Origin of the sequence: Mycobacterium sp. 050272 (genome assembly GCF_039023525.1) — a bacterium.
GTDB lineage: Bacteria > Actinomycetota > Actinomycetes > Mycobacteriales > Mycobacteriaceae > Mycobacterium.
Map to the genome: position 1 here is coordinate 1 of NZ_JBCHKV010000010.1, position 114,595 is coordinate 114,595.

Consider the following 114,595-nt stretch of genomic DNA (forward strand, 5'->3'; position numbering starts at 1 on the left):
TGAGTTCGAAGCAGCGTTCTACGATGCACAACGGACCGACCAACCCCTGGTCGAAATCCAATAGCCCGAGCCTCCGGCAGAACCAGGGCGTTTCACGCCTGACCTCAACCACACATTTTGAATAGGAATCCAAATGAAGTCCAAATTATCTCGTATCGGCGCTGCGCTAATGGGCAGTACGGCAGCGTTAATAGTTTCTGCTGGCGTTGCTACCGCTGATCCACCAGACCCGCACCTGCCCAACATCACCCGGAACTGGTGCGAGGGTGCGCGGATGTGGGGATATATCTGCGATGGCGCAAAGTACCCCGACGGGTCGTACTGGCATCAGTGGGAGGACAGTTACACCTACCACTACGACTGCGTCAGCGGCGACGAACCTTTTCCGGCCCCGCCCCCACCCGGCGGCTGTAATGGGGCAATTCCGGGCGCTCCGCCACCACCGCCAACCTGAACCGAGCGGGAAGTAGCGGCGCCGCTGTGTCCGCGGCTACCAATTGCTGGGCGAGTAGTCCTTGAGGAAGCAGCCGTACAGATCTTCGCCGGACTCACCGCGAACGATCGGGTCGTAGACGCGGGCGGCGCCGTCGACCAGGTCGAGCGGGGCATGGAAACCCTCGTCGGCAAGCCGCAGCTTCGTCGGGTGTGGACGCTCGTCGGTGATCCAGCCCGTATCCACCGCCGTCATGAGAATGCGGTCCTGCTCCAGCATCTCCTTGGCGCTGGTGCGCGTGAGCATGTTGAGTGCGGCCTTCGCCATGTTGGTGTGTGGATGCCCCGGTCCCTTGTAGGCACGGCTGAACTGTCCCTCCATCGCAGACACATTCACCACGTACTTGCGGCGCGCGGGTGACGCGGCCATCGCCGGGCGCAGCCGGCTCACCAGAATGAACGGCGCGGTCTGATTGCAGAGTTGAACCTCGAGCAGTTCCATCGCATCGACCTCGTGCACGCGTTGAGTCCAACTGTTGATCGGCGCCGTATCGGGCAACAAGCCACCGGCGTCGATGGCGGTGCCCGCGACGATGCGGTCCGGAGACGCGCTTCGGGCGGTAAGGGCCAATTCGGTTACGGCATGCGGAGTTTGGTGCTCAGCGAGGCTGCCGGCAAGTGCGGCGGGATGGGCGTCGCTGACGCGGTCGAACGTGATCACGTCGACGAGTTCGGGCGCCGGGCTACGTTCTGCTTCGATGAGCGCGGCGTAGGAGCCGGGAGCGCGGCGCACCGTCTGAGCGGCGTTGTTGATCAGGATGTCCAGCGGGCCTTGTGCGGCCACGGTGTCGGCGAGCGCGACGACCTGGGCTGGGTCGCGCAGGTCGATGCCCACGATGCGCAGCCGGTGCAGCCAGTCGGCGCTGTCGGGCATCCCCGCGAACCGGCGCACGGCGTCGTTGGGAAAGCGGGTGGTGATGGTCGTATGGGCGCCGTCACGGAGCAGTCGCAACGCGATGTACATACCGATCTTTGCGCGGCCGCCGGTGAGCAGGGCCCTCCTACCGGTGAGGTCGGTGCGGGCATCGCGCTTGACGCGGTTGAGCGTGGCGCACTCGGGGCAGAGCTGATGGTAGAAGGCGTCGACCACGGTGTAGCGGTGCTTGCACACGTAGCAGGAGCGCGGTCGCAGCAACGTGCCGGCACTGGCACCCACCGCGGTCGACACCAGCGGCAGGCCCCGGGTCTCATCGTCGATGCGGCCCGGCGCGCCGGTGGCGGTAGCCGCGGTCACGGCATCGTCGGCGGCTGCCACTGCGTCGCGCTTGGCGGCACGGCGCGCCTTCCTGACTGACTTGAATATGCCCGCGGTGGCCCGGCGCACCGCAACGGCATCGGGATGCTCGGGTGGTAATGCCTCGACATCGGCCAGCACCTGCAGGCAAATGTCGAGCTTGTCCGGGTCGATCGCATTCACGAGGGAAGACTACGGCTTACCTGCGCACCGGCGCGACGACGGCTGCCGCGACGCGACGATCCCTCGTACGCCGTGCTGAAAGCGATTAGCCCGCTTCGATTGCGGCAACAGTGGCCGCCGCATCCGGCCCACAAATGCGTTGGAGGTTCACCGGTCCCGCTGCCACCAGATCGTCGATGCGGTGTTTGAGGTCCCCCGACGACAGATGCGCGTACAGGCTTGCACCCGGGCATGAGGTTTGGGCTAGGTCACGGTGGCCGGCCAGAGTGTTGCTGGCGATGTGAAAGGTTTGCGTGGCCCACGCGAAAGCTAGTGCGGCCCCGTGAAGTTGGGCTTCGGAGACGGCTTCTTTGTCGAAATCTCCCTCACAGAGAACCAGGAAGTGCCCCGTTGTGTCGTAATCCGTTGCGGTGTCACCGGCGATTTGTGGCGTCCGCAGTTCGTAGATGTTGCCGTCGCGGTCGATACCAACGTGATAAGCGATGTCGACCCATCCCTTGTCTTGGTGGTAGCGCTGGTCCTGACGGAGACGTCCGGGGGCGTTGCGGTTGTCTCCGAGGACGACAGCCTCGTGGTGAAGCGTCATTCGGGTGATGGTGTGAGCCCTGCCGCCGGCCAGGGCGGGCCGGGCACCCCACGCATCGCGACACAACATCACAGCAGAAGTCGCGCTAAGCGGGACGACGGGCTCAACGACCGATCGAGAGCACCCGCTCACGATCGCCAGTGCTCCAGCTCCACCGGCCAGCTGGAGCAGCCGACGACGGTTGACCGGCGCACCGCCGCCGTCGCAGCGGCCAGGTATGTCGGTGTCCACGATGAACACCATACGAAGCTCAGGGGCTGCCGGGGGTCGCCACCGCGAAGCTAACCCCGGGAAGCCGTCTTTGGACTCAGCGATCGATCGCCTTTAATTGGGTTGCCCCCGCTGCTGGATAGGACCCGGTGTGACCCAACCTCGACCACTCACCATCCCCACGCTCCTCGCGCACAGCGTTCACCTGTTCGGCCGGGAGACGTACGTGGTCACACCGACGGAGCGACTCACATACGAGCAGGCAGACAAGCGCTCGGCGCATATCGCGCGCCGGCTGCTACAAGAAGGCGTCGGCAAGGGCAGCCGGGTGGGACTGTTCTTCCCCAACGGCGTGGAGTGGATCATTTGGTGGCTTGCTGTCTCACGAATCGGCGCTGTGGCCGTCCCGATGAGCACCATGTACACTCCGGCCGAGATCGCAAAAGTATTGCGGCTGGCTGATATTGGGCTATTGGTTGCCCCCAGCCAGGTCCTCGACATCGACGTCGCCGCACAGTTGGAAGCCGCGCTGCCCCAGCTGTCCGATCAGCAGGCCGGAAGTCTAGCACTACCGGCGGCGCCGTACCTGCGTCGCATCGTGATAACCGGCGAGCCCGAACGGGAATGGGCGACCCGCTGGGATGGGGATACCGCCGCGGGTGTCGCGGATGCGGTGCTGGCCGCGGCAGAAGGTGAAGTGTCGCCCGCCGATCTGGCCATCATGGTGCACACCTCGGGATCCACCGCGGATCCCAAGGGTGTTCTGCATACCCACGGCACCGTGGTCCGGCAGACCTCGACGTGGGCGAGCGCCATACGAGCGCTCACCGGGCCGGCGTCCCCGACCAAAATCCTCTGTGCGATGCCGTTCTTTTGGATCGGCGGCTTGCTCGCCGCGACGGGCGCTTTGCACGAACCTGTGACGCTTCTGGTGATGGCGCGGCTCGACGCGGGCACGGCGTTGAATCTTGTGGAACGCGAACGCGCAACGGGTATCGTCGGGTGGCCCGCCTTCACCCAGCGTTTGCGCGAGCACCCGACCTTCGCCAGTCGCGATCTGAGCAGCGCGCCGATGTTGCGGGATGGTCCGCTGGACTTAGCGATGATCGACGTGCCGGACGGATTTCCCGTACACCGCACCATGTCTGAGACCGCCGGTGGTTTCGTATGCACCGAGATGAGCATCGTGGACGAGCAGGGTGCACCCGTTCCGGTAGGGTCCACCGGCGAACTCCTGGTCCGTGGGATCGGCACAATGGTCGGCTATAACAAGCGCGAGCGGTGGGAAACCTTCGACGCAGACGGCTGGTATCACACCGGGGACCGCGTCTACCGCCGGGAGAACGACCCGCGCTTGTTCTACGTCGGACGGACCAGTGAGCTGATCAAATCGGCGGGCGCCAATGTCTCTCCGCTCGAGGTCGAGGCGGTCATCGAGGAATTCGATGACGTCGCACAGTGCGTCGTCGTCGGCGTCGACGACCCCGAGCGCGGCGAAGAGGTGTGCGCCGTCGTCGTAGCGGCGAACGCGAAGATCGATGTCCCATCCTTGGCGGCGCGCGCACGAAATCAGTTGTCCAGCTACAAAGTACCGACACGCTGGGCCGTCGCGACCAGCGACCAAATACCCACGTTGCCCAGCGGCAAGCTCGCCCGAAAAGCGCTGCGGACGATGTTGACCACCGGTCTACTGGGCTGAGTCGATCTGGCGCCAATAGCGTGGCGGCGAACCGCTTCGAGCCCCCTCAAAGGTGCAGGGCGCGCGCCGCGGCCGTCGCAACCTCGCCCCGCAGCTTCGACATCGGCGGACTGCCTCGCACATGGATCGAATTCGACAGCAGAACGATATAGGTATCGGATCCGGGGTCCATCCAAACCGAGGTTCCGGTAAAGCCGGTATGGCCAAAGCTTCCGATAGGGAAGATCGCGCCGCGCGCCGTGGAGTCGGTCGTATCGATATCCCAGCCGAAGCCGCGCAGGTTTTCACCCGCGATCGTCGGATAGTGCGCAGCGAGAAGCGGATTCGTCGTATTCGGTCCAGCCGCCCGGGCGGCGGCATTAGCTGCCTCGAGTTGTTGTGGGCTGCGCCCCGGCTGCTGCGGACTTGTCATCATCTCCAAAGTCGGTTGCAGCAACGGAAATTCACTCGGACGGCCCGCGAGCCGATCGAGTAGCGCCTGGGCGAAGATACTCACATCGCGTGCCGTCGAGAACAAGCCGGCATGCCCTGCGACCCCACCCATGCGCCGGGCAGTCGTGTCCTGCACGGTGCCCCGAAGTAGATGATCGAGATCGGGATTTCTGCCGGAATCGGCTCGCCCTTCTTCGTCACGTGCTGTCGGTGCGATGCGCGGCAGTAGATCGACGTCCCAGGTACCGGCAGGACAAGGGTCCGACGTTTTGGGGGGCGGCGCCGGAGCCCAGGCGATTGCGGAACCTATCGTCGTGTGCGGACCGCATGCTTTCGCGACGGGAAGGTAGCGGGTATCTGTCATGCCGAGCGGCGCGAAGACATGGCGCTGGACGTAGACATCCAGGTCTTCACCTGTGACCTTCTCGATCAGCGCCCCCAGCAGAATGAAGTTGATGTCTGAATAAGCAAAACGCTCGCCGGGGCCAGACTCCAGCGGTGTGGTGAGCGCGCGGTGAATGCCCTCTGCTTTGTCGGCTCCATCCAGTCCCCATGGATCTCCCAGATTGACGTCGCCCGGTAGGCCCGACGTGTGTGTGAGCAACATGCGCACGGTCACTTGAGCGCGCCGAGGATTGCTCGCGGTATTGAAGTCAGGTAAGTAGTGCTCCACCGAATCGTCGAACGCAACCTGGCCTTGTTCGTACAGCTGCATGACGGCAGTCGCCGTTGCCAGGCTCTTCGTCAGCGACGCCAGGTCGAAGATCGTGTCCTCAGTCATCGGCTCCGCGGGTGTGGGCAACCCGTCCAGCCCGGGTTCGTCCGCAAGCTTGCGCGAGCCGTAAGCCTGATGAAAGGCGACCTTGCCGTCGTGCCCGATCACCGCTACCGCACCGGGCAGTCTGTTTGCCGCGATCGAATCGTTGATCAGCTCGGAGATTTTTGAGAAATCAGCTGCGGGGGCCGCGTCTGGTGCCTGCGTTGCCTGCCCTGCGCTACTCAGCGGGTGGTGTGCTGGCTCGCCATGCGAGCACGCCGCAACGAATGCCAGCGCGACAATTCCGAGGCCAACGGCCTTACGGATCGATTTGCCGGCACGTTTCGTCAACTGCGGGCCTGGGGTGAAGGACGCACGATCTCAGTGTCCACGGCGTGGGTGCCTTTAGTCCTGAGGCTTGGATCTTTTCGGCCCTGACGACCAACGCCTCCACAAGTGATCCTGTCGGTGGGGCCGAGAGAGAAGAACCGAAATGCGGCAATCACCACATGGAGCGATTCTCGTAGGCGTCGACGGCTCCGCAGCGGCACTCGGTGCTGTTCGGTGGGCGGCCCACGATGCGGCACTACGGAATGTGCGCCTCACGCTGGTTCACGCCTTCGACACGCCGTTACCGGAGTGGTTGGAGTTCGCCGGGCCGGCAGGCCCCCGGCATTCGCAAAAACAGCGGGCGCACCATCTCATCGAGGCAGCGATCAATGTCGTCGAAGAGAGTGCCGGCGGTTCACTCCAGATCGAGAGCAAGTTATGTCATTCGGCCGCCGTCCCGGCGCTCGTCGACCTTTCCAAAGACGCCGAGATGGTCGTGGTTGGTTGGCGGGGACATGGCCGCACGGTGGCACACGGTTTCCTGGGCTCCGTGAGTTCGGCATTGGTCCACCACGCGCATTGCCCGGTCGCTGTAATCCGCGACGACCACGCCATCGCGGCCAATGTCGCACCGGCGCCGGTGCTGGTGGGCATCGACGGCTCACCGGCCTCGGAAGCGGCGACTGCTATTGCGTTCGAGCAGGCCTCGCGGCGAGGTGTCGGCCTGACGGCGCTACACGCGTGGATGGATCCCCGTTCTGCCCGTTCCAGGGAGTTGATCCAGGACGCCAACTGGGACGCTGAGCTATCCCAGGAAGAGGAGACTCTCGCCGAGCGGCTGGCGGGCTGGCACGAGCGCTACCCCGAGGTGGGCATCCGTCGCAGAATCGAGATTGGCGACCCGGCACGTTGGCTGATCGCCGCATCCGAACGCGCGCAATTGGTTGTGGTCGGTAGCCACGGTTGCGGCTGGTTCAGTGGCAGGTTGCTGGGATCGGTCGGTGCTGCGGTAGTTAACCGGGCCAAATCCTCCGTGATCGTGGCTCGCCATGGACCCACGCACGGACGGCCGAGAACATGAAAGGCGAAAAGATCTGTGCCGCAATGAATATCGTGCGATGAACGACTAAGCTAAGTGCGGCGACACAGAACCACGTCTGGAGCGCCGGCCCCTAATGCCTCAGTGGCACAACAGATTCAGGGTACGCGGATGGTTCGACAACCAGTCAGCGAAGTATTGCTTCTTGCCGAGCCCGTGCCACTTTGGCGCCCTCGCGCTGAGCCTTTTCCTTCGCATGGGTGGAGCAGTGATGCCCCATTTCGCAATGGTATCGGTCACTGCATTCATGCGAACAATAGGCGGAAGCCGTCGGAAGCCATTCCGGATCAGAAACGTCGCGCGGTCGCTCGGCTGGATGGAACGTGTGCCCGCAGTGCACGCAGGCCTTGGTCTTGACCATAACGGTCAGAGTACGCGCGAAACCCCCACTCCGTGGCGTGCAATCCAACCAAATTCAATGGCGTCGCTCGCGAATTCGTTAACCAAGCTATGGAAAAGAGTTGTTGTCAGCGCGGCACAATTACAAATTGACGGGGTGGACTATTCCGAATGCATCGGCGGAGCCGAGTGCCGCGGTTGGTGCAACAGTGCGCGAACCAACGGACGCGGGCCGAGGGACCGAAGCATCTGGCTGGCCGGGCGCACGCGTACCCGCTTCGGCCACCAGAACCAACGTCCCATCACCGTCATGATCGATGGCGTGATGAGCGTGCGGACGACGAACGTGTCGAACATCAGACCGATACCGATCGTGGACCCGAACTGACCGATCGCCCGCAGATCGCTGGAGAGCATCGCGGCCATCGTGACGGCGAAAACCACACCGGCAGCGGACACCACCGGGCCCGTCACGCCGACGCCGCGGATGAGCCCGGTGTTCAGGCCGGCCCCGATTTCCTCCTCGATTCGGGACACCAGCATCAGGTTGTAATCGGACCCCACCGCTAAAAGCACGATCAACGCGAATTCCGTTGCCACCCAGTGCAACTGGAAGTGGCCCAAGTGCTGCCAAATCAATGTCGAGAATCCGAACGCTGCGCCTAGCGACAGCACGATCGTGCCGACGATGACGCCCGCTGCTACCAGTGCGCGGGTGACGATCACCATGATGATGAAGATCAGCACGATCGACGCCGCCGCGGCGATCAGCAGGTCATACCAGGCACCAGTGGCGATGTCGTGGAATGTTGCGGCGGTGCCGCCGAGGTAGATGTCGGCGTTCTCTAGCGAGGTGAGCTTCAGCGCCTCCTTGGCCGCGTTGCGCTCTTGCTCGACGGACTTGATACCTTCCGCGGTCGCCGGGTCCACGGCGTGAGTGATGATGAAGCGCGCGGCCTTTCCGTCGGGCGACACCATCAGGCTCAGCCCGAATTGGAAGTCCGGGTTCTGGAAGATCTCGGGCGGCAGGTAAAACAGGCTTTCCACCCGAGCATCGTTGAACGATTTGCCCATCACGGCATTGGTGTCGGTCAGCCGGTCGAACTGGTCGATCAGACTGTTGAACGAGCTGTAAATGGTCAGCGTGGTATCCCGGATCGACTTCGAGACGGCGATGTTCTCCGGAATGATCGCCAGCAATTCGCGGGTGGCGCTGGCCGTGTTGGTGAGGTCGGTCGTGAGGGCGTGGAACTTTTCGGCCAGCTGATCGAATCCGTCCAGCGCGTCGAACAGCGACCGTAACGACCAGCAGATCGGGATGTCGTAGCAGTGCTTCTCCCAGTAGAAGTAGCTGCGAATCGGCCTCCAGAAGTCGTCGAAATCCGCGATGTGGTCCCGGATCTCGTCCGTGATCTTTGCCGTCTCCGCGGTGGTTTTCGAGCTGTCGTCGGCGGCGTCGGCGAGCTTCTGGGTGATCGCGTACTGGCGTTCCAGCAGAGAGATCTGGGTGTCGAGGAACCCGGTGATCTTCTTGATGTCGCCGACGCGATCCCTCAAATAATTGAGGTTGTCGCGGATCGGCGCGGTTTGCACACTCAGCTGGAATGGAATGGACCCGTCTTCGATTGGTGGGCCGAGCGGTCTGGTGATGCTCTGCACCCGTTCGATGCCCGGCACCCGGAAAATGGCACTGGCAACCTTGTCCAACACCAGCATGTCTCGGGGATTGCGCAGATCGTGGTCCGATTCGATCATCAGCAGGTCCGGGTTCAGGCGGGCCTGGGTGAAGTGCCGATCGGCCGCGTCGTACGCCTGCACCGAGGCCGCGCTCTTCGGCAAGTAGTACAGGTCGTTGTAACGCGGGGTGAAGCCCGCGAGACCAAGGGCGCCGACGATCGCCAGGATGACGGAGGTCGCGAGGATGGGCGCCGGCCAGCGCACGATGGCCGTCGCCAGGCGGCGCCAGCGGGTGTAGTTGAACTTGCGCTTGGGGTCCAAAAGGCCGAAGCCACTGGCGACTGCAATGAGAGCGGGCGTCAGCGTGACCCCAGCCGCCACCACGACCAGCAGTCCCACCGCGCACGGGAACGCCAGCGAACTGAAGTAGGGCAGCCGGGTGAACTTCAAGCAGGCCAGCGCCCCGACGATGGTCAGACCGGAGCCCAGGACCACCTTGCTGACACCGGCGAAGGTGTCGTAATAGGCGGCCTCACGGTCCAGACCGCGTTCACGGCCCTCCTGGTAGCGGCCGACCATGAAAATCGCGTAGTCGGTGCCCGCCGCGATCGCGAGGGAGGTCAGCAGGTTCACGGCGAAGGTCGACAACCCCATGACGCCGGTTTCGCCCAGCAGCGATACCACGCCGCGGCCGGCCGCGAGTCCCACGAAGAGGATCACCATGGTCAGCAACACGGTGCTGATGGACCGGTAAACGAACATCAGCATGAGCGCGATGATGACGACCGTGATGATGGTGATCTTGGCCAGGCTCTTGTCACCGACAACGATCACGTCGGCGGTCAGCGCTCCCTGGCCCGCGACGTAGGCCTTGACGCCGGCGGGCGGCTTGGAGTCCGCGACGATCTTGCGCACCGCGGCAACGGATGCGTCGCCGATCGCCCCACCCTGATCGCCTTTGAGGTTGACCTGGACGTAGGCAGCCTTATGGTCGTAGCTCTCCACACCTGAGGACGTGAATCGCTGCCCCCAGAAGTTCAGCGCATGCTCGACGTGTTCGTGGTCGGCCTGGATCTTTTTGACCAGGTCGTCGTAGAACCGGTGGGCGTCCGGGCCGAGCGGTTTGTCACCGACCAGGGTGACCAGGACGAGGTTGTCGGAGTCGTACTCCTTGAACTTCTCGCCGATGTGTTTCATCCCGGTTACCGATGGTGCGTCTGACGGCGAGAGCGGGACGGAGATCTCCTCGGCAACCTTCTCCAACTGCGGGACGAAGACATTCACCCCGATCGCGATCAGCACCCAGACCACGACGATCGGCAGCGCCAGGACGCGAATGGTGCGGGCCAGGCGCGGCCGGCGCTCAAGCTCGTACGGCTGGGCGACGGGGATTTCGGCGGTGTCGTCAGCGTCGCGTGCGTCGCTCGTCATGCGGACTTGTCCAAGCAGGAAACCTGAGCATCGCGGGTGTTGACCTGCTGTTGATCGACCAATTTGCCGTCGACGGTGATCCGGCAGCCAATGGTGGGGCTGTCCCCTTGGGCGACAACGTAGGCGAAGATACCGGGCATCTCCGCGACGATCGTCGTCGACCACGGCAAGGTGGTGAAGTCCGCCTTTTGCGGTAGCGACTCCGCGTCCATCCAGTTGACGACGCCGGTCGTTCCGGGCGGTCCAAAGATTTCGTAGACGGCGGTCTTAGCCGCATACGGCGGCGTCGCATCCCGGGGATCTGGCTTGGCCAGGCCGGGTCCTGGGAAGACGTCGTGGAGTCGGTCGACTGCGATGCCGCCGATGATCAGTGCCACGACCACGACCACCGCAACCCAGCCTCGCTTGAGAAGTGTCAGCAATTGAGTGCCCCCCGCCCCCGGATGCCCGATGGGCTGATATTAAGACAAATCGTCGACCACGCCACCGCAGCGCAAACGCCATAGCGGCCGAGATGATTCCCGGGGTGGCACATTGCGACAGCAGTTTTCACCTCGCAGCCGAGGGACTGCCAGCGAGGGCAGGTTGCACACCGGGCCGGTCGCGACACAACGCCGCGATATCGCAGGGCACAGGTTGGTACCCGGCGGGCGGATTGGTTATCGACAGCGCGGCACCTAACGCGCCTAGTCCGAATAGTGCCGCGCTCACCTGCAACACGTGAGCGAATCCGGTCGCGCTCGCGACGCCAACGCTGATCAGCCCGATGGACCCGATCGACAGCAGCGTGGCGAGCCGTGAGACGGCGTTGTTGATTGCCGACGCCAGGCCGCTGTATTCGGTCGGCACCGAGGCCAGCGTCACCGACGTCAGCGGTGTGACAGTCGCGACCAGCCCGATAGCCAGCACGGTCATCCCGGGGACCAGGTCGGTAATCGCATGGAAATCAGAGGGTTTCGGACGGATTAGGAGCAACCCGATCCCTGCCAATGCCGGGCCCGCGATCAGGAACTTGCGTGGTCCCACCCGCGCGGCGATGCGACCGACATGCCGGGCGAACACAAACGACACCATCGGAATCGGCAGGGTCGCCAAACCGGCTGCGGTGGCTGAGTATCCGCCGATTTCCTGGGTGTAGAGGGCGATGGCCAGCGATCCCAGCGTCAACGCGCCATAGACGAGGGCGGTGACCAGATTGGCAGCAGCGAAGTTTCGAAAGGTGAACAGCGGCAACGGAAGCATCGGCGACTTAGCGCGGTGCTGCCAGCTCACGAAGCCGGCTAATGCGGCCATCCCGATCGCCAACAAGCCGAGGACCAAAGGATCGGTCAAGCCATCGCGTTGCGCCTCAATCAGCGCATACACGGTCGCAGACAGCCCTGCGGCCGATAGGCCTACCCCGGCGATGTCGACCCGGGCACCTTCGACCCGCCCCGACATCGGGCACAGCCAGAACGTAAGCGCATATCCGACGGCCATGGGGATCGCTGACAACACGAAAATCCAACGCCAGCCCAGGAAATCTACAGACATTCCGCCCAGCAAAGGGCCCAACGCAAAGGCGGTTCCCGTCCAGCCTGTCCAGACGCCGATCGCCGCGGACTGGTGTGCTTTATCGAACACCGTGTTGATCAGGGCCAGGGAGCCCGGCACGAGGAACGCGGCACCCAGACCCTGGACGAGGCGCGCGGCGATCAGCATCGCCGGCGAGGTGGCGACCGCCGCCAGAACCGAGCCCGCCCCAAAAGCCAACAGCCCGATCCGGATCACCGGTACGCGTCCGACCAGGTCCGAGATGGACCCGCCGGGCAGAATCGCGGCCGCCATCGCCAACAGGTAACCGTCGACGATCCATTGCTGCAACGCCAGACCACCGCCCAGGTCGTGCTCGATGGCCGGCAAAGCCAGATTGATCACCGTGGAGTCGAGCAACGCGACCATCGATACCATCACCGCAACCATCATCGCGCGGCTTGTCGGTGCCGCCTCGCGCAACGTCATCGCGGAATCCGTTCCGCACGGCGGTGCTCGCTCATGTCGGCAGGAAGGCGATGACTTCGACTTCGACGCGGATGTTGGGCCACACCAGCCCATCGATGATGCTGAACATGGCGGCGGGTCGGTGACGGATCAACTCTTGGCTCACGGCCAGGTAGGCGGACGCGTTGTCACGGCTGCTCACCCATTGCCGCATGTAGACGATGTCGGTGAGCTTGGCGCCGGCCTTGCCGAGCGCGTCTTCGACATTGGTCCAGCACTGGCGGGCTTCGTCGGTGAAGTCCTCAGGCAGTGTGCCGTCTTGGCGCACCCCAGGCGTTCCGGAGACGAAAATCATTGTGCTGCTGCCAGATACTGCCAGTGCGTCGGCATAGTGTCCGATGTGGTCGGCCACTCCGGTGAGGATCGGGGTGACGGTGGTCATCTCGTGGCTCCTTTCATTGGCTCGCGTCATCGTCCGTTGTGAGCGGGCCGTCGCCGGTATCGACCAAGAAGACCGCAAGCAATTCAGCGGGTTCGGTGCCACTGGCATTTTCACTGAGGGTGTGGTGTGCACCCGGCGCTTCACTCCACGTCTCACCGGCTTGGTAGACGCGCGCAGGCTCGCCTTCGAGTTGGCTGCGGATCGCTCCGGAGATCACGTAGGCCATGATGAACGCCGACTTCGCGTGGTGGTGGGCAACGCTTTTCGCTCCGGGCGGATAGCTGACGGCCACTGCTTCAAGTGATTTGCCGGGAACATTAGTGAGCTGATTGAAAACCGGTCGGATAACTGGCTTTTGATCCGCATTGCCAGGCGCTGGCGCGGTATGGGCCGCAGGCGCGAGCATCACCGCGAGTGTCAATGCGGTTAGCGCTATCTTCATGGCCATCGTTGTCACTCTTGGGCTACGCGCAGGATCGTCTTGCCCGGGAGGCGCGTGTCCGGAGCGAATGCAGCGGCCGCCTCGGCGAGTGGAAGCACAGCACTCACCACCGGCTTGAGGCGTCCATCGCGCACTCGCGCGGCGAGGCCGGCAAGTTGGGCGCGATCGGCTTCGACAACGAAGAAGACTCCCCGCCCGTCGCGCGGCAGCGTCTTCGGCGGCTCGGCGATGGAGACGAGCGTTCCGCCTGCCCGCACCAGATCAGCAGAGCGGACCAAAATATCTCCTCCGATCACGTCAAAGACCACATCGACTTCGCCTGCATCCTCCAGCTTTTCGGTCTCCAGGTCGAGGAAGGTGTGGACGCCGAGCTCGGCCGCGCTGCCCCGATCCGCGGTCCGGCCGGTACCGATGACCCGCGCGCCGACCTCGCGAGCAAGCTGCACCGCGAGCGACCCAACCGCACCCGCGGCGCCGTGGATCAGAACCGTTTGTCCGGCTGCGAGGCGGGCGTGATCGAACAGGCCCTGCCAGGCAGCCAAACCGGAGATGGGCAGCGCGGCGGCTACAGTGTGGTCGATGTCGATCGGTAACGGCGCGAGATTTCGGGCTTCGACAGCGGCGTACTCCGCGAGGGAACCGTTGCGTGCCCAGTCGGCGAGCCCGAACACCCGTTGACCGATGCTCAGACCGGTTGCGCCATAGCCCAGCTCAACCACGACACCGGACAACTCGTGGCCAAGGACACTCGGTGTCCGATCACGACCCGCGTGATCGGTCCAGGTGTGCGGCCATTCAAGCTCCGTACGTGTGAAACCCGCGGCGTGCACCCGCACGACGACGTCGTTATCGGCCGGCTGCGGGTGGGGCAGGTCTGTCAGCGCCAGGCCAGCGACACCGGCGTCACGATCTGAAACGGTAATGGCTTGCATTACGACTCCTTGCTCATCGGGGTTTTGTTGTGATGCCAGCCGCGGGGTGCGGTTGTACGCTGACGAGCTCAAGGCCTAGATCACGAACCCGATCGAGGAGTCCGTAAAGCTGTGACTGGTCCCGGATTTCACCGATGAATACGGTTTCGGTCACACCGGCCTCGAGCCGCATCCCTTCTAATGCCGACCCAATCCGCTCGGTCACGCGGCCTCGAACGCAGATCCGGTACATCGTCGTTTGCATCTGCCCTCCGCTCGCCGACTGCAGATCCAGCGTTCGCCGACGCGGGGTGAATCGTCTTCACCCGGCGAGCTAATTCACCCGGGTGAGTGCACAGTCAGCAGCGCGTAGTATTAGTACCGTTTTAGGATCCTCAGGAGCTGTCCATTCGCCCCACTGGTAACGACGACGAGCATTAGCATGCGCGCAACGACCGGATCACCAAGCTCCGTCGCCGGGTTGGATCTCTACCTGGACCGCCCCGGCGGCAGGGTGCGTGACGGCGTGATGGAAGCCATCCGCGACGCGATCCGTTCGGGGCGACTGGTGCCGGGCAACCAGTTGCCCTCGAGTCGCACGTTGGCCGCCGACCTTGGTGTCGCGAGAAACACCGTGGCCCGTGCGTATGCCGAACTCACCGCCGAAGGGTGGCTGACATCACAACATGGCTCGGGCACATTGGTTGCCCAACGTGCCGCAGCCGTCCGGTCTGTCGCGTCACCTCGGACACGACCGGCACAGCGCCAGCTGGACCACGACTTGCGACCGGGGCACCCGGACCTGTCGTCATTTCCACGGACGGAGTGGAGTCGTGCGGTCAAGCGCGCGTTGAACGCTGCACCGTTCGAGGCATTCGGCTACGCCGACCCAGATGGGCGACCCGAGCTTCGCAGCGCCCTTGCCGAGTACCTCGCCCGTGCTCGGGGAGTTCGTGCCCGACCCGGCAACGTCATCATCTGTAGCGGCGCCGCCGAAGGATTGAACCTGGTGGCCCGCGCGCTCGCAGAAGCCGGAGTCGCCGCCGTTGCCGTCGAGGCCTTTGGGCTGGACACACAGCGGGCATCGCTCGTCCGGGCCGGGTTACGTTGTCCCCCAATGACAGTGGACGACCACGGTGCTGATGTGCTGGCCCTCGACGACATGTCAGAAGTGGGCGCCGTGCTGCTCACACCGTCACATCAGTTCCCACTTGGCGTCTCTTTGCATTCCAGCCGTCGGGCGGCCGTCGTGGACTGGGCACGCCGCACGGGCGGACTGATCATCGAGGATGATTACGACGGCGAATTCCGTTACGACCGCAGCCCTGTCGGTGCGCTGCAAGGCATCGATCCCGAACACGTCGTCTACATGGGGACGGCCAGCAAGTCACTGGCGCCGGGGCTTCGGCTCGGATGGCTGGTACTGCCGGACCGTCTCGTCAATGCGGTGGGCCGGCAACGGGGTTTGCGAGAGGAGACCTCCGGCTTCGTTGACCAGTTGGCGATGGCCGAATTCATTATGTCCGGTTCCTATGACCGACACATTCGCACCATGCGTGCCCAGTACCGGCGCCGCCGAGAGGAAGTCGTCGCCGCTGTTGGTCGGGCATCACCGACGACCACCGTCGCTGGAATGCCCGCGGGTCTGCAAGTGCTGCTTGAGCTTTCGGGGTCAGACGAGAGCGTGTTGTGTGGACAACGCGCGTGGCGACGCCTCGGCGTGGAGGGCCTTGATCTGTTTCGCCACCCCGAAGACGACAGCAAGCGCAACGGTTTAGTGATCGGGTTTGCAGCGCCCGCGCCGAGCGCATGGTCAGCGGCGCTGGACGCGCTGGTACAACTGCTGCCCTGAATATCCGGCTCAACTGGCCCCATTTCGCCGCGCCAAAGTGGCCCACGAACAGCGCGATACCGCGATTAGCGTTCCAAGGATGAAAGGTGCACGCGGCTCGGGAATCGCCGATCTGCTCTGCGTCACGCCGATCCCCTTCGAGTTCGAGCCCAACGCACCGACTGAAACCGACGAGCCGACGGTGCTGCTCGCCTCCAAGTCGGCGCCACCGGCCATCCGCGCTCGACTCATCGAACGAACGGCCCTGATCGAGATCCTTTCGGCGGAGCCCTCCCGCAAGCTCACACTGCTCAGCGCGCCGGCGGGCTGGGGCAAGACATCGCTGTTGGCGCAATGGGCGCGTGGCTCCGATGATCGCCGCCGACGTGGCTGGCTGTCGCTTGACGCGTCCGACAATGATCCGGCGCGGTTTTGGGCCTGCGCGATCAAGGCGATTTGCAGGGCCAGCCCGGGTGTGGCGCCGCGCGCCTTGGAACTCATCAAATTGGGTGCCGACCCTCGACAGGTGGTGCCCACCCTGCTCGACGAGCTGGCCGGCATCGAGCACCAGATCGCGTTAATCCTCGATGACTATCACGTTGTCGAGAATCGTGCCGTCCACGAGCAGGTGGGTTTCGTCGTGGAACGGATGCCACACACTTTCCAGCTGGTCATCGCCACCCGCTCGGATCCAATGCTGCCGTTGGCGCGGTTGCGGGCCCGTGGCGAGCTGCTGGAGCTGCGGGCCGAGGAGCTGCGCTTTCGGGCCGGCGAAGCCATGGAACTGCTGAACGGCGTGCTCGGTTTGACGTTGACCGACGCACAGGTCCAGCTGCTGTTTCACCGCGCGGAGGGATGGGCCGCCGGATTGCATCTCGCCGGGCTGTCGTTGACCGGCCGCACCGACGCCGCGGCATTTATCCAGACCTTCGCCGGCGACAACCGCCACATCGTCGATTTCCTGATGGCCGAGGTGCTCGACGGTCGGCCACCGGACCTCCGCAGCTTTTTACTACGAACCTCGGTCTTGGGGCGACTCAACGGTGCGTTGTGCGACGCGGTGCTGCAAACGTCTGGCTCGGCCACGGTCTTGGAGAAAATCGAGCGCGAAAACCTGTTCCTGGTACCACTGGACATGTCGCGTCACTGGTATCGCTATCACCAGCTGTTCGCTGAGTTGTTGCGCACCGAGCTGCGGCGCAGCGAGCCCGATCTCGTCGCCGATCTGCACCGCCGAGCCGCGACGTGGTTGGACAGCGAGGGCCTCTTCGATGAGGCGGAGCGCCACCGCGTCGCTGCCGGCGACCTAACGCCGCTCGCTTCGGCCGAGCGCAGCACTGGCGCCGCGGTGACGTCGCGCAATGTGGAGAGCCCCGTCGGCGGGGAGCTGACCCCCAAGGAACTTGAGGTTCTTCGCCTGCTGCAGACTCGGTTAACACGGACGGAAATCGGTGCGCGGCTGTATGTTTCGCTCAATACCGTGAAGACCCACCAGCGCGCCGTGTACCGCAAGCTGCGCGTTGAGCACCGCGGCGCGGCAGTTGGCCGGGCGCGAGAACTCGGCCTTTTGTGACCCGCTGGCTTTGGGCGTCGTCAGCCTGCATCGCCCGAGGTCGCCGGGCTGGTGGGAGTCGTTGAGGTCACAGGACTTGAGGTCGTGGGAATCGCAGAGCTCGTCGTTGGGCTCACGGAACTCGTCGGGCTCACGGAAGTCGTGGGCCGCGTCGGGCTCGTGGGGCTTGTAGTTCCTGTCGGGCTCGTCGGGGTTGTCGGAGTCGTAGGCGTGGTGGGCGTGGGAGTCGCCAGGCCGGGGCCCACGCCACACCAGTCGGCCACATCCTTCGGGTACTGCTCGAGCGGTGGAGGACAACGCTGCCCCGGCGGGAAATTAGCGCCGGCGTTGAGCAGATCGCAGGGCACATAGACCTGCTTGCCCGTTTGAGTGTTGGTCAGACACTTCGTCGGCGGTTGGCCATGGGCCTGGACGGGAAGGAGGGCCGCCAGCACCGCCACCACCACCGCGCCGAGCGCGCAAGCTAGACGGCGATAAGTCATGAGAGCTCCTTGTGATGCGGTGTCGGGCGTGCATGACGTGACGTCCCCGCCTTACGACGATTAAAGCCGCTCACCCTAGCTACAATCCAACCCAGCGCCGTGACCTGCACCTTCTCGGTGGAGCTGTCGGAATCAACCTCAAAGTCCTGCTGGCCCACAGGCCCGACAGCATTTATTGAGCGCCTTCCCCGGCCTTCATTCCGTGCCGAAGGCGAAAACCGTTGTCGAGTCGTAGGTCTGGCCCGGGTTGAGCGTGGTGGTCGGGAAAGTCGGGTGATTCGGCGAATCCGGGTAGTGCTGGGTCTCCATCGTGAATCCCGCGCCCTGCCGGTAGATATGCCCGCTGGTGCCCGTGAACGACCCGTCAATGAAATTGGACGTATAGAACTGCACACCTGGCTCGGTTGTGGAGACGGTCAGGGTGCGCCCCGTCTGCGGATCCTCGGCCCTGGCCGCCTCCACCAGCCCAGCGTCGTTGCCGCGGTTGATCACCCAGTTGTGGTCGTAGCCGTGGGCCAACAGCAGTTGCGGGTCGTTCGCGGTGATGTGTGCGCCGATCGCCGTCGGTGAGGTGAAATCAAACGGTGTGCCCTGCACCCGGGCGATCTGGCCGGTAGGGATCTGCGTGGAGTCGGTTGGCGTGTAGTTGTCGGCATGGATGGTCACCCGGTGGCCGTAGATGTCGGGCGTGTCCTCACCTGCCAGGTTGAAGTAGCTGTGATTGGTCAGGTTGATCACCGTCGGCGCATCAGTGGTCGCGTGGTAGTCGGTGCGCAGTTCGTTCTTCTGGTTCAAGGTGTAGGTGACGGTGGTAGCCAGCGTTCCAGGGTAGCCCATTTCGCCTGCGGGACTGACATATTCGAACTTCACGCCTACGCTGTCGCTATCGTACTGCTGACTGGCGTGCCACACCTTCGTATCGAAGCCCGCGGTGCCGCCATGCAGGCTGTTGCCGTTATTGTTGACCAGCACGCGATACTCGTTGCCGTTCAACGAGAATGCCCCCTTGGCGATCCGGTTGCCATAGCGGCCGATGATCGCGCCGAAATAGGTCTTGGCAGATCCGGTGTTGTTGAGGTAGCCGTCAAGCGTCGGAAAGCCCAGCACCACATTGCCGACACGGCCGGTGCGATCGGGAACCTCGATTGACTGAATGATGCCGCCATAGGTCAGGATTCGCACCCGCATGCCGTGCCCGTTGTTGAGCGTGTAGCGGGTCACCGGGGTCCCGTCCGCCTGACCGAACGGCTCGCTGGCGATCGACGGCGGCTCCGCGGGCGAGGTGGTCGCCGTACTACATGCCGCCAAACCGGCGACACCCACGATCGCGATCAGCAGACGCAAGCGATTGCCGCCCACGGACGCTCCTCACACTCGTACCCAACCCACCCGTGTGCGGGTAGCGATGTCGCCCGGTTGAGGGTCGGGAGTCGTGCCTATTGGTCATCCAGCTTGACTTTGACGGTCACCCGGCCCCGCTCTTCGCGGTTTGCGACGGCGTGCCCAGTTCGGTGACTTCTGTTGAGCTGCAGCGCAATCGGGCCGCCGCCGTCTAAGAAATTTCGCCACCAGTTCTTAGCGTCGGGAAACATCACGCGGATCACAATCTCGTCACCGATCCGCCGGTAACTCACCGGCGTCGTGAACGTCTTGCCCGAGCGGCGTCCGACGTAGGAAATCATTACCGTGTTTTGGCGGACAAGACTGCCTACCAGCGGCGCATCGATGAGCTTGGCCACCGCAGCGTTGACGGCGGGCACCACGGTGTTCCCGAAAATTCCAGGGCGCATCACAATCTCCTTGCCGATCAATACAGCCAGCCTAGCGGGGTCGCAGCCCGAGTCGGCAAGCCTACGGAGCCGCGGTGGGGATGCTCTATGGGCGCCGCTGGCAGTCTCAGGCCGGCGGCCTTCTCGCGTTACGGTCGCGGCGACGCGCCGCAAAACTCCTCACGCAGGACGCGCACGGACACGCGAACAGGCCAGACCTTTCGGCCTGGCCCGCCACACTGTTTGTGGAGCTGCCGGGAATCGAACCCGGGTCCTACGGCATTCCCTCAAGGCTTCTCCGTGCGCAGTTCGCTATGCCTCTACTCGGATCTCCTGATCACGCGAACTAGCCAGGATGACGATCCCAGTCGCTGTTGGTGTCCCGATGAGTCCCGCGACCGGACTCATCGGTGGATCCCTCTAGCTGATGCCGGGCTCCGGGGCGAGGGCGTTCCCGGTCCGACAGACTAGCTTCGCTTAGGCAGCGAGAGCGTAGTCGCGCTGATGTGAATCGGCGCTTATATGGTTGCAACGACGCTTACGGTGGTCTCTTGCCTGCACCGGCACGCTTCCCTTGATTCGATGCGCGAAGTCGAAACCGTTCAGCCCCTTGTCTTGTGTTTTCGCGCTCTAGCTTTTCTGCACCTACCGATTTTCGGCAGGACAACCATTCTACGGCAGCCTTAACGAGCGGCAACGGAATTATGTTCCGCACCAGGACGCGGTCAGATCACGAAGTTCAGCCGCTCGACAATCCGCGCGGCGACGTCCTTGTCACCGCCGAGTTCGACGTCCTGTGGGCGCGCCGGGCACATCGGGCGGCCCCCGGCGAGCCGGGTGAACTGCAGGGCGTCCGCCCGGACCGTCGCGGTCGGCTCCAGCCCGCCGAAGTCCTCCACCACCGCAGCGCGCCCGTCGACCTTGACCCGGATGCTGCGGGCCAGCGGACCGGTCAGGTCGAACAGGATGCGGGAACCGTCGGGCGCTTTGGCCAGTTTGCCGACGACGAAGCCCAGGCTGGCCGCGACCTCATCCAGCGACAGCCGCGACGGGGCCCCCTCCAGCTCGGCATCCGACGACGGCCGCTGGATCGCCACGCGGATGTCCTGCTCGTGCATCCAGCAGTCGAAAACCCGGATTCGCATAAATCGCCCGTAACTTTCGGGGCCGGCAGGCGTGAAGGTCTCGGCGTTCCACTGCTCGTCGGACATCGCCTCCAACGCCGCGCGGCGTCGCTCGGTCACCGCACGGAATCGCTCGAGCACCGTGGTGCCGGGCTCGCCGGCGAGATGGCGGACCCAGCACTCGTTCATCGCCCCGATGTCGTTGCGCACATGGTCGAGCGTCTTTACATCGATGTCCGGTTCGGGCGCGGCGATGCCCTCGAGGAATGACTCGGTACCGATGACGTGCGCTACGACGCCTTGCACGTCCCAGCCCGGCAACGGCGTCGCCGCCCGCCAATCGGCCTCGGAGAGCTCGCCGAGCAGCGCTTCGATGGAGTCCCAGACGGCGAACAGGCCGTCGAGCACGTCGGATTTGTCGAGTCTGGTGACAGCACGCGTGGTCATGGTCGGATGTTAGGCCGATTACCGTCCGATCGTTAGTCCCACTCGCGCCAGAATCAGACCGGCGATCATCAGACTGCCTGCCGCCGCGATCGTCCAGGTCATTGCGCCCAAGGCGGTAACACAGGCTCCCAGGCCGATCACCATCAGCGCATGGACCAGACGGGCAACGACAAAGGCGCGCTCCCGTAAGACCGACGCGAGCACCGTGCGGGGTATGGCAGACAGGAAGCGGCCAAGAATGACGATCAGCGCCGCGGTCACCACTCCGGTCGCCACCCGCAGCACCACCGTGGGATGACCGTCGCCGTGGTTGAACCCGACGAACTGGATCAGGACCGCCAGGACGGTGGCGACGATGGTCAGCCGACGCAACATCTTCGCCAGCACCGCGCCGATATTGCGGCGGACGAGATCGCCCAACGTCGGGTCGCTGCCCGCGGCGCCGAGAAACCCACGCAGGGCATGGCCGAACTTGCCGCGCTGCAACCGATTGACGGCCATATTGTTCAGGGCCGCGGCATGGTTTGCGTCCAACGCCAACGCTTGCCGGTACGAGTCTGTCGATTCCCGGATGCGGCCCAGATCGTGCAGGATCGAGCCGCGCAGGACCAGACCGTCGGGGCTCGCGGGGTCCAGACGCAACGCCTCGTCGACGACCACCAGCGCCGAATTCAACTGATGGGACTTCTGCAGCAGTCGCGCGTAAACCCGGTGTTGCAGTGGCTCATTCGGATGAGTCCTGACTCCCTGCCACGCCATCCACAGCGCGTCGCCGTGGCGGCCCAGGCCATCGAGCGACAACGCATATATCCGCATGGCCAACTCGTGCTGTGGCGCGGCGGCCAGTGCGGCGTACGCACTGCGCGAGGCGCCGTCATAGTTTTCGAGCAGGTACTCAGCGCGCGCGTATTGAGCAAGCAGGCCGGGATCGTTCGGGTTCTGGGACAACGAACGGCGCAGAACCTCACGCCCGCGTGCGTAGTTTTCGGTGTCGAAGTACGCCTCAGCAACGTGAATGGCCTGGTCGGCTTGGTCGACACCGGGCTCCAATGCCATCGACGGTTACCGAATTTTCCTGCGCCGTAAGTATTTTGCCAGATCGTCGTAGGTGCCGTCGTTATTAGCGAATTCGACAATGTTGCGTGCGACCTCGAACCACGGCCCGGTGCTGGGGCGGATCTGCGCCGCCGCCTCGTCCACATCCGCCATCGTCACCGGGCGGACCTGACCGCTGCGCATCGACGCCGACATCGCCAATTGCGTTGCGCTGTCACACACATGCGCGAGGTCGGCACCCGAAAACCCGTCCGTGCGCTTCGCGATCGATTTCAAATCGATCCCCGCCACCGGCCGATCCTTCAGGTGCGAACGCAGAATCCCGGTCCTGGCTTCGGCGTCGGGCAATCCCACGAAGATCATCCGGTCGAACCGGCCGGGCCGCCGTAGCGCGGGGTCTACATCCCACGGTGCATTCGTGGCGCCGAGCACGTACACCCCGTCGTTGGTCGACGTCGCCGAATCCATCTCCTCCAACAAGGTATTGACCACCGGCCGCATCCCGGAGCTTCCGCTCAACGCCGAACGCCGATGCCCCAAGGCGTCCAGTTCGTCGAAGAACAACACGCAGGGAGCGTTGCGGCGCGCGCTATCGAAAACCGAACGGATGCTGCGTTCGCTCTCCCCGAACCAATGGTGCAAAACGTCGGCGATCCCCACCTGATAGAAGTTCGCCCCGAGTTCACCCGAAATAGCCTTGGCGATATAGGTTTTGCCACACCCGGGTGGCCCGTAGAGCAACAGGCCGCCGCGGGCTGAGACCTTGTATGCCTTCATCAACTCGGGATTGCGGATCGGGCCCAGCAGCGAAAGTTCAATCTGTCGTTTGACATCGGCCATCCCCGCGACATCGTCGAGCCGTACGCCGCTGCGCTCGAGAACGTCGAAGTCGCCCTCGTTGACGACGTCGGCGGGCGCGTCGACGAAAGCCGGCTCGATGATGTCGGCGACTTGGCGTTCGGCGCTGGACCAATCGAACTGCACATCGCCGGCCGATCGCCCGGCCCCAGGTGTCCCCTCGGCTGATGCCTGAGGGGATGCGGCAAGCTCGGTGCTGCAGCGCTGCACCAGACTCAGCGCGTTGGCGTTACCGGCGTCTTGGCGCAGCGCCGCGCTGCAGTGGCCCAGCGCCTCGGCATAGCGTCCTCGGTCGGCCAGCAAACCGGCCAGATGCAATCGCAACTCGACCACGTCGGGGCTGCGCTCCACGGCAGCGGACAACTCGCGAATAACAGGGTCTTCACCCAACGTCTTCTCCCGACCTAGTCCCGCCGGGACCATAGTAGGTCGCAGAACAGAAGTTAGTTGGCGGCGATCATGGCCACGGATCCCATGGCCATCACCATGCCGATCCCCTGCCAGCGAGTCACTCGTTCGCGCAGAACCATCATCGCCAAGACGACGGTGGCGGCGGGATACAACGAAATCATGATGCTGGCCAACGACAGCAGCCATGACTGCAGCGCTATCAGTTGCGTCACCAGAGCGCAGATGTCGAGCAGCGCAATGGCCAGCGCCAGCTTCATCGACTCCCCACGCGGCAGCTGCAAGCTGCGGCGTGATGCGGCCAGCGCGGTGACCACCACCGTGGCCGACAACCGCGCGAACATCAGCGGCCACAGCTTGGAGTCGTGTGGTGATTGGTGCAGGAACACCAAGTCCAGCCCGAACGCACACCCGGCCAATATGGTCAGCCAGGCAATTTTGGGCGTGAAGCGGAATTGCGTCTTGCCTTCCACCGTGGCCTCACGGCTGACCAGCATCACCGCGACGATGGCCAGCACCACGCCGGCCGACGCCGCCGGACCGGGTCTCTCCCCCAGCGCGATGCCGACCGCCACGGGTACCGCGGCATTGAGCACGCCCGCCAGGGGCGCGACCACCGAGATGGGCCCAGACCCCAGCGCCGCGTAGAACGCCCACATGCCGAAGGCCTGACCGATGCCGTACAGGCTGCCCCAGAAGATCGCGCCGGAATGAATAGGTCCGCCCGCGCACAATGCGATCAGGCCGAGCAACACGGCCTCGACCGGGTACGCCGCCAACATCACGCGCAGCGCTGCCACTCGTCGCGCTGCCACGCCGCCCACGAAATCGCTGACGCCGTAGGACACGGCAGACAGCTGAGCGTACGCGGCTCCGATCAGCTCATACCCTTTGCTCGTCGCCCCAGTTCACGTAAAACTTCACGCTGGGCGTCACGGCGCGCCAAGTCCTGGCGCTTGTCATGTGCTTGCTTGCCTCGCGCTAGTGCGAGTTCTACTTTGACCTTGCCCTCAGAGAAGTAGAGCGACAGAGGCACTAGCGTCAGGTTACCATCACGGATTTTTCCGATCAGTGTGTCGATCTGTCGCCTATGTAACAACAACTTCCGGTTGCGACGAGGATCATGGTTTGTCCAGCTACCGTGCTCGTACTCGGGAATGTGCAAGTTACGCAACCACACTTCGCCGTCGTCGACGGTTGCGAACGCGTCGGCGAGTGAAGCCTGGCCCAGCCGTAGGCTTTTCACCTCGGTGCCGACTAAAGCCACTCCGGCCTCGAAAGACTCCAGGATCGAGTAGTTGTGCCGGGCCTTGCGATTGGAGGCCACGATCTTCTTGCCGCCCTGCTTGCCACCACTGGCTTTGGCCCCACTGGACTTTGCGGCCACAGCTAACGCCGTACGTAGAGGCGCAGTGTTGCGTAAGCCGTCATCCCTGCCATCGACACGCCGAGCAGGAACAGAATCGGTGAGATGTAAAGGATGTCGGCGTAGTCAACGCGAGCGATCAAATTGGCTTGGTAGAACTGGTTTAACGCGTTGTCCAGGAACAGCGCGCGCACCACGATCAAGCCGCCGACCGCAATCGCCACACCGAGGGCCGCCGCGAGCATCGCCTCCACCAGGAACGGCAGCTGGGTATACCAGCGACTTGCCCCCACCAGGCGCATGATCCCGATCTCGGTGCGCCGCGTATACGCCGCGACCTGAACCATGTTGGCAATCAACAGGATCGCACCGACAGCCTGCACCAATGCGACGGCGAACGCGACATTACTCAAGCCGTCCAGGACCGCGAACAGCCGGTCGATCAGGTCTTTCTGATTGAGCACCGAGAGCACACCGGGCTGGCCCTGCATCGCGAGGTCAAAGTCCTTGTGCTGCTCCGGATTGTTCAACTTGACGATGAAAGACGCGGGGAAAGAATCCTTGCCCGCGACGTCCTTGTACTGCGGGAACTTTCGGATGGCGTCGTCGTAGGCGTCCTGACGGTTAAGAAAGCGAACCGATTTGACGTCATCGCGGCCCTCGATCTTCGTCCGCAGTGCCTTACACGGATTGGTGCCGCACGCCGGATCGTTCGCGGAGACGTCGTCGGTGAGGAAGACCTGCGTCTCGACGCGGTCGAGGTAGATGGCGCGGGAGTGCTCGGCCAGCCGCACCACCAGCAGACCACCGCCGAACAGGCCGACCGAGATCGCGGTCGTCAGGATCATCGCGACCGTCATCGTCACATTGCGGCGAAGACCGGTGAGGACCTCGTTGAGTAGGAAGCCGAAGCGCACTAGCGGTCCATCCCGTAGACGCCGCGCTGCTCGTCGCGAACCAGCCGGCCCAGCGACAACTCCACGACGCGCTGGCGCATCGAGTCGACGATGTGGTGGTCGTGCGTCGCCATCAGCACGGTCGTCCCGGTGCGGTTGATCCGCTCCAGCAGGTCCATGATGTCGTTGCTGGTGTCGGGGTCCAAGTTTCCGGTGGGCTCGTCGGCCAGCAGCACCAGCGGCCGGTTGACGAACGCACGCGCGATCGCGACGCGCTGCTGCTCACCACCGGACAGCTCGGCCGGCAGCCGGTTGGCCTTGCCGGACAAACCGACCGTCTCGAGCACGTCGGGTACCACCCGGTTGATCTGATCGGCCCGCTTGCCGATGACCTCCAGCGCGAAGGCCACGTTCTCGTACACCGTCTTTTGTTGGAGCAGACGAAAGTCCTGGAAAACGCACCCAATCACCTGGCGCAGCTTGGGCACATGCCGGCCGGGCAACTTGTTGACGTGGAACTTCGAGACCCGCACGTCCCCGGTGGTCGGCGTCTCCGCGGCCAGCAGAAGCCGCATGAACGTCGATTTGCCCGAACCCGAGGGCCCGATCAGGAAGACGAATTCACCCTTGTCGATTTTGACATTGACGTCGTCTAACGCCGGACGCGCCGACGCTTTGTACTTCTTGCTGACATGGTCAAGGGTGATCATCACGGCACGCCAGTGTAGCGGTGAATTTCGCTGGACCGCGAAGATCAGCGCGCCGGTGCCGTCGACGTGGGCGACGGCACCGACCCCAGCATCGGTTGCTGCGGGGGCGGTGAAGTGGGGCTTGGGCTGGGCGGACAGAACGGCGGCGGCAGCAGGCAGGGCAGCTGGAAAGGCGGCGGTGACGTCGTCGTCGTTGGCGGCGGGGGCGGGGGCGGCGTAGTGGTCGAAGTCGGCGGCGCCGTGCTGCTCGGCGTCGGAACGTACGTGTTGGCCGGTGGTTGCACCCTGGTCCGCGGCACCCAGGTGTAGTTCGGGTCGGGCACGAAGCCCGGCGGCACCACCTGCGTCGGCGGCGCCTTGGGCGCCGGCTCCGGCCGATTGGCGTCGTAGACCCACCACACCGCGAGGAAGGCGAGGATCAACGCCAGCGTCGAGGTGCGCATCCGGCCGCCGAACACATAGCGCGGCCAGCGGCGGTCCTCGTCGCGGTGCTTTTCCAGGACGTTGAGGGTCAGCTTCACTTCGTCACCGACTCGTGCGCGAGCTCACCCGACTCGTCGGCGGACTGCGCCACGCTGGCTTCGTCCTGAACGACGCTGACCGTTGCGTCGGCCGTGGTGACGATGCCGGCGCCGGCGAGTGCCCGCATGACCAGCACCCGCAGCTGTCGGCCGGCCTCGAACTGTTTGCCGGGCAGCGTGCGGGCCACCATGCGCAGCGTGACCGTGTCGACCTCGATGCTTTCCAGGCCCATCAAGGTCGGTGCGTCCAGCAGCAACTCGCCCAGCAACGAGTTGTCCATGGCGTGGTCGCACACGTCGTGCAGAACCTCGTTGACCCGGTTGAGGTCGGCGCTGGTCGAGACCGGGATGTCGATCACCGCTCGCGCCCAGTCCTTGGACAGGTTGACGGTCTTGACGATCTGACCGTTGGGGATGGTGAACAACTCGCCGTCCGACGAACGCAGCCGGGTCACCCGCAGCGTCACGTTCTCCACCGTGCCGCGCGCCTCGGCGTTGATCCCGGCCACGGTCAGCGAGACCAGGTCACCGAAGCCGTACTGCTTCTCGACGATGATGAAGAACCCGGAGAGCAGATCCTTGACCAGCTGCTGAGCTCCGAAACCCAGCGCCGCACCGATAACGGTGGCGGGCGCGACCAGGCCGCCGACGGAAAAGTTCAGCACGTCGCTGATCTGGACGACACCCCAGATCGCGATCAGGACGATCGACACCCACTGGATCACCGAGGCCACCGCCTGGCGGTGCTTAGTCGCCTCCGAGCGCACCAAGGCGTCGCTCTCGGTGAAGCCGACGTCGAGCTGCCGGGTGACCTGCTGGGCCACCCAGGTGACGAAGCGGACCGCGAGCACCGACGCGATCAGCAACATGACGACGCGCAGGCCCTGGTCGAGAATCCAGCCGCCGATGTGACCGCGCCAAAAGTTGTGCCACGGCTGCGTCATCGCGATAGCAAGAAGAGTTGTATTAGTCGTCATCTTTTCGGTTGCGCCACCGGATCCCAGCTTCCAGGAACCCGTCGATGTCTCCGTCCAACACGGCCGCCGGATTGCCGACTTCGTACTCGGTCCGCAGATCCTTGACCATCTGATACGGATGCAATACGTAGGAGCGCATCTGGTTACCCCAGGAGCTGCCGCCATCACCTTTGAGCGCGTCCAGCTCAGCACGTTCTTCTAAACGCTTGCGCTCCAACAACTTTGCTTGGAGAACCCGCATCGCCGCAACTTTGTTCTGCAATTGCGACTTTTCGTTCTGGCAAGTCACGACGATACCGGTCGGGATGTGGGTGAGTCGAACCGCCGAGTCGGTGGTGTTGACCGACTGGCCACCCGGGCCGCTGGACCGGTACACGTCGACGCGCAGATCGCCTTCGGGAATATCGATGTGGTCGGTGGTCTCCACCACCGGCAGCACCTCGACTTCGGCGAACGACGTCTGGCGCCGGCTCTGGTTGTCGAACGGGCTGATCCGCACCAGCCGATGCGTGCCCTGCTCCACCGACAACGTGCCGTAGGCAAACGGTGCATGGACGGCGAAGGTGGCGCTTTTGATGCCGGCCTCTTCGGCGTAGGACGTGTCGAACACCTCGACGCCGTAGTGGTGTTGCTCGGCCCACCGGATATACATCCGCATCAGCATCTCGGCCCAGTCCGCGGCGTCCACCCCGCCCGCGCCGGAGCGGATGGTCACCAACGCCTCGCGCTCGTCGTACTCCCCCGACAGCAGGGTGCGCACCTCGGCGGCTTCGATGTCGGCACGCAGCGCCTTCAGCTCGGCGTCCGCTTCGGCCAGCTCGTCGGCACCGCCCTCCTCGGCAGCCAGCTCGTAGAGCACCGGCAGATCGTCGACCCGTTGCCGCAACTGCTCGATGCGGCGCAGCTCGCCCTGGGTGTGCGACAACTCGCTGGTCACCCGCTGCGCGTTGACCTGGTCGTCCCACAGCTTGGGATCGGACGCCTCGTGTTCGAGCTTCTCGATGCGGCTGCGCAGACCGTCCACATCGAGCACCCTCTCCACCGTGGTCAGGGCGGAGTCGAGGGCGGCGATATCGGCTTGACGGTCGGGTTCCACAGCCGACCACGTTACCGGCGCGCTGATCGGCAGCGAATGCTCAGGTCGCGACGCGCAGCTCTTTGACCACCAGCCGGGGTCCACCGTCTAGCATCGAATCACCATCGTGTGCGCCCGCGACTGCGACGCCCAGCCAATCTCAGCCCCTAGCGTCGCGGCCGGGCATGGACAGAAGGCTTGGGTATGCGTCGTTTTCATGTCGCCATCGTCGGCTCCGGACCATCGGGGTTCTTCGCCGCAGCGTCTTTGCTGAAGGCCGCCGATAACTCCGATGAGATCGATGTCGCGGTGGACATGCTCGAGATGTTGCCGACACCGTGGGGACTGGTGCGCTCAGGCGTGGCACCCGATCACCCCAAGATCAAGTCGATCAGCAAGCAGTTCGAAAAGATCGCCGGCGATCCCCGCTTCCGGTTCTTCGGCAACGTGGCGGTGGGTGAGCACGTGGCTCCCGCCGAACTCGGCGAGCGCTACCACGCCGTGATTTATGCGATCGGGGCGCAATCGGATCGCTCGTTGCAGATTCCCGGCGAGGAACTGGCGGGCAGCATGGCCGCCGTCGAGTTCGTCGGCTGGTACAACGCCCATCCGCACTTCGAGAGCGCGACCCCTGATCTGTCGGGGGCCCGCGCGATCGTCATTGGCAACGGCAATGTGGCCCTCGACGTCGCCCGCATCCTGATCACCGACCCCGGCGCGCTGGCCGAGACCGATATCGCTGATCACGCGCTGGAATCCCTGCGCCCATGCGGCGTGGAAGAAGTGGTGATCGTCGGCCGGCGCGGGCCCTTGGAGGCCGCGTTCACCACGCTGGAATTGCGCGAGCTGGCCGACCTCGAAGGGGTCGACGTCATCGTCGATCCCGCACAGCTGGAGGGCATCAGCGACGAGGACGCCGAGGCCGCCGGCAAGACCACGAAACAGAACATCAAGGTGCTGCGCGACTACGCCAACCGCGAACCCCGCCCGGGACACCGGCGCATGGTCTTCAGGTTCCTGACCTCTCCGATCGAGATCAAGGGCGACGAGAGGGTGGAGGGCATCGTCCTGGGCCGCAACGAGTTGGTCGCGGACCAGAGCGGACGGGTGTCGGCCAAGGACACCGGGGAGCGCGAGGAGCTGCCGGCTCAGCTGGTGGTGCGCTCGGTCGGCTATCGCGGCATGCCCACCCCGGGATTGCCCTTTGACGACAAGACCGCGACCATCCCCAACACCGACGGCCGGGTCGAGGGCAGCCGCAATGAATACGTGGTCGGGTGGATCAAGCGGGGGCCGACCGGCGTCATCGGCACCAATAAGAAGGACTCCCAGGACACCGTCGACACCCTGATCAACGATTTGACCGCTGCCGACGAACTGGCCACCTTCCCCGACGACCATGCCGACACATTGGCCGACTGGCTGGCCTCGCGCCAACCGAAGCTGGTCACCTCGGCCCACTGGGACATCATCGACGCCCATGAGCGTGCGGCCGGCGAATCGCACGGGCGTCCCCGCGTCAAACTGCCGAATCTCACCGACCTGCTGCGCATCAGCCACGGCTGATCGCGGGGCGAGTTGGCGCGGTCGCGATGGGGCTGAACTCGACCTAGCCGCGGAAGACGATGATGCCCGCGCCGGCGAGCAGCAGGACGATCGCCGCGGCGATTGCCCAGCCCGCGCCGGCCAGCCACCAGATGACGCCCAGCACCGCAAGCGCCGGCGACACCGCGAACAGCACCAGGACGGGGTGCTGCCTGATCACTTGCAGAGCGCTTGTTGCCCGGATGCGCTCGATGTCCTTGTCCGCCATGACATCAGAATGCCACCTGCCACCCACAAAGCAAGCGAGGTCGTCAATCGTGCGAGCATCTTTGATCCGCCGACGCCGCAGCGACTGGGCCGGCGACGCCGAGCGCCATACCCTCCATCATCCACGAGGGTTGTGACACAATGGATTTCGCCTTTCTCGGGAACCGGCCTCTCTGCCGAGCCCCTGACGCACGCGCTCGCGGGTGGGCGATTCAGCCCGCGGGCGATTCGGGCGGGGCGAACTTCCAGTTGTCCGGATTCTTCGAGGAATACACCACCTCGTGCAATTCGCCCATGCTGGGCCATCGATCGACGTCGACCACCATCCGCCAGTAGACGGGATACTCGTTGACGGTGGGTCCGTTGATCACACCGGTGATGGTGACGTACTGCTCGCCGGTGACGTCGGGCCGCGGGCTCACCCCGGTCACCAACAATGTGCCGCGCAGCGGCTCTCCACGGGGGCCGCGCGGGATGAACCGCTGAGCGAGAAATCCCGCCAGCACCACGACGAGCAGAAGTAATAGCGCGAATTCCCACACGTCGCCATGGTAGGACGGCCAGCGCGAGGTACGGTCGAATTGACCTAGGACCCTACTGTCCCACCCAGATTCGCCGTAGCGTCATGGGTACTGGCGCGTCCGAGGAAAGGTGAGGTCGATGACTGATGAGCCCGCGGTCGTTTTGTCGGAAGACGAGAGTTGGCGCAGGCTGAGCGGCGTCGCCTTGGGCCGACTGGTGACCAGTTTCGCCGGCGAACCCGAGATCTTCCCGGTGAACTACGCGGTGCAAGACCGAACCGTGCTGTTCCGCACCGCCGAGGGCACCAAGTTGTTCTCCGCCGTGGGCAACAGCGTGGTGGTGTTCGAGGCCGACGATCACGACGTCGCCGAAGGCTGGAGCGTGATCGTCCGGGGCCGCGCTCGAGTGCTCAAGACCGCAGCGGACATTGAGCAAGCCGACCGCGCCGAGCTGATGCCGTGGACGGCGACCGTCAAGAAGCATTACGTCCGGGTGACCCCGACAGATATCACGGGGCGCCACTTCACATTTGGGCCGGAACCGGATCCGAACGCATCGTTTGCCTGACGCGCTCACACAACCAGGGACAGCGGTCCGCGGGCGTAATGAGCCTTGCGCCGTTTGCTGATGGCCACCAGGCGAGCCACCGCGGCTTCGATACCGCAGGTCAGCTCGTCGACATCGGCCACCTCGTCATAGTCGGCAAGGATTCCGATGAACAGGTCGTCGGCGTAGCTGAGCATCGCGACGCCGGTTCGCAGTTGCATCGCGATCGGTGGGATCGGGAACACGCCCAGCACCTTGTTGCCCATCACTCGCAGAGGGCGCCGCGGACCCGGGACGTTGGTGGCCAGCGTCGCGACACCGCGTTGTGGCAGTCGCGTCAGCAACCCGAGCGCCCAGCCGGCGAACGCGAACGGAACGCGATTGGCCATGGCCACGAACGCGTTTCCGGCCTGACGTTGTCCACCGGCCTTCGTCCTGCCCAATCGCGAATGCACGATCCGCAACCGCTGCACCGGGTTCTCTTCGTCGATCGGCAGCTCCGCAAGCATCACCGAAACCCGGTTGTCGGTCTTGTCGAACGCATCGGCCGACCGCATCGACACCGGCACCAAGGTGCGCAACGAACCGCGCTGCAATCGCTCACCGCGCTTGACCAGCACGTTGCGATAGCTTTCCGTAATGGCCGCCAGCGCAACATCATTGATGGTCACATCAAACGCCGCACACACCTGCTCGATGTCGGCCAGTGGCACTCGCGCACCGCTGTATCGACGTAAATCTCCGATCGGTCCGTTCAGCGGTGACGGATCCGAGCGCAGCAGACCGATGGCGATTTCCACCGCACCCTGGGCCCCGCGCGCGACACCAGCAGCCACCGAGGTCGACGCATTCCACAACCCACCCAGAATGGCCAGCGGGTTGACTTCTGCCGCATATGTTTTCGTGTCTCTCGCCGGACCGATATGCCGGGCAGGCCTGTCGCCGACGCCGTCATCGCACAGTCCGGCGAGCATGTGTGTGGCCGCGATCCCGTCGGCCATGCAGTGGTGGATTTTGGTCAGCATCGCCCATCGGCCGTCGCTGAGACCTTCGACGACCCAGATCTCCCACAACGGTCGATCGCGGTCCAGACGCCTGGCCATCAGATCGGCGACCACCCGGAACAACTCCTGGTCGCCTCCGGGCCGCGGCAGCGCAACACGCCGCACGTGCCGACCGATGTCGAAGCCGAGGTCATCCACCCATTGCGGAGCACCAAGGTCCAACGGCCACAACCGCAACCGTTGTCCGAAGCGGGGGCAGGCGCGTATCCGCTCGGCAAACGCCGACCTCAGCGTGTCCTGGTCCGGCGCCGGGCCTTCGATGACCGCCAATCCCCCGATGGCCAAGCTGACCCGAGCATCGGCGTCTTCGGCTTTGAGGAAACCGGCTTCTAGAGTCGTCAGGCGGTTCATGATCAGCGACCTTCCAGCTGTGCGGAGCTTATCTGCAACCCGTAGTAACATCATCTCGTCGCGAGACGGTGCGCGGTTAGGGCCGAAGGTCCCTTCGGCGCTGCGTGCAGCGGCCAAACCCTGCCGCAAAGCCGGGCGTCGTTGCAATTGCGTTATCCGCAAACGCTGTTGGAACTGGACGCCGACCAGAGCTCGACGGTGTCTTGCCGCTCGGTCGGCACCGTCACGCCGTTTCCGCGCAACCCGGGGATGACGGACGCGGGCTGGCCCGTGGTAGGACTGCTGGCATGAGTCAGGACGATCTCGCATTGGCAATGACACTTGCCGACCGTGCGGACGTACTGACTCGCGACCGGTTCGGCGCGCTGGACCTGCGCGTCGACACCAAGCCGGACCTGACCCCGGTGACCGACGCCGACCGGGCGGTCGAATCCGAGGTCCGTGAGGTGCTGGCACGCGAGCGACCCGATGACAGCGTCCTCGGCGAGGAGTTCGGCGGGACAACCAGCTTCACCGGCCGGCAATGGATCGTCGACCCGATCGACGGCACCAAGAATTTCGTGCGCGGGGTTCCGGTATGGGCCAGCCTGATCGCACTGCTCGACGACGGTGTCCCCGTGGTCGGTGTGGTAAGCGCGCCGGCGCTGCAACGACGGTGGTGGGCATCGGTCGGCCGAGGCGCTTTCGTCTCGGTCGACGGCGCTGCGCCGCGGCGCTTGTCGGTTTCCTCAGTGGCACAGCTCGATTCGGCGAGCCTGTCGTTTTCCAGCCTGTCGGGTTGGGCCGAACGCGGCCTGCGTGAGCACCTCATCGAACTGACCGACGCCGTATGGCGGGTGCGGGCGTACGGCGATTTCTTCTCGTATTGCCTCCTTGCCGAGGGTGCGGTGGATATCGCGGCCGAACCGGAAGTCTCGGTGTGGGATTTGGCCGCACTCGACATCCTGGTGCGCGAGGCAGGCGGGACGTTCACCGGCCTGGATGGCATCGCGGGCCCTCATCGCGGCGACGCCGTGGCCACGAACGGCCTGTTGCACGAGTACGTGCTGCGCCGCCTCGGTGTGAAGTAGTTAACAAGCGCTCTTTATCTTACTCCGGAGTAAGATAGGCTCTCGACTGCATCGCCCCAACTACAGAGGCTGCTGAAATGACGGACACTGTCTCCGGCTCAAATACCTCGCGTCCGCACAGAAAACGGCGCGGTCGCGACACCGGCGTCGGGATGCAACCGCACAGACGCACCGGGATCGACATCACCCTGGCCCTGCTCACCCCGCTCGTCGGCCAGGAATTTCTGGACAAATACCACCTGCGTGACCCGATGAACCGAGGCCTGCGCTACGGCACCAAGACAATCTTTTCCACCGCCGGTGCCGCTTCCCGCCAGTTCAAACGAGTCCAGAGCCTGCGCAGTGGACCCACCCGGCTGAAGTCCAGCGGCAAGGACTACTACGACCTGCGGCCCGACGACGAACAGAAGATGATCGTCGAGACCCTCCAGGAATTCGCCGAAGAGGTGCTGCGGCCCGCGGCACCCGAGGCCGACGAGGTGGCGAGCTACCCGCCCGACTTGATCGCCAAGGCGGCCGAACTCGGCATCACCGCGATCAACATCCCCGAGGACTTCGAGGGCATCGCGGCACACCGCTCGAGTGTCACCAACGTGCTGGTGGCCGAGGCATTGGCCTACGGCGACATGGGTTTGGCACTGCCCATCCTGGCGCCGGGCGGCGTGGCAGCCGCGCTGACCCACTGGGGCAGCGCGGACCAGCAGGCCAGCTATCTGCCCGAGTTCGCCGGCGAGAATGTCCCGCAGGCCTGTGTTGCGATCGCCGAACCCCAACCGCTGTTCGACCCCACCCGGTTGAAGACCACCGCTGTGCGCACACCGAGCGGGTATCGGCTCGACGGTGTGAAGTCGTTGGTCCCGGCCGCGGCCGATGCCGAGCTGTTCATCGTCGGCGCACAATTGAACGGCAAGCCCGCACTGTTCATCGTCGAATCGGGCGCCAAAGGCCTTACCGTCAAGGCGGATCCAAGCATGGGTATCCGGGCCGCCGCGCTGGGTCAGCTCGAGCTCGCCGGGGTGTCGGTGCCGCTGAATGCCCGCCTCGGCGAGGACGAAGCCACCGATGAGGACTACTCCGAGGCGATAGCGCTGTCCCGGCTGGGCTGGGCGGCGCTTGCGGTCGGCACCTCGCACGCGGTGCTCGACTATGTCGTCCCGTATGTGAAGGAGCGCGAGGCATTCGGCGAGCCCGTGGCTCGCCGTCAGGCCGTGGCATTCATGTGCGCCAACATCGCCATCGAGCTGGACGGGCTGCGGCTGATCACCTGGCGCGGTGCCGCGCGTGCCGAACAAGGCCTTTCGTTCATCCGCGAGGCCGCGCTGGCCAAGCGGATCGGTGCCGACAAGGGCATGCAAATCGGCCTGGACGGCGTGCAACTGCTCGGCGGCCACGGCTACACGAAAGAACACCCCGTCGAACGCTGGTACCGCGACCTGCGGGCCATCGGCGTCGCCGAGGGCGTCGTCGTTATCTGAGTCGTCACCTAGCGAAAGATCAATCATGGCAATCAATCTGGAACTGCCCCGCAAGATGCAAGCGGTGATCGACAAGGCGCACCAGGGTGCCGCGGAGATGATGCGCCCGATCGCCCGTAAGTACGACGTCCACGAGCACGCCTATCCGGTAGAGCTGGACACCTTGTCCAACCTGTTCTCCGGCGCCGCCGAATCCAATGCCGTAGGACTCGCCGGCGCCGAGGCGTTCCGCAGCAGTGAGAGCAAGGAAGAAAACCGCAACGGCTCCAACATGGCGGCGGTGCTGCAGACGATGGAGGCCAGTTGGGGTGACGCGGCGATGATGCTGTCGATGCCCTATCAGGGCCTGGGCAACGCGGCGATCAGCGGCGTGGCCACTGACGAGCAGTTGCAGCGGCTGGGCCGAGTCTGGGCGGCGATGGCGATCACCGAACCCAGCTTCGGATCCGACTCGGCTGCCGTATCGACCACCGCCAAGCTGGACGGCGACGAGTACGTGATCAACGGCGAAAAGATTTACGTCACAGCGGGTTCGCGGGCCACCCATATCGTGGTGTGGGCGACCCTGGACAAGTCGCAGGGTCGCCCGGCGATCAAGTCGTTCATCGTGCCCCGCGAACATCCCGGTGTCACCGTCGAACGGCTGGAGAAGAAGCTCGGCATCAAGGGGTCCGACACCGCCGCGATCCGGTTCGACAACGCGCGGATCCCCAAGGACAACCTGCTCGGCAATCCGGAAATCCAATCAGGCCAAGGATTTTCCGGTGTCATGGAGACCTTCGACAACACCCGGCCCGTGGTCGCCGGCATGGCCATCGGCATCGCCCGGGCCGCCCTGGAGGAGCTGCGCAAGATCCTGACCGAGGCCGGGGTCGAGATCTCCTACGACAGGCCCGCGCACGCCCAAAGCGCCGCCGCGGCCGAATTCCTGCGGATGGAAGCCGACTGGGAGTCGGCCTACCAGCTGACCCTGCGCGCGGCGTGGCAGGCCGACAACAGGATCCCCAACTCCAAAGAAGCATCGATGGCCAAGGCCAAGGCAGGCCGGGTGGGCACCGACGTCACGCTCAAGGCGGTCGAATTGGCAGGCACCGCAGGCTATTCGGAGCAGACACTGTTGGAGAAGTGGGCACGTGATTCGAAGATCATGGACATCTTCGAAGGCACCCAGCAGATTCAGCAGCTCGTGGTCGCCCGTCGGCTGCTGGGCCTCTCGTCCGCCGAACTCAAGTAGCGATCGGGCTCTTACGCCGAGCGTGAAGCCACTGCGAATTTCACGCCGTTTTTTCGCAGTGAGTGCACGTTCGGCGAGCGCTAACTGACGATCGGACGCGGCGGGTCGACCTCGTCCTCGGGCGCCAGCAGGTCGAGCTGCCACCACGTGACGTCGTGCCACGCGCCGAGTTTCCAGCCGACGCGCCGATAGTCACCGGCCGGGCGGAAGCCGAATGCCGCGTGCAGCGCGTTGCTGGCCTCGTTGGGTTGCGCGATGCCGGCGAACGCCCGCCGAAAGCCGCGCTGCGCCAACCGCTGTAGCAGTTCGGTGTAGAGCATCCGGCCACCCCCGGTGTGACGCCGGTCCTGGGCGACGTACACGCTCGTCTCAACCGACCATCGATAGGCGGCACGGGGATTGAACGTCTGCGCGTAGGCGTAGCCCGCGATGCAACCGTCGACCTCGAGCACCAGAAATTCATGCGTCGCAAGCGCTTTCGCGATACGCTCCGCGAACTCCGCCACCGTCGGCACGTCGGTCTCGAAGGTGATCGCGGTGTCCAGCACGTACGGGCGGTAGATCTCGGCGCATGCCGCGGCGTCGGCCGTGGTCGCGCGGCGAACCCACATCAGGCAGCGACCGCGTTGAGCTGCTCGCGAGTGTCGTCGTCGAGCTCGATCGAGGCAACGTCCAGGTTCTCCTCGAGATGCCCCAGCGACGAGGTACCGGGAATCAGCAGCACGTTGGGCGCCACACTCAGCGTCCATGCCAACGCGACCTGCGCGGGCGTACGGCCGAGCCGCTGCGCGGCGCGCTGTACCAGCTCGTGACTGAGCACCGGATTCGGCTGCACGAACGCCGCACCCAAGGCGAAGAACGGAACGAACGCGATCCCACGCCTGGCCGCACTCCTCCAGCACCGCGATGGAGTCCCGGTCAACTAGATTGAAAGCGTTTTGCACACAGGCGATCTCGGTGCGCTCCAGCGCGTGCAACAGGTGCTCGCGGTTGATGTTGCTCAACCCGATGCCGCCGATCAGCCCCTCGTCACGGGCATCGATCATCACCGAGAGCTGATCATCGAAAACCCGGTCGGGGCAGTCGCTTTCGAACAGCCGCAGATTGACCGCCGCCAATTGGTCGACGCCGAGTGATCGCAAGTTCGTTTCGATGTCGCGGCGCAGCTCCGATGGCTCGTCGACCGGCAGCCAGGCGCCGGCGTCATCGCGGCGCCCGCCGACCTTGCTCACCAATGCCAGATCTTCCGGATACGGGTGCAGCGCTTCGCGGATGAGTTCATTGGCGATATCGGGGCCATAGAACTGGGCGGTGTCAATGTGGTTGACACCCCGTTCGACGGCCCGGCGCAATACCGCCAATGCCTCGTCACGATCGCGCGGCGGCCCCATCACCCCGAGACCGGGCAGTTGCATAGCCCCAAAGCCGACGCGGGCCACCGAATAGTGACCAAGCGGAAAGGAATCCATACGCTGAGGCTAGCGTTGCGCCGCAGCACCTAGGCGCGGCGTCGGCCGATGACGCCCTCCGTCCACGCCCGGTCTTCGGTGTAGAGCGCTTGCTCCTCCGTTTGCACGCGCTTGCCTTTGCCGGCACCTTGACCCTGACCACCGGCCCCACCCATCGGCATGCCGCCGCCCATACCGCCGCCCCCGCCATTCAGCTTGGCGTACGCGGACGGGACCGGGATCGCACCACCCGCGCCCGCAGGTGCCGCGGCGGCCCCGGCGCTCGCCCCGGTGTTCGACCACGACTGCAAGGGCAGCTTTGGAATCCCGACCCCGCCGCCGCCTCCACCGACACCACCCAACGATGCCGGCTTGACCGGCGCCCCTTTCGGCAGGCCCTTGCCGGCCGCGGGCAGCGGCGGCACGACGGCGCCGTTTGGCAGTGCCGCGTTGGGCATCGCCGGCATCCCGCCGCCCGGCAACGCGGGCATCGCGGGCAGGCCGGAAAGGCCGTCACCCGACGGCAGCCCGTCGGGCAGATTTCCGAAGTCGACGCCATCGGAACCACCGGAGCCATAGTCGACTGCCTCCGCGGCCCCCGCCGCGGTCGGGAACATCGGCGGGTCCAGCGGCGGCAAAGCCGTCTTGTCACGGTAAAACTTCAGCGCGGTCTCCGACTTTTTCTGCAGAATCTCATACCATTCGATCGACGTCAGGATGAGCGACTGCATGTGGTCCTCAACCCCGGCCTTGTATGTGTTTTCGACAAACAAGATGTCGCCAGGCCCCGGGTGCTCCTCGGGAATGCTGTAATTTCCGTTGATATCCTGCGTCGCCGTCGGGCCGGCAGGCCGGATCTTTTTCTGCGCCTCCACAATGTCGTTGGCTTGGTCGCGGAGCGTGCAGCACAACTGCACCATCGAAGCTATCCACTGCCGCTGTAGTTCAAAGTTTTGCTCGACGGCCGTCCTCGCCTCTCCCTCCCACGAGGTAAATGGGCGAAACCGGGACGAGATCTTCTGGAGGGCGAACTGGAACGTGTGCCATTCGTCGGCGAATATTTTGCACGCCGCGCCCTGGTCGCCGGCTTCGATTGCCATCGTCGCCTGCCTGACCTCGTAATACGGGTCGTCGGCGAGCGCCGGCGCGGGCCGGTGCGCCGGTGGGTCCCACGGCATGTCCGAGTCGTCGAGAGCCGATATCCGGCCATTCCCGCCCAGGGAGTTCGGCGTCCCCTCGTCGTTTATGGCATCCGCGGCCCCCTCGTCGATCTCTTCATAGGCTTTGGCCGCATTCCTGAGGGATTTCGCAAGCGTTTTCCATTCCCGCTCGCAGCCTTTCAAGTACAGCCGGATCGAATCGGCGGAAAGTCCGAGTTGCGTGACGGCGTCAGAAGCCATTGAAAGGGCGCATGGCGCCTGCGGGTTAGCGGATGGAATGGGCGGGAGCAGCTCCTCGATTTCGTGGGCCCGACCAATCAACTCGGCGTATTCCACATTCAGTGTCTGGGGCTGTGTCATCGCGGATCATCTCCTCTACGCGGATTTATCGAATTGGCGGTTCGGCCCCTTCGCCGTGATCACCTATGACTATTCCGGCGCGACCGATTGAAAGCTCTCGCACAAACGCCGGATTAGGTGGATGAGCTGCCCTCCCCCAATAGGGGGAGAAAGGCCCACTCGCGCTCAATGACCCGATGTCGAGCCGGCGCTACCGAGGTTGGCGCAAACCACCTCCGGGCCGATTCCCCCAAGGGAGAATAGGGGGCGCCTGTCGCGCGACGAGCGCACCCGAGATACCCGACGGCCTGTGGAGCGCAGCCGATGTCATCCCAGTCAGAACGTGTCAAGGTCGTCGTCGCCGACGACCATCCGGTAACTCGTGAAGGCGTCGTGCGGGCCCTGAAGTCGAGCGGTCGCATTGACGTGATCGGGGAGGTGGCCGACGGTCGAGCGGCACTGACCGCGATCCGCGAGCTACGGCCCAGGGTGGCTTTGATCGACTACAAGATGCCCGAGCTCAACGGGCTCGAAGTAGTCCGCGCTGTGGTGCGCGACGGCTTGGACACCTGCGTGGTATTACTCAGCGCCTTCGAGGACAGTGCGGTGATCTACCAGGCCCTGGCCGAAGGCGCCGCGGGTTACTTGACGAAAGACTCCGACAGCGAAGAGATCGTGGCCGCGGTGCTCAAGTGCGAGAAGGGTGCGACGTATCTGCCGACGCAGTTGGCGGGAGCGCTGGCGGGTGAGGTGAAACTTCGCGCCCGCGGCGATGCGGCGTTGCTGACTCCGCGCGAGCTCGAGGTCGTGCGAATGATCGCCGACGGCTTATCGGTCCCCCAGATTGCGAAGCGTCTTTTCGTGGCGCCCAGCACGGTCAAGTCACATGTGCAAAACCTGTACGAGAAGCTCGGCGTTTCCGACCGGGGGGCGGCCGTGGCCGAGGCGATGCGGCGTCGGCTGCTGGAGTGAGCTCGGCCTTACAGCGGCCATTCCACGCAGATGTGTGCTCCCGCGGGGACGTCGACGATGTTGAAACTGCCGCCGGCGGCTTCGACCCGCGCCCGCTGCGAGGCCAGACCGATGTGCCCTTCAGCCAGGCGGCGCATCGTCACATCAGCGGTGATCCCAATGCCGTCGTCGACCACGTCGAGACGACACGTTCCATCGCGGACCTTGAGCCGCACCGACGCCCGGCTAGCTTCGGAATGGCGGACCACGTTGGACAACAACTCGCGCACCACCCCGAACACCATCGGGTCGGCGGCAGTTCGATCCGGGTGATCGACGTCGGTCGTGATCGTGATGCCCGCGCGTTCGGCGGTGAAGACGGCTAACTTTTCTATCGCGGCTCCCAATCCGACTTGCTCGAGGACAGCCGGATGAAGCTCGAAGGTCGCCTCCCGCAGTCGCCGTGAGGCCTCGTCGAGACTGGCAACCGCCCGCTGCAGCGGCTCGGCGGGTGAGTTCTTGGCGAAGTCCACAACATCGCGCCGGGCCGCGAGGACATCTTGCAAAGGCCCGTCATGGATGGCTTCGGAAATCTCACGCCGCTCGCGCTCCGAGGCGCTCATCGTCTCGGCGAGCAAGGCATCTCGCGACGCGGTGATTCTGGCAATTTCGTTGACATAACGCTGCCTGAAGATGACGGCGAACAGTGCTGTGCCACAGATGAATCCGTAGATCGCTACGATGAGCAATATCTTTGCCCAGCCCAGTTGGCGCACAATAACGGGGTCTTGAAGGATCGATGCGGTAAATGCGACGAACGCGAAGGTCAGTCCCACGGTGGCGCGCCGTCCCGACAGATCCAGCGCAACCATCCGCGGCACCAGCAACATCAACAGCAGGGGGATGTGCCCGCCCGGCGACAAGAGTTTGAAGCCGACGATGGCGACTACGTCCACCATCGCGAGAATGAACAGCGCACGGTCGGCGACCATGAATCGACTCGCGGGCGAATACACCACGATCAGGACGCTCAATGCAATGAGCGCGTACACCACTGCCACCGCATCGTCCGGAGCCCATCTCGGGGCACCGTAATCCGTGTGGACCAGGACCGCCCCGATCATGATGAAGACGACGATCATGCGTTGGACCGACGCGACTCGCAAGGAACGCCACCGATGCACGCGGAATACCGCATCCAGCTCGGTGTCCGCGATCTCGGTGATCCCGTTGCCGGGGGCTTCGTCAACAGTCCCCGACCCTGATGCATGTGACGGCTTCACTGCCATCCTCGAGATCTCCGCGGCGGTCCGACTCGGATTGTGACTCGCCAAAGCCTATACGGGCGACTGAAAAGCAACCAAGGGAAAGCTCACCACCGCCCAGGGCTAACGTCGTCGTATGGATACGTTTCAGGCGCTGGTAGCCCGTCAAGATGGTGATCGGATCACCGCGTCGGTCGAAACGCTCAGCCCGGCCGACCTGCCGCCCGGTGAGGTGACGATCCAGGTGCTGTATTCCAGCGTCAACTACAAGGACGCGCTGGCGCTGACGCCCAAGGGCGGCGTGGTGCGCGACTATCCGATCGTGCCGGGCATCGACCTCACCGGCGAAGTCGTCGAATCGCAGTCGCCGGACTTCAGCGTCGGAGACAGGGTGCTCGCCCACGGGTATGCGATCGGCACCGGCCACCACGGCGGCTACGCCGAGTACGCGCGACTGCCCGCCGACCAGGTGGTGGCACTGGGAGCACTGAGCCCGCGTGAGGGTGCGGCGATCGGGACCGCCGGCTTCACCGCCGCGATGAGCGTGCAGGCCCTGATCGATTGGGGCATCACGCCCGACGCCGGGCCCCTCGTCGTCACCGGCGCCTCCGGTGGTGTCGGGTCGATCAGTGTCGACCTACTCGCGGCGGCGGGCTATCAGGTGGTCGCGTCCAGCGGTAAGGAATCGGCCACCGCGATGCTGAAAGAGTTTGGCGCTGCTGAGGTTATCGGGCGGCTGCCCGCCGATCCCGATGCCAAGCCGCGACCGCTGGCCAAGGCACGCTGGGCCGGCGCCGTGGACTGCGTCGGCGGCGCGACGCTCGCCGACGTGCTCAGCACGGTCGACTACGGCGGGGCGGTGGCGGCCAGCGGTCTCACCGGCGGGCCCGCGCTGCACACCACGGTGATGCCGTTCATCCTGCGTGGCGTCTCTTTGCTCGGCATGGACTCGGTGCTGATGCCCATTGCGCGGCGACGCACCTTGTGGACATTGCTGGGCGACTCGCTCAAGCCGCGGCACCTGGACGCGCTCGCCAACGACGTCGACGTCAAAGACGTGGTCGAGATTGTGGATCAACTGCGCGCGGGCACCTACTCGGGCCGCGCGGTGGTACGTGTGGCCGGCGGATTCTGAGCTGGCAGTAGGCTATTCGAGCGCTGGCCGGAGGCGTCCAGCTCTATCGACAACGGAGGCAGCATGCGGGCAGCACGGGTGATGCGGCTAGACGGCCCAGACGCGATCGAGGTGGGCGAGGTCGACGAGCCCACCGGCGACGGGATCGTCGTCGAGGTGCATGCCGCCGGCGCCGCGTTCCCGGACGCGCTGCTGACCCGCGGCCTCTACCAGTACCGGCCGGATCCGCCGTTCGTGCTGGGAGCCGAGATCGCCGGCGTCGTTCGGTCGGCACCGGCGGGCTGCCATGTGGGTCCCGGCGACCGGGTCGTCGGCCTGACGATGCTGACCGGCGGGATGGCCGAGGTCGCGGTGCTCTCCCCCGACCGGGCGTTCAGGCTGCCGGACAACGTGAGCTTCGAGTCGGGCGCCGGACTGCTGTTCAACGACCTGACGGTGTACTTCGCGCTGACGGTGCGGGGCCGCCTGCAACACGGCGAAACCGTGCTGGTGCACGGCGCGGCCGGCGGAATCGGAACCTCGACGCTGCGCCTGGCGCCTGCGCTCGGGGCCTCGCGCACGATCGCCGTGGTCAGCACCGAGGAGAAGGGCCGGATCGCCACCGCGGCCGGCGCGACCGACGTGGTGCTGGCCGACGGCTTCAAGGACGCGGTGAAGGAATTGACCAGCGGCCGCGGTGTCGACATGGTCGTCGACCCGGTCGGCGGTGACCGGTTCACCGACTCCCTGCGCTCGCTTGTTCCGGGCGGACGGCTGCTGGTCGTCGGCTTTACCGGCGGCGAGATCCCCACAGTGAAGGTAAACCGACTGCTGCTCAACAACATTGACGTCGTCGGCGTCGGCTGGGGCGCATGGACGGCAACGCACCCCGGCGCGCTGGACGAACAATGGGCCGGGCTGGAGCACCTGCTCACCTCGGGCAAGCTGGCGGCCCCGGAGCCGGAGGTCTACCCACTGGACCAGGCCGCCGCGGCCGTCGCCTCGATGGAGAATCGCACCGCCAAAGGAAAAGTCGTCCTGCGCGTCCGCGACTAGCGGGCAACCGTTCGAGGAGCGCGCGAGCGGTCGTTGATTTGCCCGCCTCCGAGCGACTACGGGCGGCTCGGGCCGGGGCGCCGACGGATTTGTCGCTATGAGGCGGGCAAACGGAGAGCCGTTGCGCACGCCGGAGCGGGTCGCCTGGCTCTTGCGCGAGGCCGAGCCGTGCAAATAACGACGGCCCTTGTGCGCGTCCAAAAGAGAAAGTAATGTCACTTTCAGTTTTGCTCGCCTGACGTGCCCGGGAGTCACCATGGAATCCTTCGTTCACCTGCGCAAAGGCAAGACGCCGCGTCGCCTGCACGCCGACCTTGGCGGCCTCAAGGACGACGAGCTGGGCCGGGGCGGTTTCACCGGACGCACGGCCAACATCTACCGCCGCCACGACCCCACCGCCTACCGAGCGTCCGGACCGCTGCGCCCGGTCGACGTGCTGTCCAGCGAGCTCAAGCCCAGCGATGCGACCGACGCCAACGGTGCTCCGCTGCTGATGTTCAGCAACGAGGACTGCCGCGTGCTGCTGAGCCGCCGCCGCGAGCCGATGCCCTACTTCGCCCGCCACGTCGACGGCGATTTGCTGTCGTTCGTCCACGAGGGCACCGGACTGCTGGAGACCGAGTTCGGCCCGCTGCGCTACCGCGAGGGCGACTGGGTCTACATCCCGAAGGCCTGCACCTGGCGCCAGGTGCCGGATCGCGAAACCACGCTGCTGATGATCGAGGCCACCGACGAGTTCCGGGTGCCACCGCCCGGCCCGTTGGGCCGGCACTTCCCCTTCGATCCGTCGCAGGCCACCATTCCCGAGCCGGCACCGATCGACGACGACGGCCGCGACGAGTACGAGGTCCGGCTCGTCCACCGCGATGTTCTAGAAGGCGGCCCGACAACGCTTGTCTATCAACACAACCCACTCGATGTCGAAGGATGGCGCGGCGACAACTTCGCGTTCACCTTCAACATCGACGACTACAACGTGATCACCTCCGACAGCGTTCACCTGCCGCCGACGGTGCACCTGTTCATGCAGGCCACCGGTGTCTACGTGATGAACTTCCTGCCCAAGCCCGCCGAGGGCGTTGCCGGCACTGAACGCACTCCCTGGTATCACCGCAACGTCGACTACGACGAAATCGCGTTCTTCCACGGCGGCTCGCTCTACGGCATCCCGATGCCGCCGGGCCTGATTACCCATGCGCCGCAAGGGGTTCACCACGGCGCACCGGAGAAGGCCCGCGAACGAGCCCGCCGCAAATTCGACGAGCACTCGCGGGTCGACTGGCAGGTCATCGCCGTCGACACGCGTAAGCGCCTGACACCCTCACCCGAAGTACTGGCCAACGATTTAGGACAACACTGATGAGTCAAGCCGTCAAGCACGACTACGACCGGATCCCGTATCTTGTTGCCTTCCAGAACAATTCCGGCGTCCGAGACGTCTACGGCGGGCTGGCCGAGATCACCGTGCTGGAGAGCTACCTGCTCAAGCCGAAAGACAAGCCGTCGGACACCGTCGTGGTGTTCATGCACCCGATCGGCGGGGGCGCCTACCTGCCGATGATCAACGCGCTGGCTCGGGCCGGCCACCACGTCATCTACTGCAACAGCCGCTTCCGCGGCACGGATTCGGCGTTGTTGATGGAGAAGGTCGTCGAGGATCTCGGCGAATGTATCAAGGACGCCAAGAACCGGCTGGGCTACTCCAAGGTGGTGTTGGCGGGCTGGAGCGGGGGCGGCTCGCTGTCGGTCTTCTACCAGCAGCAGGCCCAGCACGCGACGATCACGTCGAGCCCGACCGGCGACGGACCGGACCTGACCCAGCTGGAGCTGCCGGCCGCCGACGGCATCATGCTGCTGGCCGCGCACATCAGCCGGCACGGCACGCTCACCGAATGGCTGGACGCGTCCATCCTCGACGAATCCGATCCCACCAAGCGCGATCCCGAGCTCGATCTGTACAACCCCGACAATCCCAACCAGCCGCCCTACACCCAGGAGTTCCTGGACCGGTACCGTCAAGCGCAGATCGACCGCAACCGCCGCATCACCGCATGGGCCAAAGAGAAGCTGGCTGCATTGACCGCTCAGGGCCGCCCCGACGACGAGTTCGGATTCGTCGTGCATGGCACGATGGCCGATCCCCGCTGGCTGGATCCCACCGTGGATCCCAATGAGCGCACGCCGGGCACCTGCTACCTGGGTGACCCTCAGGTGGTGAACATGAGCCCGGTCGGGCTGGCCCGCTTCTCGACACTGCGCGGCTGGCTGTCGCAATGGAGCTACGACGAAGCCCGCGGCGACGGAGTGGACTGCGGGCGCGATATCGCCATCCCCGCGTTGGTCATCGGCAACCTGGCCGACGACGCCTGCACACCCAGCCACACCCGCCGGCTGTTCGAGGCGATCGGACATGCCGACAAGGAGATGTACGAAATCCCCGGCGCCACACACTATTACGCAGGCCCGGACCAGCGCGACAAGTTGCGCAAGGCCGTGGACATCGTCACCGACTGGCTGGTCCGCCACGAATTCGCGAGCGCGCAATGACCACAAGCGGACCGCTGGACGGCATCCGGGTGCTCGAACTGGGCACCTTGATCGCGGGTCCGTTCGCCGGCCGCTTGCTCGGGGACATGGGCGCCGAGGTCATCAAGGTGGAACCGCCGGGCGCCCCGGACCCGCTGCGCAACTGGGGTCAAGCCGAACACGAAGGGCATCACGTGTTCTGGACCGTGGCCGCGCGCAACAAGAAAGCGATCACACTCGACCTGCGCAAACCGCACGGGCGCGAGCTGTTCCTCGAGCTCGTCGAGAAGTCCGACATCGTGGTGGAGAACTTCCGCCCGGGCACTCTCGAGAAGTGGAACCTGGGCTACGACGTGCTCAGCGAACGCAACGCGGGCATCATCCTGGTCCGGGTGTCCGGCTACGGGCAGACTGGACCCGACGCGCACAAGGCGGGCTATGCCTCGGTGGCCGAGGCCGCCAGCGGACTGCGCCATCTGAACGGATTTCCCGGCGGGCCGCCGCCCCGCCTGGCGCTCTCGCTCGGCGACAGCCTGGCCGGCATGTTCGGCGCCCAGGGCGCGATGGCCGCCCTGTACCGCCGCAGCGTAACGGGACGGGGACAAGTCGTCGACGTCGCGCTGACCGAATCATGCTTGGCCATCCAGGAATCCACGATTCCCGACTATGACGTCGGCGGCGTGGTGCGCGGACCGTCGGGCACCAGGCTGGACGGTATCGCGCCGTCGAACATCTATCGCAGCGCCGACGATTCGTGGGTGGTGATCGCCGCCAACCAGGACACCGTGTTCGCCCGGCTGTGCGCGGCGATGGGACGCCCCGAGCTGGCCGGCGACGACCGGTTCGCCACCCACACCGCCCGCGGCCGCAACCAGGACGAGCTCGACAAGATCATCGGCGCCTGGGCCGCCGAACGGCAGCCCGGGGCCATCGTCGAGACCCTCAGTGCCGCAGGCGTGATCGCGGGCCCCATCAACACCGTCGCGGAAGTGGTCGAAGACCCTCAGCTGCGGGCACGTGGCATGCTGGTCGAGCACTACGACGAACGCATCGCGCGTAACGTGTTGGGGCCCGGGGTTGTTCCGGTGCTGTCGGAATCGCCGGGCAGTGTGCGTCATGCGGGGCCGGCCTGCCCGGGACAACACAACGACGACGTCTACCGGGGATTGCTCGGCAAGACCGCCGACGAGCTCGAGGCACTGCGCGGCGAAGGGGTGCTATGAACCGGCACGTCGATATCCGTGAGGTGGCGCTGCGCGACGGGCTGCAGATCGAGAAGCCAATCCCGTTGTCGGCCAAGCTGGAACTGCTCGAGGCGGTGTCCGCGACGGGTGTGCGCGAAGTGGAGGCGACGGCGTTCGTCTCCCCGACGAAGGTGCCGTCGATGGCCGACGCCGCCGAGCTTGCCGCGCAGCTGCACAACTACCCCGACATCGAATTCTCCGCCCTGGTCGCCAGCCCCAATGGCGCCAAGCGCGCGGTTGCCGCCGGGCTGCGCTCGATCGAATACGTGGTGGCCGCCGACGACACGTTCAGCATGGCCAACGTCGGGCGCACCAGCGTCCAGGCCACCGACCAGATCGACGACATCGTCGCCATCGCGCACGGCGGCCCAGGCTTTCCGGTCACCGTCGAGGTCGTCATCGCCACCGCATGGGACTCGCCGTTCGAGGGACCCACCCCGGCGCAGCGGGTTCTCGAGATTGCCGCGGCCGCCCGCGACCGCGGCGCCGACCGCCTGTCGATCGCCGACACGATCGGCACCACCACCCCGGGCCGGGTGAGTTCGCTGATCGCCCAACTGCGTCCGGTGATCGGCGACCTGCCGCTGGGTGCGCACTTCCACAACACCCGCGGCGCCGGGCTGGCCAGCGCCTACGCTGCGGTCAGCGCCGGCGTCACCCGGCTGGACGCCTCGGTCGGCGGACTGGGTGGTTGCCCGTTCGCTCCGGGCGCCACCGGCAACATCGCCACCGAAGACCTGGTCTACCTGCTCACCGACAGTGACATCGATGTGGACGTCGACCTGCAGGCCGCGATCGCCGCCGCCGCCGTCGCGAGATCGGCTGTGGGCCACGACCTGCCGAGCGCGCTGCTGCGCGCGGGCGACCGGATCCGGAACTGATGGGTGTGTCCACCCCCGATGCGTCGCGGGCGCTGACCTCCAAAGGCCGCCAGACCAGGGAGGCCATCGAACAGGCCGCGCGAAAGCTGTTCGCCGAGCGCGGCTTTCACGGCACCACACTGGCCGACATCACGTCGGCCGCCGGAAAATCACCGGCGGTCTTCTACCGATACTTCGCCGACAAGGAAGACCTGCTGGCCGCGCTGGCGGAATCTTTCCTGCACGATGTCGTGGCGCCGTCGGGGTTGAGCGTGCACCTACCCGATTCTCCGGACGACAACGCGTTCTTCACCTCGGTGGTCACCGGATACTGGAACATCTTCAAGCAGCACATCGGCATCATGATTGCCGTCGCCCAGCTGGCCACCACCCAGCAGCGGTTCGCGGCCGTGCAGAACGAGTTTCGAAGGTTCGGCATGGACATCGTGGCCGCATCGGTGCGACGTGCCCAGGAACAGGGCTACGGCAGCGAACTCAACCCGAAGCACACGGCGGCGGCCATCGCGCTGCTGTTCGAAAACTTCACCACCGTCTTCGTCGGGCAGTCTGGTCTCGGTATGGAGATCAGCGACGAGGACGCCATTGCGACCCTGTCGACGGTGTGGAAGAAAACTTTGTACGGCGCTTGAGCCTTTCCCAAGGAGATCAACGTGGATTTCACCCTGCCAGAACACCTTCCGGGCGTACTCGCCGAGATGGATGCGTTCATCGAGGCGGAGATCAAGCCGCTGGAACGCGAAAACATCCAGTACTTCGATCAGCGCCGCGAGCATGCCCGCACCGATTGGGACAACGACGGAATCCCGACCGAAGAGTGGGAGGAGTTGCTCGCCGAGATGCGCCGGCGCGCTGATAAGGCCGGCTGGCTGCGCTACGGACTTCCGGCCTCCCTCGGCGGCCGCGACGGCACCAACGTCGACATGGCGGTGATCCGGGAACACCTGGCGCACAAGGGACTCGGATTGCATAACGACCTGCAGAACGAGTCGTCGATCGTCGGGAACTTCCCTCAGGTGATCATGATGGAACGCTTCGGCACCGACGAGCAGCGTCGGGTGTGGTCCGAGGCGCTGATCACCGGTGAGCGGTCCATGGCATTCGGACTGACCGAGCCACAGCACGGATCCGATGCGACCTGGCTGGAAACCCATGCCCAGCTCGACGGCGACAGCTGGGTGATCAACGGTTCCAAGCGATTCAACACCGGTGTGCACCGCGCCACCCACGACCTGGTCTTCGCCCGCACCTCCGGTGAGCCGGGGCACGCGCGGGGCATCACCGCGTTCCTGGTCCCGACCGACACCCCCGGATTCAAAGTCCCCTACTACTGGTGGACCTTCAACATGCCGACCGACCACGGTGAAGTCGAGCTGACCGATGTTCGCATCCCCGCCGATGCGGTCCTCGGCGAGGTCGACCGCGGCCTGGAGGTCGCCCAAACGTTCTTGCACGAGAACCGGATTCGCCAAGCCGCGAGCAGCCTGGGCGCCGCGCAGTATTGCATCGACCGAGCCGCCGAATACGCGGCCAAGCGCATGGTGTTCGGCAAGCCGTTGTCGGTCAATCAAGCCGTGCAGTGGCCGCTCGCGGAGCTGCAGACCGAGGCGCAAATGGTACGGCTACTGGTGCAATTCGCCGCCTGGCACCTGGACCGCGACCACCACATGGAAGTGTCGGACAAGGTGTCGATGGCCAACTATCGCGCCAACCGGCTGGTCTGCGACGCCGCCGACCGCGCCATGCAGGTCTACGGCGGCCTGGGCTACAGCCGTCATGAGCAGTTCGAGCACATCTACCGGCACCATCGGCGCTATCGGATCACCGAGGGCGCCGAGGAAATCCAGATTCGCCGAGTGGCGCAGCGGCTATTCAAGTTTGGCAAGCAGTGAGCGGGGAACTGGGCGCCAAACTGGAAGCGGTGCTGGTGCCGGTACTGGGCACCGGCACCACGATCGAGAATCTGCGCGCGCTGACCGGCGGCGCCAGCCGCACCACCTGGGCGTTCGACGCGGTCACCGACAGCCAACGCCGCGCGCTGATCCTGCGCACCGGCCCACCCGACGACGTTCATGCCGGCATGGAGCTCGAAGCCCGCGCACAGGCCGCGGCCGCGGCTGCCGGCGCGCCGGTCCCCCACATCCTGGTCGCCGATGATTCGGTTGCCGCACTGGGCAACCCGTTTCTCGTCTGCGACGAGATCAAGGGCGAGACCATTGTCCGGCGCATTGCGCGCCAGCTCGACACCGACGACGGGCACGCGCGCCGAACCGAGCTGCTGCGGCAATGCGCGCAGGCGCTGGCCGCCATTCACCGGGCCGACCCGCAGATTCCGGGCCTGGCCTACGAGGATCAGCTCGTGGAATACCGCGAGCGGCTCGACGCGATGAACGACACCACCGCCACCTTCGAATGGGCGTTTCGCTGGTTGGCCGCGCACCGGCCGCAGCAATCGGCAACGGTGCTGGTGCACGGTGATTACCGGATGGGCAACCTGATCGTCGACGGATCCAACCTGGCCGCCGTGCTCGACTGGGAGCTGGTGCACCGCGGCGAGGCCTACGAAGACCTGGCCTGGTTCTGCATCCGCGCGTGGCGGTTCGGCGCGCCGGCCAGCCTCGGCGCCGGCGGCCTCGGCAGCATCGAGAGCTTCGTGCGCGACTACGAACAGGCCAGCGGGACGACCGTCGACCGGGCCGCGCTGCACTGGTGGCTGGTGCTGGCCACGTTGCGCTGGGGCGTGATCTGCCGCTTCCAGGCCGAGCGCCATTTGAGCGGTCAGTCGCGCTCGGTCGAGCTGGCGACGATCGGTCGCCGGGTCAGCGAAACCGAGTGGGACATCCTCGACCTGCTCGAGGAGGTCCGGTCGTGATCGGCGCATACGGACGCCCGCTGGCTGCCGAACTCGTGGCCGCGGTGGCCGAGTTTCTGGAAACCGACGTCCGGGAGGCGACCACCGGACAGGTCAACTTCCACTCCCGGGTGGCCGCCAACGCACTGCGCATCGTCGAACGGGAACTGCTCGACGAGAGCGAAGCGGAATCGCGAGCCGCGCTGGCCGGCTTGGGTTTCGGAGACGAGGAACAGCTTGCCGCGGCCATCCGGGCCGGCGAGCTCGATGAACGTGCCGGCGAGGTCCTGGCCGTCCTGAGAACCCTGGTGCGCAATCGGTTAGCGGTTGCCCACCCCGGATACGACAGCGAATAGGAGCTCGCCATGCCCGCTGCATCCGCCCAGGTCGTCCTCGACACGGCCGACCAGCTGTTCTCATCGATCGTCAACGGCGACAAGGCCGCGGTCGATCGGCTGTGGAGCGACGACATCGCGGTGTGGCGGGTGGGCGCCAGCCGTGACAACGACAAGACCCGCGCGCTCAGAGTCATCGACTGGTTCATCGGTGTGACCACGCGGCGCCGCTACGAGATCCTCGACCGCCGGCTCTTCGACGACGGATCGATCAGTGGCTTCGTGCAGCAGCACGTCCTGCACGCCACCGGCCATGCCGGCCAATCGATCTCCATGCGCGTTTGCATCGTGATCAGGGTGGGCACAAATGGTCTGATCGACCGGATCGACGAGTACTTCGACCCCGCCGAGATTGCGCCGCTGATGAGGTGAGACCGACGATGACGACGCTGGAAACATTGTTGAACGATCCCGACCTGGCCGGGGGGTGGAAGATCGTTCCAGATCGGTCGGCCGTCACATTCAAGATCAGGAACATGTGGGGCCTGCTGAACGTCAAGGGCCGGTTCACCGAGTTCACCGGCGACGGACAACTCACCGGCAAAGGCTCGGTCTTCGGCCGCCTCGACATCCGTACCGCGTCAGTACAGACCGGCATCGGCCGTCGCGACGAGCATCTGCGCTCGGCCGATTTCTTCGATGTCGAGCGGTTTCCCGAGATCAGCGTCGTCGTCACGGCGATTCACCCGACCGAGGGCAAGGCCGCCGACCTGCGGGCCAGCTTCACGATCAAGGGGATCAGCGCGCCGGTACCGCTGCCCGTCACCGTGACCGAAGCCGGCGACGGTTCGATCCAGATCTCGGGCGAAACCAGGATCGATCGATCCCAGTTCGGCATCGGGTGGAACAAGTTCGGCATGATCGCGCCCGCGGCCAAGGCGGCGGCACAGGCCGTTTTCGTGCGGTCCGGCCAATAAAACCGGTCGAGCACCAGTAGCATCTGCACCGTGCCCGACGCCACCATCGCTCTGCGGATACTCGTCTACAGCGACAACCCCAACACCCGCGACACAGTGAAGCGGGCACTGGGTAAGCGGCTGCACCCGGATCTGCCGGAGTTGAACTATGTCGAGGTGGCTACCGGCCCGATGGTGATCCGCACCATGGACGAGGGCGGCATCGACCTGGCCATCCTCGACGGCGAAGCGACACCGACCGGCGGCATGGGAATCGCCAAACAGCTCAAGGACGAGCTCGAAAACTGCCCGCCGATCCTGGTGCTCACCGGGCGCCCGGACGATGCGTGGCTCGCGACATGGTCGCGCGCCGAGGCTGCGGTGCCGCACCCGATCGACCCGATCGTGCTGGGTCGCACCGTGCTCGGGTTGCTGCGCGCCCCCGCTATCTGAAGCTGACGACCTGCTTCTTTCCCGGTGCCGTTGCGGCGCCGGCTTTGCCGCGCCCCGAAAACGTGCCGGATCTCACACCACAAACCACGCATTAGCACCACCCCGAGCACGTGCCCCAGCCGCCTCGACGCTATGTTGAAGATCACTGTGCCGGGCTACAGACCCCGTCCGTCACAGCAGCCCGGTCGCCGCCTGGTCGCTATATGGGCGGCCCCACGACGGATCTTGGAGCGAGTTGAACGTCTACATACCCATCCTGGTGCTAGGCGGAATCGCCGCCGCCTTTGCTGTGGGCTCGGTGGTGATCGCGAGCCTGGCCGGCCCGTCGCGCTACAACAAGTCGAAGCTGGCGGCCTACGAGTGTGGAATCGAGCCGACCGAAACGTCGGTGAGTGGGCCGCATGCGACGCCCGGGCAGCGGTTTCCGGTGAAGTACTACCTGACCGCGATGCTGTTCATCGTCTTCGACATCGAAATCGTGTTCCTGTATCCATGGGCGGTCAGCTACGACGCACTAGGGATGTTTGCTCTGGTCGAGATGGTGGTGTTCATGCTCACCGTCTTCGTGGCCTACGCCTACGTGTGGCGCCGCGGCGGCCTGACATGGGATTGAGGTAACTCATGGGCCTGGAAGAACAGCTACCCGCCGGCATTCTGCTCGGCACTGTCGAGAAGATCGCCGGCTACGTCCGCAAGAACTCGTTGTGGCCGGCAACGTTCGGATTGGCGTGCTGCGCGATCGAGATGATGGCAACGGCCGGGCCACGGTTCGACATCGCACGGTTTGGGATGGAGCGGTTTTCGGCAACACCGCGCCAGGCCGACCTGATGATCGTGGCCGGGCGGGTGAGCCAGAAGATGGCCCCGGTGCTGCGGCAGATCTACGACCAGATGGCAGAACCGAAATGGGTACTGGCCATGGGCGTCTGCGCGTCGTCCGGCGGGATGTTCAACAACTACGCGATCGTCCAGGGCGTGGACCACGTGGTTCCGGTGGACATCTACCTGCCCGGCTGCCCGCCCCGCCCGGAGATGCTCTTGTACGCAATTCTCAAGCTGCACGAGAAGATTCAGGAAATGCCGCTCGGCGTGAACCGGGAGCAGGCCATCGCTGAAGCCGAGCAGGCGGCACTGGGCGCCCGGCCCACCATCGAGATGCGTGGGTTGCTGCGATGAGCTCACCGGAACAGGACCCGAAGGTAGCCGCCAGCGAAGTGGGCGGCGCGGTGCCTTCGTCCGGTGAAGAAGTGATCAACGTGCGCCGCGGCATGTTCGGCATTTCGGGGTCGGGTGACACCTCCGGTTACGGACGCTTGGTGCGGGAGATCACGCTCCCGGGCAGCAGTCCCCGGCCGTATGGCGGTTATTTCGACGAGGTGGTCGACCGGCTGGCCGATTCACTGAAGGCCGCCGACATCGAATTCGACGATGCGATCGAGAAAGTCGTCGTCGACCGCAACGAACTGACGTTGCACGTGCGCCGGGAGGCGCTGCCCCACGTCGCCCAACGCCTGCGCGACGAACCCGAATTGCGCTTCGAGATGTGCCTGGGCGTCAACGGCGTGCATTACCCGCACGAGACCGGCCGCGAATTGCACGCCGTTTACCCATTGCAGTCGATCACGCACAATCGACGTGTCCGGCTGGAAGTGTCTGCGCCCGATGATGATCCGCACATCCCGTCGCTGTATGGCATCTACCCGACCAACGACTGGCACGAGCGCGAAACGTACGACTTCTTCGGCATCATCTTCGACGGACACCCCTCGCTGACCCGCATCGAGATGCCGGACGACTGGCACGGCCATCCGCAACGCAAGGACTACCCGCTCGGCGGTATTCCCGTCGAGTACAAGGGAGCACAGATACCCCCGCCCGACGAGCGGAGAGCGTACAACTAATGAGCACAATCACTGACTCGACGCACGACGGTGGCGCCGAAACTGTCGTCGTCGCCGGCGGACAGGACTGGGGGCAGGTCGTCGAGGCCGCCCGTGCCGCGGATCCCGGTGAACGCATCGTCGTCAACATGGGACCTCAGCACCCGTCCACCCACGGGGTGTTGCGGTTGATCCTCGAGATCGAAGGTGAGACCGTCACCGAGGTCCGCTGCGGAATCGGCTACCTGCACACCGGAATCGAGAAGAACCTGGAATACCGGTACTGGACGCAGGGTGTCACCTTCGTGACCCGGATGGATTATCTGTCACCATTTTTCAACGAGACCGCCTACTGCCTCGGTGTCGAGAAACTGCTTGGCATCACCGATGAGATCCCGGAGCGGGTCAACGTCATCCGGGTGCTGATGATGGAGCTCAACCGCATCTCCTCGCATCTGGTCGCGTTGGCCACCGGCGGCATGGAACTGGGCGCGATGACGCCGATGTTCGTCGGCTTCCGGGGACGCGAGATCGTCTTGACCCTGTTCGAAAAGATCAGTGGGCTGCGGATGAACAGTGCCTACATCCGCCCCGGCGGGGTCGCGCAGGACTTGCCGCCGGGCGCCGAAGCCGACATCGTCGAGGGCCTCAAGGGGCTCAAGCAGGTGCTGCGCGAAATGGGCGATCTGCTCAACGAAAACGCCATCTGGAAAGCGCGCACCGAGGACGTCGGCTATCTCGACCTGGCCGGCTGCATGGCGCTGGGCATCACCGGGCCGATCCTGCGTGCCACCGGTTTGCCCCACGACCTGCGCAAGAGTGAACCCTACTGCGGGTACCAGGACTACGAGTTCGATGTGATCACCGCCGACACGTGTGACGCCTACGGGCGCTACATGATTCGCGTCAAGGAGATGTGGGAGTCGATCAAGATTGTCGAGCAGTGCCTGGACAAGCTGAGGCCGGGACCGCACATGGTCGAGGATCGCAAGATCGCCTGGCCGGCCGACCTGAAGGTAGGACCCGACGGCATGGGTAATTCGCCCGAGCACATCGCCAAGATCATGGGCGGCTCGATGGAAGCCTTGATTCACCACTTCAAGTTGGTCACCGAGGGCATCCGGGTGCCGGCCGGCCAGGTCTACAGCGCGGTGGAATCACCCCGCGGGGAACTCGGCGTGCACATGGTCAGTGACGGCGGAACCCGGCCTTACCGAGTGCATTACCGGGATCCGTCCTTCACCAATCTGCAGTCGGTCGCCGCGATGTGCGAGGGCGGTATGGTCGCCGACTTGATCACCGCGGTCGCCAGCATCGACCCGGTCATGGGCGGGGTCGACCGATGAGCGCACCGGTGGGTGGCTCTCCCGGTTCGGGCGAGCGGGTGTTCATCCGACTGGGGCCGCCGCCCGAAGAAGCCAACCAATTCGTGGTTGAGGGTGCACCGCAGTCGTATTCGCCGGAGGTGCGGGCGCGGTTGGAGGTCGACGCCAAGGAGATCATCAGCCGCTACCCCAACAAGCGCTCCGCATTGTTGCCGTTGCTGCACTTGGTCCAGGCAGAGGATTCCTACCTGACACCGGCCGGCCTCGAATTCTGCGGTGAGCAAATCGGATTGACCGGCGCCGAGGTTTCGGCGGTGGGCAGCTTCTACACGATGTACCGGCGCGGCCCGACTGGCGATTACCTGGTCGGCGTCTGCACCAACACGCTGTGTGCGGTGATGGGCGGCGACGCGGTGTTCGACGCGCTCAAGGAGCATCTCGGCATCGGCAACGATGAGACCACCGACGACGGATCGGTCACGCTGCAGCACATCGAATGCAACGCGGCATGCGACTTCGCGCCGGTGGTGATGGTCAACTGGGAGTTCTACGACAACCAGACGCCGGAATCGGCGCGCGAGCTCGTCGACTCGCTGCGGGCCGGAAATCCCAAGGCGCCCACCCGCGGTGCGCTGTGCAAGTTCCGCGAGACCTCACGGATTTTGGCCGGCCTGCCCGACGAGCGCCCCGACGAAGGCCAGGGCGGTGCCGGCGCGGCCACTTTGGCCGGGTTGCAGGTGGCGAAGGAGAAGGGCATGGAACCCCCGCCGGCTCCCGGAGGCAAGGCATGACCACCCCGCTGACCCCGGTCATCAGCCGCTATTGGGACGACCCGAAGTCGTTCACGCTGCAGACCTACCAGCGCCACGACGGCTACCAGGCGCTGAAGAAGGCCCTGAAGATGGAGCCCGACGCGGTGATCGCGGCCGTGAAGGACTCGGGTCTGCGCGGTCGCGGCGGCGCCGGCTTCTCGACCGGCACGAAGTGGTCGTTCATCCCGCAGGGCGACTCCGGACCGGCCGCCAAGCCGCACTACCTGGTCGTCAACGCCGACGAATCAGAACCCGGTACGTGCAAAGACATTCCGCTGATGCTGGCGACACCCCACCTACTGGTGGAAGGCGCCATCATCGCCTCCTACGCCATCCGGGCCAGTCACGCGTTCATCTACGTGCGCGGCGAGGTGGTTCCGGTGCTGCGCCGGCTGCAGAACGCGGTCGCCGAGGCTTATGCCGCAGGCTATCTCGGCCGCGACATCAACGGGTCCGGCTACGACCTGGAGCTGGTGGTGCACGCCGGCGCGGGCGCCTACATCTGCGGCGAGGAAACCGCGCTGCTAGAGGGTCTGGAGGGCCGGCGCGGACAACCCCGGCTGCGCCCGCCGTTCCCCGCCGTGGCCGGGCTTTACGGCTGCCCGACGGTGATCAACAACGTCGAGACCATCGCCAGCGTGCCCCCGATCATTCTCAACGGCGTTGAATGGTTTCGATCGATGGGCAGCGAGAAATCGCCTGGGTTCACGCTGTATTCGCTGTCCGGGCACGTCACCCGCCCCGGTCAATACGAGGCGCCGCTGGGCATCACGCTGCGCGAACTGCTCGACTATGCCGGCGGGGTCCGCGCCGGGCACCGCCTCAAGTTCTGGACACCGGGTGGGTCCTCGACGCCGTTGCTCACCGACGAACACCTCGACGTGCCGCTGGATTACGAGGGCGTGGGCGCAGCGGGCTCGATGCTGGGTACCAAAGCGCTGGAGATCTTCGACGAGACCACCTGCGTGGTGCGCGCGGTGCAGCGCTGGACGTACTTCTACAAGCACGAGTCGTGCGGAAAGTGCACGCCGTGCCGCGAGGGCACGTTCTGGCTGGATCAGATCTACACACGGCTCGAGACGGGCAAGGGCACCCACGAAGACCTCGACAAATTGCTCGACATCTCCGACGCGATCCTCGGAAAGTCGTTCTGCGCGTTGGGCGATGGTGCAGCCAGCCCGGTGATGTCGTCGATCAAGTATTTCCGCGACGAGTACATCGCCCACGTCGAAGGAGGCGGCTGCCCGTTCGACCCCCGAGACTCCATGTTGTCGGCGAACGGAAAGGCGTAACGCACCCATGACTAGCGCGGCCAAAACCGAGACCGGTGGTGAAACGACGCCGCCCGACATGGTCAAGCTGACCATCGACGGCACCGAGATCACGGTTCCCAAGGGAACTCTGGTGATCCGGGCGGCCGAGTTGATGGGGATCCAGATCCCGCGGTTCTGTGACCACCCGCTGCTCGACCCGGTCGGCGCGTGCCGGCAGTGCATGGTCGAGGTAGAGGGGCAGCGCAAGCCGATGGCGTCGTGCACCATCGTGTGCACCGACGACATGGTGGTGCGCACCCAGCTCACCTCCGAGGCCGCGGACAAGGCCCAGCACGGTGTGATGGAGCTGCTGCTGATCAACCACCCGCTGGACTGCCCGATGTGCGACAAGGGTGGCGAATGCCCACTGCAGAACCAGGCAATGTCCAACGGCCGCACCGATTCTCGCTTCGAAGATGTCAAGCGCACGTTCGCCAAGCCGATCAACATCTCCTCGCAGGTGCTACTGGACCGCGAGCGGTGCATCCTGTGTGCGCGCTGCACGCGGTTCTCCGAGCAGATCGCCGGCGATCCGTTCATCGACATGCAGGAGCGCGGCGCCCTGCAGCAGGTCGGCATCTACGCCAACGAGCCGTTCGACTCCTACTTCTCGGGCAACACCGTGCAGATCTGCCCGGTGGGCGCGCTGACCGGCACCGCCTACCGATTCCGGGCCCGCCCATTCGATCTGGTCTCCAGCCCCAGCGTGTGCGAGCACTGCGCCGGCGGGTGCGCCGAGCGCACCGACCACCGCCGCGGCAAAGTGCTGCGCCGGCTCGCCGGTGACGACCCCGAGGTCAACGAGGAATGGAACTGCGACAAGGGCCGGTGGGCTTTCCGCTACGACACTCAGCCCGACGTGCTCACCACTCCCCTGGTCCGGGACGCCGATGGCACACTGCAGCCCGCGTCGTGGGCGCACGCGATCGTGGCCGCAACGCGGGGGTTCGAATCAGCCCGCGGGCGCACCGGTGTGCTGGTCGGCGGCCGCGGTACCTGGGAAGACTCCTACGCCTATTCCAAGTTCGCGCGAATCGTGTTGGACACCAACGACATCGACTTTCGCGCCCGCCCATCCTCGGCCGAAGAGGCGGAGTTCCTCTCGGCACGCATCGCGGGCCGACCGCTCACGGTCAGCTTCGCCGATCTGGAATCGGCGCCCGTGGTCGTGCTGGTCGGCTTCGAGCCCGAGGACGAGGCGCCGATCGTATTCCTTCGGCTGCGCAAGGCCGCCCGCAAGCGCGGCGTGCCGATCTACGCGGTCGCCCCGTTCGCCACTCGTGCCCTGACGAAAATGTCGGGCCGGCTGCTGCAAACCGTGCCGGGCGCCGAACCGTCCACGCTGGACGAACTGGCCGGCGGCGAGGTCGGCGAGCTGCTGTCGAAGCCCGGAGCGGTCATCATGGTCGGCGAACGGCTGGCCACGGTGCCGGGCGGATTCTCCGCGGCGGCCCGCCTCGCGGATGCCACCGGGGCTCGGCTGGCTTGGGTGCCGCGGCGCGCCGGCGAACGTGGCGCGCTGGAGGCCGGAGCACTGCCCGGGCTGCTGCCCGGCGGTCGTCTGGTGGCCGACGACACCGCCCGCGCAGAGGTGGCCAAGGCGTGGAACGTCGACGAATTGCCTTCTGCCCCAGGCCGTGACGTCGACGGCATTCTGGCCGGGGCGGCGGACGGAAGCCTGGGCGCACTGCTGGTCGGTGGTATCGAGCCCGCCGACTTCGCCGATCCGGATGCCGTACTGGCCGCGCTGGACGCCGCCGACTTCGTCGTCAGCCTGGAACTGCGGCACAGTGAGGTCACCGAACGCGCCGACGTGGTGTTCCCCGTCGCGCCCACCACACAGAAGGCGGGCGCATTCGTCAACTGGGAAGGCCGATTCCGGCCCTTCGAGCCCGCGTTGCACGGTAGCACCCAACGAGCCACTCAGTCCGACCACCAGATCCTGGACACGCTGGCCGACGAAATGGGTGTCTACCTTGGCATGACCGGCGTCCAGGCGGCTCGCGAGCAGGTCGCGTCGCTGGGCAACTGGGAGGGCGATCGCGCAAGTGGCGCAACGGTTCAAGCGCCGCAGCCACCGCAGCCCGGGCAAGGCGAAGCCGTACTCACCGGCTGGCGCATGATGCTCGACAACGGCCGCGCCCAGGACGGCGAACCGTATCTTGCGGGTACGGCACGCAAACCCGTGGTCCGGCTGTCGGCCGGCACCGCGACCGAGATCGGCGCAGCCGAGGGCGACACGGTCACGGTCAGTACGTCGCGCGGGTCAATCAGCCTGCCGCTGAACGTCACTGACATGCCCGACCGGGTGGTGTGGCTACCGCTGAACTCACCGGGCTCGGCGGTGCAGCGGGACCTGGGCGTGACCGTCGGCAACATCGTGCGAATCGGAGTGGGCTCATGACGACCACCTTGAGTGCCTTCGGACACGACACGTGGTGGCTGGTGCTCGGCAAGGCGCTGGCCATCTTCGTCTTCTTGATGCTCAACGTGCTGGTGGCAATCCTGCTCGAGCGCAAGATCCTTGGCTGGATGCAGTTGCGGCCGGGCCCCAACCGGGCGGGCCCGTGGGGCGTCCTGCAGAGCTTGGCCGACGGAATCAAGCTGGCGCTCAAGGAAAGTATCACGCCGCGCGGGGTCGACTGGTTCATATACATGGCGGCGCCGGTCATCTCGACGATCCCGGCGTTCACCGCGTTCGCCTTCATCCCGTTCGGTCCCGAGGTGTCGATCTTCGGTCACCGCACCCCATTGCAGCTGACCGACATGCCGGCCGCGGTGCTGTTCATCCTCGGGCTGTCGGCGATCGGCGTCTACGGGATCGTGTTGGGCGGCTGGGCATCCGGCTCGACTTACCCGCTGCTGGGTGGGGTGCGGTCCACCGCGCAGGTCATCTCCTACGAGGTGTCGATGGGGTTGTCGTTCGCGGCCGTCTTCCTGTTCGCCGGCACCATGTCGACGTCGGGAATCATCAAGGCGCAGGACGGCGTCTGGTACGTATTCCTGCTGCTGCCGTCATTCATCATCTATCTGATCTCGATGGTCGGCGAAACCAACCGCGCCCCCTTCGACCTGCCCGAGGCCGAGGGTGAACTCGTCGCCGGCTTCCACACCGAGTACTCGTCGCTGAAGTTCGCGATGTTCATGCTGGCGGAATACGTGAACATGATGACGGTTTCGTCGCTCGCCACGCTGATGTTCTTCGGTGGATGGCACGCGCCGTGGCCGCTGAACATGTGGGACGGCGCCAACACAGGCTGGTGGCCGGTGCTCTGGTTCACCGCCAAGATGTGGGTCTTCCTGTTCATCTACATGTGGCTGCGAGCCAGCCTGCCGCGGCTGCGCTACGACCAGTTCATGGCACTGGGCTGGAAACTGCTCATTCCCGCGTCGCTGGTCTGGGTGCTGATCGCGGGGATCATCCGCACGCTGCGCAACGAGGGCTACGCGCATTGGACTCCGCTGCTGGTGGTCAGCAGCCTCGTCTTCGCCGTGGCGCTGGTGCTGTTGCTGCGCAAGCCATTCAGCACGCCGGGCAATCGCGCGCTGGCGCGAGAGCTGCGCAAGCGCAGCGACGCCTTACCGCTGCCAGCGGCATTCCCGACACCACCGCTGCCGGGCAAAGTTCTGACACCGGCAGTCGGTGCGAGCAAGGAGAAAGCACATGGCTAAATTCCTCGACGCCGTGGCCGGATTCGGTGTGACATTCGCAGCGATGTTCAAAAAGACTGTCACCGAGGAGTATCCGGAGAAGCCCGGCCCCGTCGCCCCGCGCTATCACGGTCGTCACCAACTCAACCGGTACGCCGACGGGCTGGAGAAGTGCATCGGCTGCGAGCTGTGCGCCTGGGCCTGCCCGGCCGACGCGATCTACGTCGAGGGCGCCGACAACACCGATGAGGCAAGGTTTTCGCCGGGTGAACGTTACGGCCGGGTCTACCAGATCAATTATCTGCGCTGCATCGGCTGCGGTCTGTGCATCGAGGCCTGCCCGACGCGCGCGCTGACGATGACCAACGACTACGAGATGGCCGACGACAACCGTGCCGACCTGATCTACGAAAAGGACCGGCTGCTGGCGCCGCTGCTGCAGAACATGCTCGCGCCGCCGCATCCTCGGACCGAGGGCGCTACCGACAAGGACTATTACCAGGGCAACGTCACCGCGGATGGCTTGCGCGTGAACCAGAACGCTGGAGACCCAAGGTGAGCACGATACTTGCCACCAACCTGGCGAGCGACGTCATCGTTCGCACCTCCACCGGCGAAGCCGTGGCCTTCTGGCTGCTGGGCGCGCTGGCCGTGATCGGCGCGATCGGGGTCGTCACGGCCGCTAACGCCGTGTACTCGGCGATGTTCCTCGCGATGACGATGATCATCCTGGCGATCTTCTACATGATCCAGGACGCGTTGTTCCTGGGTGTGGTTCAAGTCGTGGTCTACACCGGTGCGGTGATGATGCTGTTCCTGTTCGTACTGATGCTGATCGGCGTGGACTCCGCGGAATCACTGAAGGAAACGCTGCGCGGACAGCGCGTCGCGGCGGTCATCACCGGAGTCGGGTTCGGCATCCTGCTGGTCGCCGCTATCGGCAAGGTGACGACCGGGGGCTTCGTCGGACTGACCACCGCCAATGCCAACGGCAACGTCGAAGGCTTGGCGGCACTGATCTTTTCGCGATACCTGTGGGCGTTCGAGCTGACCAGCGCGCTGCTGATCACTGCCGCTGTCGGGGCGATGGTGCTGGCACATCGCGAGCGTTTCGAACGTCGCAAGACCCAGCGCGAACTCTCGGAAGAACGGTTCCGGTCCGGTGGCCGCCCGACCCCGCTGCCCAACCCCGGCGTCTACGCACGCCACAACGCGGTGGACGTGGCCGCGTTGCTGCCTGACGGCTCCTACTCGGACGATTCGGTGTCGAAGATGCTGCGAACCCGGGGTGCGGACGGCAAGGAGACTCCCCGCCGGCAAGCCATCAAAGGCGGTACATCGTGAATCCGGCTAACTACCTTTACCTTTCGGCACTGCTTTTCACGATCGGGGCCGCCGGTGTGCTGTTACGCCGCAACGCCATCGTGATGTTCATGTGCGTCGAGTTGATGCTCAACGCCGTGAACCTGGCGTTCGTCACCTTCGCGCGCATGCACGGCCATCTGGACGGGCAGATGATCGCGTTCTTCACGATGGTGGTGGCCGCGTGCGAGGTCGTCATCGGCCTGGCCATCATCATGACGATTTTCCGTGCCCGCAAATCGGCGTCGGTCGACGACGCGAACCTACTCAAAGGCTAAAGATTGCCGCGATGACACACTTCACCTGGTTGCTCGTGGCACTACCGCTGGCGGGTGCCGCAATCTTGCTGTTCGGTGGCAGACGTACCGACGCGTGGGGACATTGGCTGGGCGTCCTTGCCGCGCTGGGGGCGTTCGGGGTGGGCGCGACGCTGTTGTCGGAATTGCTGGGCCGCGACAGCGAGCACCGCGCCATTCACCAGACGGTGTTCACCTGGATCCCGGTCGACCAATTCCAGGTCGACTTCGGACTGCAGATCGACCAGCTGTCAATCTGTTTCGTGCTGCTGATCTCCGGGGTGGGATCGCTGATCCACATCTATTCGGTCGCCTACATGGCCGAAGACCCGGACCGCAGAAGGTTTTTCGGCTACCTCAATCTCTTCCTGGCCTCGATGCTGCTGCTGGTCGTCGCCGACAACTACCTGGTGCTCTACGTCGGCTGGGAGGGCGTCGGTCTGGCGTCCTACCTGCTGATCGGTTTCTGGTACCACAAGCCGTCGGCGGCCACGGCCGCCAAGAAGGCGTTCGTGATGAACCGGGTCGGCGATGCCGGTCTGGCGGTCGGCATGTTCATGATGTTCAGCACGTTCGGCACGCTGTCCTACGCCGGTGTTTTCGCCGGTGCGCCCGCCGCCAGCAAGGGCGTGTTGACCGGGATGGGGTTGCTGCTGCTACTGGGTGCCTGCGCGAAGTCCGCGCAGGTCCCGCTGCAAGCCTGGTTGGGTGACGCGATGGAGGGCCCGACGCCGGTGTCCGCGCTGATTCACGCCGCGACCATGGTGACCGCCGGTGTGTACCTGATCGTGCGATCCAACCCGATCTACAACCTCGCTCCCGGCGCGCAACTGGGCGTGGTCCTGGTCGGCGCCGTCACCCTGCTGTTCGGGGCATTCATCGGGTGCGCCAAGGACGACATCAAGCGGGCGCTCGCCGCGTCGACGATGAGCCAGATCGGTTACATGGTGCTGGCCGCGGGACTCGGTCCCGCCGGATACGCGTTCGCGATCATGCACCTGCTCACGCACGGCTTCTTCAAGGCCGGCTTGTTCCTCGGATCCGGCTCGATCATTCACGCGATGCACGAAGAACAGGACATGCGCCGCTACGGCGGGCTGCGTGCCGCACTGCCCATCACCTTCATCACCTTCGGCCTGGGCTACCTGGCGATCATCGGCGTACCGCCGTTCGCGGGCTTCTACTCCAAGGACGCCATCATCGAGGCGGCGTTAGGCGGCGGCGACCTGCGCGGTTACACGCTGGGCGCGGCGGCGCTGCTGGGCGCGGGCATCACCGCGTTCTACATGACCCGGGTGATGCTGATGACCTTCTTTGGCGAAAAGCGTTGGGCGCCGGGCAGTCACCCGCACGAGGCGCCCGCCCTGATGACTGGGCCGATGATCCTGCTCGCGTTCGGTTCGGTGTTCGCCGGCGGCCTGTTCGCCATCGGAGGCACCCTGCCGCACTGGCTGGAACCGGTCGTCGGCGCGCACCAGGAAAGCACGCACGCCCTGCCGGCTTGGATCAGCACCACGCTCGCGCTCGGTGTTGTCGCGGTCGGAATCGCGGTGGCTTATCAGAAGTACGGCAGGGCGGACATCCCCAGAGTGGCTCCGGTTCAGGTGTCGGCGCTTACCACGGCCGCGCGAAGAGACCTCTACGGCGACGCCTTCAACGAGGAGGTATTCATGCGCCCTGGCGCGCAGTTGACCGACACGCTGGTCGAAGTCGACGACGCGGGGGTGGACGGCTCGGTCAACGCGCTGGCCGCGCTGGTCAGCCGCACCTCGAATCGGTTGCGGGGGCTGCAAACCGGCTTCGCGCGCTCCTATGCGCTGTCGATGCTGGCGGGCGCCACCTTGCTGGTCGCCGCGATCCTGGCGGTGCAACTGTGGTGACTAACGTTCCGTGGCTGAGCGTACTGTGGCTGGTCCCGCTGGCCGGTTCCATCCTGATCATCCTGATGCCTGCCGGCCTGCGACAGCTCGCCAAGTGGACCGGCGTGGTCGTCAGCATCCTGACGCTGGCGGTCGCCCTCGTCGTCGCGATCAGTTTCAAAACCGGCGGCGCCCCTTATCAATTCCTGGAAAAGCATCCCTGGATTCCGTCCTTCGGCGCCGGCTACAACCTCGGCGTGGACGGCATCGCGGTCATCCTCGTGCTGCTGACCACGATCCTGATTCCGCTGCTGCTGGTGGCGGGCTGGAACGACGGCGGCGAGGGCACCCGGGGCGTACACGCCTACGTCGCCTTGACGCTGGCCATCGAGTCGATGGTGCTGATCTCGGTGATCGCGCTGGACGTGCTGCTGTTCTACGTGTTCTTCGAGGCCATGCTGATCCCGATGTACTTCCTGATCGGCGGGTTCGGCAAGGGAACCGGGCGATCGCGGGCCGCGGTGAAGTTCTTGCTGTACAACCTGTTCGGCGGTCTGATCATGCTCGCCGCGGTGATCGGTCTCTACGTGGTCACCGCCCAGCACGGGTCGGGCACATTCGACTTCCGTGAAATCGTGACCGGCATCTCCTCGGGCCGCTTCGCCGGCGTAGACCCCGCGGTATTCAAGGCACTGTTCCTGGGCTTCATGTTCGCCTTCGCCGTCAAGGCCCCGCTGTGGCCGTTCCACCGCTGGCTGCCCGACGCGTGCGTCGAGGCCACCCCGGCGACCGCGGTCTTGATCACCGCGGTGATGGACAAGGTCGGCACCTTCGGGATGCTGCGCTACTGCCTACAGCTGTTCCCTGATGCGTCAACGTATTTCCGCCCGCTGATCGTGACGCTGGCCATCATCGGGGTGATCTATGGCGCGATCGTCGCGATCGGCCAGAAAGACATGATGCGCCTGATCGCCTACACCTCGATCTCGCACTTCGGCTTCATCATCGCCGGCATCTTCGTGATGACGACCCAGGGACAAAGCGGCTCAACCCTGTACATGCTCAACCACGGCCTGTCCACGGCGGCGGTGTTCCTGATCGCCGGATTCCTGGTCACCCGGCGCGGCAGCAGGTTGATCGCGGACTACGGCGGTGTGCAGAAAGTGGCGCCGGTTCTGGCCGGCACCTTCTTGGTCTCGGCCATGGCCACCCTCTCGCTGCCCGGCCTGGCACCGTTCATCAGCGAATTCCTGGTCCTGTTAGGCACTTTCAACCGGTACTGGCTGGCGGGCACATTCGGAGTAACCGCACTGGTGCTCGCGGCGATCTACATGCTGTGGCTCTACCAGCGGGTGATGACCGGTCCGGTAGCCGAAGGCAACGAACGAATCACCGATCTGCGGCTGCGTGAGCTCTTCGTCGTCGCACCGCTGATGGCGCTGCTGTTCGTCCTCGGCGTCTATCCCAAGCCGGTGCTCGACATCATCAATCCCGCGGTGGACCACACCATGATCACCATCGGCCAGCATGATCCCGCGCCAAGCGTGCCGGTGGGCGTACCCCGGACAGCCGAAGGACCGCACCAATGACCCTTCCCACCCCTAGCATCGAGTACTTCCTGCTGTGCCCGATGCTCATCGTCTTTGGTATCGCGGTGGTCGGAGTACTGGCTGAAGCGTTCCTGCCCCGCAACATTCGCTATGTCTCCCAGGTCACGCTGGCCCTCGGTGGCTTGATCGCTGCGTTCGCCGCCGACATCGCGGTCAGTCGCTCGCTACCGGCGGCCGGTCGCAGCGCGGTGTTGGGCGCGGTGGCCATCGACCGCCCGACGCTGTATCTGCAAGGCACCGTGGTGCTGGTGGCCCTGCTGGCCGTCATCTTCATCGCCGAACGCACCAACGTCACCGCGACAGCCAACAAAGTGAAGGTAGCCGCGGGAGTTTCCACGGCTTCGGGATTGGATGCCTTTACCCCGCAGGCATCAGCGGTCCCCGGAAGTGACGCCGAGCGTGAGGCCGAACGGGCCGGAGCCGCGCAGACCGAACTCTTCCCGCTGCTGATGCTGTCGGTCGGCGGCATGATGGTGTTCCCGGCGGCCAATGATTTGCTGACGATGTTCGTCGCGCTCGAAGTGCTGTCGCTGCCGCTGTATCTGATGTGCGGGCTGGCGCGTCACCGTCGGCTGTTGTCGCAGGAAGCGGCGATGAAGTACTTCTTGCTCGGCGCCTTCTCGTCGGCGTTCTTCCTTTACGGGGTGGCGCTGATCTACGGCGCGACCGGAACGCTGTTGCTGCCGGGCATCCGGGATGCGTTTGCGGCCCACGGTGATACCTCGATGGCATTGGTCGGCGTCGCGCTGCTGTCGGTCGGCCTGCTGTTCAAAGTGGGCGCGGTGCCGTTCCATTCGTGGATTCCCGACGTATACCAGGGCGCACCCACACCGATCACCGGGTTCATGGCGGCGGCCACCAAGGTCGCGGCATTCGGTGCGCTGCTGCGAGTCGTCTACGTCGCATTGCCGCCGCTGCACGAGGAATGGCGTCCGGTGCTCTGGGCGATCGCGATCCTGACCATGGCGGTCGGTACCGTGACCGCGGTCAACCAGGCCGACGTCAAACGCATGCTTGCCTATTCGTCGGTCGCCCACGTTGGTTTCATCCTCACCGGTGTGATCGCCGACAACCACGCCGGTCTGGCGGCGACACTGTTCTACCTGGTGGCCTACAGCTTCAGCACAGTCGGCGCGTTCGCCATCGTCGGGCTGATTCGCAACTCCGACGGCGTTGAGGACGCCACGCTGTCGCACTGGGCGGGGCTTGGGCAGCGTTCTCCCATTGTGGGCGTGATGCTTTCGATGTTCCTGCTGGCCTTTGCCGGTATCCCGTTGACCAGCGGATTCATCAGCAAGCTGACGGTATTCCAGGCCGCCGCCCAGGGGGGCGCCGTGCCGTTGGTCATCATCGGTGTGATCGCCAGCGGGGTCGCGGCCTACTTCTATGTCCGGGTGATCGTGCTGATGTTCTTCACCGAACCGACCGACGACACCCCACAGGTGGTCGCGCCCGGGATCCTGAGCAAGATCGCGATCGCGCTGTGCGCGGCGATCACCGTTATTCTGGGGATCTTCCCGCAACCGCTGCTCGATCTCGCGGATCACGCCGCACAGTTGCTGCAGTAGCCGTCTGACTCGCGGGCGCTCCCACCAACTCGCGGCGTTGTCACGCCCAACGAGTGATCAGCTCACGAACGGGCGTGTCGCCAGTACGTAGATCGCCAGCACCGCCAGCGGCGCCGCCAACGGTACCCACGGCAGGTGCAAGGGGAATGTCATCGCCACCACGCCCACGAGGGTAAATCCCACGGCGCCAACGAGTGTCGGCCAACTCGCCATCGCGAGCGCGTCCGGCATTCCGGCCGCGTATCGGGATACCAGGTAGGCGGCCGCGCACAACCCCGAAAGTCCTACGACTATGTAGGAGGGATCGGAGATCGCGATCGCGGTCACGCAGAGCAGCACGGCAACCGTCGCGGCGGGCCGGAAGACGATTCCGAGTGCCACCGCTGCCAGTGCCGTCATCCCGGCGCCCAGCGCCGGCCCGTGGGCGCCAACCGCGGCCAGCCCGACCATCAGCAGGCCGAATGCCATCGCCAGAGCATGGGCTCCCAGGCGCGCGATATATGACATGGCTACCCCCGCAGCCGTCCACGCACGCGGTGGCGGCGGTCCGGCATCACGCCCATCGACTGCTCCAGCGGGTGATCTTTCTGCCAGGAGACGATGTCGACGCCGATGGTCGCCATGTCGCGATACATGGCGGCCCGCTGCAACGCCCACAGCCGGTCCACCAGCGGGTCCTGTTCGCCTTCGAACGGTGAAGCATCGAGAGTGTCGACGGCGATCACGACATGACCGCGCTTGCGTAGATCGATCAGCGCCAGTGCGAATTCCGTGTCGAGCAGGGTGGAGAACGCGATGACGATGGCGCCGGCCGGGACTGCCGCACGCGGAGCCAGTGTGCCGGTGGTGTTTTCGAATCGATCGCCCGCAGCCAGCACGGTATCGAGGATCCGGTAAAACTGGCGCTGACCGATATCGGCGCCGAGCCAGCGCGGGCGATTGCCACCGAGCGCGACGATTCCGGCGCGATCGCTGTAGCGCAGCGCGGTCTGCACCACCTGTGCTGCACCGCGCACCACTCGTTCGGTGGCATCCGTCGCCGGGCCCGCCGGCTGCCGGTACCCGTCGATCAGCACCACGACGTCGGCGGCACGGTCGGTCAACCGTTCCGTCACGTGCAGCTGACCGCGCCGCGCGCTCACCGGCCAATTCACCGCCCGCAGTTGATCACCCGGAACGTAGGGCCGGATATCGGCATACTCGACGCCCGGACCGATATGCCCGGTCAAGTGAGCGCCGAGGCGGTCGAGCAACTCGGTTCGCGGGATGGGCGTCGACTGCGGTGGCGTCAGCGGAAACACGATCACATCGGCGGCATCGACGATCGCCGTCCCGGTGAGCAACCCACCGCGGGCCACCGCGTCGACCCGGGCGCAGATCGCGTATCGGCCCCAGCGCTGGCCCACGGCGGCAGCGGTTTTCGCGTGCGAAGAATCCGAATCGACAACCTCGAGCTGCAGGCCCTCGACGGCGGGAACCGTGAGCTCGATCGCCCAGGCATTGGTCACCCCGGCTTCCTCGGTTGCTGACAGCCTCACTCGCGCCGACTCCCCTTCGAAGCATCGCTGTGACGCCGGCTCGCCGTGCACGCGGATTTTCGGGACCGGGTGTTGCCAGCTGATCGAGCACAGCACGCCGAGCAGCGGCGCCGCGAACGCGATGAGCTGCCAATGCGCACCGATCACAGCGGCAACGAGGGCAACGCCACCGCAGGTCGCGATCGCTCGCGTCAATGGTGATGCGCGCCAGCGGAACTCAACTTCGTTCACGGCAAGCTCATGTGGTGCCCTCGTTGGTACGTGGCACCGGCAAGCGTCGCAACAGTTCTCCGACGACGTCGGCACCCTGAATCTTGCGCACCCACATCTCCGGACGCAGGGTAATCCGGTGCGCGACCGCCACTACCGCGAGCGCCTTGACGTCCTCGGGGATGACGTAGTCACGGCCAAGCAACAGCGCCCGCGCCCGGGCCAGCTGAACCAGGTCGAGCTCGGCACGCGGGCTCGCGCCGACGGCGACCTGCGGATGGCGGCGCGTGGCGGTGGCCAGTGACACCACATAACGAAGGACGTCCTCGTGCACCGTCACCTGCTCCACCGATTCGCGCATCGCCAGTAGGTCCTGGGCGTCGACCACCTGATTGACCGTCGGTTCGGCCGAGCCGCGTTCCAGACGGCGGCGCAGCATCGAGGTCTCGTCACGCTCGGAGAGGTAGCGCAGCTCCAACCGCATCGCGAACCGGTCCAGCTGCGCCTCCGGCAGCGGGTAGGTGCCCTCGTATTCGATTGGGTTGTCGGTCGCCAGGACGATGAAAGGCATTGGCAACTTGTGGGTTTCGCCGTCGATACTGACCTGTCCTTCGGCCATCGCCTCGAGCAGCGCCGCCTGAGTCTTGGGGGGCGTGCGGTTGATCTCGTCAGCGAGCAGCAGATTGGTGAAGATGGGTCCGGCCCGGAACGCGAAGTGGCCCGACTGCATGTCGTAGATCGTTGACCCGAGCAAGTCCGCGGGCAGCAGGTCCGGCGTGAACTGCACCCGGGTGAATCGTAGACCCAGCGCGGCGGCAAAGGATCTCGCGATCAGTGTCTTGCCAAGCCCGGGCAGATCTTCGATGAGGACGTGGCCGCGCGCCAGGACGGCGGTGAGGATGAGGGTCAGCGCGGAACGCTTGCCCACCACCACGCGCTCGATTTCGTCGAGCACCGCCTCGCAGTGTGCGGTGGTCGTACTGGCCGGCAAAGCGGCCGGCATCGCCGCACCCCCTGTCATACCTGCTCCAACCTGCGGAGGATTTCTTCGAACGCGGCCCGGCCAGGACCGGGCTGGTGGTCAGCGCAGCGCTCGATGTTGTTGGGATTGACCCATTCCCACAGTTCGGCTCCGAACAGCATCCGGCCGGTCGACTGAAAAGCCGCCGGGTCCTTGGCCATTCGTTGCCCGGTCGCGATTTCGTACCTGCGGGCAAGCATCGGCCGCAGATGCCGGTCCCAGTCGGTCCGGCTGGACTCGGACCAGCGGATCGTCGTCTCAGTGGTGGCCAGCCAGCGGCGCAACGAATCCCCGAGGTCGTCGGGGTCCAAATCGGCCGCGGGTTCGGTCCCCTGTCCCAGCAGCCGACGAATATTGAGCAACACCAGAGCCAGGGCGACACCCGAGGCGACCAACACCAAGGAGCGATCGTGCACGATCAACACCAACAGCTCCGCCCCGACGATGAAGCAAACCCCCAGAGCTATCAGCCTTTTCATACCGCACTCCGAAGTTCCGCAAGAACCAGGCGCAGCACCTCGACCGCGACGTCGCGATGCCCCTCGTTCATCACATGCGGGCTGAACCGTGCTTCCTCGAACAGGTTCACCAGCTGAACGGCGTTATCGATATGCAGCGCATGGAGTTCGACCGCGCGGGCCAGCACCTCGGTCGGTGTGTCGAAGTCCTGGGGGGCGGCTCCGGGAACATTCGCGAGCTCACGTTCCATCGCGGCATAGCAGGCAATGATCGCCTGCCGCGGTTCGCGCCCGCGATCGACCATCTCGGCCAGTCCCAGTTCGGCGGCTCGCACCAGAGATTCCGAAGGCCTTGCCGGCGGCACGTATTCGGCGCTGTTATCGGCGGTGGTGTGCAGCGTCGCGGTGCGCAATCGTCGCCGCGACATGATGAACGTTGCGACGACGAGGAGCAGCATCATCGCAACCGTGGCCGCCAGCAGAATTCCCAGCATGTTGCCGTTCTGTGGGGCCCGGTGCCGCGGCGTGGGTGCGGGCGTGTTTGGCGTCGCGCCGCTGTCCGGGGCGTGCTGCGTGGGAGGCGCACCGTGCGGCAGCGATAACCGGGCCAGCAGCATCGCGATCAGCAACCACGCGACGATCACCGCGAGTCCGATCAGCACCACGCGCCAGCTCGGCCGTCCTGCGCCGGTACCGAGCATCCCGGAGAGATCACCCGCCTTCGGTGCGATCGCGCGTGGATCCCGAAGCCGCGCGATGACCGCAACCGCGAGCATTGCAAGTGCCGCACTGAGCAGGACGACGACCAACACCAGCGCCGCTCGGCCGCCGCCTTCCGCGCGCGCCGCATGATCGCGGGCCGGAAGGTATCCGCGCAGGGCGGCGGCAACCACGATCAACAGCACGATGAGCGCAACGACGCGCCCTGTCGGCTTATCGGGCATTGGCACACCACTCGCCGGTTTTCCTATGCCGTTGCGGCACAGGCTTGGTTCATACTCGCACGTCGGGCGGGCGTGTGGCCAGGGATAGCCGGTATCCCGCGAGCGTAAGCACACTGCGAGTTTGGACCGGCATTTTCGCGGTGCGCTTACGCTCGGCGCGCATGCTTTTTCGCAGTGACGTTAGGCTCGCGAGTCCGGCACAGCAAACGGCCGGAAGCTGCCGTCGAGCACCTCGTGATGGCCGATGGTGCGACCGGTGACGGCGGCGGGGTCGACAATCGCCAATTGCGCTGCTGCCCGGGCAAATTCGTCTTCAGTTGCCGTGTCGTCGAAGTTGGTGGCGTAGTAGGACAGGCCGGGCGTCATGATCGGCTTCGACGGCGCCAGCGCGTTGACGGCGATATTGTGGTCGGCCAGGTCAAACGCCGCGCACTGGGTGAGATGCTCGAGCGCCGCCTTGGAACCACCGTAGCCAGGCAGGACACCGCCGCTGCGGTCCGGATAGGGTCCGTTGCCGGGCAGCCGCGAGGCCACCGAGGTGATATTGACGATCGAGCCGCCCCTGGCCTCGATCATGTCCGGGGACACCAGCTGCATCAACTCGTAGGCCGCAAACACCGCGATGTCGAAGTGGCGGCGAAATGCGGACAACGGGGTGCTGACGAACCCTGGCCAGCCGGGTTTGGCGGCGCCGGCCGGTCTGGCGGTCTTCGTCCGCGGCTGTCCACCGGGCACCGGCGGTCGGCCCGGAGCGGTGAAGGCCGCATTGTTGATCAGAACAGTGATGGGGCCCAACGCATCTCGCGCCTCACTCACCAGCCGGGCGACGTCGTCCCGGTCGGTCAGATCGGCGCGGACCGCCACCGCGCGCCCACCCGCGGCTTCAATGTCGGCGACCGTCTCGCCGATGGTTCCCGGCAGCCGGTCATCCCACACCTGCTCGGTGCGCCCGGCCACCGCGACCGCCGCGCCCTCGGCGGCAAGCGCCAGCGCGATCGCCCGGCCCAAACCACGGCTGGCACCGGTGATGATCGCCGTGCGCCCGGCAAGTCGCTGTGTCATCGCGTCACCCCGTGCACGACGATCGCGGTGGTCTGATCCACCCACGCCTCGTCCAGCTTCTGGTCCGGGCGCAACAGCATCCGCAGCATCGTCGCTCCCCCGATCAGCTCGATCAATCGGTCCGGATCGACATCGGGATGCGCTTCACCGCGATCGACGGCCTCGCGCAGCCGCACCTGCACCGCGGCGAACAGGTCACCGAAGCGCGACATCACCCGCGCGTTGAGTTCCGGATCGGCCGACATGTCCGCGACCAGCCCGGGCAGCGCGGCGCGCACCACCGGGCTGGTGAACACATCCCGCGCCGCTGCGATCATCATCCGCAGGTCGGCGGTGAAGTCACCGGCCGGCGTCTCCAGCGCGCTGGGCGCGGTCGGAAAGGCCGCTTCGTGCACCAACTCCGCCTTGCTCGACCACCGGCGATACAACGCCGACTTGGTAGTGCCCGCCCGCTCGGCGACGGCGGCCAGCGTCAAGTTCGAATAGCCGATTTCCACAAGCAGTTCCGCCGTCGCCGCAAGGATGGCAGAGTCAATACGCGGGTCCCTGGGGCGCCCGGCACCTGGGGCCTTGTCAAGGTCGGACGGGTCTGCTTTCATAACGCTACCTACCGTATCGTAATTGCCGCGAAAGGTCTCAAAGAATGGAGGCACCCCGTGGCCAATGAACCTGTGCTCGACAACGTCGACCGACTTCAGCGCTCCAGCCGCGACGTCACGACGCTACCGGCGGTGATGTCGAAATGGCTGTCCACGGTGCTGCCCGACGGCGCGAACCCCGAGGTCACCGTCGAAAGTGGGGTCGACTCGACGGGGATGTCGTCGGAGACCATCATCTTGACCGCCCGCTGGGACGAAGGCGGGCAGCCGACCGAACAGAAGCTGGTGACGCGGGTCGCGCCGAGCGCCGAGGACGTGCAGGTCTTCCCCACCTACCGGCTTGATCACCAATTCGATGTGATCCGCAAGGTCGGCGAACTCACCGAGGTCCCGGTCCCGCCGGTGCGCTGGCTCGAGCCCACCGGCGAGGTGCTGGGCACACCGTTCTTCGTGATGGACTACGTCGCCGGTGAAGTGCCGCCCGACGTGATGCCCTACACCTTCGGCAACAACTGGTTCGCCGACGCAGCGAAAGAGCGCCAGCGCGAACTCCAGGACGCCACCGTCGGCGTACTGGCCAAGCTGCACTCAATCCCTAACGCGGAGAGTACGTTTGGATTCCTGGCCGAGGGCAAGGGCGATACCGCGCTGCGCCGGCATTACAACTGGGTGCGGGACTGGTACGACTTCGCGGTGCCCGACATCGGCCGATCGCCACTGCTGGAGCGCACTTTCAGCTGGCTGGAAGACAACTGGCCGGCGCAAGTGGACGCGCGCGAACCCGTGCTGCTGTGGGGCGACGCCCGGGTGGGCAATGTGTTGTACCGCGACTTCCAACCGGTAGCGGTGCTGGACTGGGAGATGGTGACGCTGGGCCCGCGCGAGCTCGACGTCGCGTGGATGATCTACGCGCACATGGTGTTCCAGGAACTCACCGGGCTTGCCGGATTGCCGGGACTGCCCGATGTGATGCGCGAGGAGGACGTCCGCGCCACGTATGCGCGCCTGGCGGGCGTCGAAGTGGGCGAGCTGCGCTGGTTCTACGTGTATTCCGGCGTGATGTGGGCGTGTGTGTTCATGCGCACCGGTGCGCGGCGAGTGCACTTCGGCGAAACCGAAAAGCCCGACGACGTCGAGTCGCTGTTCTACCACGCCGGATTGATGAAACGTCTTATCGGAGAGGACCAGTAATGCTCGGACCGCTCGACGAGTACCCAGTACACCAGATTCCGCAGCCGATCGCCTGGCCCGGCTCCTCGGACCGCAACTTCTACGACCGGTCCTACTTCAATGCCCATGACCGCACCGGCGACATCTTCTTGATCAGCGGCATCGGCTACTACCCCAACCTCGGTGTCAAAGACGCGTTTGTGCTGATCCGCCGCGGCGACACCCAGACCGCGGTGCACGTGTCGGATGCGATCGACCAAGACCGCCTCAACCAGCACGTCAACGGCTACCGGGTCGAGGTGATCGAACCGCTGCACAAGCTGCGGATCGTCCTCGACGAAACCGAAGGCATCGCAGCCGATCTCACCTGGAAAGGCCTGTTCGACGTCGTCCAGGAACAGCCGCACATCCTGCGGTCAGGCAACCGGGTCACGCTGGACGCGCAGCGGTTCGCGCAGCTGGGCAGTTGGAGCGGACACGTCGTGATCGACGGCGAGGAAATCATCGTCGACCCCAACACCTGGCTGGGAAGCCGCGACCGGTCGTGGGGCATCCGCCCGATCGGCGAGGCTGAGCCGGCCGGACGGCCGGCCGACCCACCGTTCGAGGGCATGTGGTGGCTTTACGTACCAATGGCTTTCGACGACTTCGCGATCGTGCTGATCATCCAGGAGGAGCCCAACGGGTTCCGCTCGCTCAACGACTGCACCCGGATCTGGCGCGACGGCCGCGTCGAGCAGTTGGGCTGGCCGCGGGTCAAGATCCACTACACGTCCGGCACCCGCATTCCGACCGGCGCCACCATCGACGCGACCACTCCAGACGGCTCACCGGTCCACTTCGACGTCGAGTCCAAATTGCCGGTGCCCATTCACGTCGGCGGCGGCTACGGCGGCGATTCGGACTGGATCCACGGCACCTGGAAGGGCGAGAAGTACGCCGAACGCCTGACCTACAACATGACCGATCCGGCAATCATCGGGCGTGCCGGTTTCGGGGTGATCGACCACGTCGGTCGCGCGGTCTGCATCGAGGGCGACAAGCCGCCGGTCGAGGGCTGGGGCCTCTACGAGCACGGCGCCCTAGGCCGCCACGACCCGTCGGGGTTCGCCGACTGGTTAACGGTTGCGCCGTAACCTTTTCGCACTGAAAGGTCAGCGGCGGTACGCCGCGCCCGGGTGGTCGGCAGGCAGCAGCGGTCCCGTACCGCCCAGCCGTTCACGCAGCGTGGAACGCGCGACCTGCTCCGGCACCCGTCCGCGGCGGCGCAGTTCCGGCACAACCAGTTTCGCGAAATCCACAAAGGTGCCCGGCGTCGTCACGTAGGCGAGGTTGAACCCGTCGACGTCGGCCTCCTCGACCCAGCGCTCGAGTTCGTCGGCGACCTCGCCGGGTGAGCCCACCAGCAGCGGCCCGCGCCCGCCGATGCCGATCTCTTCGGCGAGTTCCCTTGCCGTCCAGGTGCGCTCATCGGTGGTGAAGGAGGCCAGGGCGGACCGGTTGGCGTCGGTCTCGCTGTAACGCAACGGGTCGTCGTCACCCAGCTCGGCCAGATCCACCCCGGTCCAGCCGCCGAAGAGCGCCAAAGCGCCTGTCGTGCTGACGTATTCACGGTATTCAGCTAACTTGGCCAAGGCTCGCTCGCGTGTCTCGGCGACGATCGGGGTCACCATGGTGAAGACCTTGATGGATCGCGGATCCCGGCCCAGCCCGGCAGCGGTCTCGCGCAGCGCGCGCACCGGGCCGCGCACGATCTGCGGTGTCGGGCCGGAGATGAACGCGGCCTCGGCGTTGGCGGCGGCGAATTGGACACCGCGCGGCGAGGCGCCGGCCTGGAACAGCATCGGCGTGCGCTGCGGAGACGGTTCGCACAGAAACGGTCCCGGAACCGTGAAATATCGACCTTTGTGCTCGATGTCGTGCACCTTGGCCGGATCGGTGAACACGCCGCGCACCGGATCGCGCACCACCGCGTCGGACTCCCACGACGCTTCCCAGAGTTTGTAGCAGACCTCGAGGTACTCATCGGCGATCTCATAGCGCTGGTCATGCGGAATCTGGGCGTCGAGGCCCAGATTGCGTGCCGCACTGTCCAGGTACGACGTCACGATGTTCCACGCCACCCGTCCGCCGGTGAGGTGATCCAGTGTCGACAACCTGCGGGCCAGCGCGTAAGGCTGCTCGTAGGTCAGCGACAACGTGATCCCGAAACCAAGAGTCTCGGTTACCGCCGCCATCGCCGACACCGCGGCGGTCGGATCGTTGACCGGGAACTGCGCGGCGTCTCGCACCGCGGCATCGCGAGACCCGCCGTACACGTCGTAGACGCCGAGTACGTCGGCGAGAAACAACGCGTCGAAGCCGCCGGCCTCCAGGACCTTGGCCAGTTCGGTCCAGTAGCCGAGTTCGCGATACCGATAACCGCGGTCCTCGGGGTGCCGCCACAGCCCCGCCGACTGGTGTCCGACACAGGCCATGTCGAAGGCATTGAGGTAGATCCTGTTCATCGTGCTCACTCGATTTGGTCCTCGTACGTTTCCCGTGCCGCGTAGGCCGCGGCGACCGTGATAGCCGCCAGCACCGCGAAATACCCCACGATCAACCACGGTCTACCGCCGCCGGCCACCAGCAGAGCCGCCGCGATCAACGGCGCGAAGCCTCCCGACAGCACGGCTCCGATCTGATAACCCAGCGACGACCCACTGTAACGCAGCCGGGTGTCGAAGAGTTCGGCGAACCAGGCGGCTTGCGGACCGTACATCGCGTCATGAACAACGTTGACGCCGAACACGATTGCGAGCACCACCGCGATGGCCGACCCGCTTGCGGCGGCGACGAAGAACAACGCCAGCGCGACCACCCCGGCCAGCGCGCCGAACAGATACGGGGGCCGGCGACCGATTCGATCGGACAACAGTGCCCAGCATGGCGTGCTGAGCAATCCGAGTGCCGACGATATCAGCACCGCGATCAATCCGACGCCGCTGCCCTTTCCGAACGAATCCTGCAGGTAGGTAAGTGAATACGTGGTCAGCAACACAAAGAGTGCAATTTGGGACATTCGTAACCCGGTGGTGATCAACACATTACGGGGCTGGCTGCGCAACACCTCCAACACCGGCAACGTCGAGAGGTCGTTGCGCTCTTTGAGACGCTCGAAAATGGCGGCGTCACTGAGCCGCAGCCGGATGAACAGCCCGATCCCCACCAGAACGGCACTGAACAGAAAGGGTATCCGCCATCCGAAATCCAGGAACGTGTCGGCGCCGCACACCTTGCGGGTCAAAAAGAAGATTGACGTCGCCAGCAACATGCCGGCCGGGGAACCGAGCTGAGTGAAGCTGCCGAACAATCCGCGGCGCCCGGGCGGTGCATGCTCAACCGAGAGCACGGCAGCGCCTCCCCATTCGGCGCCGACCGCGAGTCCTTGCAGCACCCGTAACGCGGCCAGCAGTGCCGGTGCGGTCACCCCCACCGCGGCGTAGGTCGGCAGCAGCCCGATCGCGGTGGTGACGAGCCCCATCGTCAGCAAGGCGGCTACCAGAACGGCCTTGCGCCCCAACCGGTCTCCGAAGTGACCGGAAATCACGGCACCGATCGGTCTGGCGCCGAACCCGGCCGCGTAGGTGGCGAAGGAGGCCAAAGTGCCCGCTGTTGACGAAACATGAGGAAAGAAGAGCGGTTTGAACACGAGCGCGGACGCTGTCGCGTAGAGGTAAAAGTCGTACCACTCGATTGTGGTGCCGATCATGCTGCCCAGAGCTACGGTTCGCAGCTGTGGTCTTGTATTGGCCGTAGCGGCCGGCTCAGTGGCGATCACGTGATCGCAGATTAGGCAGTTCGCCGCCGCGGGCATACGGTTGCCATCGCCGTGATGTGAACGTCCTCTACCGCGGGCGTGTCACCATGCGGTTGACTAGGGGGTGTGACGATGGCGTCGTGGACTGTCGATGTTGTGGTGGTCGGCGCGGGCTTTGCCGGTCTCACCGCGGCGCGGGAGCTGACGCGACAGGGTCACGACGTGGTGGTGTTCGAGGGTCGCGACCGGGTGGGCGGGCGTGCGTTCACCGGTAGCGTCGCGGGGTTGCCGGTGGATATGGGCGGCGCGTTCGTCGGCCCCACCCAGGACGCGGTGCTGGCGCTGGCGGCCGAGCTGCAGATCCCGATTACGCCTACCTACCATGACGGCAGGAACGTCATCCAGTGGCGCGGCTGGACGCGTTCCTACCACGGCACCATCCCCAAGCTTTCGCTGACCGGGTTGCTCGACATCGCCCGGCTGCGTTGGCAATTCGAAAGAATCGCGCGCAGCATTCCGGTCGATGCACCGTGGCGGGCGCAGCGCGCCCGCCAGCTCGATGAGGTGTCGTTCGGACAGTGGTTGCGTTCGGTGCGCGCCAGCGCCTCGTCGCGCGACCTGATGGCCATCATGGCCCGGGTGACCTGGGGATGCGAACTCGAGGACGTGTCGATGCTGCACGCCGCGCGCTACATCCGGGCCGCGGGCGGTCTGGACCGGATGCTCGACACCCAGGACGGCGCCCAGCAGGACCATTTCCCCGGCGGCACCCAGCAAATCGCCCGGTCGGCGGCCGACGAACTGGGCGCTCGCGTCGTGCTGAATGCGCCGGTGCACCGCATCGAACGGCACGGTTCCGGCGTGACGGTCACCTCCGATGCTGGCACGGCCGACGCCGGGTTCGTCATAGTCGCGATTCCGCCGGCTCATCGCGGGGCCATCGAGTTCACTCCCCCGCTGCCCGTCGAGTACCAGCATCTGGTCGAGCAGTGGCCGCAGGGCCGGCTCAGCAAAGCTTTCGCGGCGTATTCGACACCGTTCTGGCGAGCCAACGGACTCTCGGGACAGGCGCTCTCCGACAAGGGACCGGTGTTCATCACCTTCGACGTAAGCCCGCAGGCCGATGGGCCGGGAATTCTGCTGGGCTTTGTCGACGCCCGCGCGTTCGACTCACTGCCCAGCGACCAACGCCGCCGCGACACCTTGCGCTGCTTCGCGTCGCTGTTCGGCGAGGAGGCGCTTGCGCCACTCGACTATGTGGATCATCGTTGGGGCACCGAGGATTTCGCTCCGGGCGGGCCGACCGCGGCGGTGCCGCCGGGGTCGTGGACGCGGTTCGGGCGCTGGCTGCGCGAACCGGTCGGACCGATTCACTGGGCGGGCACCGAGACCGCCGACGAGTGGACCGGGTTCTTCGACGGCGCGGTCCGGTCCGGTCTGCGAGCGGCCGCTGAGATCACCGCCCTGCTATGAGCTGATCTGCGCGACCGGCAGGGTGATGGATTCGGCCAGTGACCGCAGCTGGCCGGTGACCTCGCGGTGGTGCTCCAACATCGAGCAGTGACCGCCGGGCAGCTCCACCAGGCCAACCACGTTGGGCGCGGTGCGTGCGATCTCGCGGGCCGCGGCGATCGGTGTCAGACGGTCCTCTTCGCTGCCGATGACCAGGGTCGGCACCGTCAACCCGGTCAGGTCGAGGTACCGCGACCCCAGGGATTCGACGAGCATCCTCGTGCAACCGCCGCGCCCGGCCGCCGGTGTCCGCGCGAACAAGTCGTGGATGAGTGTGGCGGCACTCGGGTCGGCGTCCTTACCGACCGCGAGCATCGCGATCAGGCTGCGAGTGGCCAGCAGAGCCGGACCTGGAATCGGGACCCCACCGAACAGGTTGATCAACCCGCGCGCGGCGAGCGAGCGCGCCGGCGACAGCTGCCCCGGCACTGAGAACAGCTTGACCTGGCGGACCAGGTCGCCGGTGGTCGTGTTGATCAACGCCACCGCATCGGCGCGCCGGTGGACCTTGTGGCGGTAGCGGGCCGACCACGCGGCGATCGTGATCCCGCCCATCGAGTGCCCGGCGATGACGGCGCGCTCATGTGGCGCCAGCGTCGCGTCCAACACGCAATCCAGGTCGGACGCAAGGTGTTTCAGGCTGTATCCACCGCGGCGCGGAACCCCGCTTCGGCCGTGGCCGCGATGGTCGAACGCGATCACGCGGTATTCGGTGGCCAACTCCACGATCTGGTAGGCCCACGCCCGGATCGCGCAGGTGATGCCGTGGGTCAGCACGATCGGGTAGCCGTCCGATGGCCCGAATACCTCCGCGTGCAACGGGGTGCCGTCGACCGCGCGGACGGTCAGCGTGCGGCTCGACGGCAATACGTCGGGCAGCGGGTCAATCACACGTGTCGTTCGCCGAGCACTCATCGCCAGCTCCCCCCGTCGAACACGGCCGCGTCGCCGCACTCTGGATGCAGCGATCTTATAACGGCACGGGCGTCCAACTATGCAATTTCGGCCAAACCCGCGCGCCCGGATCACAGCACACAGTTCGCCGCTAACTGGCAAACCCCGGCACGGCGCCGGTTACGGTGTGAGAGGCTGACTGTCATGTCCCCGATGTCCCGTCGGGCGGTGCTCACAGCAATGATGAGCGCGGTCACTGGCGGGCTACTGGCTGCCTGTGCATCGAGTGAACATTCGGTGTCACCACCACCCCCGCCCCCGGAGATCAAACCGGACACCGGGTCGGTTCTGATCGTGGGTGCCGGCATGGCCGGCTTGGCTGCCGCGCGCCGCCTGGTCGACGCCGGATGGCCGGTGCGCCTGATCGAGGCCCGCGATCGCATTGGCGGTCGTGTCTATACCAACCGCGACTGGGGCGTGCCGATCGAGATGGGCGCGTCCTGGATCCACGGCACCGCCAGCGACCCGATGATGGAGCTGGCTCACGACGCGCACGCCGAAGTCATCCCGACCGACTACTACGGCTGGGCGAAGCTCGCGGTGGATCGCCGGCTGCCGGCAACGGACTACGACGCCGACTCCTGGCGCCAGTTCGTCGAACGGGCCTGCGATCGGGTCAACGGCGGCAGCCTGGGCGCCGCCGTCGACGCCGCGGCCAAGCGCGCGGAGCTTTCGGGTTCGGATCGCACCCAGCTGGCATTCTTTGTCGCCACCGAGATCGAGGACGAATACGCGGCCGGCGCAGACCAGCTCTCCGCCACCACATTTGACACCGGCGACTACGCCGACGGCGACCAGGCCGTCATCACGAACGGCTACGACGCCCTGCCGAAGCTGCTGGCCGACGGACTTCAGATCGTCCTCGGCACGCCGGTCACCGCGATCACTCGACGCGACAGCTCCGTCACTGTGCACGCCGGAAACCAGTCCTTCGAAGGCCCCGCTGCGATCGTCACCGTTCCCCTCGGAGTGCTCAAAGCCGGTGCGATCGCCTTCGACCCCCCGCTCCCCGACCAACACGCTCGCGCCGTGAACGCCCTGGGATTCGGTGTGCTGTCGAAGACCTTCTTCCGGTTCAACCGGCGAACATGGAAGACCGACAACGCCTTCTACCTCTTCATGGGCACCGACCCGGGCGCGTGGGCGCAGTGGTTCACCCTGTCCAACAGCGCCGGACCGATCGTGGTGGCCTTCAATGCCGGCGAACGCGGCCGGGCGGTGGAGGCGTCCTCGGCAGCCGATGTGACCGCCCGGGCGCTGCCGATCGCTCACCAGCTGTTCGGCGACGACGTCGCGCCGGTGCAAGTCCGGACCTCGAATTGGAGCACCGACCCGTATGCGCGGGGCAGTTACTCATTCCACGCGCCCGGTTCCGGGCTCGACGACCGCCGCCGCCTGCGGGACCCGATCAGCGATCGGCTTTACCTGGCGGGTGAGGCTGCCGACACTAAAAACCCGTCCACCGTTATCGGGGCCGTGGCCAGCGGGCGCTATGCCGCCGACCAACTGATACGCCGGCTTAAGAGCTAGCGCGAAACATTAAGTTGCTCAGGAGTTTTCCAGCTCCAACTCGGTCACGTTGCTTCCGGCGATCGCGGCTAGGTGGACGCCGCATTGGAATCGCGCGCGGTCACCGTCCAGCTGGCGAGCAGCCGCAGCGCCTCGTCAGAAGGTGAATCGGGTTCGGCTGTATAGCCGATCAACGACAGCCCACCGACGCTGGCGATGTCGAAGACGTTGTAGGTCAGTGCCAGTTCGCCGACCTCGGGATGCCGGAATCGCTTGGAGCCGTGGCGATGTGCCTTGACGTTGTGCGCCGCCCAACTCGTGCGGAAGGGCTCGCTGCGCGATCCGAGCTCACCGACCAGGTCGGTGACGGCCGGCGAATCGGGGGCACGCGCCGCTTCGGCCCGCAGCAGCGAAACGACGTCGTCGGCTTCGCGGTCCCACTCCGGGAAAAAGTGCTCGGCCGCGGAGTCGAGAAACATGAATCGAGCCAGGTTCGGTGTCGCCCTGGCACGGGCGAAGACGGGTGCGTACAGAGCGCGCCCGAGCGTGTTGGCGGTGACGACATCGAGGTGGCCGTTGATCACGATCGCGGGCGCGGTGACCATGCTGTCCAGCAATGCCTGCACCCCTTCCGGGACGGTTCGGCCCGCGGGCGCTACCGATCGGGTCCGGGCGCCCTTGCCGGTGACGGCGCGAACCAAGTCGAACAGGTGAGTTTCCTCTGCTTCACCGAGTCGCAGGGCGCCGGCGACCGCATGCAGGACGTCGTCGGAGACACCGGCCACATTCCCCCGCTCTACCTGCGTGTAGTAGTCGATGCTCACGCCGGCCAGCCGAGCCACTTCCTCGCGCCGTAGCCCGGGCACCCGGCGACGCCGCCCCGGCGGCAGGCCGACCGCCTCGGGGGTGATCCTCGCTCGTCGCGACATCAAGAAGTCCTTGATGTCCTTGGCAACGTCCATCTCTGCTGGATACCCCGCCGGCGGGCAAACATCCATATGACATTACCGACCATCGGTCTTGTATACCGACCACTGGTCGGTTATGTTCTCACCCATGAAGGTAGCAATGAGCCAGCCGGATCCATCGCAGTTTCGTACCCGGATGTTCGCGCGCGCGTTCGGACCGTTCTTTCTGATCGTGCCGTCGATCGTCGCATTTCGCGCGACCTCACAAATGCCCGTACTGCTGGACGAGTTCAGCCGAGATCCTATGTGGCAGTGGGCACTTGGGGCGCTGCTGCTGATGTGGGGCAGCGTCATCGTCGCCTTTCATCAGTATTGGCGAAGTGTCGCAGCGGTTTTGGTCTCACTGCTGGGGTGGTTTCTGGCGATCCGCGGAATACTCATCCTGGCGATTCCCGACGTGTACGACTCGGCCGGCAAGTCGCTGCAGGAAAATGCCATACCGGTAGTGCGCGCCATCTTCGGCGCCATCGCATTGGTCGGCCTGTACCTGACCTACGTGGGCTGGATCGCGAAGCCCACCGTGGCCGGACCACTCCGATGCCGCGAGTAGTTAAGCATCCCGACGTACGCCGTGCCGAGATCCTGGATCGTGCCGCGGCGCTGTTCGTTGCGCGCGGCTACGAGAACGTCAGCCTCAACGATCTCATCGCCGACGCCGGTGTCTCCAAAGGCGCTTTCTACCACTGGTTTCCGTCGAAGGATGCGCTCATCACAACGCTGGCCGAGCGCAGCGCCCATGCGCAGCTCGCTGCCATCGAAGAGGCGACAGCGCGTTGCGACGGCAACGCGCTGGACCGGCTCAACACACTGCTGCGGGCCGGTTTCGACGTGAAGATGCAGACCGGCACACCCGAGCAGCTGGCAGCGATGGTCTCGCTGCTACGGCCCGAGAACGCGCATCTGTACGGGCGCATCGTCACGGTGAGCGAGCAGTTGACGCAACCGCTGCTGACGCGGTTGATCTCCGACGGAGTGGCCGAGGGCATTTTTCACACCTTCGACCCCGAGGGTGTCGCCGACATGATTCAAGGCCTGGCCGCGCGCCTGCACTCCAACGTCATCCAGATCGCCGACGCCAATGATGAGCCCAGCAGGCAACATGCCATCGATGTTTTGACCACCAGGTTCCGCTTGCACGCGGTGGCCGCCGACCGGATTCTCGGGCTACCCGACGGCAGCATCATCGCGCTCAGCCGCGCGCAGGTCGAGACGATGGTGGCGGCTTTGCCGCGCGATTACTGAGGCGTGGATTGGGCATAGGTGATACATGACGGCTAACCATCCCCCGCAGCAGAGACAGCGTTCGACCGCCGACACCATCGCCACGATCACCATGTTCGTGCTCGCCGGGATCGCGGGTGCGCTGACCATCACGTTCTCCTTCTTTTTCGCGATGGCGACCGACTCGTGCGCGGGCAACCGGTGCGACACTTCGGCGCTCGATTGGGCCTATGTGGTGACGTGGGGCGGCGTCGGCATCGCGGCCCTCATCGCCGTCGGCGGCGTCATCCTCGCGGCGGCGCGCAAGCGGGTCATGTGGGTGTGGCCGACCACTGCGCTCATCCTGATCATCGTCGCGGTCGTTATCGGCTCACAGCTGGCCAACTCGGTGGCCCCGCATCAGTGATGGACGCCCGATAGCCTTGCGCTACCCAGCAACTCGGCGGGTTACTTCTCGAGCGCCTTCGCGCATGCGTCCAGGATTGCGAGGAAACTCCCGCGCAGCAGTCGGCGGCTGAGCGCTTCCAGCACTTTTCCTCCGGCCGCGGCCGGATGGGTGTAGTTGGTCAGCCAGTCGACGTGGGCCCCGTCGCCCGTGGCCGTGAACGTCAGGGTGCCGCCGTCGTGCTGGAACGGTGGAATCGACTTGACGATCAGGTAGGTGTAGCTGTGCGGCCGGTCATAGGCCGTGAGTTCCTCGCGGAAATAGGTACCGACGCCGATCACCTCGCGCAGCGCTCCGGGCCCTGGGCCAGTCGTGCCTTTGGCCCAATACCCCTTGAGGGCCAACGGTGCAGCGGCCAAATTGACGGGGTCCGCCAGCCAGTCGAAGACCTGCTCGAGTGGCGCGGCGATCGTTCGTTCCACGTGGATCTCGACCATCTGAGCTCCCGCCCGGCAGTTACGACATTGACCGCACGCCATGCTAGCCGCGGGTCGTACCGGCGCGGCATCGCGCACTCGGCTGGCAACGGCAGCCATCTTTGCGGTGACGCACGACGCCGCGATCGGTGCCTTAGAGAAATCATAAGGTGATTTTGCTGGTACCCGCTTCAGTTGGTCACGATTTGGTCACGACGTGCGGGTACTGACTGCCTGGGCGTGACCAAGCCGAGAACTGCCGTCGATCCAAGCGTTAGCTACACGCGCGATCGGTAGGTTGCCCACATCATCCTTAGCTACCTTGGATTTCGGGGAGTCGGGAGTCCCCGCGAATCAATTCGGATCGATTCGAAGGAAACACTGATCATGAATTTCAGCAGTATCGTCGCGCGCCGGCGAGTCGCGGGCATGAGCGCGGGCTGCCTGCTCGGAGGAATGGCCCTGGGCCTCGTCGCCGCGCCGTCAGCCACCGCCGCACCCGACTGCAGCCCCGCGGGTGTCAACGCCACGGTTTCCTCGGTACAGGGCGCGGCTGAGCAGTATCTCGCCGCTCACCCGGGCGCCAACCAGGTTGTCAGCGCAGCCTACGGACAGCCACGAGGGGAGGCCGCGTCCAGCCTGCGCGGCTACTTCACCGCGCACCCGCAGGAGTATTACGACCTGCGCGGCATCCTGGCGCCGATCGGCGACACCGAGCGCCAGTGCAACGTGTCCGCCCTGCCGGGCAACCTGGAATCGGCCTACCAGGAGTTCATGGCCGGCTAACTGCGCGCATAACGACCCGCCACAACGCCGTGGCGGGCCGTTTTGTGTGGAAGCCACGGGACTGGAGGTGATGATGCGGGGTGCAGCGCACCATCGCGGTCCAGGATGCCGACGTGGTCCGCGCGGTGCGCTCGCTGATGCGACGCCGCGGCGGTAGTGAACGATTACTGGTGTACCGCAACGCATCCGGATGGACAGATATCCGCGCCGAGGACCTCAATACCCGATTCAAAGAACTCGTCGGCGGCGAATTCACCGTCAAGGACCTGCGCACCTGGCACGGAACAGTGTTGGCGGCCGCCGCATTCGTCGACGCGGACCCGCCCGTATCCCAACGCGTGACCAAACGCGTTGAGGCCGCGGTGATGAAGGAGGTCGCCGAGGGACTGGGCAATACTGCGCGGTGGCACGCGGCTCATACGTCGATCCGCGAGTCGTCGTCGGCTACGAGCAGGGACTCACCATCGCGACGGCCGCGCAGCGCGCCGAGCGTGCGCGGCCGCCCGACGCGGCGCAGGAGATCCTCGAGAAGGCGACTCGTATGCTGATTCGGCGAGTAGCCAAGGGCGACAGGGTGTCTCGGTCGGCGCTGGCTAAGCCCGTCAGGCGGTTTTCCGTTGAGGTTCGTGTTGGCGGGGTGCGCCACGATAGTGCTGACGCCGCGCCTGTATCCGGTCGTCGACGAGCTGAAGTGCCTCGGGAACCGAATCGACAAGCGGCAGACCGTGGTTGGGGACCACGCGGGTGAGACGATCCAGCCGTGCGCCGCTGACCACACTCCAGTGGAGGCGGGCGCGCCGGTGTTCGCAGTTGAGCACAAGGAGCGTCCGAAAGCCGCTCATGCCAAGGAAATCCAGCTCGCTGAGGTCCAGGATCAGAGGAGCTTTCAGCTGCGAATAGCGGCGGATAGCGCCCCCCACCAGGTCGGCATTGGATGCGTCTATTTCACCGTCCACGCGCAAGACGGTTGCCAAGCTACGCGTATGCACATGTAGTTGCGCCCCAGCGCAATCGATCAGATGGCGGCAGCGTGGTTGCCCACGAAAATCTGTTGCATATCGAAAAGGTAAAGCAGTCATGAAAAGTGCGCCCATCTTGAGTGGATTGGCGACAGGGCGGTGACAACGATGTCCAGGTGGCCCCGAAGAAGTCGGCAGCTGTGGACTCAACCTGACCAGAGCCTAGCCGCAATACTCGAGTCCCGCATGTTCGGGTGACGGCACGCACTCATGTGCAATATCAAAATGGCAAGCCACGCAGTAGGTTTCTCATTCAGCTGCCATATTAACGATTCGCCGCGCGGCGTGGTTATCCGTCAAACGAAGTTGATTCGATGCGAATCACAGGCTAGCCGGATTGCCGCAACGTGGTATGCGGGCTCTGGCCGTAGGTCTGCCGGTACTGCACCGCGAACCGACCGGTGTGTACGAAGCCCCACCGCTGTGCGATCTCGCCGACTGTGGTCGTGGAGCGGTCGCTGGATAACAGGTCCAAATGCGCGCGGTGCAGCCGAACGCGCCGCATGTATCGCGTCGGTGTGGTGTCGAGTTGGTGTTTGAAGAGGTATTGCACCGCCCTGGGCGTCAGGCGCAACGCGGCCGCGACATCGTGGATCCCTACGTCGCTCGACGCGTTTCGGTGGATGAATGAAACAGCGTCTTTCAGTGCCTCCGGTACCTCCGGATCGCTCAGTACATCGTTGTCCGCGGACAGGGTGGACGGAAAACACTCGAGCAGTGCGGTCGCCATTACGCCGGCCGCCGATGCGGCGATCAGCGGTTGACCCACCGTATCCGCCGACGACAGGGTAGCCGTGACGTAATCCATTGCCCGGTGCCAGGCGCGCGTGGCGGCAACCGAGCGCGGGCGCGGGTCCAGGAATCGGATCTGCTGCGGCAACGGCGCATGGTGGCCGGCGGCGACCTTTCGCAGCACGTCTTCTCCGATGCTTACGACATCGAACTGCGCGGAATTGATGTGCAGCACACAAGGCATACCGTCAGCGACGAGCACCGGGCACTCGGGCTCGCTGGACGAGGCTATGGCGGTGGATAACGAACCGGCACGGGGTTGGATCACGAGAACGGATGTCGCCCCGGGAATTTCGCACCTGACCCGGCCCTGAATCAGAACCTCGTCGAGGTGCAGCGAGCCGGTATCGCAACGCCGGTGGGTAAGCGCCGATCCTCGGTCGAGACCCATGATTTGCCAACCCGGTGTGTAGGCGGCGGCAAAGAAGCGACGCGCCTGGGCCGGATCGAACGTGCGAAATTGCTCGTGTCGAACTGCGGTCGGCCGTGCCAATTTTCCAGGGTCACGGGCCGCCCCGTAGTCGGCGTTGCGCGATTCGGGCGATCCATCGGAGACGTCGACGGACTTCTCGGCGACGCTGGTCATGACTTCGCCGTCGGTGTTGTGAACTCACCGAAAGACTGCACACCGGTCACCGTGTGACCTCTTCCATCGCCTTCGCCTGCCGTCCCGACGGCAGGCGTCCCGCACTGAGTCTCCCATAAATGGCCAGGGAGTCCAGCGCAATCCGATTCCACGTATAGCGGGACATTGCCCGGTTTCTGCCTGCCGCGCCCATGCCCTCACAGCGAAACCGTTCCGCGGCAAGCATTCTCAAAGCGGCCGCCAGTTCTTTGGGGTTGTCGTCCGACAACAGATGGCCAGTCACATCGGTGATAACGACATCATTGAGCACACCGACCGGCACGCCGACTACGGCGACTCCGCTCGCCATGGCCTGCAACGCCGCCGTCGCCCGGGGCGCCTGGCGCGGTGTACAGGCGAGGACGTCGATGGATCGCAGCAACATCGGCAATTCGCTACCGGGAACGGGGCCGAGGAACCGCACCCGGTCGGCCACTCCCAACTCGGTGGTGAGCCGTTCCAGCTTCGCGCGCGCCTCGTCGTTTCTGCGGTTGGTCGGGTCGGTTTCCGCGACCACGATCTCAGCCGCCGGGACCCGAGGCAAGGCCTGGATTACGAGGTCAAAACCGTTACGCAGCAGAGGATTTGGCGCCAAACACAGAATGCGAAAGACATCGGAGCGGTCAAACGCCGGACCCACCGGGGTGTAGCGCTCGACATCGACACCCCCGGTGAGAACCGACGCTCGCTCCCGTCCGTGCCGCAATCTGGCCACCGTCTCGAGTTCCGAAGTGCTCTCGACGGTTACCCAGCCCGCGTTGCGTGCCAACAACGGCTCCAGGCGCTCACGTACCGCGTCTTCGCCCGTCCTGGCCTCAGGTGTCCTCGACGCACCGAAGCCCTGGAAAGTCTGGACTGTCAGCCCGCCGCTGCGTCGTGCGGCCAGCTGAGCCGCCAATCCGCCCAGCCAGCCGTACGCGTGCACGATGTCGGGTGGCTTGCCTGACCACTGCCGTTCGAGTGTGGCCGCCCAATCCCCGACGAACGGCAAAACGTCGGTCGCCGATCGCACTGCGCCGGGACCAACGTGCACCGAAACGATGCGATAGCCCCGGTCGGGCCGCTTTTGCTCGATGCGCCGATCACGTTGCCGCACGTAGACGGTGACGTCGCGTCCCAGAGCGGTCAGCGCGCTGCTGAGGTGCGCCGGGTCGTCACCAACGAAGTCGTCGCCGATAACGATCGCGATCTTCACGACAAAGTCCTTCCGTAGCCGGTTCGAACTCGCCAGTACTCCACGCGCGGTGCACCGCGGCGCCGCGGCGCCCGCGACAGGGGGCCGTACCCAGATAAATGTCGGCCCGAACTCATAAGTCCCGGCATTTTCGCCGGCCGGCGAACCACTTCGCCTCGCGGATACCTGCGGACTGGAAGCTGCGGCAGTACCGGCGGTGGGAGGAGACTAGAACCTATGACAACCGGCGAGCGCCGTCCCGGGGTCGCAGTGGTGGTGTTGGTGGCCTCGGCGGGTGGCTTGGACGCGTTGACGACGGTCTTACATGACCTGCCGGCTGATTTCGGCGCGGCCATCGTCGTGCAACAACATCTCGGTGGACAGTCCAGCGTGCTGCCGACGATTCTGCACAGGTCGACAGACCATCGGGTCAGCTGGGCACGCGATGGACAATTGGTCCAGCCGGGCGAAGTGATCGTGTGCCCGCCGGACACGCACATAGAACTGTCGTCGGGCGGCTCCTGTCGGCTGCGCACGATGGGATCACTCAGCGAACACCGCTTCGACGTCCTATTGGCATCGGCAGCCAAGTCATACGGACCGCGGGGGCTGGCGGTGGTGTTGTCGGGCTCCGGCAGGGATGGAGCCAAGGGGGTCGCGGCGATGAAACGGGCTGGCGCCTTCACCATCGCCCAGAGCCCGGAGACCGCCGAATACCCCTCGATGCCGATCGCGGCGGCCAAGGCCGGCGCCGACCTGGTTTTGCCGCTTCACGCCATCGGCGATGTATTGGCCAGCATCGTCGAGGGCGCGCCGCCACCCTGCCCATCCGTCGAAGCCGCGGCCGCAGGCTCAATGCCGGGTATCGACGACACCACTCCGGCGGAAAGAAAAGCGAGGAAAACAGGTGAAATGACCGGCGCACCGTCCGGCGGACCTCCCCAGCTGTCCTGGAACTGCACCGCCAATACCCCGGCGGCTCGCGCCGAGGCCGCCCGCCGACGCGCCGCCGAACTCCAGCGTCGACGTCAGGATCTGGCGGCAGGGCTTGGCGCCACGGCACAATCGGTGGCTATCGCCCGACGCCGCGCCGAAGAGTCACTGCGTCGCGCCGCGCAAGCACAGCAGGCCGCCAAACATGCTGCAGCCGACCGGGCAACCGGTAACTAAGGCCGCTGCTCGCTTAAAACCTCCATCAGAAGCAGTGCCCCTCCGACGGCCCCATCCCCCGAGCGAAATGACGTGCACGTCACCCGAACCCGCGCCGCCCGGCCACGCCGGTTGACCGCGTCTAGCACGGTTTCACCGAAGCTGTCCGGGTCGACGAACGCGTTGCCGATCAACGGCCGCACGGTCTCCAACGGGAGCCCAATATCCAGCGACGTCAGCCTGGTGCCGGTCGTCTCGTCGGCCCGCAACCCCCAGAGGTCCTCGCAGCCCCGGTTCCACACCACGACCTTCATCCCGCGGTCCACCACTACCATGCCCAGCTGCATCGAGTTGGTCAGCGAATCCAGGAAATTCTTCGCGTCGTCGAGTTCCAGGCTGCGTTCCCGCAAGGTGTCGTTGATGGTGTGCAGTTCGTCGTTGGTGGACTGCAGCTCCTCGTTCATGGTCTCGAGTTCTTCGTTGGTGGACTGCAATTCCTCATTGGTGGTCTCGAGTTCCTCCACCGTGGACTGCAGCTCCTCGTTCGTCGTCTCGAGTTCCTCGTTGGTGGACTGCAACTCCTCATAAGCCGCCTCCAGCTGGCGGTTGGTCTGCACCACCTTGTCCAGCAGGGCGCGCGTCGCGGTGACGTCGAAGAACACGATCGAAACCCCGAGCAGGCCGTTCTCGGCGTCGACCAGAGGATTGACGTGGATCTCGAACCACACCGTTTCGGCGCCGGGCCGCTGCCATTTGACGTCCGGAATCCGCGCCGAACGCCGCTCGACTTTCGCCTGCTCGAGGTAGGCGCGCAGCTCGACGGGCCGGTAAGAGACTTCGAGATCACGCAGCAGCCGGCCGATGTCGCGAGCCGACAGGCCGAAGACACTCTCGGCCTGCTGGTTGATCATCGCCACGGTGTCCTCGCCGGTGACCACGATCTGCGCCACCGGGCTGGCCCGAAAAGCTAACTCGCGCACCGTGGTCAAGCCCGGCAAGTCGCCGTGACGATCGTAGAACGCCGCCGCCGGGTCGTAGCGATCCACGCCGCCATGAGTACCGGCCGCCTTGCGAAAGATCCGATTCTTCAGGTTCAAGGGGGTGAAGCGGTCACCGTGGCTCAACAACATCTCGGCGTGCCCCAGGAACAAAGTGCCCTGCGGGCCGAGCGCGAAGTGTAAGCGTCCCAGCACATTTCGCTGAGTCTCGGCATTGAGATACATCAGGGTATTGCGGCACACCAACAAGTCGACGCGGGAGATGGGCGCATCCTTGACGAGGTCGTTGCGGCCGAAAATGACTGCGCGCCGCAGATCTTTGTGGAATACGTAGCGGCCGTTGACCTGATCGAAGTAGCGCGCCAGCATCTCCGGTGGAACCGACTCGACCGCTTTGGCATCGTAGGACGCGACACGAGCCTCGGCGAGCGCCTCCTCGTCGATATCGGTCGCGTAGATCTTGACCCGCTGCCGGAATTCGTCGGCCCCAAGCGCATCGGCCAAGAGCATGGCCAGCGTGTACGCCTCTTGTCCGGATGCACATCCGGCGCTCCATACCCGGAGCGGGTCGGTGGGTCCCCGCTCGGCAAGCAGCCGCGGAATGACCTCGGCTCGGACGAACTCCCAGGCTTCCGGATCGCGGAAAAACGCGGTGACGTTGATCAGGATGGTATTGAACAGCGACGCGAATTCGTCCGAACTGGCTTGCAAGACATCGAGGTATTCCTCGTAGGAGCTGTGGCCGGCGTGTTCCATCCGATGACGGACGCGACGCATCAACGACGTTCGTTTGTAGCCGGTGAAGTCAAATCCACGAGAATCCCGCAGATAGCGCAGCAATGCCTCAAACGACTCATCGGTGATGTCGCCCATGGAAGTCCCTCGAAGATCGACTGCGTCAGGACTTGAACACTACTCGCGGTGCTAGAGCTCGTTTTCGCGACCGACCAGTGCCCAGACCGTCTTGCCCGACGACGTGGGCGTGCTGCCCCACGCACGGCACAGCGCGGAGACGATGGACAGGCCCGAAAGGGTCGCTGTGCCGGATTCGGTTTCACGCCGGCCCGCCGGCTGCAGGCTGTCGTCTTCCACTGCGACCGTGACGGTGTCTCGATAGCTCTCGACGATCAGCACCGGCGCGCTGTCCGTATGGTCGAGGACATTCTCGACGAAGACCGTCGCCACCGTGCCCGCGACCGGAATCAGATGACTCTGGGCCCACGCGGTCAGCCACTCGGAGATCAACGCGCGGGCCAGACCGACACTCACCGCCCGGGCGGGAAGCTGGGTTCGCGCCCGGCGGCGGCCATCGAACGACCGATCCAGCGCGGCGTCGGCCGCGGCCTGGTGGTCGCCGTACACCGGCACGTACCGGGAGACACCGTTCGTGCTGATCGCGCGCCGCGACCGAAGGCTTTCACATACCAGCAGAATCGGCACGTCGGGCCAGGTGCTGACATGCCAGCGAGCGCTGGTGAACACCGACCACGCGGATTCGGCGGGTACCGAAAGGTTGTTGACATCGACGATCACCGCGCGCGGCTCGTCTAGGGCGGCTTTGATCACCGCATCGCGCAGGGTCCGGTAGGTGGTGCCGTCGAGCACTCCACCGATCGTCATGACCGCGACATCTCGGCGACGTTCGACGTCGACGTGGACCGATGACTCAACCACCGGCATCACCACGGTCATCGGTGCGGGCACTGGTGGCCATCAGTCGTTCACCGAGCACGCTCAGCGCGCGTTCGGTTTCCTCGGCCTGCGCGGTGTACCGGCGAAAGAGCGGACCGTGCCCGGCGCTGTCGGCCAGTTGCCGGGCCAGCTTGGCTTTTTCCTGCAGACTGCGCAGGGCGATCCAGAGCGCACCCTCGACTTCATCGTCGCGAGCGGCCAGCAACGCGTCGGGCGTCCAGGCGTGACCTACTCGGCAACGAAAGTGTTTCTCCCCGACCGCAACTAGTGATCCATTGCAATCCGGGCAGGTGTATCCCGACGCCGGACCCAAATCTTGGGCATCGAATTTCGTCGAGAATCGGGGCGTCATCGCGATGCGATTTTCGAGCTCGATCCTATGGTCGGGCTCCATATTCGGCTCCGTGATTTCACGATCCGACAGCGCTTTGAGCACTTCGCCGATGCCGGCCGCCGCAGCCTGTTGATCCAATACACCGGCGTCCTGCGCTTTTCCGGGCAGCGACGGGAATAGCGCATCATCGAGCGACTGGCCGATGGTGATTCCGCCGCGCGACCGGATCGCGTCCAGCCCGAGGACGCCATCGTCGAGAACACCCGACAGGAGCACCCCGACCGCGCGCGGCCCGAACGCCAACGCGACCGAGCTGAACAGCGCATTGATCGCCGGTCGATGACCGTTCTCGGTCGGCCCCTGTGATAGCACGACGCGACGCTCGTCGACGAGCAAATGACGGTCAGGCGGGGCCACGTAGATGTGGCCCGGTTCCAGCGCTGCGCCATTCTCGGCGTTGGCAGCGGGCACGGGTCCGCTGCGGTCGATGATCCGTGCCAGGACGCTCGGCGCGCCGGCGGGAATATGCAAGGTCATCAAATACGCGTACGGCAAGTCCATCGACAATCCGGAGGCCAGCCTCGACAGTGCCTCGACGCCACCCGCCGAGGCGCCGATGGCCACCACACCGCGCAGGCCGTTGTCGGTCGCTTGACTCACCATTTTCGACTACCCCGCTCCCGGGTAGGTAACCGCAGTGGTGACGGGCAGGTGTTTCGGGGCCTTGGTTTCACCGCGGTCAAGCCGGGAATTCTGCCGAAATTATTCCATCGATGACAGGAAGGTGACCATCGTGCCGAACCCGTCGATCAAAAATGAGAAGATGTATCGCGAGCTGCGTAAGCAGGGCAACTCCGAGGAAAAAGCGGCACGGATCTCCAACGCCGCCGCCGCGCGGGGCAAGTCTTCGGTCGGCCGCAAGGGCGGGGTGTCCGGTTCATACACCGACTGGACGGTGCCGGAGCTCAAGAAGCGCGCCAAAGAACTTGGTATGTCCGGCTATTCGGGCCTGACGAAGGACAAACTGGTCGCCAAACTGCGCAATCACTGAGCGCCGGCGTTCAGCCGGTGAGCCCGAGCCGGCCGGCGAGTACCAAGAAGGCCACCGCGTAATCGTTGTCGGCGGTCTGCGATCTGATGCTGCCCCAGTCGAGCCGCTCCCGGATTGCGCGCACGTGCGGTAGTAGCTTCGCGAAATCGCAGTGATGCTCGTTGAGGGCACGCAACTTCTGGATCAACACCATGGTGGGCGGCAACACGGGCATCCCGATTGCCAGCACGTCACGCTGCTCGGCGAAATCCAGGGTCGCCGGCTGCACCGGCTCGCCGTTCACGCGGTGTAGTACGTCTACGAAAGCCTCGCCAATGCACGCCTTGAACAGCCAATCCTCCGGCGGGTTTTCGATCGTGAACCCGGCGTCGCGCAGCGTGGCGGCCGCGGCGGCCACGTCGGATTCGGCGACTACCAGATCGACGTCATGGCTGGGTTCAGGTGCGCCGTACGCCCATAAGGCGTAGCTGCCGGCCAGCGCAAAGCGCGGACCGTTCTCCTTGAGTGCAGACGCCGCGCCACGCAACGCCTCGCGCAGTTGCGCCGAGCCGCCGTCCGATTGGATGGGTGCTGCCGTAGATGCCATGTGACTAGGTGATACCCGGCCGACCACGCGGGCAACCCGATTGTCATTTGTTTAAACAGTGGCGAATTGGGCAATCGCCAGGTATGTCTGTGCAGTCGCCTCGCAGCTACGATCGTGTCGTTGTAGTGGTCCCCGCTCACAACGAGAAGGCGCACCTCCCGGCGTGTCTGCGTGCGGTGGTGACCAGTGCGCTGTGCGTACCGATTCCGGTGTCCATCGTCGTCGTTCTGGATGCCAGCGACGACGACAGCGCGCGGCTGGCCGGCGAGTATGGGCCCGATGTGCACTTCATCAGCGTCGACGCTCACAACGTGGGCGCCGCGCGGGCGGCCGGCTTCGGCTATGGCCGCTCGCTGTGTCGCGATGACGACGAGTGCTGGTATGCCACAACGGACGCGGATAGCCGTGTCGACCCTGGTTGGCTGATTCATCAGCTCGGCGTCGGTGCGGACATGGTTCTGGGCGTAGTGCGTATCACCGACTGGCGCGAGCATTCGCCCGACACCGCGGCGCGCTATACCCAGGCCTACGAGTCTCGTCTGAGCGACCAGCACGATCACATTCACGGCGCAAACATGGGTTTCAGTGCCCGCGCGTACTGGCGGCTCGGCGGCTTTCGCGCACTGGCCTGCGGGGAAGACGTCGACCTGGTGGAGCGATTCAAAGCTGTCGGCTACCGCATTCACCGCGATACCGATCTGTCGGTCATCACCTCGGCACGAACCCAGGCCCGCGCCCCGCGCGGATTCGCCTACCAATTACGGCAATTGGGGAGAACGGCGGCGGGAGATCACGCGTGACGGCGGGGTTGATCAAGCACTGGCTGGATTCCGGACGACTCGAACTGCCACTGCCCGCGTCGGGACGCACGCTGGAACGCTGGCAACGTCTGGCCCTGCTCGCTGAAGAAGACGTCGTTGCGGCCCGCATCGTCGAGGCTCACGTCGACGCCGTTGCGATCCTCGACGAATTAGGCGGCAAGCCACCCGATCTCGGCCAGTTGTGGGGGGTGTGGGCCGCCGAATCACCCGATGCGGTGGTGACGGCCACCAACGTCAGAGGGGCATTCGTGCTCAATGGCACCAAGGTGTGGTGCTCGGGCGCCGGGTTCTGCACTCATGCCCTGGTGACCGCCCGCCTGGATGACGGCGAGCGCGGTCTCTTCGCGGTCGCCGTCGTCGACCCCGCGGTCAAGGCGTTGCCGTCCACGTGGTGGAACGCCGGGATGGCCGGAAGTGACACCCGGCCGGTGCAGTTCACTAATGCCCAGGCCGTTGCGATCGGTGATCCCGGTGACTATCTGAGCCGGCCCGGCTTCTGGCATGGCGCCATCGGCGTGGCGGCATGCTGGCTCGGTGGTGCGCGCCGGGTTGCCGAGCCGTTATACCGCTGTGCTGCAAGCGAATCAGCCGACGCATACACGTTGGCACATCTGGGTGCCGTCGACGCCGCGCTGGCGGCCGGCGAGGCGATGCTGAGCACCGCGGCAGCCCAGGTCGACGCCGACCCGTTCGACCGCTCCGACAGCGCCGAACTGCTGGCGCGCCGGGTGCGGGCGATCGTTGAACACGCCGCCGACGAGGCGATCACCCGCACCGGCCGCGCGTTGGGACCCGGCCCCCTGTGCCAGGACGGCCGACATGCCCAGCGGGTGGCCGACTTGAGCATCTACATACGGCAAAGCCACGCCGAGCGGGATCTGGCCGCGCTCGGGGAGCTTGCGGGCCAGCGGCGCTGAGGGTGACGTGAAGACACTATCGACTAGTAACTGCGCCAGGTTTGCGGCCAAGCCGCTGACCCACAGCGGTACACCGGCACCAGTATGGCTGGCCGCGCTCAACGACGAACCGCTGGCGCCACTGGATCTCACCGAGTGCCCGGGGCTGGTCGTCGTCGCACCCCACCCCGACGACGAGACACTCGGCCTGGGCGCCATGATCGCCCAGTTGGTCGCATCTGGCGTCGACGTTCAGGTCGTGTCGGTCAGTGACGGCGGCGCGGCGCACCCCGGGGCGACGCCACTGGACCAGAAGCGCATGGAGGCCACACGGCAGCACGAATTACGCAGAGCAACAAGCATTTTAGGAATCCCCGCACCGGTGTCGCTCGGCTTGCCGGACGGCCAGCTGGCCGACTACGAGGACAAGCTCGCCGAATTGCTTGTCGAGATCCTCGACCGGGCCGGCGTGCGACCCTGGTGTGCCGCCACCTGGCGAGGTGACGGGCATCCCGACCATGAGGCGGTAGGCCGCGCCGCCGCCACGGCCTGCGCACGCACCGACGCCGTGTTGCTGGAGTATCCGATCTGGATGTGGCACTGGGCCATTCCCCACGATCCCGCGGTGCCGTGGGATCGTGCGCATTCATTACCGGTGCCCGCTTGGGCGGCGGCCCGCAAACGCCTTGCCGCGCAGTGCTTTCGCAGCCAATTCGAATCGAGTCCCGGCTCGCCGCCCGTGCTGCCGACCTACGTCCTGCCGCGACTGATGGCCGTGGGCGAGGTGACGTTCCGCTGAGTGCTCGCCTACCCGACGCCTATTTCGACCAGATGTATGCCGACGCCGACGATCCGTGGCAGTTGTCGACACGGTGGTACGAACAGCGCAAATACGCGATCACGCTGGCCATGCTGCCCAACCGCCGCTATCGGCATGCCTTCGAGCCCGGCTGTTCGATCGGTGCGCTGACCGCGCAGCTGGCACAGCGCTGTGACCATGTGACCGCGGTGGATGTGGCCGACGCCGCGGTACGTAGTGCCGATATGCGGCTGCGGCAAGCGGGGTGCCGCGACCGGGTGACGCTGGCCCGGTCTTCTCTCGATGAGTCGTGGCCGGCCGGCCCCTTCGATCTGCTCGTGCTCAGCGAAATCGCCTACTACCTCGAAGCGGAGACGCTCGCCGCAGTGTTGGCCTCCGAACGCGTTCGGCTGCAGAACGGCGCGAATGTTGTTGCCGCACACTGGCGCCACCCAGTGGCCGACTATCCGCTTGCCGGTGATGCGGCCAACGCCATCATCGCGCGAACACCGGGCCTGACATCGCTGGGCCGCTACCAGGACCGTGACGTCGTCATCGAGGTCTTCGATACCGGCGACGGCCGCTCGGTGGCGGCTCGCGAAAAAGTGCCCGGAGCCCAGTAGCGGGAAATCGGAAGCTGAAAGTCTATGCGCGTAGCGACCTTCAACATCCTGCACGGCCGCACCGTGGGCGACGGGGTCGACCCGCAGCGGCTACTGGACTGTGTGCGCCGCCTTGATCCCGACATATTGGCGTTGCAGGAAGTCGACTGTGACCAGGAGCGGTCCTCGCGCGCCGACCTCACCGCATTGGCAGCCGAAGCGATGGGAGCAGTGGAACACCGATTCGTGGCCGCGATCTCGGGCACGCCAGGCGCGACATGGATGGCGGCCACCGGCGATGAACAACCCGGGACCGCTGCGTACGGAATCGCACTACTGTCCCGATTCCCAGCGGCCAGTTGGCAAGTCGTGCGACTGCCAAGGATTCCAATGCGGTTTCCGATGTACCTGCCCGGCCCCGACCGGGTGATGGTCGTCGACGAAGAACCTAGAGCGGCGGTCATCGCCCGGCTGGACACACCATTGGGTCCGCTGACCGTGGCCAACACGCATCTGTCCTTCGTGCCCGGCTGGAATCGGCGCCAATTACGCCGCCTGATCGACGATTTACGCGGATTTCCCGGTCCGAGGCTACTGACCGGTGACCTCAACATGACGCCACCGGCAGTGCATCGCTGGTCGGGGATGCGGGCGCTCGCGACGGCCGACACATTTCCGGCGCATGCTCCGGACCGCCAGCTCGACCACATCCTGACCGATGACCGCAACCTGTGCGGCACCACGACGCAGACCGAGCCCATGCCGATCTCCGATCACCGGCCGCTGGTGGTCGACCTCGATCGTGGGTGACTGATTATCCGCCGTGAGCAACCGTATCCGGCCCGCCAATCGCAATGAGTCGCCGCCGGACCCGCTTGATGTCTTCGGGCGAGGGCATTTCATGGATGTTCCGGGTGATCTCCACGCCGATATCGGCGTCATCGATCGGGCACCCGCGCACCGAGAGTTCCCACGCGATTTCGCAGACTTCGTCCTCGGAGACGCGGCGCGGCAGCAGAGCCAGCAGCGAAAGGTAGCCAACCGGCGGCGCGCAGGTGGGGTACCCGTTTCGTAGAAAAGTGAGAATGCTCGACATTCGATGGCCCATCTCCCACGACCTCACTGTCCCCGGCGCGGCCCGACGTCCGCGGTTCCTGCCAGGGGTAACCCGGCGTCGAGGGTTGAAACCATCGACCGGCAGTTCGTTGCCGATACCGTGCACGACGCGCCAAATGGGGCCGGCCCACCACTGCGCCGGCCCCACTCGAGTCTGGCGAATTACTGGTGCTCTTTTTGGCGCTCTTCGGCGGCCTTGGCGCCGCCACGCGCGGCATCGGCTTCGGCTTCCTTCTTTGCCGCTTCGCGCTGAGCATCGGCCTTGTCCTGCTGGGCCTTGCCCTCTTCTACGACGTCGTCGCGACCCACCAGGGTCCCGCCGACCTCTTTGGCCTTGCCCTTGATGCCCTCGACGGCTCCTTTGATGCCTTCTTCTGGACCACTGTTCTGATCGCCCATAGCTCGATCCTCCCTCTCGGTGTTGGTGAGCTTGCGCTCGCTTAATCGCGGATGGATTGACCAACTCGTCTGAACTGGCGCGAGCGGCGTGACCACACAAGCCATCTGCCATTTCGATCAATTCGTCCGCACATTACGAATTCCCGCCACATCGCGCGCCAAACGGATGCGGCGAAATCCGATCGGTCTCGCCTGGTCAGCGGGCTGATGGGAGCCGGCCCAATTCGTCCGTTTCGACAGATGTTTCGCGGGTACCGCAGTCCTGCCCGCCGCGCGACCGAAAGTAGGTGCCGCCACGACCACCGTCGCTGTGATCGGAGCCACCGGCACGGCCGGCTCCCGCGTCGCCGCCAGGTTGCGCGGTCGCGGCGTCGCGGTGGTCGAAGCCTCGCGTGGTGGTGGCGTGGACCTCCTTACCGGGCAAGGCCTCGCCAATGCACTCGATGGCGTCGACGTCGTCATCGACGTGAGCGACCCGGTACCCGACCATGCGCACGCCGATATTGTGCACACACTCAACGCCGCATATCACAACCTGGTAATGGTATGTGGCGCCAAGGGAATTCAGCGATTGGTCGTGTCGACGATCGCCGGCATCGAGGACCCCGTGTTCGACGAGTTTCCCTACTTCGCCGCCAAACGGGCCGCGCACGATGTTGTGCTCGAAGGGTCGGTGCCGGCCACCATCGTGAGGTCCACGCAATGGTTCGAATTCGCGACCAACCCGGCCGCGGTGGACTTCGACGACGGTCACGTCGTTGCCCAGGACTGGTTGATTCAGCCGGTCGCGGCCGACACCGTCGCCGACGTGCTTGTCGAGGCCGCGCTGGGTCAGACACGTACCCCGCGCACGATCACCGGTCCGGAACCCATCCGGTTGCCCCGACTGGTATCCAAGCTGCTTGCCGCGCAAGGCGATGACCGCGCGGTACGCGTCGCAGCACCCGAACTCGACGCGCTGGCGACCGGAGCGCTGTTGGCGCCCGGTCACGCGATAGTCCTTGGTCCGGGTGTCGATAGCTGGCTGGACGGCGTGACACTCGACGGCCAGGCCGGGGCACCGCGAGTGGCGGCCGCCAAGGATGTGAGCCGACCGGACAGCTAGTCCTGTTCGGAGGAATACCTTCGACCATCCCGGGTATCACGCAACGGGGGTATGCGATTCCGCACGCTCACGCGCATTGCGGTACCGGTCCAAGGCGTCCAAACGATTTCAATGTCGAGCGGCAGCGGCTGTGAGGAGGGAATCTGATGTCCAAGATGAAAGTGGGTGACTACCTGCTGGAGCGGCTGCGCGCGTGGGATGTTGAACATGTCTTCGGATATCCGGGCGATGGGATCAACGGAATCCTCGCCGCATGGGGGCGCGCCGAAAACCAGCCGAAGTTCATTCAGGCGCGCCATGAGGAGATGAGCGCCTTCGAGGCGGTCGGCTACGCGAAGTTCACCGGACGGGTCGGAGTGTGTATCGGTACATCAGGGCCCGGTGCGATCCATCTTCTTAATGGCCTCTATGACGCAAAGCTCGACCACGTACCGGTCGTGGCCATCGTCGGACAGACCAACCGCAGCGCCATGGGCGGCTCCTACCAGCAAGAGGTCGACCTACTCAGCCTGTTCAAAGATGTCGCCAGCGATTACGTCCAAATGATTACTGTGCCAGAACAATTGCCCAATGTGCTCGATCGCGCCATCCGGATTGCTATGACCGAACGCGCCCCGACCGCGGTGATCATCCCGGCCGACGTACAGGAGCTGCCGTACTCGGCGCCCACCCACGCCTTCAAAATGGTGCCGTCGAGCTTGGGTATCGAGTGGCCGGCGACCTCCCCCGACGATGCCGCGATCGCGCGTGCGGCCGCAATCCTCAACGAGGGCAACAGAGTTGCCATGCTGGTCGGCACCGGCGCGCGTGGGGCACGTGACGAGCTGATCGAAGTCGCCGAACTGCTCGGGGCCGGCGCGGCCAAGGCTTTGTTGGGCAAGGACGTGCTTTCTGACGAATTGCCCTGGGTAACTGGGTCTATCGGCTTGCTCGGTACGCGCCCGAGCTACGAGCTGATGCGCGACTGTGACACCCTACTGACCGTGGGATCCAGCTTCCCTTACAGCCAGTTCCTGCCGGAATTCGGTCAGTGCCGCGCCGTGCAGATCGACGTCAACGGCAAGTTGATCGGAATGCGCTACCCCTATGAGGTCAATGTTGTCGCCGACGCGAAGGTCGCCCTGCAGGCGCTGATCCCGCGCTTGATCCGTAAAGAGGATAGGTCCTGGCGGGAGACCATCGAGAAGAACGTGGCGCGATGGTGGGAAACGATGCAAAAAGAGGCAATGGTCAGCGCCGATCCGATCAACCCGTTGCGACTGTTCGCCGAACTCTCCCCGCAGCTGCCCGACGACGCGATTGTGACCGCGGACTCCGGATCGGCCGCCAACTGGTACGCGCGAAACCTCAAGTTCCACAGCAATATTCGTGGTTCACTGTCGGGCACTCTCGCCACCATGGGCCCAGCCGTTCCGTACGCGATCGGTGCGAAATTCGCTCACCCGCAGCGACCTGTGATCGCGTTCGCCGGAGACGGTGCGATGCAGATGAACGGCATGGCCGAACTGATCACGATCAAGCGTTACTGGCAGGAGTGGGATGATCCACGCCTGATCGTGGCGATCCTGCACAATAACGATCTCAACCAGGTTACGTGGGAAATGCGGGCCATGGGTGGAGCGCCGAAATTCGTGGAATCCCAGACACTTCCCGACGTCGACTATGCCGCGTTCGCCGCCGGCTTAGGTCTAGGCGCAGTGGCCGTCAAAGACCCTGAGGAGCTCTCGGACGCTTGGCGTGACGCGTTGGCCGCTGACCGTCCTACTGTGCTCGACGTCTACACCGACCCGGACATGCCGCCGATACCGCCGCATGCGACGTGGGAACAGTTCAAGGCGACCGCCGCCGCGGTGCTGGCCGGCGACGAAGACCGGCGGGGATTCATCAAGGAGGGCCTGATAACCAAGGCCCAGGAATTCCTGCCGCACAAGAACAGTTAATCCCGCCAGCTATGAATGCGGAGATCGCCGAACCGTTCACCACCCAGTTGGTACTGAGCAACCAGCTGAGGTCTGAACTCGGCGACACCCGCAGTAGATTGCGGGCGGTGGTCCAGCGCAGTCGTTCCGCGGTGATCATCCACGCGGGCGGCGAGGTCGACGCGTTCAACGAGGAAACCTGGCGACGATTAATCGGCGAGACCGCCAACGCGGCGCCCTCGCCCGGATCATTCGTCATAGACCTCAACGGATTGGGTTTCATGAGCTGCTGCGCATTCGGTGTGCTGGCTGCTGAGGCGCGACGATGCCACGAGCGCCGCATCGCTTTGCGCCTCGTCAGCGGGGAGCCGCGGGTCAGACGCTTCGTCGAAGCGTGCGGGTTCGACAGCCTGCTTCCGATCCATCCGACGGCCAGTGCCGCGTTAGCTTGCTGACGGCATACCTGCTGCCCGGGCTGCTCACCGACCAACATGATCGGGGCGTTGGCCGTACCGTGGCCGAAGACGGTCTGGGTGGCCTTCTCGAAAAGTGCGCACCCCTGGCATCTTTCGGCTGCTGCCGCCAGCGAACGAAGCGAACGCTTCTCGGGCAAGTACCGCTCGGCGCCCTTCTTTGCGGCGATCATGGTTGCTCTCAGGCGACGAACTGCCGGACGAAGCGGCGTTGGACCAGCTCGTCGAGAGTCGATTCTTCGCACGACAGGAAGTAGCCCAAGGACGTCATGCCCCTGGGCGTACCCCTGCCTACCGAGCCGAAACGGGTCAGCCCTTGCCGATAATGGCGTCGCGAGCCCGATCCAGCATGGCCGCGAACGGGCCGGCGACCAGATTGGCCACTTGCGACTCGACCCCGGCATGCGGCCGGGTGGGCGCGATCGCTTCGGCAAGCTTGGCGGCGCGGCCCATGGTTTCAAGCTCGTGACTGCTCAATTCCTGGCCCAGCCGGGCGAACTCGTCCTTCTCTTCGTGTTCGGCGTGCTCCAGGACGGCGTCGCGAAGTCCCGTCAGCAGCTGGGTGAATTCCTCGCTGTCGACGTCGAGCTTTTCCAGCTGCTGCAGGACGGTCTTGGCCTCGTGCTCTTCCTGCAGCCGCTGCCCCACCACCGCTTCGCCATTGGCGATCTTTCGCTTGGCGCGCGGGTGAACGATTTCTTCCTCGACGGTTTCATGCACGGCGAGCAGTCGCCGCAGCTCGACGAAATTCTGCTCACGTGTCTCCCCCTTCGCCGCAAGCGTTTTGGCGAATAGAGACTTGATCTGCTCGTGCTGACTGGAAAGAAAGTCGACGACGTCAGTAGGCGTCGTGATGGCACTGTCAGCCATAGTGATGTCCTCCCGAAATATTCCGGTTGTCACGCGCGGGCTGTTTCGCGCGCTCCCTGTCGCCTACCCACCGACCAAATCACCAAACCTGCCGGCCGGTCAGGCCAGGTTGTGGACACTGCGGCGCCGCGGCTGACGTCACAACTACCGATGGCCTAGCTCCCGGTACTACAGTCTGGGCAGGATCCCAGACTAAGGAGGCCGCGACGAACCCTCAGGATCCGTTCGGACACAATCCCTTTAGCCCGGAGTCGCTTACCTACGATCCGCTGGGCCGCGTTCCGTACGGCCCGCCGCCGGTCGGACCGCCGGTCTTCTCGCCGCCACCCCCGCCGCCGCCGCAGCCCGTCAACACGTTGGCGACGTTGTCACTGGTGTTCGCGTTCGTGTTCGCCCCCATCGGCGCGCTTCTCGGGCATCTCGGCCTCGCCCAGATTCGCCGCACCGGTGAGCTCGGACGTGACCGGGCACTTGTTGGGTTGTCCCTGTCGTATGCGTTCGTCACGCTGACCGTCGTCGCGCTGATCGGGTGGGCCACGCTGTCCACGCTGTCCGTCTCGCACCCCCGACAGAGCGCCGCGCCGGCAATCACGGCGACCCCCGGCACCACCACCGAGACGCCGCCGCCACCCAAGGTGGCACCGGATGACGTCATCAGGCTGCTGCCGAAGCTGGATGCCCTGAAAAGCCTTACCAACGACCAGAACCTGGAGGCCGGCCAAACCTGGGATCGGCCAAGTAAAAGCGATACAGACGCGACAATCGATCGGCCGCAGTGCTGGGGCGCCGTGATGCCCGGCGCCCCGGAGGCCTACGACCTCAAGGCCATGCTGCGGTATCGCGCGGAGGCGTTCGCCGATACGCAAACCCTGTTGAATTCGATCCAGGTGATCCAGGCGGTCATGGCGTTTCGTGATTCGCCGACCGCGCAGACACAGGGCACGAAGCTGGTCGACGGCTGGCGCGATTGCGGCGGGGCACCGGTGACGCTGACCGCCCGCGGCGGCCCGATGTACACGTTGTCGCTGAGCCCGCCCGCCGATGCCGGCAACGGCATCACCACGATGGATCTGGCACCCAAGGGCCTCAAGGTGCGATTTGTTCGGGCGGCGGCGGCCAAAGCCAACGTCGTGGTCGACCTGTATGTCGTCAGCCTCGGCACCACCGATGCCAGCGGCCCCCGCCAAACGGCCGTGAGCATCGTCAACTACATCCTCAACAAGATCCCCGACTGACCATCACACGTGCCCGCCTGGCCCAGTACGGTGAGCACATGAAATATCTCGACGTCGACGGAGTGGGCCGGGTCAGCCGGATCGGGCTGGGCACCTGGCAATTCGGCTCGCGAGAGTGGGGTTACGGGGACGAGTACGCCGCCGGCGCCGCCCGCGACATCGTGCAGCGATCGCTGGCGATGGGGGTGACGCTGTTCGATACCGCCGAGGTCTACGGGCTGGGCAAGAGCGAGCGGATTCTCGGCGAGGCGCTCGGCGACAAACGTGCCGAGGTCGCGGTGGCCAGCAAGATCATGCCGGTCGCACCGTTCCCGGCGGTGATCAAGCAGCGCGAGCGGGCCAGCGCGCGGCGGCTGCAACTGGACCGCATCCCGCTGTACCAGATCCACCAGTCCAACCCTGTCGTCCCCGACTCGGTGATCATGCCGGGCATGCGCGACCTCATCAACAGCGGTGACATCGGCGCGGCCGGCGTCTCGAACTATTCGCTAGAGCGCTGGCAAAAAGCCGATGCCGCGCTGGGCTGTCCGGTCATCAGCAATCAGGTCCACTTCTCGCTCGCCTTCCCGAAGGCGCTCAAGAAGCTGGTGCCGTTCGCCGAACGAGAGAACCGCGTCGTGATCGCCTACAGCCCACTGGAACAAGGGCTGCTGGGCGGCAAGTACAGCGTCGATAATCGTCCCGGCGGCGTCCGTGCGATCAACTCGCTGTTCGGTACCGAAAACCTGCGGCGCCTCGAGCCATTGCTGCAGTTGTTGCGCGATGTCGCGACGGAAGTCGACGCCAAGCCGGCCCAGGTTGCGCTGGCCTGGCTGATCAGCTATCCGGGCGTGGTCGCCATTCCGGGCGCATCCAGCGTCGAACAGCTCGAATTCAACGTGGCCGCGGGCGACATCGAGCTGCCCGTCGCGTCTCGCGACGCACTCACCGAGGCGGCCCTGGCGTTCCAGCCGGTGTCGCCGGTTCGCTTCGTCACCGACCTGGTGCGGGAGAAGCTCACCGGTCGCTGAGCTAGGACTGATTGGCCTCGGCGAAAGCGGCCGGGCTCGACGGCGCGCCACGGGCGACGACCAGCGGCATCGACGTCGACGAATTGGTGCGCAGGATCGTGTGGACCACGTCGATCAGGTCTTCGACCGGCATCAACTTGCCCGGCATGCAGCCGCGCGAGACCCAGAGCGGGTAAGCCTGCATGGTCAGGTCCATGTCCCAGCCGGCGTTCATCCCGGTCGCCGCCTCACCCTCGCCGCCAGCGCACTCGCCCACGATCAGGTTGGTGAACCCGACGTCGGGATGTTCGGATCGCCACGCCTCGACGAGTCGTTCCAGCGCCGCTTTGCTGACGCCGTAGGCGCCGAGCCCAGGCCAGGGCGGACCGTAGGGGCCCGCGTCGGAGGACAGGTACACCACCTTGCCCGCCGACTCGGTGAGGTGGGTCATCGCCGCCGCGGTCACCAGCGACGCTCCGACCACGTTGGTGTCGAAAATCCGGCGCCACGTCTGCGCGTCGGTGTCGACCATGCGGACAAGTGGGCTGATGGCGGGGGTGTAGACGATGTTGTCGATGCCGCCGAAAGCGTCGGCGACCGCACCGATGGCCGACCGGCACGAGGCCTGGTCGGTGATGTCGCATTCGACGGCGATCGCCCCCGACCCGGCCTCCTTGGCGGCGGTGTCGAGGCGCTCACGCCTGCGCGCCAGCAAAGCGACCCGATCGCCGCGTTGGGCGAGCCCGATGCCGATACAGCGCCCCAGGCCACTCGACGCGCCAACCACCACTGTCCGTGACATATTTGCCCTCTCCTGTAACGCAAGACGCTGTCGCGAAAAACCTACCCGATGCCGTCTGGCGCGCGGCGGCAGCTCGCTGCCTAACTCTGCTGAACAGTGTTCCTGGCGCCCAGCTTGGCCTTGTACATGGCCGCGTCTACCCGGGAGGTGACGGTGTTGACGGACTCGCCGGGAAAGGCAAGCGTGGCGCCGATGCTGAGGGTCGCGCGGACCGTCTTTCCGGAGGCGTGGATGGGTTCGGCGGCGCGACAACGAATCTTCTCGGCGATCCGGGTGAGCTCGTCGGCGCTGCGCACACCGGGCAGCAGGACGAGAATCTCGTCACCTCCGGTCCGGCCGACGGTGTCGCCGCGGCGAACGCTCTTCTGGATCCGTTTTGCCAGAGTGGCGAGCACGACGTCGCCAATGCCGTGTCCCCACGTGTCGTTTATTTCTTTGAAATGGTCGATGTCGCAGTAAAGAACCCCCACGCTGCTTCCAGCGGGCTGTGATTCCTCCAGCGCGGCGGCGAGTCGACCTAGGGCTTCGGCCCGGTTTGCCAGGCCGGTAAGGGCGTCGAACCGCGCCAGCTGTTCCAGCCGCTGCTCGGCCTCGACCTGGGCGTCGACGATGCGCATCGCGGCGATCAGGCCGTCGGTGTTGCCTTCGGCGTCGACGTACGGCTTGCCGTGGCCCTCGACCCAGCGGTACTCGCCGTCGGCGGCATGCACGCGGAACCGTTGGACCACCGATTCGCCGGCCGCGACCCTGTTCACCGCGGCACTGACGGCCTCGATGTCGAGTGGATGGATGTAGCGGTCCAGATCCGCGCCGACCCAGGCATGCGGCGGCCGGCCCAGCGCGGCCTCTACGGACGGCGAGACCCACGCGAGCTCACCGCCGCGCAGGTGTACGACGATGTCCACCGCATTGTCCGCGAGGATGCGATAGCGCGTCTCGGCCTCGGCGCGTTCCTTACTCGCCTGCTCCTGCTCTATCAGCAGTTTCTGTTCGCGCTGGGTGAAGAAGAACGTGATCGCCCCGACGATGGCGGTGCCCAGCAGAATCGAGAAGGTCCATACCGTCTGCTCACCGAACCCGAGCCACAGAAAGATCGGCCGCGCCACCGCGACCACGATCGGAAAGCCGGCCAGAATCGCCGCCAGCCGCAGCAGTGACGCCTTGTCGGGGCGGGCGAGCAGCCAGGCGACCGGGAACCGGTCGGGGCGTGCCAGCACTATCGCGGCGTCGAGCAGCAACAGCGCGAGGGCCGTCATCAGCGCCTGGCCGGTCGTGGGCGAGGTGCCCACCAGCGCCAAGGCATCGAACAGGTAGGCCCCGACCGTGACGAACGGGATGGCCCCTCCAGCGGTGATGAACGCGGGCCACAGCACTGGGGCCTTGCCATCGCCATCCACCCGGATCAGCCCGGCGGCGGTCGCCAGGAACAGGGACGACGTCGCGGTCTGTGGGCTCGGCCGGCCCGGCCAGGTCCATCCCGACGCGCGCACCGCGTCGCCGAACCACAGTTCGTCCAAGCCGGCCGACCCACGCGTCACGTACTCCACCAGCGTGATGAGGGCTAAGACTCCCACCACCAGGGCCAAGACCCGCGCGACGAACACTCGGCCCCACGATGGGTCACCCGACTGCGCCCAAATCGCCACCCCCAGCGCCACCAGCCACACGCCGGTCCAGGGCATCATCTGCGGCCAGTTCGGGTGGATGCGGGTCAACCGGTCGACACCGGTCGCCCAGCCGACCCAGGACAGCGTCGCGATAACGAACACGACCGACAACGCGGTTCGACGGCACCAGGCGACATCGTTTACGCATGCGTCGGGGTTCGATCTCTGCACGAGCTGCCCCTTCCCACGCGGCGGCGCAACCGTCATTGTGCATGGGAAGGCAAGCAAATGGCTGGGCCCAACGTCACTAATTGTTGGGCGAAGGTCACCTAATGCGCCCTGTCGCTGCGCCTAGGTGCGTTCAGCCGCCGTTGGACAGTGCCTGCAGCACCACCGCGCTGTGGGCCTCCACGGTCAGCTTGCCGCCACCGGGTACCTCCTCCGCGGGCGACTCCTCCTCAGCCCCGGTGAACACCACCACCTGCCATGATGCGCCGAATTCCTTCGGCGGGAGGGTGAACTCGAGCGGCTCGTAGTGGGCGTTGAAACACAGCAGGAACGAGTCGTCGACCACCCGCTGACCGCGCGCATCGCGGTCGGGAATGCCGTGCCCGTTGAGAAATACCGCGACGGATTTGGCGAAACTCGCGCCCCAGTCCTCGTCGGTCATTTCGTCGCCATCGGTGGCGAACCAGGCGATGTCGGGCAGCCCGTCCTGGCCGCGGCGGCCGACCGGTTTGCCAGAGAAGAATCGCCGCCGGCGGAACACCGGGTGTTGTGCCCGCAGCGCCGATACGGTGCGGGTGAACTCCAGCAGGCCGGTGTCGGCATCGTCCCAGTTGACCCAGGTGAGTTCGCTGTCCTGGCAGTAGCCGTTGTTGTTGCCGTTCTGCGTGCGGCCCAGTTCGTCGCCGTGGCAGATCATCGGGACGCCCTGCGACAGCAGCAGCGTGGTGAGGAAGTTGCGCTGCTGACGGGCGCGCAGTTCGTTGACGGCGGCGTCGTCGGTCGGCCCTTCGGCGCCGCAGTTCCACGACCGGTTATGGCTCTCGCCATCGTTGTTGTCTTCGCCGTTGGCCTCGTTGTGCTTCTCGTTGTAGGAGACCAGATCGCGCAGGGTGAACCCGTCGTGGGCGATGACGAAGTTGATCGACGCCACCGGCCGGCGCCCGGTGTGCTCGTACAGGTCCGCCGATCCGGACAGCCGGTAGGCGAACTCGTCGAGCGTGGCGGGCTCGCCGCGCCAGAAGTCGCGGACGGTGTCGCGGTATTTTCCGTTCCATTCCGTCCACTGCGGCGGGAAGCCACCCACCTGGTAGCCACCGGGTCCGACGTCCCACGGTTCGGCGATCAGCTTGACCTGGCTGACGGTCGGATCCTGTTGCACGAGTTCGAAAAACGTCGCAAGTTTGTCCACGTCGTAGAACTCGCGGGCCAAGGTCGAGGCCAGGTCGAACCGGAAGCCGTCGACGTGCATCTCGGTCACCCAGTACCGCAGCGAGTCCATGATCAGCTGCAGCGAGTGTGGATGCCCGACGTTGAGGCTGTTTCCCGTGCCGGTGTAGTCCATGTAGTACTGCTTGTCGTCGTCGACCAGCCGGTAGTACGCCTGGTTGTCGATACCGCGCATCGACAACGTCGGCCCCAGGTGGTTGCCCTCGGCGGTGTGGTTGTAGACGACGTCGAGGATCACCTCGATGCCTGCCTCGTGCAGGGCGCGCACCATCGCCTTGAACTCCTGCACCTGACCGCCCGGTGACACCGCGCTGGTGTACTTGAAATCGGGCGCGAAGAACCCAATCGTGTTGTAGCCCCAGTAATTCGACAGTCCGCGGTCGACCAATGTGGAGTCATTGGCGAAGTGGTGCACCGGCATCAGCTCGATAGCGGTGACCCCCAAGCTCTTGAGATGGTCGATGATCACCGGGTGCGCGATGGCGCCGTAAGTTCCGCGGATCTGCTCGGGGATGTCCGGATGGGTCTGCGTCAGGCCTTTGACGTGTGCCTCGTAGATGACCGTGTCGGCGTATTCGTGAGACGGCGGACGGTCGTTGCCCCAATCGAAGTACGGGTTGATCACCACGGACTTGGGCATGCTCGTCGCGGAGTCGTCGTCGTTGCGGCTGTCAGGATCGCCGAAGTTGTAGCTGAACAGCGACTGGTTCCAGTCGAACGTTCCGTCAATGGCCTTCGCGTACGGGTCTAGCAACAGCTTGTTGGGGTTGCAGCGCAACCCTTCGGCGGGCTCGTAGGGACCATAGACGCGGTAGCCGTAGCGCTGGCCGGGCTCGATGGCCGGGATGTAGCCGTGCCAGACGTAGTAGTCAACCTCGGGCAGCGTTACTCGCGTCTCGACGCCGTCGGCGTCGAACAGACACAACTCCACGCGCTCAGCCACCTCACTGAACAGCGCGAAATTGGTGCCGGCACCGTCGTACGTGGCGCCCAGCGGGTACGCCTTGCCCGGCCACAATTCACCGGTGGGGGTCGGAGCGGGCGTGTCGGCTCTAGTCATGGCGCACTTGATACCCGAGACATGCCGCGATCAAACAACTGTGCGAAACGCCATAGTGCACTTGTTATTTCGCGACTCGGGCAGTACAGCTCATGGCTTGAGCATGACCTTTACTGCTCCGTCCTGCTTTTTCTGGAAGATCTCGTAGCCGTGCGGGGCCTGGTCGAGCGGCAGGACGTGAGTGGCGAAGTCGTCCACGCCGAGCGGGTCGTCGTCGGTCAGTAGCGGCATGATGTCGTCGACCCATCTCTTCACGTTGGCCTGCCCCATGCGCAGAGTCAACTGCTTGTCGAAGAGCGTGAGCATTGGAAGCGGGTCGGCCATTCCGCCGTAGACGCCGATCAGCGAGATCGTCCCACCGCGGCGAACGATGTCGATGGCCGAATACAGCGCATTGAGCCGGTCCACCCCGGCGGTCTGCATCAAGCGCTTGGCGATCGCATCCGGCAGCACCGTAGTCGCCTGTTGGGCGAACTTGGCCGTCGGTGAACCGTGCGCCTCCATGCCCACCGCGTCGATCACCGAATCGGCTCCACGGCCGTCGGTCAGGTCGCGGATCGCATCACCCAACGAAGCGTCGAGATGCCCGATGTCGATGGTGTGAATCCCCCGCTTTGCGGCGCGGGCCAGGCGTTCGGCCACCAGGTCCACCCCGATGACGCGGTACCCGAGATGATCGGCGATGCGGGCGGCCATGTCTCCGATCGGCCCCAGTCCGAGGACGGCTACCGTGCCACCGTCCGGGATGTTGG

General features: G+C 65.3%; 110 protein-coding genes, 1 other RNA gene and 4 pseudogenes (1 of these 115 cut by a window edge). 59 read left to right on the forward strand and 56 right to left on the reverse strand.

Translation table 11 applies throughout. The features are described from left to right. Positions 1-490: 490 nt before the first annotated feature. Positions 491-1,909, reverse strand: a complete 1,419-nt coding sequence (locus AAHS21_RS19070) for an SDR family NAD(P)-dependent oxidoreductase (RefSeq protein ID WP_342929149.1) — start codon at positions 1,907-1,909, stop codon at positions 491-493. Positions 1,910-1,994: 85 nt separating this feature from the next. Then, the gene (locus AAHS21_RS19075; RefSeq protein WP_342929150.1) at positions 1,995-2,726 is read right to left on the reverse strand and encodes an N-acetylmuramoyl-L-alanine amidase; all 732 of its coding nucleotides are present in this window, start codon (positions 2,724-2,726) and stop codon (positions 1,995-1,997) included. A 130-nt stretch (positions 2,727-2,856) separates the two neighbouring features. Between AAHS21_RS19075 and AAHS21_RS19080 the strand changes: the two genes are divergently transcribed. After that, positions 2,857-4,404 (forward strand): class I adenylate-forming enzyme family protein, encoded by a 1,548-nt coding sequence (locus AAHS21_RS19080; protein ID WP_342929151.1) that lies wholly within the window; start codon positions 2,857-2,859, stop codon positions 4,402-4,404. 46 nt (positions 4,405-4,450) lie between these two features. On the opposite strand, the gene AAHS21_RS19085 is transcribed toward AAHS21_RS19080, so the two are convergent. Beyond that, a complete protein-coding gene (locus AAHS21_RS19085; RefSeq protein WP_342929328.1) occupies positions 4,451-5,839 on the reverse strand; it encodes a serine hydrolase domain-containing protein in 1,389 nt (462 codons plus the stop codon). 247 nt (positions 5,840-6,086) lie between these two features. Here AAHS21_RS19085 and AAHS21_RS19090 point away from each other — a divergent pair, with 247 nt between their 5' ends. Beyond that, positions 6,087-7,004, forward strand: a complete 918-nt coding sequence (locus AAHS21_RS19090; RefSeq protein ID WP_342929152.1) for a universal stress protein — start codon at positions 6,087-6,089, stop codon at positions 7,002-7,004. Positions 7,005-7,523: 519 nt separating this feature from the next. On the opposite strand, the gene AAHS21_RS19095 is transcribed toward AAHS21_RS19090, so the two are convergent. The 6 genes from AAHS21_RS19095 to AAHS21_RS19120 all read right to left on the reverse strand — a co-directional run bounded on the left by AAHS21_RS19095 (position 7,524) and on the right by AAHS21_RS19120 (position 14,265). Further along, entirely contained in the window at positions 7,524-10,469 is a 2,946-nt protein-coding gene (locus AAHS21_RS19095; RefSeq protein WP_342929153.1) for an RND family transporter, read from the reverse strand. Then, positions 10,466-10,888, reverse strand: coding sequence for an MmpS family transport accessory protein (locus tag AAHS21_RS19100; RefSeq protein WP_207768518.1), 423 nt, complete (start codon positions 10,886-10,888; stop codon positions 10,466-10,468). Before AAHS21_RS19100 ends, AAHS21_RS19095 begins: the two co-directional genes overlap by 4 nt. 130 nt (positions 10,889-11,018) lie before the next feature. After that, the gene (locus tag AAHS21_RS19105; protein WP_342929154.1) at positions 11,019-12,470 is read right to left on the reverse strand and encodes an MFS transporter; all 1,452 of its coding nucleotides are present in this window, start codon (positions 12,468-12,470) and stop codon (positions 11,019-11,021) included. A gap of 31 nt (positions 12,471-12,501) precedes the next feature. Then, a complete protein-coding gene (locus AAHS21_RS19110) occupies positions 12,502-12,891 on the reverse strand; it encodes a RidA family protein (protein WP_342929155.1) in 390 nt (129 codons plus the stop codon). Between the two features lie 13 nt (positions 12,892-12,904). Further along, positions 12,905-13,339 (reverse strand): cupin domain-containing protein, encoded by a 435-nt coding sequence (locus AAHS21_RS19115; protein WP_342929156.1) that lies wholly within the window; start codon positions 13,337-13,339, stop codon positions 12,905-12,907. A 5-nt stretch (positions 13,340-13,344) separates the two neighbouring features. Beyond that, complete coding sequence (locus tag AAHS21_RS19120; protein WP_342929157.1) at positions 13,345-14,265, reverse strand: NADP-dependent oxidoreductase; 921 nt, start codon at positions 14,263-14,265, stop codon at positions 13,345-13,347. A gap of 421 nt (positions 14,266-14,686) precedes the next feature. Between AAHS21_RS19120 and AAHS21_RS19125 the strand changes: the two genes are divergently transcribed. Both AAHS21_RS19125 and AAHS21_RS19130 read left to right on the forward strand, forming a co-directional pair. Then, entirely contained in the window at positions 14,687-16,096 is a 1,410-nt protein-coding gene (locus AAHS21_RS19125; RefSeq protein WP_342929158.1) for a PLP-dependent aminotransferase family protein, read from the forward strand. 79 nt (positions 16,097-16,175) lie between these two features. Further along, entirely contained in the window at positions 16,176-17,648 is a 1,473-nt protein-coding gene (locus AAHS21_RS19130; protein WP_342929159.1) for a LuxR C-terminal-related transcriptional regulator, read from the forward strand. 677 nt (positions 17,649-18,325) lie between these two features. On the opposite strand, the gene AAHS21_RS19135 is transcribed toward AAHS21_RS19130, so the two are convergent. The 13 genes from AAHS21_RS19135 to prfB all read right to left on the reverse strand — a co-directional run bounded on the left by AAHS21_RS19135 (position 18,326) and on the right by prfB (position 29,358). After that, the gene (locus AAHS21_RS19135; protein WP_342929160.1) at positions 18,326-19,489 is read right to left on the reverse strand and encodes an aldose epimerase family protein; all 1,164 of its coding nucleotides are present in this window, start codon (positions 19,487-19,489) and stop codon (positions 18,326-18,328) included. Between the two features lie 77 nt (positions 19,490-19,566). Then, positions 19,567-19,941: a hypothetical protein gene (locus tag AAHS21_RS19140; protein ID WP_342929161.1), complete on the reverse strand. Its 375-nt coding sequence runs from the start codon at positions 19,939-19,941 to the stop codon at positions 19,567-19,569. A 201-nt stretch (positions 19,942-20,142) separates the two neighbouring features. Continuing rightward, positions 20,143-20,509: a transfer-messenger RNA gene (gene ssrA / locus AAHS21_RS19145) on the reverse strand. Positions 20,510-20,624: 115 nt separating this feature from the next. After that, a complete protein-coding gene (locus AAHS21_RS19150; RefSeq protein WP_342929162.1) occupies positions 20,625-21,470 on the reverse strand; it encodes a maleylpyruvate isomerase family mycothiol-dependent enzyme in 846 nt (281 codons plus the stop codon). An 18-nt stretch (positions 21,471-21,488) separates the two neighbouring features. Next, positions 21,489-22,526 (reverse strand): hypothetical protein, encoded by a 1,038-nt coding sequence (locus AAHS21_RS19155; RefSeq protein ID WP_342929163.1) that lies wholly within the window; start codon positions 22,524-22,526, stop codon positions 21,489-21,491. Between the two features lie 6 nt (positions 22,527-22,532). Next, positions 22,533-23,774, reverse strand: coding sequence for an AAA family ATPase (locus tag AAHS21_RS19160; protein ID WP_342929164.1), 1,242 nt, complete (start codon positions 23,772-23,774; stop codon positions 22,533-22,535). 53 nt (positions 23,775-23,827) lie between these two features. After that, positions 23,828-24,577: a DMT family transporter gene (locus AAHS21_RS19165; protein WP_342929329.1), complete on the reverse strand. Its 750-nt coding sequence runs from the start codon at positions 24,575-24,577 to the stop codon at positions 23,828-23,830. Between the two features lie 92 nt (positions 24,578-24,669). After that, the gene (smpB, locus tag AAHS21_RS19170; RefSeq protein ID WP_342929165.1) at positions 24,670-25,179 is read right to left on the reverse strand and encodes an SsrA-binding protein SmpB; all 510 of its coding nucleotides are present in this window, start codon (positions 25,177-25,179) and stop codon (positions 24,670-24,672) included. 2 nt (positions 25,180-25,181) lie between these two features. After that, the gene (ftsX, locus tag AAHS21_RS19175) at positions 25,182-26,075 is read right to left on the reverse strand and encodes a permease-like cell division protein FtsX (protein ID WP_096285637.1); all 894 of its coding nucleotides are present in this window, start codon (positions 26,073-26,075) and stop codon (positions 25,182-25,184) included. Continuing rightward, positions 26,075-26,764 (reverse strand): cell division ATP-binding protein FtsE, encoded by a 690-nt coding sequence (gene ftsE / locus AAHS21_RS19180; RefSeq protein WP_096290928.1) that lies wholly within the window; start codon positions 26,762-26,764, stop codon positions 26,075-26,077. The genes ftsX and ftsE overlap by 1 nt, the downstream gene beginning before the upstream one ends. A gap of 44 nt (positions 26,765-26,808) precedes the next feature. After that, a complete protein-coding gene (locus AAHS21_RS19185; RefSeq protein ID WP_342929166.1) occupies positions 26,809-27,285 on the reverse strand; it encodes a hypothetical protein in 477 nt (158 codons plus the stop codon). Continuing rightward, positions 27,282-28,262 (reverse strand): mechanosensitive ion channel family protein, encoded by a 981-nt coding sequence (locus AAHS21_RS19190; RefSeq protein WP_342929167.1) that lies wholly within the window; start codon positions 28,260-28,262, stop codon positions 27,282-27,284. The genes AAHS21_RS19185 and AAHS21_RS19190 overlap by 4 nt, the downstream gene beginning before the upstream one ends. Continuing rightward, the gene (gene prfB / locus AAHS21_RS19195; protein WP_342929168.1) at positions 28,252-29,358 is read right to left on the reverse strand and encodes a peptide chain release factor 2; all 1,107 of its coding nucleotides are present in this window, start codon (positions 29,356-29,358) and stop codon (positions 28,252-28,254) included. The genes AAHS21_RS19190 and prfB overlap by 11 nt, the downstream gene beginning before the upstream one ends. A 183-nt stretch (positions 29,359-29,541) precedes the next feature. Here prfB and AAHS21_RS19200 point away from each other — a divergent pair, with 183 nt between their 5' ends. Next, positions 29,542-30,903 (forward strand): FAD-dependent oxidoreductase, encoded by a 1,362-nt coding sequence (locus AAHS21_RS19200; protein ID WP_342929169.1) that lies wholly within the window; start codon positions 29,542-29,544, stop codon positions 30,901-30,903. A 43-nt stretch (positions 30,904-30,946) separates the two neighbouring features. Here the strand turns inward: AAHS21_RS19200 and AAHS21_RS19205 are convergent, their stop codons facing one another. Together AAHS21_RS19205 and AAHS21_RS19210 are read right to left on the reverse strand one after the other, a co-directional pair. Beyond that, positions 30,947-31,150, reverse strand: a complete 204-nt coding sequence (locus AAHS21_RS19205) for a hypothetical protein (RefSeq protein WP_342929170.1) — start codon at positions 31,148-31,150, stop codon at positions 30,947-30,949. A gap of 211 nt (positions 31,151-31,361) precedes the next feature. After that, complete coding sequence (locus AAHS21_RS19210; RefSeq protein ID WP_342929171.1) at positions 31,362-31,691, reverse strand: hypothetical protein; 330 nt, start codon at positions 31,689-31,691, stop codon at positions 31,362-31,364. Positions 31,692-31,809: 118 nt separating this feature from the next. On the opposite strand from AAHS21_RS19210, the gene AAHS21_RS19215 reads away from it, so the two are divergent. Beyond that, on the forward strand, positions 31,810-32,238 hold the full coding sequence (locus AAHS21_RS19215; protein ID WP_342929172.1) for a pyridoxamine 5'-phosphate oxidase family protein: 429 nt from the start codon (positions 31,810-31,812) through the stop codon (positions 32,236-32,238). 5 nt (positions 32,239-32,243) lie between these two features. Here the strand turns inward: AAHS21_RS19215 and AAHS21_RS19220 are convergent, their stop codons facing one another. Beyond that, a complete protein-coding gene (locus tag AAHS21_RS19220; protein ID WP_342929173.1) occupies positions 32,244-33,632 on the reverse strand; it encodes a wax ester/triacylglycerol synthase family O-acyltransferase in 1,389 nt (462 codons plus the stop codon). Positions 33,633-33,740: 108 nt separating this feature from the next. On the opposite strand from AAHS21_RS19220, the pseudogene AAHS21_RS19225 reads away from it, so the two are divergent. The 4 genes and pseudogenes from AAHS21_RS19225 to AAHS21_RS19240 all read left to right on the forward strand — a co-directional run. Continuing rightward, positions 33,741-33,923, forward strand: a pseudogene (locus tag AAHS21_RS19225) (hypothetical protein); the annotation flags it as partial. Continuing rightward, the gene (gene hisN, locus AAHS21_RS19230; protein WP_342929174.1) at positions 33,920-34,702 is read left to right on the forward strand and encodes a histidinol-phosphatase; all 783 of its coding nucleotides are present in this window, start codon (positions 33,920-33,922) and stop codon (positions 34,700-34,702) included. The pseudogene AAHS21_RS19225 and the gene hisN, both read left to right, overlap by 4 nt. Before the next feature lie 77 nt (positions 34,703-34,779). After that, positions 34,780-36,177: an acyl-CoA dehydrogenase family protein gene (locus tag AAHS21_RS19235; protein WP_342929175.1), complete on the forward strand. Its 1,398-nt coding sequence runs from the start codon at positions 34,780-34,782 to the stop codon at positions 36,175-36,177. A 25-nt stretch (positions 36,178-36,202) separates the two neighbouring features. Further along, on the forward strand, positions 36,203-37,411 hold the full coding sequence (locus AAHS21_RS19240; protein WP_342929176.1) for an acyl-CoA dehydrogenase family protein: 1,209 nt from the start codon (positions 36,203-36,205) through the stop codon (positions 37,409-37,411). Between the two features lie 80 nt (positions 37,412-37,491). Here the strand turns inward: AAHS21_RS19240 and AAHS21_RS19245 are convergent, their stop codons facing one another. The 3 genes and pseudogenes from AAHS21_RS19245 to AAHS21_RS19255 all read right to left on the reverse strand — a co-directional run bounded on the left by AAHS21_RS19245 (position 37,492) and on the right by AAHS21_RS19255 (position 40,379). Then, positions 37,492-38,022, reverse strand: a complete 531-nt coding sequence (locus AAHS21_RS19245) for an N-acetyltransferase family protein (protein WP_342929177.1) — start codon at positions 38,020-38,022, stop codon at positions 37,492-37,494. Next, positions 38,022-38,880: pseudogene (locus AAHS21_RS19250) on the reverse strand (oxidoreductase). The gene AAHS21_RS19245 and the pseudogene AAHS21_RS19250 overlap by 1 nt, the downstream one beginning before the upstream one ends. 29 nt (positions 38,881-38,909) lie before the next feature. Beyond that, positions 38,910-40,379, reverse strand: coding sequence for a hypothetical protein (locus tag AAHS21_RS19255; protein WP_342929178.1), 1,470 nt, complete (start codon positions 40,377-40,379; stop codon positions 38,910-38,912). Between the two features lie 303 nt (positions 40,380-40,682). Here AAHS21_RS19255 and AAHS21_RS19260 point away from each other — a divergent pair, with 303 nt between their 5' ends. Beyond that, on the forward strand, positions 40,683-41,330 hold the full coding sequence (locus tag AAHS21_RS19260; RefSeq protein ID WP_342929179.1) for a response regulator transcription factor: 648 nt from the start codon (positions 40,683-40,685) through the stop codon (positions 41,328-41,330). Between the two features lie 8 nt (positions 41,331-41,338). Here the strand turns inward: AAHS21_RS19260 and AAHS21_RS19265 are convergent, their stop codons facing one another. Beyond that, entirely contained in the window at positions 41,339-42,592 is a 1,254-nt protein-coding gene (locus AAHS21_RS19265; RefSeq protein WP_342929180.1) for an ATP-binding protein, read from the reverse strand. 118 nt (positions 42,593-42,710) lie between these two features. On the opposite strand from AAHS21_RS19265, the gene AAHS21_RS19270 reads away from it, so the two are divergent. The 27 genes from AAHS21_RS19270 to nuoN all read left to right on the forward strand — a co-directional run bounded on the left by AAHS21_RS19270 (position 42,711) and on the right by nuoN (position 69,663). Then, positions 42,711-43,709, forward strand: a complete 999-nt coding sequence (locus AAHS21_RS19270) for an oxidoreductase (RefSeq protein ID WP_342929181.1) — start codon at positions 42,711-42,713, stop codon at positions 43,707-43,709. A gap of 63 nt (positions 43,710-43,772) precedes the next feature. Continuing rightward, on the forward strand, positions 43,773-44,744 hold the full coding sequence (locus AAHS21_RS19275; RefSeq protein ID WP_342929182.1) for an NADPH:quinone oxidoreductase family protein: 972 nt from the start codon (positions 43,773-43,775) through the stop codon (positions 44,742-44,744). A 256-nt stretch (positions 44,745-45,000) separates the two neighbouring features. Then, positions 45,001-46,104 (forward strand): homogentisate 1,2-dioxygenase, encoded by a 1,104-nt coding sequence (locus AAHS21_RS19280; RefSeq protein WP_342929183.1) that lies wholly within the window; start codon positions 45,001-45,003, stop codon positions 46,102-46,104. Continuing rightward, complete coding sequence (locus AAHS21_RS19285) at positions 46,104-47,291, forward strand: alpha/beta fold hydrolase (RefSeq protein ID WP_342929184.1); 1,188 nt, start codon at positions 46,104-46,106, stop codon at positions 47,289-47,291. The genes AAHS21_RS19280 and AAHS21_RS19285 overlap by 1 nt, the downstream gene beginning before the upstream one ends. After that, complete coding sequence (locus AAHS21_RS19290; RefSeq protein WP_342929185.1) at positions 47,288-48,493, forward strand: CoA transferase; 1,206 nt, start codon at positions 47,288-47,290, stop codon at positions 48,491-48,493. The genes AAHS21_RS19285 and AAHS21_RS19290 overlap by 4 nt, the downstream gene beginning before the upstream one ends. Then, complete coding sequence (locus AAHS21_RS19295; RefSeq protein WP_342929186.1) at positions 48,490-49,395, forward strand: hydroxymethylglutaryl-CoA lyase; 906 nt, start codon at positions 48,490-48,492, stop codon at positions 49,393-49,395. The genes AAHS21_RS19290 and AAHS21_RS19295 overlap by 4 nt, the downstream gene beginning before the upstream one ends. Next, positions 49,395-50,024 (forward strand): TetR/AcrR family transcriptional regulator, encoded by a 630-nt coding sequence (locus AAHS21_RS19300; protein WP_342929187.1) that lies wholly within the window; start codon positions 49,395-49,397, stop codon positions 50,022-50,024. Before AAHS21_RS19295 ends, AAHS21_RS19300 begins: the two co-directional genes overlap by 1 nt. A 21-nt stretch (positions 50,025-50,045) precedes the next feature. Then, on the forward strand, positions 50,046-51,284 hold the full coding sequence (locus AAHS21_RS19305) for an acyl-CoA dehydrogenase family protein (RefSeq protein WP_342929188.1): 1,239 nt from the start codon (positions 50,046-50,048) through the stop codon (positions 51,282-51,284). Then, a complete protein-coding gene (locus AAHS21_RS19310) occupies positions 51,281-52,264 on the forward strand; it encodes a phosphotransferase family protein (protein WP_342929189.1) in 984 nt (327 codons plus the stop codon). The genes AAHS21_RS19305 and AAHS21_RS19310 overlap by 4 nt, the downstream gene beginning before the upstream one ends. Further along, positions 52,261-52,599, forward strand: a complete 339-nt coding sequence (locus AAHS21_RS19315; protein ID WP_342929190.1) for a DUF6285 domain-containing protein — start codon at positions 52,261-52,263, stop codon at positions 52,597-52,599. The genes AAHS21_RS19310 and AAHS21_RS19315 overlap by 4 nt, the downstream gene beginning before the upstream one ends. Positions 52,600-52,608: 9 nt before the next feature. Then, positions 52,609-53,010 (forward strand): DUF4440 domain-containing protein, encoded by a 402-nt coding sequence (locus tag AAHS21_RS19320; protein WP_342929191.1) that lies wholly within the window; start codon positions 52,609-52,611, stop codon positions 53,008-53,010. Between the two features lie 8 nt (positions 53,011-53,018). Continuing rightward, positions 53,019-53,555 (forward strand): YceI family protein, encoded by a 537-nt coding sequence (locus AAHS21_RS19325; protein ID WP_342929192.1) that lies wholly within the window; start codon positions 53,019-53,021, stop codon positions 53,553-53,555. Positions 53,556-53,585: 30 nt separating this feature from the next. Then, complete coding sequence (locus AAHS21_RS19330) at positions 53,586-53,987, forward strand: hypothetical protein (protein WP_342929193.1); 402 nt, start codon at positions 53,586-53,588, stop codon at positions 53,985-53,987. A gap of 235 nt (positions 53,988-54,222) precedes the next feature. Further along, positions 54,223-54,600: an NADH-quinone oxidoreductase subunit A gene (locus AAHS21_RS19335; protein ID WP_342929194.1), complete on the forward strand. Its 378-nt coding sequence runs from the start codon at positions 54,223-54,225 to the stop codon at positions 54,598-54,600. 8 nt (positions 54,601-54,608) lie between these two features. Next, positions 54,609-55,163, forward strand: a complete 555-nt coding sequence (locus AAHS21_RS19340) for an NADH-quinone oxidoreductase subunit B (protein WP_036467525.1) — start codon at positions 54,609-54,611, stop codon at positions 55,161-55,163. Then, positions 55,160-55,888 (forward strand): NADH-quinone oxidoreductase subunit C, encoded by a 729-nt coding sequence (locus AAHS21_RS19345; protein ID WP_342929195.1) that lies wholly within the window; start codon positions 55,160-55,162, stop codon positions 55,886-55,888. The genes AAHS21_RS19340 and AAHS21_RS19345 overlap by 4 nt, the downstream gene beginning before the upstream one ends. Then, entirely contained in the window at positions 55,888-57,213 is a 1,326-nt protein-coding gene (nuoD, locus tag AAHS21_RS19350) for an NADH dehydrogenase (quinone) subunit D (RefSeq protein WP_342929196.1), read from the forward strand. The genes AAHS21_RS19345 and nuoD overlap by 1 nt, the downstream gene beginning before the upstream one ends. After that, positions 57,210-57,983 carry an NADH-quinone oxidoreductase subunit NuoE gene (gene nuoE / locus AAHS21_RS19355; protein WP_342929197.1) on the forward strand — a complete coding sequence of 258 codons (774 nt, stop codon included), beginning with the start codon at positions 57,210-57,212 and terminating at the stop codon, positions 57,981-57,983. Before nuoD ends, nuoE begins: the two co-directional genes overlap by 4 nt. Then, positions 57,980-59,296 (forward strand): NADH-quinone oxidoreductase subunit NuoF, encoded by a 1,317-nt coding sequence (gene nuoF / locus AAHS21_RS19360; RefSeq protein WP_342929198.1) that lies wholly within the window; start codon positions 57,980-57,982, stop codon positions 59,294-59,296. The genes nuoE and nuoF overlap by 4 nt, the downstream gene beginning before the upstream one ends. 7 nt (positions 59,297-59,303) lie before the next feature. Next, entirely contained in the window at positions 59,304-61,721 is a 2,418-nt protein-coding gene (locus AAHS21_RS19365; RefSeq protein WP_342929199.1) for an NADH-quinone oxidoreductase subunit G, read from the forward strand. Positions 61,722-61,729: 8 nt separating this feature from the next. Next, positions 61,730-62,989: an NADH-quinone oxidoreductase subunit NuoH gene (nuoH, locus tag AAHS21_RS19370; protein WP_342929330.1), complete on the forward strand. Its 1,260-nt coding sequence runs from the start codon at positions 61,730-61,732 to the stop codon at positions 62,987-62,989. Next, entirely contained in the window at positions 62,982-63,527 is a 546-nt protein-coding gene (nuoI, locus tag AAHS21_RS19375; RefSeq protein ID WP_342929200.1) for an NADH-quinone oxidoreductase subunit NuoI, read from the forward strand. The genes nuoH and nuoI overlap by 8 nt, the downstream gene beginning before the upstream one ends. Next, positions 63,524-64,312, forward strand: a complete 789-nt coding sequence (locus AAHS21_RS19380; RefSeq protein WP_342929201.1) for an NADH-quinone oxidoreductase subunit J — start codon at positions 63,524-63,526, stop codon at positions 64,310-64,312. The genes nuoI and AAHS21_RS19380 overlap by 4 nt, the downstream gene beginning before the upstream one ends. Further along, positions 64,309-64,608: an NADH-quinone oxidoreductase subunit NuoK gene (gene nuoK, locus AAHS21_RS19385; protein ID WP_008259456.1), complete on the forward strand. Its 300-nt coding sequence runs from the start codon at positions 64,309-64,311 to the stop codon at positions 64,606-64,608. Before AAHS21_RS19380 ends, nuoK begins: the two co-directional genes overlap by 4 nt. An 11-nt stretch (positions 64,609-64,619) precedes the next feature. Next, positions 64,620-66,506 carry an NADH-quinone oxidoreductase subunit L gene (gene nuoL / locus AAHS21_RS19390; RefSeq protein WP_342929202.1) on the forward strand — a complete coding sequence of 629 codons (1,887 nt, stop codon included), beginning with the start codon at positions 64,620-64,622 and terminating at the stop codon, positions 66,504-66,506. Continuing rightward, positions 66,503-68,074, forward strand: a complete 1,572-nt coding sequence (locus tag AAHS21_RS19395) for an NADH-quinone oxidoreductase subunit M (RefSeq protein WP_342929203.1) — start codon at positions 66,503-66,505, stop codon at positions 68,072-68,074. Before nuoL ends, AAHS21_RS19395 begins: the two co-directional genes overlap by 4 nt. Beyond that, on the forward strand, positions 68,071-69,663 hold the full coding sequence (nuoN, locus tag AAHS21_RS19400) for an NADH-quinone oxidoreductase subunit NuoN (protein ID WP_342929204.1): 1,593 nt from the start codon (positions 68,071-68,073) through the stop codon (positions 69,661-69,663). The genes AAHS21_RS19395 and nuoN overlap by 4 nt, the downstream gene beginning before the upstream one ends. Positions 69,664-69,720: 57 nt before the next feature. Here nuoN and AAHS21_RS19405 read toward each other — a convergent pair whose 3' ends face one another. The 7 genes from AAHS21_RS19405 to AAHS21_RS19435 all read right to left on the reverse strand — a co-directional run bounded on the left by AAHS21_RS19405 (position 69,721) and on the right by AAHS21_RS19435 (position 75,495). Beyond that, the gene (locus AAHS21_RS19405) at positions 69,721-70,170 is read right to left on the reverse strand and encodes a hypothetical protein (protein WP_342929205.1); all 450 of its coding nucleotides are present in this window, start codon (positions 70,168-70,170) and stop codon (positions 69,721-69,723) included. A 2-nt stretch (positions 70,171-70,172) separates the two neighbouring features. Further along, complete coding sequence (locus AAHS21_RS19410) at positions 70,173-71,432, reverse strand: DUF58 domain-containing protein (RefSeq protein WP_342929206.1); 1,260 nt, start codon at positions 71,430-71,432, stop codon at positions 70,173-70,175. A gap of 7 nt (positions 71,433-71,439) precedes the next feature. After that, positions 71,440-72,414: a MoxR family ATPase gene (locus tag AAHS21_RS19415; RefSeq protein ID WP_342929331.1), complete on the reverse strand. Its 975-nt coding sequence runs from the start codon at positions 72,412-72,414 to the stop codon at positions 71,440-71,442. 14 nt (positions 72,415-72,428) lie between these two features. Next, a complete protein-coding gene (locus AAHS21_RS19420; protein WP_342929207.1) occupies positions 72,429-72,911 on the reverse strand; it encodes a hypothetical protein in 483 nt (160 codons plus the stop codon). Next, complete coding sequence (locus AAHS21_RS19425; RefSeq protein ID WP_342929208.1) at positions 72,908-73,834, reverse strand: DUF4129 domain-containing protein; 927 nt, start codon at positions 73,832-73,834, stop codon at positions 72,908-72,910. The genes AAHS21_RS19420 and AAHS21_RS19425 overlap by 4 nt, the downstream gene beginning before the upstream one ends. Positions 73,835-74,014: 180 nt before the next feature. Further along, positions 74,015-74,896, reverse strand: a complete 882-nt coding sequence (locus AAHS21_RS19430) for an SDR family NAD(P)-dependent oxidoreductase (RefSeq protein WP_342929209.1) — start codon at positions 74,894-74,896, stop codon at positions 74,015-74,017. Further along, positions 74,893-75,495 carry a TetR/AcrR family transcriptional regulator gene (locus AAHS21_RS19435; protein ID WP_342929210.1) on the reverse strand — a complete coding sequence of 201 codons (603 nt, stop codon included), beginning with the start codon at positions 75,493-75,495 and terminating at the stop codon, positions 74,893-74,895. Before AAHS21_RS19435 ends, AAHS21_RS19430 begins: the two co-directional genes overlap by 4 nt. 57 nt (positions 75,496-75,552) lie before the next feature. Here AAHS21_RS19435 and AAHS21_RS19440 point away from each other — a divergent pair, with 57 nt between their 5' ends. Together AAHS21_RS19440 and AAHS21_RS19445 are read left to right on the forward strand one after the other, a co-directional pair. Beyond that, the gene (locus AAHS21_RS19440; protein ID WP_342929211.1) at positions 75,553-76,686 is read left to right on the forward strand and encodes a phosphotransferase family protein; all 1,134 of its coding nucleotides are present in this window, start codon (positions 75,553-75,555) and stop codon (positions 76,684-76,686) included. Further along, positions 76,686-77,801, forward strand: a complete 1,116-nt coding sequence (locus tag AAHS21_RS19445) for a hypothetical protein (protein WP_342929212.1) — start codon at positions 76,686-76,688, stop codon at positions 77,799-77,801. Before AAHS21_RS19440 ends, AAHS21_RS19445 begins: the two co-directional genes overlap by 1 nt. Positions 77,802-77,819: 18 nt before the next feature. Here AAHS21_RS19445 and AAHS21_RS19450 read toward each other — a convergent pair whose 3' ends face one another. Together AAHS21_RS19450 and AAHS21_RS19455 are read right to left on the reverse strand one after the other, a co-directional pair. Then, entirely contained in the window at positions 77,820-79,172 is a 1,353-nt protein-coding gene (locus AAHS21_RS19450; RefSeq protein ID WP_342929332.1) for an LLM class flavin-dependent oxidoreductase, read from the reverse strand. A gap of 5 nt (positions 79,173-79,177) precedes the next feature. Beyond that, the gene (locus AAHS21_RS19455) at positions 79,178-80,416 is read right to left on the reverse strand and encodes an MFS transporter (RefSeq protein WP_342929333.1); all 1,239 of its coding nucleotides are present in this window, start codon (positions 80,414-80,416) and stop codon (positions 79,178-79,180) included. A 174-nt stretch (positions 80,417-80,590) separates the two neighbouring features. Between AAHS21_RS19455 and AAHS21_RS19460 the strand changes: the two genes are divergently transcribed. Beyond that, positions 80,591-81,937, forward strand: coding sequence for a flavin monoamine oxidase family protein (locus AAHS21_RS19460; RefSeq protein ID WP_342929213.1), 1,347 nt, complete (start codon positions 80,591-80,593; stop codon positions 81,935-81,937). Here the strand turns inward: AAHS21_RS19460 and AAHS21_RS19465 are convergent. Next, positions 81,932-82,891: an alpha/beta hydrolase gene (locus AAHS21_RS19465; protein ID WP_342929214.1), complete on the reverse strand. Its 960-nt coding sequence runs from the start codon at positions 82,889-82,891 to the stop codon at positions 81,932-81,934. The genes AAHS21_RS19460 and AAHS21_RS19465 overlap by 6 nt on opposite strands. A 276-nt stretch (positions 82,892-83,167) precedes the next feature. Here AAHS21_RS19465 and AAHS21_RS19470 point away from each other — a divergent pair, with 276 nt between their 5' ends. Continuing rightward, entirely contained in the window at positions 83,168-84,460 is a 1,293-nt protein-coding gene (locus tag AAHS21_RS19470; RefSeq protein WP_342929215.1) for an NAD(P)/FAD-dependent oxidoreductase, read from the forward strand. Between the two features lie 68 nt (positions 84,461-84,528). Here the strand turns inward: AAHS21_RS19470 and AAHS21_RS19475 are convergent, their stop codons facing one another. Then, complete coding sequence (locus AAHS21_RS19475) at positions 84,529-85,401, reverse strand: helix-turn-helix transcriptional regulator (protein WP_342929216.1); 873 nt, start codon at positions 85,399-85,401, stop codon at positions 84,529-84,531. A 94-nt stretch (positions 85,402-85,495) separates the two neighbouring features. Between AAHS21_RS19475 and AAHS21_RS19480 the strand changes: the two genes are divergently transcribed. Genes AAHS21_RS19480 through AAHS21_RS19490 form a run of 3 tightly spaced genes read left to right on the forward strand, consistent with a single transcriptional unit; the run spans position 85,496 to position 87,034 of the window. Continuing rightward, positions 85,496-85,957 (forward strand): hypothetical protein, encoded by a 462-nt coding sequence (locus AAHS21_RS19480; RefSeq protein WP_342929217.1) that lies wholly within the window; start codon positions 85,496-85,498, stop codon positions 85,955-85,957. Continuing rightward, a complete protein-coding gene (locus AAHS21_RS19485) occupies positions 85,945-86,649 on the forward strand; it encodes a TetR/AcrR family transcriptional regulator (protein ID WP_342929218.1) in 705 nt (234 codons plus the stop codon). Before AAHS21_RS19480 ends, AAHS21_RS19485 begins: the two co-directional genes overlap by 13 nt. Positions 86,650-86,674: 25 nt before the next feature. Next, on the forward strand, positions 86,675-87,034 hold the full coding sequence (locus tag AAHS21_RS19490) for a hypothetical protein (RefSeq protein WP_342929219.1): 360 nt from the start codon (positions 86,675-86,677) through the stop codon (positions 87,032-87,034). A gap of 41 nt (positions 87,035-87,075) precedes the next feature. On the opposite strand, the gene AAHS21_RS19495 is transcribed toward AAHS21_RS19490, so the two are convergent. Beyond that, positions 87,076-87,510 (reverse strand): SRPBCC family protein, encoded by a 435-nt coding sequence (locus AAHS21_RS19495; RefSeq protein WP_342929220.1) that lies wholly within the window; start codon positions 87,508-87,510, stop codon positions 87,076-87,078. Positions 87,511-87,876: 366 nt separating this feature from the next. Between AAHS21_RS19495 and AAHS21_RS19500 the strand changes: the two genes are divergently transcribed. Both AAHS21_RS19500 and AAHS21_RS19505 read left to right on the forward strand, forming a co-directional pair. Next, complete coding sequence (locus AAHS21_RS19500) at positions 87,877-88,275, forward strand: heme-binding protein (RefSeq protein ID WP_342929221.1); 399 nt, start codon at positions 87,877-87,879, stop codon at positions 88,273-88,275. Between the two features lie 77 nt (positions 88,276-88,352). Next, positions 88,353-88,843 (forward strand): annotated as a pseudogene (locus AAHS21_RS19505) (DNA topoisomerase IB); the annotation flags it as partial. 34 nt (positions 88,844-88,877) lie between these two features. On the opposite strand, the gene AAHS21_RS19510 reads toward AAHS21_RS19505, so the two are convergent. The 3 genes from AAHS21_RS19510 to AAHS21_RS19520 all read right to left on the reverse strand — a co-directional run bounded on the left by AAHS21_RS19510 (position 88,878) and on the right by AAHS21_RS19520 (position 91,906). Then, positions 88,878-89,369 (reverse strand): STAS domain-containing protein, encoded by a 492-nt coding sequence (locus AAHS21_RS19510; RefSeq protein WP_342929222.1) that lies wholly within the window; start codon positions 89,367-89,369, stop codon positions 88,878-88,880. Positions 89,370-89,622: 253 nt separating this feature from the next. Further along, on the reverse strand, positions 89,623-90,672 hold the full coding sequence (locus AAHS21_RS19515; RefSeq protein WP_342929223.1) for a helix-turn-helix domain-containing protein: 1,050 nt from the start codon (positions 90,670-90,672) through the stop codon (positions 89,623-89,625). A gap of 46 nt (positions 90,673-90,718) precedes the next feature. Beyond that, the gene (locus tag AAHS21_RS19520; RefSeq protein WP_342929224.1) at positions 90,719-91,906 is read right to left on the reverse strand and encodes a glycosyltransferase; all 1,188 of its coding nucleotides are present in this window, start codon (positions 91,904-91,906) and stop codon (positions 90,719-90,721) included. A gap of 216 nt (positions 91,907-92,122) precedes the next feature. Here AAHS21_RS19520 and AAHS21_RS19525 point away from each other — a divergent pair, with 216 nt between their 5' ends. Beyond that, entirely contained in the window at positions 92,123-93,055 is a 933-nt protein-coding gene (locus AAHS21_RS19525; protein WP_342929225.1) for a chemotaxis protein CheB, read from the forward strand. Here the strand turns inward: AAHS21_RS19525 and AAHS21_RS19530 are convergent. The 3 genes from AAHS21_RS19530 to AAHS21_RS19540 are packed head-to-tail and all read right to left on the reverse strand — an operon-like array spanning position 93,052 to position 96,721. Continuing rightward, positions 93,052-94,905, reverse strand: a complete 1,854-nt coding sequence (locus AAHS21_RS19530) for a CheR family methyltransferase (RefSeq protein WP_342929226.1) — start codon at positions 94,903-94,905, stop codon at positions 93,052-93,054. The genes AAHS21_RS19525 and AAHS21_RS19530 overlap by 4 nt on opposite strands. A gap of 51 nt (positions 94,906-94,956) precedes the next feature. After that, positions 94,957-95,706, reverse strand: a complete 750-nt coding sequence (locus tag AAHS21_RS19535; protein ID WP_342929227.1) for an STAS domain-containing protein — start codon at positions 95,704-95,706, stop codon at positions 94,957-94,959. Further along, positions 95,699-96,721 carry a chemotaxis protein CheB gene (locus AAHS21_RS19540; RefSeq protein WP_342929228.1) on the reverse strand — a complete coding sequence of 341 codons (1,023 nt, stop codon included), beginning with the start codon at positions 96,719-96,721 and terminating at the stop codon, positions 95,699-95,701. Before AAHS21_RS19540 ends, AAHS21_RS19535 begins: the two co-directional genes overlap by 8 nt. A gap of 130 nt (positions 96,722-96,851) precedes the next feature. Between AAHS21_RS19540 and AAHS21_RS19545 the strand changes: the two genes are divergently transcribed. After that, positions 96,852-97,109 (forward strand): Rho termination factor, encoded by a 258-nt coding sequence (locus AAHS21_RS19545; RefSeq protein WP_342929334.1) that lies wholly within the window; start codon positions 96,852-96,854, stop codon positions 97,107-97,109. Positions 97,110-97,119: 10 nt separating this feature from the next. Here the strand turns inward: AAHS21_RS19545 and AAHS21_RS19550 are convergent, their stop codons facing one another. Then, positions 97,120-97,695, reverse strand: coding sequence for a hypothetical protein (locus AAHS21_RS19550; RefSeq protein WP_342929229.1), 576 nt, complete (start codon positions 97,693-97,695; stop codon positions 97,120-97,122). Between the two features lie 89 nt (positions 97,696-97,784). Between AAHS21_RS19550 and AAHS21_RS19555 the strand changes: the two genes are divergently transcribed. The 5 genes from AAHS21_RS19555 to AAHS21_RS19575 are packed head-to-tail and all read left to right on the forward strand — an operon-like array spanning position 97,785 to position 101,623. Beyond that, positions 97,785-98,495, forward strand: coding sequence for a glycosyltransferase family 2 protein (locus tag AAHS21_RS19555; protein WP_342929230.1), 711 nt, complete (start codon positions 97,785-97,787; stop codon positions 98,493-98,495). Continuing rightward, positions 98,492-99,433, forward strand: coding sequence for an acyl-CoA dehydrogenase family protein (locus tag AAHS21_RS19560; RefSeq protein WP_342929231.1), 942 nt, complete (start codon positions 98,492-98,494; stop codon positions 99,431-99,433). Before AAHS21_RS19555 ends, AAHS21_RS19560 begins: the two co-directional genes overlap by 4 nt. A 7-nt stretch (positions 99,434-99,440) precedes the next feature. Beyond that, complete coding sequence (locus AAHS21_RS19565; protein WP_342929232.1) at positions 99,441-100,211, forward strand: PIG-L deacetylase family protein; 771 nt, start codon at positions 99,441-99,443, stop codon at positions 100,209-100,211. 32 nt (positions 100,212-100,243) lie between these two features. Further along, positions 100,244-100,834, forward strand: a complete 591-nt coding sequence (locus AAHS21_RS19570) for an SAM-dependent methyltransferase (RefSeq protein ID WP_342929233.1) — start codon at positions 100,244-100,246, stop codon at positions 100,832-100,834. Positions 100,835-100,858: 24 nt separating this feature from the next. Beyond that, positions 100,859-101,623: an endonuclease/exonuclease/phosphatase family protein gene (locus tag AAHS21_RS19575; protein WP_342929234.1), complete on the forward strand. Its 765-nt coding sequence runs from the start codon at positions 100,859-100,861 to the stop codon at positions 101,621-101,623. 4 nt (positions 101,624-101,627) lie between these two features. Here the strand turns inward: AAHS21_RS19575 and AAHS21_RS19580 are convergent, their stop codons facing one another. Both AAHS21_RS19580 and AAHS21_RS19585 read right to left on the reverse strand, forming a co-directional pair. Beyond that, entirely contained in the window at positions 101,628-101,921 is a 294-nt protein-coding gene (locus AAHS21_RS19580; protein WP_342929235.1) for a DUF3349 domain-containing protein, read from the reverse strand. A 170-nt stretch (positions 101,922-102,091) separates the two neighbouring features. Continuing rightward, on the reverse strand, positions 102,092-102,328 hold the full coding sequence (locus AAHS21_RS19585; protein WP_342929236.1) for a CsbD family protein: 237 nt from the start codon (positions 102,326-102,328) through the stop codon (positions 102,092-102,094). 310 nt (positions 102,329-102,638) lie between these two features. Between AAHS21_RS19585 and AAHS21_RS19590 the strand changes: the two genes are divergently transcribed. From AAHS21_RS19590 to AAHS21_RS19600, 3 genes are all read left to right on the forward strand, one after another. Further along, complete coding sequence (locus tag AAHS21_RS19590) at positions 102,639-103,433, forward strand: NAD(P)H-binding protein (protein ID WP_342929237.1); 795 nt, start codon at positions 102,639-102,641, stop codon at positions 103,431-103,433. Positions 103,434-103,579: 146 nt separating this feature from the next. Then, a complete protein-coding gene (locus tag AAHS21_RS19595) occupies positions 103,580-105,373 on the forward strand; it encodes a thiamine pyrophosphate-requiring protein (protein WP_342929238.1) in 1,794 nt (597 codons plus the stop codon). 11 nt (positions 105,374-105,384) lie between these two features. Then, entirely contained in the window at positions 105,385-105,807 is a 423-nt protein-coding gene (locus AAHS21_RS19600) for an anti-sigma factor antagonist (RefSeq protein ID WP_342929239.1), read from the forward strand. Positions 105,808-105,815: 8 nt separating this feature from the next. Here AAHS21_RS19600 and AAHS21_RS19605 read toward each other — a convergent pair. Both AAHS21_RS19605 and AAHS21_RS19610 read right to left on the reverse strand, forming a co-directional pair. Then, positions 105,816-105,998: pseudogene (locus AAHS21_RS19605) on the reverse strand (uracil-DNA glycosylase); the annotation flags it as partial. Positions 105,999-106,134: 136 nt separating this feature from the next. Beyond that, a complete protein-coding gene (locus AAHS21_RS19610) occupies positions 106,135-106,695 on the reverse strand; it encodes a hemerythrin domain-containing protein (RefSeq protein ID WP_342929240.1) in 561 nt (186 codons plus the stop codon). 365 nt (positions 106,696-107,060) lie between these two features. Here AAHS21_RS19610 and AAHS21_RS19615 point away from each other — a divergent pair, with 365 nt between their 5' ends. Together AAHS21_RS19615 and AAHS21_RS19620 are read left to right on the forward strand one after the other, a co-directional pair. Next, positions 107,061-107,930, forward strand: coding sequence for a sensor domain-containing protein (locus AAHS21_RS19615; RefSeq protein ID WP_342929241.1), 870 nt, complete (start codon positions 107,061-107,063; stop codon positions 107,928-107,930). A gap of 38 nt (positions 107,931-107,968) precedes the next feature. Beyond that, positions 107,969-108,940: an aldo/keto reductase gene (locus AAHS21_RS19620; RefSeq protein WP_342929242.1), complete on the forward strand. Its 972-nt coding sequence runs from the start codon at positions 107,969-107,971 to the stop codon at positions 108,938-108,940. 1 nt (position 108,941) lies between these two features. Here AAHS21_RS19620 and AAHS21_RS19625 read toward each other — a convergent pair whose 3' ends face one another. From AAHS21_RS19625 to AAHS21_RS19640, 4 genes are all read right to left on the reverse strand, one after another. Beyond that, a complete protein-coding gene (locus AAHS21_RS19625) occupies positions 108,942-109,709 on the reverse strand; it encodes an SDR family oxidoreductase (RefSeq protein ID WP_342929335.1) in 768 nt (255 codons plus the stop codon). A gap of 92 nt (positions 109,710-109,801) precedes the next feature. Beyond that, a complete protein-coding gene (locus AAHS21_RS19630) occupies positions 109,802-111,559 on the reverse strand; it encodes a sensor domain-containing diguanylate cyclase (protein WP_342929243.1) in 1,758 nt (585 codons plus the stop codon). A gap of 130 nt (positions 111,560-111,689) precedes the next feature. Then, positions 111,690-113,843, reverse strand: coding sequence for a glycogen debranching protein GlgX (glgX, locus tag AAHS21_RS19635; protein WP_342929244.1), 2,154 nt, complete (start codon positions 113,841-113,843; stop codon positions 111,690-111,692). A 90-nt stretch (positions 113,844-113,933) separates the two neighbouring features. After that, positions 113,934-114,595, reverse strand: partial view of a zinc-dependent alcohol dehydrogenase gene (locus AAHS21_RS19640; RefSeq protein ID WP_342929245.1) — the 3' portion only. The gene runs 520 nt beyond the window's last position; the window shows 662 of its 1,182 coding nt (coding positions 521-1,182); its start codon lies off the right edge, out of view; it ends in the stop codon at positions 113,934-113,936.

What these genes read in the sequence shown, in the direction of transcription:
- AAHS21_RS19090 (WP_342929152.1), top strand. Translation starts at nt 6,087, where the DNA reads ATGCGGCAATCACCACATGGAGCGATTCTCGTAGGCGTCGACGGCTCC.
- AAHS21_RS19095 (WP_342929153.1), bottom strand. Translation starts at nt 10,469, where the DNA reads ATGACGAGCGACGCACGCGACGCTGACGACACCGCCGAAATCCCCGTC.
- AAHS21_RS19105 (WP_342929154.1), bottom strand. Translation starts at nt 12,470, where the DNA reads ATGACGTTGCGCGAGGCGGCACCGACAAGCCGCGCGATGATGGTTGCG.
- AAHS21_RS19110 (WP_342929155.1), bottom strand. Translation starts at nt 12,891, where the DNA reads ATGACCACCGTCACCCCGATCCTCACCGGAGTGGCCGACCACATCGGA.
- AAHS21_RS19115 (WP_342929156.1), bottom strand. Translation starts at nt 13,339, where the DNA reads ATGGCCATGAAGATAGCGCTAACCGCATTGACACTCGCGGTGATGCTC.
- AAHS21_RS19120 (WP_342929157.1), bottom strand. Translation starts at nt 14,265, where the DNA reads ATGCAAGCCATTACCGTTTCAGATCGTGACGCCGGTGTCGCTGGCCTG.
- AAHS21_RS19125 (WP_342929158.1), top strand. Translation starts at nt 14,687, where the DNA reads ATGCGCGCAACGACCGGATCACCAAGCTCCGTCGCCGGGTTGGATCTC.
- AAHS21_RS19130 (WP_342929159.1), top strand. Translation starts at nt 16,176, where the DNA reads ATGAAAGGTGCACGCGGCTCGGGAATCGCCGATCTGCTCTGCGTCACG.
- AAHS21_RS19150 (WP_342929162.1), bottom strand. Translation starts at nt 21,470, where the DNA reads ATGACCACGCGTGCTGTCACCAGACTCGACAAATCCGACGTGCTCGAC.
- AAHS21_RS19155 (WP_342929163.1), bottom strand. Translation starts at nt 22,526, where the DNA reads ATGGCATTGGAGCCCGGTGTCGACCAAGCCGACCAGGCCATTCACGTT.
- ftsE (WP_096290928.1), bottom strand. Translation starts at nt 26,764, where the DNA reads ATGATCACCCTTGACCATGTCAGCAAGAAGTACAAAGCGTCGGCGCGT.
- AAHS21_RS19190 (WP_342929167.1), bottom strand. Translation starts at nt 28,262, where the DNA reads ATGACGACTAATACAACTCTTCTTGCTATCGCGATGACGCAGCCGTGG.
- AAHS21_RS19200 (WP_342929169.1), top strand. Translation starts at nt 29,542, where the DNA reads ATGCGTCGTTTTCATGTCGCCATCGTCGGCTCCGGACCATCGGGGTTC.
- AAHS21_RS19205 (WP_342929170.1), bottom strand. Translation starts at nt 31,150, where the DNA reads ATGGCGGACAAGGACATCGAGCGCATCCGGGCAACAAGCGCTCTGCAA.
- AAHS21_RS19215 (WP_342929172.1), top strand. Translation starts at nt 31,810, where the DNA reads ATGACTGATGAGCCCGCGGTCGTTTTGTCGGAAGACGAGAGTTGGCGC.
- AAHS21_RS19220 (WP_342929173.1), bottom strand. Translation starts at nt 33,632, where the DNA reads ATGAACCGCCTGACGACTCTAGAAGCCGGTTTCCTCAAAGCCGAAGAC.
- hisN (WP_342929174.1), top strand. Translation starts at nt 33,920, where the DNA reads ATGAGTCAGGACGATCTCGCATTGGCAATGACACTTGCCGACCGTGCG.
- AAHS21_RS19235 (WP_342929175.1), top strand. Translation starts at nt 34,780, where the DNA reads ATGACGGACACTGTCTCCGGCTCAAATACCTCGCGTCCGCACAGAAAA.
- AAHS21_RS19240 (WP_342929176.1), top strand. Translation starts at nt 36,203, where the DNA reads ATGGCAATCAATCTGGAACTGCCCCGCAAGATGCAAGCGGTGATCGAC.
- AAHS21_RS19245 (WP_342929177.1), bottom strand. Translation starts at nt 38,022, where the DNA reads ATGTGGGTTCGCCGCGCGACCACGGCCGACGCCGCGGCATGCGCCGAG.
- AAHS21_RS19255 (WP_342929178.1), bottom strand. Translation starts at nt 40,379, where the DNA reads ATGACACAGCCCCAGACACTGAATGTGGAATACGCCGAGTTGATTGGT.
- AAHS21_RS19260 (WP_342929179.1), top strand. Translation starts at nt 40,683, where the DNA reads ATGTCATCCCAGTCAGAACGTGTCAAGGTCGTCGTCGCCGACGACCAT.
- AAHS21_RS19270 (WP_342929181.1), top strand. Translation starts at nt 42,711, where the DNA reads ATGGATACGTTTCAGGCGCTGGTAGCCCGTCAAGATGGTGATCGGATC.
- AAHS21_RS19275 (WP_342929182.1), top strand. Translation starts at nt 43,773, where the DNA reads ATGCGGGCAGCACGGGTGATGCGGCTAGACGGCCCAGACGCGATCGAG.
- AAHS21_RS19280 (WP_342929183.1), top strand. Translation starts at nt 45,001, where the DNA reads ATGGAATCCTTCGTTCACCTGCGCAAAGGCAAGACGCCGCGTCGCCTG.
- AAHS21_RS19285 (WP_342929184.1), top strand. Translation starts at nt 46,104, where the DNA reads ATGAGTCAAGCCGTCAAGCACGACTACGACCGGATCCCGTATCTTGTT.
- AAHS21_RS19290 (WP_342929185.1), top strand. Translation starts at nt 47,288, where the DNA reads ATGACCACAAGCGGACCGCTGGACGGCATCCGGGTGCTCGAACTGGGC.
- AAHS21_RS19295 (WP_342929186.1), top strand. Translation starts at nt 48,490, where the DNA reads ATGAACCGGCACGTCGATATCCGTGAGGTGGCGCTGCGCGACGGGCTG.
- AAHS21_RS19300 (WP_342929187.1), top strand. Translation starts at nt 49,395, where the DNA reads ATGGGTGTGTCCACCCCCGATGCGTCGCGGGCGCTGACCTCCAAAGGC.
- AAHS21_RS19320 (WP_342929191.1), top strand. Translation starts at nt 52,609, where the DNA reads ATGCCCGCTGCATCCGCCCAGGTCGTCCTCGACACGGCCGACCAGCTG.
- AAHS21_RS19325 (WP_342929192.1), top strand. Translation starts at nt 53,019, where the DNA reads ATGACGACGCTGGAAACATTGTTGAACGATCCCGACCTGGCCGGGGGG.
- AAHS21_RS19340 (WP_036467525.1), top strand. Translation starts at nt 54,609, where the DNA reads ATGGGCCTGGAAGAACAGCTACCCGCCGGCATTCTGCTCGGCACTGTC.
- AAHS21_RS19345 (WP_342929195.1), top strand. Translation starts at nt 55,160, where the DNA reads ATGAGCTCACCGGAACAGGACCCGAAGGTAGCCGCCAGCGAAGTGGGC.
- nuoD (WP_342929196.1), top strand. Translation starts at nt 55,888, where the DNA reads ATGAGCACAATCACTGACTCGACGCACGACGGTGGCGCCGAAACTGTC.
- nuoE (WP_342929197.1), top strand. Translation starts at nt 57,210, where the DNA reads ATGAGCGCACCGGTGGGTGGCTCTCCCGGTTCGGGCGAGCGGGTGTTC.
- nuoF (WP_342929198.1), top strand. Translation starts at nt 57,980, where the DNA reads ATGACCACCCCGCTGACCCCGGTCATCAGCCGCTATTGGGACGACCCG.
- AAHS21_RS19365 (WP_342929199.1), top strand. Translation starts at nt 59,304, where the DNA reads ATGACTAGCGCGGCCAAAACCGAGACCGGTGGTGAAACGACGCCGCCC.
- nuoI (WP_342929200.1), top strand. Translation starts at nt 62,982, where the DNA reads ATGGCTAAATTCCTCGACGCCGTGGCCGGATTCGGTGTGACATTCGCA.
- nuoL (WP_342929202.1), top strand. Translation starts at nt 64,620, where the DNA reads ATGACACACTTCACCTGGTTGCTCGTGGCACTACCGCTGGCGGGTGCC.
- nuoN (WP_342929204.1), top strand. Translation starts at nt 68,071, where the DNA reads ATGACCCTTCCCACCCCTAGCATCGAGTACTTCCTGCTGTGCCCGATG.
- AAHS21_RS19405 (WP_342929205.1), bottom strand. Translation starts at nt 70,170, where the DNA reads ATGTCATATATCGCGCGCCTGGGAGCCCATGCTCTGGCGATGGCATTC.
- AAHS21_RS19415 (WP_342929331.1), bottom strand. Translation starts at nt 72,414, where the DNA reads ATGCCGGCCGCTTTGCCGGCCAGTACGACCACCGCACACTGCGAGGCG.
- AAHS21_RS19420 (WP_342929207.1), bottom strand. Translation starts at nt 72,911, where the DNA reads ATGAAAAGGCTGATAGCTCTGGGGGTTTGCTTCATCGTCGGGGCGGAG.
- AAHS21_RS19425 (WP_342929208.1), bottom strand. Translation starts at nt 73,834, where the DNA reads ATGCCCGATAAGCCGACAGGGCGCGTCGTTGCGCTCATCGTGCTGTTG.
- AAHS21_RS19430 (WP_342929209.1), bottom strand. Translation starts at nt 74,896, where the DNA reads ATGACACAGCGACTTGCCGGGCGCACGGCGATCATCACCGGTGCCAGC.
- AAHS21_RS19435 (WP_342929210.1), bottom strand. Translation starts at nt 75,495, where the DNA reads ATGAAAGCAGACCCGTCCGACCTTGACAAGGCCCCAGGTGCCGGGCGC.
- AAHS21_RS19445 (WP_342929212.1), top strand. Translation starts at nt 76,686, where the DNA reads ATGCTCGGACCGCTCGACGAGTACCCAGTACACCAGATTCCGCAGCCG.
- AAHS21_RS19450 (WP_342929332.1), bottom strand. Translation starts at nt 79,172, where the DNA reads ATGAACAGGATCTACCTCAATGCCTTCGACATGGCCTGTGTCGGACAC.
- AAHS21_RS19455 (WP_342929333.1), bottom strand. Translation starts at nt 80,416, where the DNA reads ATGATCGGCACCACAATCGAGTGGTACGACTTTTACCTCTACGCGACA.
- AAHS21_RS19465 (WP_342929214.1), bottom strand. Translation starts at nt 82,891, where the DNA reads ATGAGTGCTCGGCGAACGACACGTGTGATTGACCCGCTGCCCGACGTA.
- AAHS21_RS19475 (WP_342929216.1), bottom strand. Translation starts at nt 85,401, where the DNA reads ATGGACGTTGCCAAGGACATCAAGGACTTCTTGATGTCGCGACGAGCG.
- AAHS21_RS19480 (WP_342929217.1), top strand. Translation starts at nt 85,496, where the DNA reads ATGAAGGTAGCAATGAGCCAGCCGGATCCATCGCAGTTTCGTACCCGG.
- AAHS21_RS19485 (WP_342929218.1), top strand. Translation starts at nt 85,945, where the DNA reads ATGCCGCGAGTAGTTAAGCATCCCGACGTACGCCGTGCCGAGATCCTG.
- AAHS21_RS19490 (WP_342929219.1), top strand. Translation starts at nt 86,675, where the DNA reads ATGACGGCTAACCATCCCCCGCAGCAGAGACAGCGTTCGACCGCCGAC.
- AAHS21_RS19495 (WP_342929220.1), bottom strand. Translation starts at nt 87,510, where the DNA reads ATGGTCGAGATCCACGTGGAACGAACGATCGCCGCGCCACTCGAGCAG.
- AAHS21_RS19500 (WP_342929221.1), top strand. Translation starts at nt 87,877, where the DNA reads ATGAATTTCAGCAGTATCGTCGCGCGCCGGCGAGTCGCGGGCATGAGC.
- AAHS21_RS19510 (WP_342929222.1), bottom strand. Translation starts at nt 89,369, where the DNA reads ATGGGCGCACTTTTCATGACTGCTTTACCTTTTCGATATGCAACAGAT.
- AAHS21_RS19515 (WP_342929223.1), bottom strand. Translation starts at nt 90,672, where the DNA reads ATGACCAGCGTCGCCGAGAAGTCCGTCGACGTCTCCGATGGATCGCCC.
- AAHS21_RS19525 (WP_342929225.1), top strand. Translation starts at nt 92,123, where the DNA reads ATGACAACCGGCGAGCGCCGTCCCGGGGTCGCAGTGGTGGTGTTGGTG.
- AAHS21_RS19530 (WP_342929226.1), bottom strand. Translation starts at nt 94,905, where the DNA reads ATGGGCGACATCACCGATGAGTCGTTTGAGGCATTGCTGCGCTATCTG.
- AAHS21_RS19540 (WP_342929228.1), bottom strand. Translation starts at nt 96,721, where the DNA reads ATGGTGAGTCAAGCGACCGACAACGGCCTGCGCGGTGTGGTGGCCATC.
- AAHS21_RS19550 (WP_342929229.1), bottom strand. Translation starts at nt 97,695, where the DNA reads ATGGCATCTACGGCAGCACCCATCCAATCGGACGGCGGCTCGGCGCAA.
- AAHS21_RS19570 (WP_342929233.1), top strand. Translation starts at nt 100,244, where the DNA reads ATGTATGCCGACGCCGACGATCCGTGGCAGTTGTCGACACGGTGGTAC.
- AAHS21_RS19575 (WP_342929234.1), top strand. Translation starts at nt 100,859, where the DNA reads ATGCGCGTAGCGACCTTCAACATCCTGCACGGCCGCACCGTGGGCGAC.
- AAHS21_RS19580 (WP_342929235.1), bottom strand. Translation starts at nt 101,921, where the DNA reads ATGGGCCATCGAATGTCGAGCATTCTCACTTTTCTACGAAACGGGTAC.
- AAHS21_RS19585 (WP_342929236.1), bottom strand. Translation starts at nt 102,328, where the DNA reads ATGGGCGATCAGAACAGTGGTCCAGAAGAAGGCATCAAAGGAGCCGTC.
- AAHS21_RS19595 (WP_342929238.1), top strand. Translation starts at nt 103,580, where the DNA reads ATGTCCAAGATGAAAGTGGGTGACTACCTGCTGGAGCGGCTGCGCGCG.
- AAHS21_RS19600 (WP_342929239.1), top strand. Translation starts at nt 105,385, where the DNA reads ATGAATGCGGAGATCGCCGAACCGTTCACCACCCAGTTGGTACTGAGC.
- AAHS21_RS19610 (WP_342929240.1), bottom strand. Translation starts at nt 106,695, where the DNA reads ATGGCTGACAGTGCCATCACGACGCCTACTGACGTCGTCGACTTTCTT.
- AAHS21_RS19620 (WP_342929242.1), top strand. Translation starts at nt 107,969, where the DNA reads ATGAAATATCTCGACGTCGACGGAGTGGGCCGGGTCAGCCGGATCGGG.
- glgX (WP_342929244.1), bottom strand. Translation starts at nt 113,843, where the DNA reads ATGACTAGAGCCGACACGCCCGCTCCGACCCCCACCGGTGAATTGTGG.